We start from the raw sequence: 114,601 nt of genomic DNA, 5'->3' as shown, positions 1-114,601 counted from the left end.
GCACGGCGTACTGCGGCTGATCCTGGAAATCGAAGGCGAGACGGTCACCGAGGCCCGCTGCGGCATCGGCTATCTGCACACCGGCATCGAGAAGAATCTCGAATTCCGGAACTGGGCGCAGGGCACCACCTTCGTCACCCGGATGGACTATCTGTCACCGTTCTTCAACGAGACCGCGTACTGCCTCGGCGTCGAGCGGCTGCTCGATATCGAGGACCAGATTCCCGAGCGCGCCACCATCGTTCGCGTCATGCTCATGGAGCTCAATCGGATCTCCTCCCATCTGGTCGCGCTGGCGACCGGTGGTATGGAGTTGGGCGCTCTGACCCCGATGCTGTTCGGTTTCCGGGAACGCGAGCTGATTCTGGATGTCTTCGAGACCATCACCGGCCTGCGCATGAATCACGCGTACATCCGGCCCGGCGGTCTGGCCCAGGATCTGCCCGACGACGGCGTCACCAAAGTCCGTGAGCTGCTGAAGCTTTTGCCCAAGCGGCTGCGCGATATGGATCATCTGCTCACCCAGAATCCGATCTGGAAGGCACGCACCCAGAACATCGGCTACCTGGATCTCGCGGGCTGCATGGCCCTCGGCATCACCGGTCCGGTTCTGCGTTCGACCGGTCTGCCGCACGATCTGCGCAAGGCCGCGCCGTACTGCGGTTACGAGAACTACGAATTCGAGGTGCCCACCACCACCGGCTGTGATTGCTACGGCCGCTACTGGATTCGGGTCGCCGAGATGAAGGAGTCGCTCAAGATCGTCGAGCAGTGCCTGGGCAAACTGCGGCCCGGCCCGGTGATGGTGGACGACAAGAAGCTCGCCTGGCCCGCGGACCTGCAGCTGGGTCCGGACGGACTCGGCAACTCCCCCAAGCACATCGGCCGCATCATGGGTACGTCCATGGAGGGACTCATCCACCACTTCAAACTCGTCACCGAGGGCATCCGGGTTCCGGCGGGACAGGTGTATGTGGCGGTGGAGTCGCCGCGTGGCGAACTCGGTGTGCACATGGTCAGCGACGGCGGCACCCGCCCGTATCGGGTGCACTATCGCGACCCCTCGTTCACGAATCTGCAAGCGGTAGCGGCGATGTGCGAGGGCGGGATGGTTGCCGACGTCATCGCCTCCGTCGCCAGCATCGACCCGGTGATGGGCGGAGTTGACCGATGACCGAGATCCTTCTGAAGCTGTCCACCCGGCCGCAGCCGTTCGCGGCGTATGTGCGCGAGCGACTCGAACTCGATGCCAAGGAGATCATCGCCCGTTATCCGGAGCCGCGCTCGGCGCTACTGCCGCTGCTGCATCTGGTGCAGGCCGAGGAGGGCTGCGTCACCGGAACCGGCATCGAATTCTGTGCCGAACAGCTGGGCCTGACCGGCGCGGAGGTCACCGCGGTGGCGACCTTCTATTCGATGTACCGGCGCACCCCCACCGGCGACTATCACGTCGGTGTCTGCACCAACACGCTCTGCGCGGTGATGGGCGGCGATGCAATTCTGGAAACCCTGCAGCGCCGACTCGGCATCGGGCACGGCCAGACCTCGGCGGACGGTTCGATCACCCTCGAGCACATCGAATGCAATGCGGCCTGCGATTTCGCGCCGGTGGTGATGGTCAATTGGGAGTTCTTCGATAACCAGACTCCGGAATCGGCTGCTGCACTGGTGGATTCGCTGCGCCGCGGCGAGCAGGTGACACCGACGCGCGGTGCGCCGCTGTGCACGTTCAAGCAGACCGCGCGCATCCTCGCGGGCTTCCCGGACGAGCGCCCCGGGGTGCTCGACGGTGCGGCGGGCGAGGCGACGCTGGCCGGTCTGCGAGTTGCGCAGGAACAGAATATGCAAGCGCCGGAACCGAATTCGGAAGGCGTCTGATGACACTGACTCCCGTACTCACCCGGCATTGGGACGACCCGCAGTCGTGGACCATCGAGCATTACCGCCGCCACGACGGCTATCAGGCGTTGCGCAAGGCCTTGCGGATGGAGCCCGATCAGGTCATCCAGACCATCAAGGACGCCGGACTGCGCGGCCGCGGCGGCGCGGGCTTCCCGACCGGGATGAAATGGAGCTTCATCCCGCAGGGCACGGGCCCGGACGGCGTCACCAAACCGCACTATCTCGTAGTCAATGCCGACGAGTCGGAACCCGGTACCTGCAAAGACATTCCGCTCATGCTGGCCACTCCGCACACCCTCATCGAGGGCGTCATCATCGCGGCGTATGCGATTCGGGCGGCACACGCGTTCATCTATGTGCGCGGTGAGGTCGTACCGGTGCTGCGGCGGCTGCAGGCCGCGGTCGCGCAGGCGTACGCGGCCGGATTCCTCGGGAAGAACATTCTCGGCTCCGGCTACGACCTGGAACTCATCGTGCACGCCGGCGCCGGTGCCTACATCTGCGGCGAGGAAACCGCGCTGCTGGATTCGCTGGAGGGCCGGCGCGGCCAGCCGCGACTGCGGCCACCGTTCCCGGCCGTCGCGGGTCTGTATGCCTGCCCGACGGTGGTCAACAATGTGGAATCCATTGCGAGCGTGCCGCCGATCATCCTGAACGGCACGGCCTGGTTCCGGTCCATGGGCAGTGAGAAGTCCCCGGGTTTCACGCTGTACTCGCTGTCGGGGCACGTCGCCCGGCCGGGGCAATACGAAGCGCCGCTGGGCATTACGCTGCGCGAACTGCTCGGCTATGCCGGCGGCGTGCGCGCCGGACATCAGGTGAAGTTCTGGACGCCGGGCGGTTCGTCGACGCCGCTGTTCACCGACCAGCACCTCGACGTGCCACTGGACTACGAGGGTGTCGCCGGAGCGGGATCCATGTTGGGCACCAAGGCATTGCAGATCTTCGACGACACCACCTGTGTAGTGCGTGCGGTGCTGCGCTGGACCGAGTTCTATGCCCACGAATCCTGTGGCAAATGCACGCCCTGCCGCGAAGGCACCTACTGGCTCGTCCAACTGCTGAAGCGGATCGAGGCGGGTCGGGGCACCGAATCGGATCTGGAGAAGCTCCTCGATATCAGCGACACCATCAACGGCAAATCGTTCTGCGCACTCGGCGACGGTGCGGCCAGCCCGATCATCTCCTCGCTGAAGTACTTCCGCGAGGAATACGTCGACCATCTGCGGCTCGACGGCTGCCCGTTCGATCCCGCGCGATCCACCGCCTGGGCCGAAGGAGTGAAATGAGCACAGCATCGCGTAGCGATTCCGTGAGGGGTGGCGGCCGGGTGACGGGTGGGCCTGCCACTGTGAATACCAATACCAGCGGGCTCGTACCCGCTGACCTGGTCACCGTCACCATCGATGACACGCAGGTGAGTGTGCCCGCGGGCACCCTGCTGATCCGGGCCGCCGAACTCATCGGCATCCAGATCCCGCGCTTCTGCGACCACCCGCTGCTGGACCCGGTCGGCGCGTGCCGCCAGTGTCTGGTCGAGGTGGGGGGGCAGCGCAAGCCGGTCGCGTCGTGCACCATGGCCGTCGCCGACGGCATGATCGTGCGCACCCAGCTGACCTCACCGCCCACCGCCAAGGCCCAGGAGGGGGTGATGGAGCTATTGCTCATCAATCACCCCCTCGACTGTCCGGTCTGCGATAAGGGCGGTGAATGCCCGCTGCAGAACCAGGCGATGTCGAGTGGTCGGCCCGAAACCCGGTTCGACGGCGTGAAACGCACCTACCCCAAGCCGATTCCGCTGTCCACGGCCGTACTGCTGGACCGGGAACGCTGCGTGCTGTGCGCCCGCTGCACCCGCTTCTCGCAGCAGGTCGCCGGGGATCCGTTCATCGAACTCATGGATCGCGGTGCGCTCGAACAGGTCGGCACCGCACAGGCCGAACCGTTCGACTCCTACTTCTCCGGCAATACTGTGCAGATCTGCCCGGTGGGTGCGCTCACCGGCACCAGCTACCGGTTCCGGGCCCGTCCGTTCGATCTGGTCTCCAGCCCGAGCGTCTGCGAGCACTGCGCATCGGGCTGCGCACAGCGCACCGACCATCGGCGCGGAAAAGTGTTGCGACGCTTGGCGGGTGACGATCCACAGGTCAACGAGGAGTGGAACTGCGACAAGGGCCGATGGGCATTCACCTACGCGACCGAACGCGACCGGCTCACCACACCGCTGGTGCGCGGCTGGGACGGCAACCTCGCCCCCGCGTCCTGGTCCGAGGCATTGGCCGCCGCAGCCGAGGGTCTGGCATCGGCCTTCGGCAGTGCGGGCGTACTGGTCGGCGGTCGCGTCACCGAGGAAGATGCCTACGCCTACGCCAAATTCGCCCGAGTTGCCTTGGGCACCAATGACATCGATTTCCGCGCCCGAGTGCATTCGGCCGAAGAGGCGGACTTCCTGGCCGCCCGTATCGCCGGACAGGGTGTCACCGTCGACTACGACGCCCTGGAGACCGCGCCGGTCGTACTGCTGGCCGGATTGGAGCCGGAAGAGGAGTCGCCGATCATCTACCTGCGGCTGCGCAAGGCGGCACGCAAGCGCGGTCTGCCGATCTTCTCGATCGCCGCTTACTCCTCGCGAGGACTGGATCGGATGTCGGGCACGCTGTTGCAAGCCGTGCCCGGAGCCGAGCCACATCTGCTCGATGCCATACGCACCGGCGAGACGGACGCCGCCGCTTTGGCAACAGCCGCACAGCTGTTGCGTCAGCCGGGTGCGGTGGTGCTGGTCGGTGAGCGAATGGCCGGAATCTCTGGCGCACTGTCGGCAGCGGTACGGCTTGCCGACGAAACCGGCGCGGCCTTGGCCTGGGTGCCGCGGCGGGCCGGTGAGCGCGGTGCGGTCGAGGCGGGTGCGCTGCCCGGTCTGCTGCCCGGTGGTCGACCGGTCGTGGATCCCCGTGCGCGCCAAGAGGTTCGCACGATCTGGAATGTCGCGGAATTGCCGGTGACCGCCGGTCGCGATACCGGCGCCATTCTGGAGGCCGCGCCGACCTTGGGTGCACTGGTCATAGGTGGCATCGAGATCGCCGACCTCCCGGACCCCAAGGCGGCGCTCGAGGCCATCGACGCCGCCCGCTTCGTGGTCAGTCTGGAGTTGCGGCACAGCGCGGTCACCGAACGCGCTGATGTCGTCTTCCCGGTGGCCTCGGCAATGCAGAAATCCGGCACCTTCCGCACCTGGGAGGGCAGGCCGCGGCAATTCGATGCGGCACTCGGCGATTCGATGGTGCGCCGCGAACCCGCGCCGCTCTCGGATCAGCGAGTGCTGCAGGCCATCGCGACCGAGATGACGGTGGCGCTCGGCCTCCCCGATACCGAATCCGCGCGCGCCGAACTCGCCGAACTCGGCGCCTGGGACGGTCCGCCGGTGCCCGCGCCCGCGCATCGGCCGCATCCGGTGACCCAACCCAATCCCGGCACGGCCATCCTGTCCGGGTGGCGGATGCTGCTGGATCAAGGCCGCATGCAGGACGGCGAGCCGAATCTCGCGGGTGTCGCGCGGCCACCGGTGGTGCGGCTGTCCCCCGCCACCGCCGCGGAACTCGGTGCCGCCGACGACGATCCGATCATCGTCGCCACCGAGCACGGCACCGTCACGCTGCCACTGCTGATCACCGATCTGCCAGATCGGGTGGTGTGGCTGCCGCTGAACTCACCGGGCTGCTCGGTCAACGAACAGCTCGCCACCCAGCCGGGCGGTGTGGTGCAGCTGTACCGCGCCGACGAGAGGATGAAGGAACACCGCCATGAGTGATCTCTCTCTCTTCGGCCATGACCCGCTGTGGCTCGTCATCGGGAAATCCCTGGCGATCTTCGCCTTCCTGCTGCTTACGCCGATGATGGCGGTGTATCTGGAGCGCAAGATCGTGGCCTGGATGCAGATGCGCGTCGGCCCGAACCGGGTCGGGCCCAAGGGCACGCTGCAGGCCGTCGCCGACGGCGTGAAGATGGCGCTGAAGGAAGATATCGTCCCGGCCATCGTCGACAAGCCGATTTTTATTCTGGCGCCGGTCATTTCGGTGGTGCCCGCGTTCATGGCGTTCGCGGTCATCCCGATCGGGCCGGAGGTGTCGATCCTCGGCCACCGGACCGCGTTGCAGCTCACCGATCTGCCGGTGGCGGTGCTCTACATCCTGGCCATCACCTCGATCGGCGTGTACGGCATCGTACTGGCGGGTTGGTCGTCGGGTTCGACATATCCGCTGCTGGGCGGGTTGCGCTCGACCGCTCAGGTGATCTCCTACGAGATCGCGATGGCGCTGTGCTTCGCGACGGTGTTCCTGCTCGGCGGCACCATGGCCACCTCCGGCATCGTGAAGGCGCAGGAGGGCACCTGGTATGTCTTCCTGCTGTTGCCGTCGTTCCTGATCTACTGCGTTTCGATGGTCGGTGAGACCAACCGGGCGCCGTTCGACCTGCCCGAGGCCGAGGGGGAGTTGGTCGGTGGCTTCCACACCGAATACTCCTCGCTTAAATTCGCCATGTTCATGATGGCCGAATACATCAACATGGCAACGGTTTCCGCGCTCGCGACCACGCTGTTCCTCGGCGGCTGGCACGCACCGTTCCCGATCAACCTCTGGGACGGCGCGAATTCGGGCTGGTGGCCCGCGCTGTGGTTCATCGCCAAGATGTGGACGTTCCTGTTCGTGTTCATCTGGTTGCGCGGCACCCTGCCCCGCCTGCGTTACGACCAGTTCATGAATCTCGGCTGGAAGCTGCTGATTCCGACTTCGCTGCTGTGGGTGATGCTGGTCGCCACCGCCCGGGTGCTGCAGAACGAGGGCTACGAGATCCAGACGCCGTTGCTGGTGATCAGCGGAATCATCATCTCCGGACTGATCGTGCTGATGTTCCTGCGGGCCGGACGCAAACAGAGCGCGCCGCCGACGGTCGAGGAACCTGCCTCGACGGAATCGGGCAGCGCGGTCTTCCTTGGCTTCCCGACGCCACCGCTGCCGGATCCGTCGACGCGGCGTCCGGAACCCAAGGCGGGACTGCTGGAACCATTGATGGGCTTCGCGGTGACCTTCCTGACCATGTTCAAGAAGCCCAATACCGAGTCCTATCCGGAGCAGAAGGTGCCGACCGCGCCCCGCTATCACGGCCGCCACCAGCTCAATCGGCATCCGGATGGTCTGGAGAAGTGCATCGGCTGCGAGCTGTGCGCATGGGCCTGCCCCGCGGACGCGATCTACGTCGAGGGCGCGGATAACACCGACACCGAACGTTTTTCGCCCGGCGAACGCTACGGGCAGGTCTACCAGATCAACTATCTGCGCTGCATCGGCTGCGGATTGTGCATCGAGGCATGCCCGACCAGGGCGCTGACCATGACCAACGAGTACGAGATGGCCGATGACAATCGCGCCGATCTGATCTACGAGAAGGATCGGCTGCTGGCTCCGTTGCAGCCGGGTATGACCGCACCGCCGCACGCCATGTATCCCGGTGCGACGGAAGGCGATTACTACCGCGGCAACGTCCCCGGCGGTGACAGCGGTCCGGAATCCAGGGAGCCCGCCGCCGCGGGCGCGGAAGGAGGCGTGCGGTGACCGAATTGATCCTGGCCGCCGAGCCACTGACCCACACCTCCGTCGGCGAGACCGTCCAATTCTGGATCCTCGGTCCGCTCGCCGTCATCGGCGCGCTCGGCATGGTATTCGCGGGCAAGGCCGTACATTCGGCGATCTGCCTGGCGGCCACCATGATCGTGCTCGCCACCTTCTATATGGCCCAGGACGCGCTGTTCCTCGGTGTCGTGCAGATCGTCGTCTACACCGGCGCGGTCATGATGCTGTTCCTGTTCGTGCTCATGCTGGTCGGCGTCGACTCCCCCGAATCGCTCGGGGAAACGCTGCGCGGGCAGCGGCTCTCGGCCGCCGCGGTCGGACTCGGCTTCGGGCTGCTTCTGATCAGCGGAATCGCCAACGGCATTCGTAACTCCGGAATCACCTATCCGGCAAAGGGATTCGCATATCAAGACGTGATCGGCCAACTCGCCGAGCTGATCTTCGTCCGCTATGTGTGGGCCTTCGAACTCACCGGCGCACTGCTGATCACCGCCACCATCGGCGCGATGATCCTGGCGCACCGGGAGAATTTCGGGCCGCGCCTGGATCAGCGGGAGCTCTCGCGCCGCCGCTTCCGCACCGAGTACGACCCGGCCAGGCCCTCCGATCGCGCCACCCCACTGCCGACCCCCGGTGTGTACGCCCGGCACAACGCGGTCGACATTCCGGCGCGGCTGCCGGACGGAACCTTCGAGGAACTGTCGGTCAGCACCATCCTGCGGCATCGCCGCACCAGGGCGCTCACCGAGGCGGCGGTCATCTCGGTCGGTACAACCCCGACCTTCGCCACGGAGGTCGAGGAGCCCGAAACCCCCGCCCGCGAGGCAGACGAGGAAGGCAAGCGGTGAATCCTGAGAACTACCTGTTCCTGTCCGCCCTGCTGTTCACCATCGGCGCGGCCGGTGTGCTGCTGCGGCGCAACGCCATTGTGGTGTTCATGTGCATCGAACTGATGCTCAATGCGGTCAATCTCACCTTCGTCACCTTCGCCAGGCTGCATTCGAATCTGGACGGTCAGGTGTTCGCGTTCTTCACCATGGTGGTGGCCGCGGCCGAAGTCGTCGTCGGACTGGCCATCATCATGACCATCTTCCGCGTCCGCCGTTCGACCTCGGTCGACGACGCCAACCTGCTGAAGTTCTGACGTGGATACCGCAACGCTCTGGGTGCTGCCCGCACTGCCGCTGGCCGGCGCCGTCGTGCTGCTGCTGATCGGGCGCTACAGCGATAAGTGGGGGCATCTGCTCGGCTGTGCCACCGCGCTGGCCTCGTTCGGCTTCGCCGTCGTCGCCTTCTTCCACATGCTCGACCGTGATGATGCCGCCCGCGCAATCCACAAGGATTTTTTCAGCTGGGTGCCGGTCGACGGGTTGCAGGTGGACTTCAGCCTCCAATTGGACCAGCTGTCGGTGTGTTTCGCGCTGCTGATAACCGGTGTCGGATCGCTGATCCACATCTACTCCGTCGGCTATATGAACCACGATCCGGGACGGCGGCGGTTCTTCGCCTACCTGAATCTGTTCCTGGCGGCAATGCTGCTGCTGGTGCTGGCGGACAACTACCTGGTCCTGTACCTCGGCTGGGAAGGCGTCGGTCTTGCCTCCTATCTGCTGATCGGTTTCTGGTACCACAAGCCGACCGCGGCGACCGCGGCCAAGAAAGCGTTCGTGGTCAACCGGGTCGGTGATATGGGGCTGGCCATCGCCATGTTCACCATGTTCGCGACCTTCGGCTCGATCGACTTCGGCTCGGTGTTCGCGACCGCGCCGCAGGCGGGCGAGGGCACGCTCACCGCGATCGGGTTGTTGCTGCTGCTCGCCGCGTGCGGTAAGTCCGCCCAGGTGCCGCTGCAGTCCTGGCTCGGTGACGCCATGGAGGGCCCGACGCCGGTCTCCGCGCTCATCCACGCGGCCACCATGGTGACGGCGGGTGTGTATCTGATCGCGCGCTCCGGGCCGATCTTCGACCTCGCGCCCGATGCGCGGCTCGGTGTGGTGCTGGTCGGCGCGGTGACACTGCTGTTCGGTGCCATCGTCGGTTGTGCGAAGGACGACATCAAGAAGGCACTTGCGGCGTCCACCATGAGCCAGATCGGTTACATGGTGCTGGCCGCAGGCCTCGGCCCGGCCGGATACGCGATCGCCATCATGCATCTGCTCACCCACGGCTTCTTCAAGGCCGGGCTGTTCCTCGGGGCCGGATCGGTCATGCACGCGATGGACGACGAGACCGATATGCGCCGCTACGGTGGACTGCGCAAACTTTTGCCGGTCACCTACGTCACCTTCGGGCTCGGCTATCTGGCGATCATCGGAGTGCCGCCGTTCGCCGGATTCTTCTCCAAGGATCGGATCATCGAGGCGGCGTTCAACCAAGGCGGCGCAAGCGGTTTGGCTCTGGGTGCGGTGACGCTGTTCGGTGCCGGGCTGACCGCGTTCTATATGACGCGCGTGATGATGATGACGTTCTTCGGCGAGCGACGCTGGAAGCCGGATACCCATCCGCACGAGGCACCCGCGGTGATGACCGGCCCGATGATTCTGCTCGCGATCGGTTCGGTGGCAGCGGGTGGGCTGTTCGTCTTCGGGTCGTCGCTGCAGAACTGGCTCGAACCTGTGGTCGGCGCGCATCACGGCGAGGAGGTCGTGCCCGCGGGAGTGGTGACCGCCTTGGCGCTGCTCGTGGTCGCCGTCGGAATCGGCTTCGCCTACAACCAGTTCGCGCAGCGTGAGATTCCCGAGACCGCACCGGAAGCCGTGTCGTCGCTGACCATCGCGGCCCGCAAGGATCTCTACGGCGACGCGTTCAACGAGGGCGTGTTCATGCGTCCCGGTGCGTATCTGACCCGGTCGCTGGTCTTCCTCGACAATCGCGGCATCGACGGCATCGTCAACGGGACGGCCGCACTGATCGGCGGACTGTCCGGGCGGATCCGGAAGGTGCAGTCCGGCTTCGTGCGGTCGTATGCCCTGTCCATGTTCACCGGCGCGGCCCTGGTGGCCGCAGCCCTGCTGGCAGTGAGGCTCTGGTGAGTGACTATCCCTGGTTGACCACGCTGTGGTTGTTGCCCGTCGTCGGCGCGGTGGTGGTGCTGCTGTTGCCCGCGTCGCAGCGCACCCTGGCGCGCGGGCTGGCATTCGTTGTCGCATTGGCGGTGCTGGTGCTCGGCATCGTATTGGCTGTGCGCTTCGAACCCGGTGGGGCCCAATATCAGTTCGTCGAATCGCACGAGTGGATTCCGGCCTTCGGCGCGGGTTACACGCTCGGGCTGGACGGGATCGCGGTGGTGCTGGTGTTGCTCACCGCGGCACTGGTACCGCTGCTGATCCTGGCCGGGTGGAACGATGAGCGCGAGGTCGGCAGCGGGCGTCGGGTGTCGCACACCTATGTCGCGTTGACGTTGCTCGTCGAGGCGATGGTGCTGATTTCCTTTGTCTCGCTCGACATTCTGCTGTTCTACGTGTTCTTCGAGGCGATGCTCGTTCCGATGTACTTCCTCATCGGCGGATTCGGGCCGCGCAGTGCCGATCTGGCGCATCGTCAGCAGCGCTCGCGGGCGGCAGTGAAATTCCTGCTGTACAACCTGTTCGGCGGTCTGATCATGTTGGCCGCGGTGATCGGGTTGTATGTGCTGACCGCGCGGCAGGGCCTCGGATCCGGATCGTCGGGGACCTTCGATTTCCGCACCGTGGTGGCGGCGGCCAATGCCGGACAGCTCGGCGCCGGTCCGGCGGTGCTGAATGCGCTGTTCCTCGGGTTCATGTTCGCCTTCGCGGTGAAGGCGCCGCTGTGGCCGTTGCACACCTGGCTGCCGGATGCGGCGGTGGCGGCGACGCCGTCGAGTGCGGTGTTGATGATGGCGGTGGTCGATAAGGTCGGCACCTTCGGCATGTTGCGCTACTGCCTGCTGCTGTTCCCGGATGCCTCGGGAACCTATGCGCCCCTGGTGATCACGCTCGCGGTGATCGGCATCATCTACGGCGCGCTACTGGCCATCGGACAGACCGATGTGATGCGGCTGATCGCCTATACCTCGATCTCGCACTTCGGATTCATCATTCTCGGCATCTTCGCGATGACCAGTCAGGGGCAGACCGGGGCCACGCTGTACATGGTCAATCACGGCATCTCGACCGCGGCGCTGTTCCTGATCGCGGGATTCCTGGTGTCGCGCAGGGGAACTCGGACCATCGCCGCCTATGGCGGGGTGCAAAAGGTGGCGCCGGTGCTGGCGGGCACCTTCTTCATCGCCGGTCTCGCCACTCTTTCACTGCCGGGCCTGGCACCGTTCATCAGCGAATTCCTGGTGCTGCTCGGCACATTCAGCCGGTACGGATTCGCGGCGGTGATCGCGACCGGTGCGCTGGTATTGGCCGCGCTGTATGTGCTGTGGATGTATCAGCGGATGATGACCGGGCCGGTCAAGGAGGGCAACGAGCGGCTCTATGATCTGGTGCCGCGCGAGTTGGCGGTGGTGGTGCCGTTGATCGCGGCGCTGTTGTTCCTCGGCATCTACCCGAAACCGGTGCTGGACTTCATCAATCCCGCGGTGGGTCAGACGCTCACCACCATCGGCGTCCACGATCCCGCGCCGAAGACGCCCGCGATCCCCGCAGCGGGGGCCGATCACGGAGGTGCCCACAAATGAGCAGTCTGCTCGCGGCAAGTACGCCCGCGCCGAGCATCGAATACGCCAAGTTGTCGCCGATGCTGATCGTGTTCGGCGTGGCGGTGGTCGGGGTGCTCGTCGAGGCGTTCGCGCCGCGCCGTCACCGGTATGGCATCCAGGTGCCGCTCGGGCTGGCCGGGTTGGTCGCGGCGCTGGTCGCGGTGCTGCGGTTGTCCGGGACCGAGGCGACCGCGATGGTCGGTGCGGTGGCGATCGACGGTGTGACGCTGTTCCTGCAGGGCACGATTCTGGTCGTGTCGATTCTGGCGCTGTTGTTCATGGCCGAACGCGGCGCGGAGCCGCGTCCGCAGGTGCGTTCCGGTCCCGGGACGTGGAGCATAGCCGCGGCCGCCATCGGTGGCGGCGTGGACGCTTTCACCCCGCAGGCCTCCGCGGTGCCCGGTAGTGCGGGTGAAATGGCCGCGGTCCGTGCGGGTGTCGCGACCACCGAGGTGTTCCCGCTGACCATGCTCGCGATCGGCGGGCTGCTGCTGTTTCCGGCGTCGAATGATCTGCTGACCATGTTCGTGGCGTTGGAGGTGTTGTCGCTGCCGCTGTATCTGCTGTGTGGGCTGGCTCGGCGCAAGCGGTTGCTCTCGCAGGAAGCGGGGCTGAAATACTTTCTGCTCGGGGCGTTTTCGTCCGCGTTCTTCCTCTACGGCGTCGCGCTGCTGTACGGGCAGGCCGGGACGGTCAAACTCGGTGGGATCGCCGATGCGATAACCCAGCATCCGCAGAACACCACCCTGGCGTTACTCGGGGTAGCGATGCTGGCGGTGGGGCTGCTGTTCAAGATAGGCGCGGTGCCGTTCCAGTCCTGGGTGCCGGACGTGTATCAGGGCGCGCCCAGTTCGGTTACCGGATTCATGGCCGCGGCGACGAAGATCGCCGCTGTCGGTGCGCTGCTGCGTGTGCTACAGATCGCCGTGCCCGGTCTGCGTGACGACTGGCGTCCGGTGCTCGCCGCCATTGCCATCGCGACCATGGTGATCGGCGCGGTCATGGCGATCACCCAGACCGACGTCAAACGCATGCTCGCCTACTCCTCGGTCGCGCATGCCGGATTCATCCTGACCGGTCTCGCCGCGGCGAACGAGGCTGGTACCTCGGCCATCCTGTTCTATCTGTTGGCATACGGCCTTGGCACGCTCGGTGCGTTCGCGGTCGTCAGTTTGGTCCGCGATGCCGACGGTGACGAGGCCACCGCGATGTCCCAGTGGGCTGGCCTCGGCCGCCGCTCCCCCTGGCTGGCAACGGTTTTCGCCCTGTTCCTGCTCTCGTTCGCGGGCCTGCCGCTCACCGGCGGCTTCGTCGCCAAGTTCGCGGTCTTCCAGGCCGCCGCCTCCGGCGGCACCACCTACCTGGTGATCGTCGGTGTCATCTCGAGCGCCATCGCCGCCTTCTTCTACATCCGCGTCATCGTCCTGATGTTCTTCACCGACCCACCCACCGACGCCCCGACCGTCGCGGCACCATTCCTCACCACCACAGTCGTCGCATTCACCGCGGGCGCCACCGTACTGCTCGGCATCATCCCGCAAATGCTGCTCGACTTGTCCGACCGCGCATCAACTTTCGTCCGCTGAGTCCCTCGCGACACCGCCGCACTCCGTTCGAGTGCGGCGGTGTCGTGTTTCAGGGTGTGCCGTGTTGCGCGTGATGGCGTAGAGGAGCATGTCGCGTCGGGTGCCGCCGATCTCCTGGTAGCTGTGCAGCAGGCCTTCGCGGAGGTATCCACCGGATTCCGCGACGCGGATCGAGCCGGTGTTCCATGGCTCGATATAGAGCTCGATGCGGTGCAGAGCGGGGATGGTCCAGGCGAAAGTTGTCAGGGCTTGTAGTGCGGCACCGGCGAATCCGCGGCCGCGGCGGGCCGGAGAGACCGAATAGCCCGCTGCTGCTCGGCCTTTCGCCAGGTTTTGCAGCCAGAGGCCGATCCCGCCGACAGCGTTGCCGGTTTCGGCGTCGGCTATGGCGAAGGAGAAACCGATTCCATCGGTGTGCCTGCGTGTTGACGGTCCACCCAGTCCAGTGCCTCGGTGGCGGTCGGGAATGCAGGCAAGCTCCCGATCAACGGGATGTACGGGTCCGCACCCATCTCGATCGCGAGGTGGGTGTCGGCTTCGGTGTACTTCCGCAGGATGATCGGCCCGCAGGTCGGTGGCGTGCCCGGCCAGGGCGGTAGCTGCTGTGTCACGTGTCCCCCTAGCGGTTCAGTGTAGGTATGAGGCTCCGTTGACGTTCAGTACCGCGCCGGAGCTCCATGTTGCTTCCGGCGAGGCGAGATAGCAGACGGCGGAGGCGATTTCCTCGGGTTGGGCGACGCGGTCGAAGGGGCTCTGAGCGCGGACCTCGTCGGTGACGCGGGACGCGACGCGTTCGGTTGCGACGAAGCCCGGTGCCACCGAGGCGACCGCAATTCCGTAGGGGGCCAAATACACCGCGAGCGATTGGCCGAGGGCGTGGACGGCTGCCTTCGTGGCACCGTAGGCGGGATAGTCGGGTTCACCGCGAAATGCGCCGCGGGAGCCGAGATTGATGATGCGACCGGGGACCTCGTTATCGATCATGTGACGGGCGGCGCAGTAAGAGACATTGGCCGTGCCGAAAAGGTTGACGTCCATGGTCTTGCGCCACACCTGCTGCCAGTCCGCGTACGAGGTTTTCGCGAGGGGATGCGGAAGGTTCACTGCCGCATTGTTGACCAGCACGTGCACGGTCCCGAGTCCCACGACCGCCGCCGCGACGATCGCTTCGGCCGCTTCCGGCGAACCGATATCGCCTTCGACGAGGACATGCCCGTCACCCGGTAACCGTCGCAACGTCTCCTCGGCATCGGCGCGGCTGGAGGAGTAATGCACCGCCACCCGGTCGCCGTTCTCGGCGAATGCCACCGCAACCGCCCGCCCGATCCCCCGCGAAGCCCCCGTCACCAACACGCCACGACTCATCCCTTCACCCTGCCATGAGCATTTCGCTGCTCTCACGATCGGGGCGAGGTGCCGGGGGCCGGCCCCGGACCGTGCTCGGAGCCGGATGAGCTTCCGTCCGGCTCCGATCGTGCTCAGTTGCCGTACTGTTCGGTTTCGGGCCGTTCGATCATGATCCCGTGGGCCGGTTCCTCGGCCACCGGTCGATGCTCGACTCCGCGCGGAACGACGAAAATCTCACCGGGACCGAGCGTCACCGGCTCACGGTCCCGCAATTCGATGCGGAAGGTGCCGTTCCAGCACAGAAACAGCTCGTCCTCGTCGTGGTGGTGCCAAGGGAACGCGCCGTGGAAGCGGGCGATGCGCACCACTGCGTCGTTGGCCATGGCCAGGTCCCGCGGCTGCCATGGCCCGGGCAGGTCGTCGATGACATCGGTGATGGAGATCTTGCTCATGACTTCATCCTCGCGACGGCAGGGTCGCGCCCCTAGAGCCAATCGGGCAGAATTGGTTTGCCTATGAAGCCAATCGAACTTGCCGACCGGCTCGGCCGCTGGTCGGCCGACCGCGGGCCGCTCTATTTGTTGTTGGCCGGGCGATTGCGGACGCTGATCGATGACGGTGAGCTGCGGCCGGGGATGCCGTTGCCGCCCGACCGCGTGCTCGCGAAAGTACTTGCGGTCGGGCGCAGTACGGTCGTGGCGGCCTATGACCTGCTCGCCGTGGAGGGCCGGGTGGTGCGCCGGCAGGGTAGCGGCACCCGGGTCGCGGGACCCGCAGCAGCTCCGTCGCGCGAGACCACCCATTCTCCGGCCTTCCTGCAGTTGCTCGAACCGGACGCCGATGTCATCGCGCTCGCCTGCGCCGCCCCTGCGGCACCGCCGCCCGAGGTGGCCCAGGCGTATCGGCACATCGTGCCCGACCTCGCTGCGGTCTCGGGCGATATAGGTTATCGGCCGACCGGACATCCGCTGTTGCGCAACGCGATCGCCGACCGATACCGGGCACGCGGTGTGCCGACCGATCCGGAACAGATTCTCGTCACCGGTGGCGGGCAGCACGCGCTGTCGCTGCTCGCCCGCGCACTGCTGCGGTCCGGCGATCGCGTACTGGTCGAGACACCGACGTATCCTGGTGCGCTGGAAGCGTTTCGCGAGGTCGCGGCGATGCCGCAGACAGGTCCGGTGGGCCTCGGCGCGGTGACCCCGGCGGCGCTCGCGTACGTCGTGGCGACCTACCAGAACCCCACGGGCGCGGTGCTTCCCGCGCTGGCCCGGCGGAGACTGGTCGAGTCGGCGAGAACGGCCGGGGTGCCGCTGATCGACGACGAGGTGCTGACTGATCTCGGATTTCCGGGCACCGATCCGCCACCACCGCCGCTGGCAGCCCTGGACGAGTCCGTGATATCCATCGGTTCGCTCAGCAAGGTCGTCTGGGGCGGACTGCGTGTCGGCTGGGTGCGTGCACCGATCCCGGTCATCGCCCGGTTGGCCCGGCTGCGCGCCGTGCACGATCTCGGCGGCAACATCCCAGCGCAGTTGGCCGCCGCCTGGCTGCTTCGTGACCTCGACCGGTTGCGCGAACGAATCACGCAGCAGCGCAAGGAAAGCCACGACGTTCTGGTGACCGAGCTGAGCGAGCGACTGCCGGAATGGGAGGTCCCCCCGGTGTCCGGCGGCCAGACACTGTGGATCCGGCTATCCCGCGGGGATGGCACCTCGTTCGCCCAGCGGGCCCTGCGACACGGCGTCGCGATCCTGCCCGGCGCCGGTCTCGACGCCTCCGGCGGCAGCATCGATTACGTCCGGATCAGTTTTGTCGCCGATCCCGACAGCCTGCGCGAGGCCGCACGCCGCTTGGCTGAGGCATGGCGGACCTACGAACCTCCTCCCCAGCCCGCCCCGGCGTCACCGACACTGGCTGTTTAGCTTGCCCGGTCCGAGACGTGAGACATGGTCTCGGCGTGGAAGCATCACTGTGCGCGAGAGATGCGGTGCGGCCGTCCTAAGCGGCACCGCCGAGGACCGCACGCAACCGGACGGCGAAACCGGTTGGATCCTCGACGAATCCGGTGTGTCCGCCGGGGAATACGGTCGCAGTCACCCCGATGGCTTCGCCGAGTGCCCGCGACGTGCGATCGCAGTGTTGGCCGGTCGATTCGGAGCCGATGCCGATTACGATGCGGGCCGGAGTCGATTGCAGCACAGCGATATTCGGCTCCCATGTAGTGGTGCCGCGCAGCTCGTGATCGAACCAGTAGCGCTCGCTGGCCATCTGGCGCGGGTCGCGTTCACCGCCGAACACCTGCTGTAGCACCGGTTCGGGCATCATGATGTTCGCGTTGGCCATGAACTTGCGCCACGCCCCGAGCACATCGCCGCTGCGGTACGTGGCGATCACGTCTTCGGTTCCGGCGCGTACCTGGTCGCGGTCGTCCAGGAGTTCACCCAGCGGCGGTTCGTGCGCGATCACGGTGGTGACCAGGTCCGGCTGGGATTGGACCAGGGCCAATGCACTCACAGCGCCGCCGCTGGAGCCGAATACCACCGCGGGGCCGATGCCGAGGTGGGTGATGAGGCAGGCCAGGTCGTCGGCGCGCAGCTGCGGTGTCGAGTCCTGCTCCGGGTCGTCGAGCACGCTGCCCTGATGGCCGCGGGGGTCGGTGGTGAGCACGGTGCGGTCGGTGGCGAGCAGTTCCGCCAGTGGCGCGAAGGCGGCCGCATCCATCGGGGCGCCGACCAAGACGACCAGTGGTCCGGTTCCGCGCACCTCGTAGTGCAGTCGCGCCCCGGGCACGTCCAGGCTGTGGGTGGTGGTGGAAGTCGGGGTCATCAAGATCTCCTCGAAGTGGTCATGGGTCTGCCGAAAATGTTGACCGGCCTGGCCGGACGAATTAATCGGTCCGCCACCAACTTTATTTCGAAGGTTGCTGGAGATTTCCCCGTGCTGAATTGGCCGGGCGCGGATCGCTGAGGAATGCTGTGCCCTGATTCGGACGGTCACCGATGTGAATTTCCGAGCCAACCTGGAGCAGCCATGGTCACGAGATCCAACAAGGCCACCACGCGTGGTGTCAGGTACCGTTTGATCACATTTGCCGTGCTGGTCATAGCCGCGCTGACGCTGGTGAGCGCTTGCGGGTCGAACACGCATACGCACGAAGAGGTGGCGTCCCCGACCACAACGCCTGCCGCGAATCAGTACGACCAGCTCGCCCTGCAAACCTTGGATGCCATCGTGCGTGCCGACTTCACTGCGGCCACCTCCCATTTCGACGACGCGATGAAGAAGAAGCTGTCCTCGGGCAATCTCGCGTCGAGCTGGACGGCGTATCAAAAGGAGTTCGGCCACTACCAGTCGCACGGGGATCAGCAAGATGTCACCCGGGGCGATCTCATCGTTGTGAGCGTGCCCTCGAGCATGGAGCGAAAGCCCGGCGAGTTCCGAGTGTCCATGCACAGGGACGCAACCATCGCGGGCCTGTTCTTCCTGGAGGCCGGGGCTCCCATCCCGTAGCCGCGCGGAACGCAACGGTGTTGCGCACGAAGCGCTTTCGGCTATCGAGGGTACGTTTGCGGTATCGACCTCATCCCGTTCCACAAGTTGACCGCGTTCTTCCGGAACAATCTGAAATGACTTGCGGCCCATCGCCACTTGCGAAACCTAGGGATACTAGGTTATAAACTAGGCATCCTAGTTCTAGTGAGGAGATGCGATGTCGCCACGCGCCGGGTTGACCGCCGAGCGGATCACGCTGGCGGCGGCGGAGCTCGCCGATGAGGTCGGTCTCGACAACATCACCGTCGCCGCGCTGGCCAGGAAGTTCGGCGTCAAGGACGCGAGCCTGTACTCGCACATCAAGAACCTCGAAGACCTGCGCATCCGGGTGGCCATGCTGGCAAGCGACGAGAAGACCGACCGCATTGCCGCGGCAGTGGCCGGGCGCGCCGGACGGGATGCGCTCGCGGCATTTGCCGACGAATGGCGCCGCTACGCCCTGGAACATCCCGGCCGCTATGCCGCCACCCAGATGCCGATGGACCCCGCCGTCGCCGCCGAATGGAGCGGTGGGTGGCGGGCCATCGACCTGACCTATGGGATGCTGCGCGCCTACGGCCTCGACGAACCCGATATCACCGACGCGGTTCGCCTGTTGCGCAGCACTTTTCACGGTTATGCCAATCTGGAGGCGAGCGGCGGTTTCGGCCACGCCCGCTCCACCGCCACTTCCTGGGATCGCATTATCGACGCCCTGCACATCACCCTCACCCACTGGCCGACCGACGAGAAAGCGAAATCGCAGTGAGATCCGAAACCCTGGAAGTGCCCGGCGCCACCCTGTATTTCGAGGTGCGCGGCAACGGCCCGGTGCTGCTCCTGCTGCCGGGCAGCGGCGGCGACGCCGGGATCTTCGACCCGATCGCCGATGCCCTCGCCGCGCAGTTCACCGTTGTGGCCGCCGACCCGCGTGGTTACTCACGCAGCGTCCTGGACGCTCCCGAACCCGTGGACCAGCGGATGGATGTGCTCAGCGACGACGCGTACCGTCTGCTCGAACACCTCACGCCCGCAGGCCAATTCGCCTACGTCGCCGGTGTGAGCGGTGGCGCGGTCGTTGCGCTCGACCTGCTCGCCCGCCATCCGGAACGGCTGCGCCTGGTCGTTGCGCACGAGCCGCCGTGCTTCGCAGTACTGCCCGATGCGGACGCGCACCGGGCCATGGTCGAGGAGGTGGTAGAACTCGCCCGGGACCAGGGCCCAGCCGTCGCGGGCGGGCGCTTCATGCAGGCGGTCGGCGTCACCTCGAAGCCGCTGCCCAACGTGGCCGAGGTCCCGGCCCGCACCGCCGAAATGCTCGGCCGTCTCATGGGCAACGCGCCGCTGATGTTCGCTCATGAACTGCGCGCGGTCACCGACTACCGGCCGGATACGGCCGCGCTCGCCGCTGTCGTGGACCGCCTCGTGTTGGCCGCGGGTCGGGAAACCCGTGGGCAACTCCCGTATCGGACCGCGGAAACCCTTGCGACCGAGTTGGACCGACCGCTGGTCGAATTCCCGGGTGGGCACAGTGGCGTGCGGGAAACTCCGGCCGAATTCGCTCGTGCCCTGTTGGAGGCGCTGACGGTCACTGCTGATCGCTGACCCACGCGTCCGGGGCACGCAACTGTTTCAAACGATGCCGAACGTGCACTTCTCTCGTCGGGGTGCGGATCAAGATGGGTGGTCAGCCGAACCGGGTGCGTCGTCGCGGGGCGTGATGGCCGCGGTGACGCGGTGCGCCAGCGCGCGTAGGTGGTCGATGAGTTCGGGTGGTTCGTGCACGTGGAATCCGAAGCCGAAAAGCCCGGTGTAGACGGCTATTTCGTCGAGTGAGTTCGAGCCGGTGTGCAGCAGGCAGTGCCCATCGTCGACCGCCTCGATGACACCGACGGTCGGCGGGATGCGGTCCGCCGCGACGGCGGCCGACACCTCGAGGGTGATGCGCACCTGGTAGCGATAGGGGGCGGTGCTGACCCCGCGGGACACCCAGCCGGTCAGGTCGACCTCGGGTGCCTCGCGCGGGGTGAATCGTGGCCCGTTGGGGATGCGCGGGCGGAGGCGGTCGACACGGTAGGTGCGCCAATTCTTCTTCTCGACATCCCAGCCGACCAGATACCAGTGCCGCCCGGTGTGCACGAGCCGATGCGGTTCGGCCGCCCGGCGGATCTCGGAACCGTCGTGGGTGCGGTAGTCGAAGCGGAGCTGTTCGTGGTCGCGGACAGCGGCGGCGATCGTGGTGAGGACGTCCGGGTCCACGGACGGCGTGCCTGCCGGCATGCTGACGGTCGCCGCCTGGAGCGCCGAGACTCGGTGACGCAACCGGGCCGGGAGGATCTGCTCCAGCTTCGCGAGCGCCCGCAGCGAACTCTCCTCGATGCCGGTGATCGTTCCGCCCGCCGCGGTGCGCAACCCGACGACGACGGCGACCGCCTCATCGTCGTTCAAGAGCAGCGGGGGCAGCTTGGTTCCCGCACCCAGGCGATATCCGGCCGCTCCGGCGACCGCGTGCACGGGGTAGCCGAGATTGCGCAGCTTGTCGATGTCGCGGCGGATGGTCCGTGCATCGACCTCGAGGCGTTCGGCCAGGTCGGCGCCGGTCCACACACGGGGTGTCTGCAGGAGCGCCAGGAGTTCGAGGAGACGAGCCGAAGTTTCCAACACACTGCGAATTCTTCCGCAAAGCTAGGGCACAAGATGTCCTAGCTGCTCCATAAAGTGATTCTCATGAGCGCAGAGATCATTCCCTTCCACATCGACGTCCCCCAAGCCCAGCTCGACGATCTGCATCGGCGACTGGACGAGACCCGCTGGCCGGACGGCGTCACCGGAGTCGGCTGGGCGCACGGCATTCCGCTCGACTACACCCAGGAGCTGGTCCGGTACTGGCGCACCACCTACGACTGGCGGGCGCAGGAGGCGCGACTCAACGCGTTCCCCCAGTTCCGCACCGAGATCGACGGTCACGATGTGCACTTCATCCATGTCCGGTCCGCGGTGCCCGGCGCCATGCCGCTGATTCTCACCCACGGGTGGCCGGGATCGATCGTGGAGTTCCTCGACGTGATCGGTCCGCTGACCGATCCGGTCGCGCACGGCGGCCGGGCCGAGGACGCGTTCGATGTCGTCGTGCCGACGATCCCCGGATTCGGACTGTCCGGGCCCGCGGTCGGCTGGTCCACGAGCCGGGCCGCGCGGGCCTGGGCCGAACTCATGCAGCGGCTCGGCTATGACCGCTACGCCGCACACGGGGAGGACACCGGCGCGGCCATCTCGCGTGAACTGGCAGTGATCGATCCCGAGCACGTCGTGGCGCTGCACGTGACGATGATCGCCTCGGCCACCGTCACCCCCGAGACGGCCGACTTCGACAATCCTGCCGAGAAGCGAGCACTGCAGCTGGCTCAGCGCGCACAGTACGAACTCGGCGCGTATGCGATGCTGCAGGCCACTCGCCCGCAGACACTGTCCTACGCGCTCGCCGATTCCCCGGTAGGTCAGCTGGCGTGGATCGTCGAACGATTCAAGGACTGGACCGACTCGACCGACGTGCCCGAGGACGCCGTCGATCGTGACACGATGCTGACCAACGTCATGATCTATTGGCTCAACGGCACCGCGGGCTCGTCGGCGCGCTACTACTACGAGGGTGCCGCGACGTGGGGGAGGCCCGAACCGGAGACCGATGTGCCGGTCGCTGTGGCGGTGTTGCCGCAGGACCTCGGCATCCCTGTCCGCCGCATCGCCGAGCGGAATCACAACATCGTGCGGTGGACGGAATTCGATCGAGGCGGTCACTTCGCGGCGATGGAGGAACCGGACCTCATCGTCGACGACCTGCGTGCCACGTTCCGCGAATACCGTAAATAGACACGCAATCTCGCGCTTGATCCGTGGTAGCGGATCGAATCCCAGATTCGCACCCCGAGCGGATCCGCCCGAACAGCTACCTCCGGGGTATTGACATCACACCAGGTCGGCGACCTCCAAGTAGAGCTGTCGCTCGATGGCGATATCGACGAGGAAGCCCTGCCGGCCGCCACCGGTATCGGTCGTGTGGAACGCCGCGACCGCGATTTCGCCGACCCGCAATCGCTGGCCGGCGAAATCGCGTTGGCCCAGGATGATCGGCTGCGCCTGGTCGAACACCAACTCGGTGACATCGACGGACAGCGGGGCGCCGAGCAGGTCGGTAACCGTGCCGGGGATGAGTCGGGCGGAAACGATTTGATCGAAGCTCGGCCGCCGCCCGATCCGGTGCGCAACATACATTTTGCCCTCCCGGCCGAAGCACAGATGGGTCAGCAGTTCCGCAGTGCGCAGGGGATGCGGATCGAGCTGCGTGAAGGACACGATGTTGCGCACGGTGGCCACGACGTCACGTGCGATCACGATGCCGCCGCGCTCGAGATGGCCGCGAATCAGGTTGCCCCGGAATGTAGTTCGCGGATGATCCGCGCGTGGATCCAGGTCGGCGAGTGCGAGGTCCGCCGGTTCGAAGGCGTGGCCGCCGCGGAATCCGGTGCGTCGATCGGCGCCGAGTGCCCGGCTGCCGCGCTCGTCCAACTCGATATCGAGCAGCACCTGAAAGTCGAACGGCGAGAAGAACATCGGCCGATGCGAGAAATAACAGTCGGTGCCGGTCCCGAAGACCACCATCCCATGTGTCCCGACCGTCGGCGCCGACCGATATGGACCCGCATATCTGGCCGTATATCTCGCCGTCCTGGTGAACATCCCGCTCATGAGGACGCTCCTTTCTTCTTCCCCTCCCCTAGCCTGGCCCGCGTACATCCTCGTGCCACGAGTGCCCGGCTACTCGAATCCCCGACCCCCGCTACTCGGCCTCCTCGATCCGATATGCCCGCTTTGTATTCCACGATCCTCCGATTGCGCCACCTCGGCAATCGGTCATGACCTGGACATATGGGTCGCCGGTAGATGCCCTGGCGAAAAGGCGGCGCAAACCAGCTCAGCACCGAGGCACTCGGCGGCCGCGAGGCTGCGGATAAGCCCGGTGCTGCGGCTGCGATGTCAGTTGTAGGACTTGGTGACGCTGTCGATCAGGTGTTCGAGGGTATCGATCGTGGGTGTGTCGATCACATCGATCACCTCGCCGGGCACCGGGACGTGGTTGTCGGCGGTGACCTTGGCGAATTGGCTCGGGTCGCTGGTGCGGAAACCGTGTTCGGCGGCGAGGCGCTGCAGGTCCGGGTCGGTGGCCAGCAGACGGCCGATCCGATCGCCGGGCGCGGTGAGGGGCACCAGGGTGTGCTGGGAGACCACGGTCGGGGACGGATAGGTCAGCACCATGCCGGGTTTGATCTGGCCGCGGACGGTCGCCTCGACGAACTGGGCCTCGTAGATCCAGACCATCGGTGTCGGGCCCATACCCGCCGCAAGGTACTCCCGGAACGGGCCGTCGGTGGAGTTCTCGGTGTAGCCCTGGCGCACGAACAGCCGTGACACCGTGGGCAGCACGGCCTGCTCGGCGGCCGGACCCTGCACGATGGTGTTGTCATTGGCGACGTGGCTCGCGATGGCCAGGTACATGGCGGCGGAGTTGGAGGTCCGCGGGTCCGTCGTGGAGACCAGGATGTTCTTGTGCACCGGGTAGACGGTGTTGTCGCGGAGTTTGTCCCATTCGACATCGTTGCGCACGAGTTCGAGGTACCGGGCCATATCGAAGGTCGGGACCGGCCCCGGACGCACCACACCCGCCGCGGTCAGCAGATCGGCGATGGGCTGGAAGGTAGCGATCGCCATGGGCGAGGAGAACGGCGTGTACTTCGTGCTGATATTGCGCGCCCGCTGAATCCGTTCCGCCGCAGGCGCACTCGACGGAAACGCGAAGTCGTACTTCCCCAGATCGATGGAGGTCGCGATCTGCCGCGATCCGGCCGGATCGACCTCCGCCTCGATACCCTTGCGGGCCAAGGCTTCCACGACGCGCGGGTCTTCGAAGAAGGCCATCTTCTCCGAGCCGACGACACCGTGCACCGTGGTCAGCGCTGCTGTTGTGCCGGCCGGAGTGGGCTGGTCGGGCTGCCGTACTGCGAACGCGACCACCAGTGCGAGGACGACGACCACGACTGCCGCCGCGAGTGCCATGAGCCGCTTGTCGGCGACCAGCGTGCCGCCGGACGCCACGATTCGGCTCATCCCCCGCGCCAGATCAGGCGGCTGACCCGGGTTCGACTGCGCGGCAACGCTTTCGGGCTCGGCCTCTTTTGTCGACGCCGCCAGTTCCCGGCGCGCGATCCGCTCGATCAGAATCGGGACGAATTCTCGCACCGGATGGCCTTCGAACCGCTGCCGCGCCGCGCCCACCGCGCTCTGGACCTGATCGGCCGGGTAGTCGTCGACCAAGCGGTCGGTCAACCGCTGAATTGCCTGCTCTTCGCGGACAGTAACGACACCCACCACAGTCTCCTCGGCGTCACATCGATCTCCGGTCGCGACAGCACCCAACCCCTGCCCGCGCCGCCGAACCCTACCGAAATTTTCGGTCGCCATTACATCGGCGAAACCCCCCATTGCTGGCAGGTGAGTCCCATTTCGACTGTGCCGGTGCACATCTGACACGACCACTGTCCGCAGCGTCTGACCAGGTCAGGGCAGGAATGGCAGCACGACCGCCATCGCGTCGATGGTCCAGGTCACCCCGGGACCGGTCTCGAATTCACGTTGAAAGTTCAACGTGCCATTCACCTTTCGCCACCCAGCGTTGTCCGCAAGTTTCCACTCCACCCGCGCGCCGCCGCGAACCGACAAGTCGATCCGCACACCTTCGCGCGCCCCGACGCACACCTTCGGGCAGAAGGCCCCTGCGTGTCGCGCGGTGCGTCCTTGTGCGCGAGGCCCGGAAGGTGTGTGAGAGCTCGGTCGGTCGGCGCCGGACGGTACTTACTGCGCGTCGACCTGACGCGGCCCGGGTTTACGGTGCGATCATGGCCTGGATGTCGGGCAGGTTGCCGATCCGCTGGGTCGCGGGTCGGCCCTGGGCGTCGACTTGGGGGGAACCGGTTGCGCGGAGCCGAGCCCGTACCTCCGCCGGTGTCTTGCGGGCGGCTGCTGCGGCCGCCAAGCCTTGGTAGCTGGCGATGGAGCCGACGACAATCGGGGATGCGCTGGAGGTTCCGCTGAAAGTGTCTGTGTACCAGTAGTCTTCGTCGGTGCCGCCCTGGAGGTCACCGTATCCGGTGGTGGTGACCTCCAGGCCCCAGCCCTGGGCATCCACGCGGGATCCGTAGTTGGAGAAGGCGAGTCGCGAACGTGCGGGTCCGTGGTCGCGGCCGTGGAATCCGGGTGGCGGGGCGCCCGCGCCGACCAGGACGGCGCCGGAGTCGGCGGCACCGCCGCGGAACGGGTTGCGCCATGAGGTCGGGAAGTCGGTGGGGCGGGTGTCGTACAGGGCGCTGTCGAGGTCTTCCGAACCGTTGCCCGCCGCGCCCACCACGATGACGCCACGTCCGATCGCGTATCGGATCGCCGCCCAATCGTCGGGCCACCATTCGATCGCGATGTATCCGGCCTGGTCTTCACGGTTCTGGAAGTTGTGGCGGGGTCCGGGCCGATGCAGTTCGAGCAGGATGATGTCGCCCGGACTCAGTGCGTCGGCCGCGGTGCGGATGGCGGCCGCGGAACCCGCGTCGAATACCGAGACCGCACGGATAGCGGCATCGGCGGCAATTCCGGTGATGCCGAAGGTATTCACATCACCGCTGATCTCCCCGGCCACCGCGGTGCCGTGATTGCGCCACCCCGCATCCGCCGACGGGGCACCGCCGATCACACCGCCCTGGTTCGCCAGCAGGTCTTCGTGGGTGAACCGCCATGCGCCCTCCACGTCGACGATGCGCACGCCCGCGCCGCGACCGCCGGGTCGAGTCCAGGCCCAGCGTGCGTTCACACCTTGCGGCGCGGCGTCCAGATAACCCTGTCGGGCTTCGAAATTCGGTGTCACGGGCGGCGCGTCTTCCAGTCGGCGAGCCGCGATATCGGCCAGCACGACCGGTGGCGCGATCGGCGGTTCCGCGGGCGGTTTGACATAGGCTGCCTCGACCGCGTCGTCGGCGCGCAGTCGATCCGCGATCGCCTCGAGTTCATCGCCGACCCCGCGCACGGCAAAGTAGTTCAGGTATTCCGCGCCCACATCCTCTCGCGCGGTACCCGCGATCCGCTGCGGCAGACGATTGGGCGGCCCGAAAATGCGCACCGGCGCACCGCCTTCCGGCAGCAACTCGACCAGCCGCGATTGTGCCGCGAGACTCTCACGCACCGCATGGGGATCGATGCCGGCTCGGGCACCGTGCGTGACGACGATCAGTTCCGAACCACTATCGGTGCGTGCCATGACCGATAGTTAACCCGTCCCATGATCATCGCGCCAGCGCGATTCGACACCAACTCGGATGTGCGCCAACTCAGTTCGGCGCTGCCGGAATGCGCGTGGGCGCCCCGACCGGGTCGGTCGCCCCGCGTCCGCGCGCGACCGTGAGAATCTCCAGCATGCCGATCACGATCGCGCAGCCACCTGCCGCCATGCCTAGTCCCTCCAGCGAATCGAACGGCAGGGCGATCATGATGAATCCGACCATCATGGTCAGCAGCCCGAATATCTCTTGCCAGCCACCCTCGGGCAACTCGTCGGCCCAGACCGCCACGGTCGCCTGCGCGATTCCGCGCACGGCCCAGCCGAGGCCGATCCACACTGCGAGCAGCAGGATCGAATTCGCGCTGTGGAATGCCATCACGGCGAATGCCAAAGAGCCGACACCGCTGAAGAATACGAACATCCGCAGTGCCGCCCCGAACCGGGCGCCTATCGCGATGATCAGCTGTATCGCACCGCTCGATAGTAGGTATAGGCCGAACAACAACTCCGCCATCCGCTCGGTCTTGTCCGGCCACACGGCTATCAGCACTCCGAGAACCACCGAGCCGATACCCGCGACCAGTACCGCCGGCCGCACCCCGTCGGCAAGCGAACCCCCAAGACCCGCACTCTCGTTTTCGGGCATAGCTCCATAGTATGGGCCCCGGACGTGGATAACCGGGTGTTTGCTTTCGGGTCGCGATATTTCTACGTCGACTGAGCGTGTCGTGGTGAATTGCCGATCGCGCGGATGTTGTTCCAGCGCACCGCGACGACTTGATCGCGCCAAATCTCCAGTTCGACAGCTGATCCGGGTGTCGCTGCGGCGAGGATCGTGTTGTCGGAGCGGAAGTCGGGGTGCCCTTCGATGTCGGTGTCGACCTCGATTCGGTAGGTCGCCGAGCGCGTCACTCCCCCGTGGAGAACGGCATCAGTGACGCGGGCGGGGTTCAGAGCGTCGTCTTCGCGCTCGTAGGCCGAACGCTCGCCCGCCGTCCGCGTCGCGTCCACGGCTCGATGTCGGTGGTCGCGAGCGCGAACAGCCCGAATGCGAGAAATAGTCGCGGGCGCATGGCCGTCCAGGACCACCGCCGCTGCGCGGGTCCGGTCATGCGCCGATCGCCAGGACCACACCGCGCACGGTGGAACCATTGCCGATCTGCCATGGCACGGTTACTCGGACGGTATCCGTCCGGTCGGAAGCCGGTGTGGCGGGCTCAGGACGCAGTCCCCGCTCGACCCGAACGCTTCGACCACTGCCCACGGCGACGGCGGTGTGGGTCGGTGTATCCAGAGCCGAATGGAATTCCGGTGCAGTGGAAGGGAACTCGCCGACCGAGACAACGGAGGGATCTGGTGTATCACTCATGCTCTGCGCCTGCGGCTGCGCCTGCCCGGCCAACAGCGCGACGATCTGAGCGATCGCCACCGGATCCCGAGTCGCGTCGTAGATCCAACGCTGTCCTAGCACACCGTGTATCGAGGTGCCGACGAGAGCGTCATCGGCACCGTCGAGTGGTGCGCCGCGGTAGGTCAACGGCACGTGGTAAGTGATCGGTTCCGGTCCAGCGCCATCGTGCACGAGCACGAATTCGATGCCGACCGCACCCGCCGGGTCATCGAGCCGGAAACCCCCGGCCTTGCTCAGCTGCGGCGCCCGGCCGCCGTCTCGATACCACGGCCGAGTCGGCAACCAGGCGGTAAGCAGTTCGAGCTTGCTGGGCGACATGGTCGTACGGTGAATAACAGCCATGGGACACCCTATCCTTCAACGGCGAGTGTAGTTTTCACGCCGCCGGGAGTTCGGGTACGCGACACGGCCTGCCAGAGCTCGCTCGCGCTCCACACTGCGCCGACGGTCAGCAGCGCGCCCAGCCGATGTCGCCCCATGCGGCGGCGAGGAAGCGACCGGTACAGCACCATCGCGACGGCCGGCGAGAACAGTGCAATACCCCCTTCCGTCGAATGGCAACGGTGATAGGGATCTGTCCGCGTCCCCACCGAGAGACGCTCGGCAAGTCCGGAGCGCGTCCGGTAGCAGATCGGCGTGTGTGCCGGTCTTCGTTCTGCATTGTGGGCGCACCCAAAGGTGGTGGCTGCCGGACGCAGGACCTGGAACTCAGCATGGTTCCGAGTGTCGAGAATGTTGCGTCGGCTCCGTCCCAGGGACACCACCGACCGCTAGGCCGACCGAGAAGACGACAAAACGAGGGATAACCATGCAACCGGACGAGATCACCGAAGTTCTGAACCGACCGATCAGCCGAGAACTGTTGGTTCGCGACCTGACCCGCTTGGCCTACGTCGCCAAGGACGGCACACCCCGCAATGTCCCGATCGCGTTCACCTGGAATGGCTCGGAGATCGTCATGTGCACTACGAAGAACGCCCCGAAGCTCCCCGGCCTGCGCAAGAATCCGATGGTTGCCATGACGATCGACACCGAGGTGCATCCGCCCAAGACGTTGTTCATCCGCGGTCGGGCCGAGCTGGACGTCGTCGATGGCATCCCGGACGAGTATCTCCAGATGAACGGCACCTACGAGATGGCGCCCGAGCAACGGGTTCACTGGGAGGTGGAAGTGCGTTCGCTCTACGACGGCATGGTCCGGATCGTCGTGACCCCGACGTGGGCGAAGCTGATCGACTTCGAGACCACTCTGCCGAGCGCGGTCGAGGAGCTGGTTCGGCAGCGGGACGAGCGGCAGCGCGCCTGATCGCAGTTTCGAAGTCCGCCAGAATATTTCGCGGTGGGATGTCGAGAATCCGCCCGCCGCTCCGTCCCCGAAGTGAACACGGCCAGAATGGGCCGTACCGTAGCAAGGAGAACACGATGGCCAAATACCTGCTGCTCAAGCACTACCGAGGTGCGCCGGCGTCGCGCAACGACGTGCCGATGGACCAGTGGACGCCGGCGGAGCTTTCGGCCCACGTGCAGTACATGCAGGATTTCGCCGCGCGGCTCGAGGCCACCGGAGAGTTCGTCGACCATCAGGCGCTCTCCCCGGAGGGCACGTTCGTCCGCTACGACGGCGAGGGGCGACCGCCAGTCACCGACGGCCCGTTCGCGGAGACCAAGGACCTGATCGCCGGTTGGGTGATGATCGATGTCGAAACCTACGAGCGGGCGCTCGAGCTGGCCGGCGAGTTGTCCGCTGCGCCGGGTGCGAGTGGGAAGCCGATCCACGAGTGGCTCGAGGTGCGCCCGTTCCTGACCGCGCCTCCGACCATCACGGAGTGACCGACGGTGGACGAGGCACTGGTGCGGACCCTCACCCCCACGGTGATCGGGATCCTCGTCCGGCGCGGAGCCGACTTCGCGGCCGCCGAGGATGCCGTGCAGGACGCCCTGGTCGAAGCGGTGCGGGTGTGGCCGGATGATCCACCACGGGATACCAAGGGCTGGTTGGTCACCGTGGCCTGGCGCAAGTTCCTCGACGCTGCCCGCGCCGATACCTCCAGGCAGCGGCGTGAGGTGCTCGTCGAGGTCGAGCCCGTGCCCGGCCCGGGCGAGGCGGTGGACGACACGTTGCAGCTGTACTTCCTGTGCGCACACCCGTCCTTGACACCGGCCTCGGCCGTCGCGCTCACGCTGCGTGCGGTCGGCGGCCTGACCACCCGTCAGATCGCGCAGGCCTATCTCGTCCCAGAGGCGACCATGGCCCAGCGGATCAGCAGGGCCAAGCGGACCGTCTCGGGCGTTCGGTTCAACCAGACCGGTGACGTCGCCACGGTGCTGCGCGTGCTCTACCTGGTCTTCAACGAGGGCTACTCCGGCGACGTCGATCTCGCCGGTGAGGCGATCCGGCTCACTCGCCAGTTGGCGGCCAAGACCCACCATGAGGAGGTCGCGGGCCTGCTCGCGCTCATGCTGCTGCACCACGCACGGCGCCCGGCCCGGATCGGCCCCGACGGCAGGCTCGTGCCTCTTGCCGAGCAGGACCGCAGCCTGTGGAACATGCGCCTGATCGCCGAGGGCGTCGAGGTGCTCCAGGCAGCTCTCACGCGCGACCGTCTCGGCGAGTTCCAGGCCCAAGCCGCCATCGCCGCGCTGCACGCCGATGCCCGGGCGGCCGAGGAAACCGACTGGGTGCAGATCGTCGAGTGGTACGACGAACTGGTGCGCCTCACCGACAGCCCGGTGGCCCGCCTCAACCGGGCCGTCGCGGTCGGTGAGGCCGACGGCCCTCGGGCCGGCCTGGCCGCCCTGGCCGAGCTCGACCCCGCCCTGCCCCGCTACGCCGCCGTCGCGGCGTACCTGCACGAACGTGACGGTGACCCGGTGACCGCGGCACGGCTCTACAGCGAAGCTGCCCGCTCGGCGTCCAGCCTCCCCGAACGCGACCACCTCACGCGACAGGCCGCACGGCTCAACGCGCAGCTGCGCGGTTGAGCCGGGGGCGTGAGCGGTGAACCGGGATACCTGTCGATCCGAATTGGCACCCGGACAAGGCGTGCCCGGCCCTGATAACGATTGCCCCTATCCGCGAGCGCCGTCGGCGGCCAATCCGGTTCGGCTCTGGCGGGATTCGGCGACCATATGGTCGAGCTGGCGTTCGGCGCGTTCGGCGCGGGCCAGGGTTTGGGCGCGGGCATCGTCCAGCGTGGCCAACCGTTCAGCCGCTTCGCGCCGCGCCTGCTCGAGCGCGACCGCTGATTCGGCGCGCACCGCAGCGACCTCTGCACTTGCCGCGCGGCGCACCTCGACGAGTTCATTGCGTGTGCGATCGAGTTCCTCGCGCAGTCGGTTCAGTTCCTCGCGCGCATCCGCGACGGCCTGGTTGCGTTCGGCCACGGCCTGTTCGGCACGTTCGATGGCACGTTCGGCATCAGCGGCGCGCTGTACCGCAAGATCGCGTTCAGCGCCGGCCGCGGTGATCTGTTGGGCGGATTCACGCCGGATCTGCTCGATTTCCGTCGCCGCCTTCCGGCGCGCCAGTTCCACATCCTCGGTGGCCTGCTGCCGCGCGCGTTCCACATCGTCGGCGGCTTCGCGGCGAATGGTGCGGATTTCGGCATCGGCCTCACTGCGTGCCGCGAAGACATCGTCGGCGGCTTGTTTGGTGACCCGTTCGACCTCACGTAACGCATCCGACCGCGCCGTATTCGCTTCGGCCACCAGTGATTCCGCATGTTCGGCCGCGCTCGCCGCATCGTCGGCGGCTGATTCCGCGGCCGCGCGCGCCTCCTCCGCTTCACGTCGCGCCTGATCCGCGGCCACCGTGGCGACCTCAGCCTCGGCGATGCGCCGTGCAGTATCCGCCTGCACGGCCTGAACCTGCGCCTCGGCGATCGCCGGATCGGCAAGCGTGGACAGCTCGGCCACCGCCGCATTCAGCGTGTTCCCCAATTGATCGGCCAGTCCACGGAACTGGGTGAGCAGCTCATCCGCGCGCAACCGAGCCACCGTCACCGGCCCCTTTTGCGTCACAGTGACGGCAGTCGCCGGCGTCTGTGACTCCTGTTGCTGCCGTTGCCGTTCTCGCCAAGCGCGCCACCGGGTGTGCTCCGGGTGATCGCAGTATTCCGAGGGCCGCCCCGGCCCGCCGCCGCGCGTAATCGGTCGAGCACATCCGGGGTAGTTGCAAACGTTGGACACCGCAGAATCGTAGCGTTGGTTTCGTCGAATCCAACGTATTCACACGAAACGAAATCCGTGTCGCCCCAAAGTCCTTCAGCCCGCCAACCCAGTGGATCTGACCCCCGATAAGTGAACATTATCGGGGGTCAGACACCCCTGAAGCCTCGCGATCCGTCTATCAGAGTTTCGTTTTCGTTTGGTATGCACATACGAAACGAATCCCCAACGGAACCGGTGAAAAACTGGGTACCCGGCACTTCGCGCACAAGCCAGTTGGGATTCTCGAATGTCAGTTGTCCCGTCTCGGCGGATCTGGACGAGTCTCAATAGTTCTGGACTTTGCGCTCGTCACAGGTGAGCTACGCGGGGTATGGGAGCATTCGCCAGAGATCCGGCGTTAAGCCGGTCAGCGAGTGGTGTTGGGGTGTGGGTGGTTTCATGTCGCGGTGACCGACCGGTTGGGGTTTGCGGTACAGCTGGTGACGGTGCGGAATTTGGGAATGCTCCCGGCTGATCCGCTGGATGTGTCTGGTGAGCTGGTCGACTATCTGGCTGAGCAGGTCATCGACCGTGCTCTGTCGACCGGCTTGTCATTCGTCATCCGCACCTCGTCCTCGACGGACACCCGGCAGTGCGCCCTATTCTGGTGCCTGGAAGCCGCCGATCTTCTGCTCGAGCAGTTCGGCCAGCCGCAGCGGGGTGCGGTCCTCGAACATCGGACCGATGAGCTGCACTCCCACCGGCAGCCCCTCGGGAGACCGGCCCGTGGGTATGGCGGTGGCAGGCAGGCCGGGCATGGTGGCCATACCGGCCCAGACGAGCTGATCGAAGTACGGGTACTCGACGCCGTCGATGTCGATGTGCCGGTTCTCCAGACCTCCGTTGTGGTCGTGCGGGAAGGCGGGAGTGGGCGTGATGGGGCACACCACGGCGTCGAACTCGGCGAAGAGCTGCCGCCAGCCGTGGCGGTGGAGTTCGCGACGGTTGTTCGCCTCGGCCCAGTCGCGGTGGCTGAGCACCATGCCGCGCAGCCGCGCCGCATCGAGACTCCGATCGTCCGCGCTCAGGGCGGCGGCGTGGGTCTGCAGCTGTTCGTACACGTCGACGGGAAGACCTGCGGCGGCGTTCGACAGCATCAGCTGCATGTAGAGCGTCGCGGCTTCGGCCGGATCGGGCAGCATCGGACTGTGCCGTTCGACGTGGGCGCCCTCGTCGACGAGCGCCTCGGCGACCCGGTTCACGCCCGCCCGCACCGCAGATCCGGTCGGAATGAGCGGATGGTCCTCGATGATCAGGACCCGGAAGTCCGACAGCCGTTGGTGGCGCGCGGGCGGCAGTGCGAGGTCGTAGGCGACGCCGTGGGTCAGCGGGTCCGGTCCGGCCATCACGTCGAGCAGCAGCGTGAGGTCGCGGGCGGTGCGCGCCATCGGGCCGACGACGGCGAGGTCGAGGTCGATCGGCAAGGCCGGCGCGGGCGGCGCGACCATGCCGCGGGTCGGCGCCAGCCCGAGTGTCGGCTTGTGCGCGTAGATGCCGCAGAAATGCGCGGGGGTGCGCAGCGAACCGGCGAGGTCGGAGCCGATGGACAGCGCGCCGAATCCGGACGCCAGGGCCGCCGCCGAACCGCCGGACGATCCACCCGACGTGCGGCCGTGATCCCACGGATTGTTGGTGGTGCCGTAGATCTCGTTGAAGCTCTGGATATCTCGCAGCGTCATCGGCACATTGGTCTTGCCGAGCAGCACCGCGCCGGCTGCCTTCAACCGCGACACCTGTACCGCGTCCTCGGTCGCTACGTAGTTCGCGTGCTGCGGTATGCCCCAGGTCGTGGGCAGCCCGGCGATGTTGTAGGACTCTTTGACCGTGACCGGAATGCCGAGCAGCGGCCGGTCCTCGCCGTGGGCACGCGCCTGGTCAGCACGATGTGCGGCGGCCCGTGCACGGTCGAAGTCCGGCACACAGATCGCGTTGATCGCCTTGTCGTCGCGCTCGATACGAGCGATCGCCTCCTCGGTCAGTTCCACCGAGGTCACCGCACCGGCACGTAACGCAGCCGAAAGCTCTTCGGCCGACCGAAAATTCCACTCCATGAATCCGACGCTATCGGCCTGCCGCAGAGGACATAAAATGCCGCTTCACACAATGGGGAGGTCGAACGGGCCACCTTCACTGGCAAAGTCACGCACTCGTTCTGCCATCGAAGATGGCCCACCCCAGGTCACAGTGTCGGCAGTGGGCCGACTCCCTTACCACAGGGCATGAAATGCCGCTTCGCACAACGGGATAGATGTCTCAATACTCATCATGTTCCTGCCTCGGCCACAGCCTGTTCGCCCGACCGCTGGCCATGGTGCCGGAACTCCTTAGCGCCGGATCTCGGGCGACTGTCCCTCAACCCCAGGTACTTTCTTCGGCGATTACTACCGGGACCCCCACCATTCCGGTTGAGTTCCATCTGCCCGTTCGACGATCAGGAGAGGAAAAGTCGCGGCTTTATTCGCCTCCGTCACAGAGTATTTCGGCGGAGGCAATGGCGTGCTGCGTTGTCGTTGCTACGTCGATCGGAGCGTCGTCGTGGTTCTGGTCAAGAGTTCCGACAACTTGGTGTAGTCGACGGCTTGGCCTTCGGTGAGGGTGACGGCTTTGCGTTCACCGTTGCCGAGAGACCGTAGGAGCCCCTTGACCTCGGGAATGTCCGTGGCGTTGAACACCATGAACGACACCTTGCCCTTCGAGACGGAGATGACCGCGGCGTAGTCGCCGTTGAGCAGGTAGTGGGGCTTGCCGTAACGCAGGCTTTCCTCGACGCCGGGAAGCGTGTCGTGGATCATCTGGCGCAGCTTCTCGCACAACGCGGCTTGCCACGACGGCTGTCCGGCGATGTAGTCGGTGACCTTGTTGTCCATGGTGTTGTTCCTTTGCGATGCGGGATAGTTCGGGCCTAGTCGCGCCGATGGCCGGTGGCGTGGGCCCGGGATGGAAATGGAAAATGGTTTCGGGTGACGTGCTGACCCCTGGGTCGGTCACGCGGCGACGGTGATCGGTTCCCATTCGGGGATTTCGTGATAGCGGCGCAGCTCGGCGAGCCCGGCGAGCAGCCCCAGCCAAGCGGCGTAGGGCGGATTGCCCTGGTCGAATCCGCTAGAGACGAGGGTGAGGCGCGTTTTGCCGTCGGAGTCGGCGAGTTCCCAGGTGCTGATACCCCCTGGTCCCCAGTTGATGCTGACGCGGCGTTCGGGAACGAGGTCGACGATGATCGCGGGGTGGGGGTTGTTGTCGATCCCGCCCATTGCGAACCGGCCGTCGATGTGGGGTTCGATCTCGACTGGATAGCCGAACCATTCGGAGACTTTCTGCGAGGAGATCAACGAGTCGTAGACCTGGGCGGCGGGAGCGTCGATATCGACCTCGGCATCGAGATCGCTGGTGGTGAAGTCGCCTCGGGTAGTGAGTGGGCGGCCATCGAGGTAGTCGACCAGGTTGGCGAGTGACAGGGCCCAGAACGATTGCAGGACACCGCGAATACTGGCGCCGGTAATCACGTCGTTGAAGTCGAAATGGCTCTGGGTCACTGTCACCCGTGTTTCCGCGTCTTCGACACCGATGGCGATCTCGGTCGTGGTCTGCTCACCGTCGAGCAGCCACTTGAAAGTGATCGTCGAGTCGGTGGCCGACATCAGTTCTTGGTGCGGCCCGTCGCCTTCGGGGATGGACGGGCCCCAGAATGCGTAGCGTCGCGGGAGGTCGATGTCGGCCTTCTCGGCCAGCCAGGTGGTCACTGCCTGCGAGTCGGTGAGCGCTTTGAGCGCCGCGCTGGGAGAGGCGCTGGTGCGAACGCTGATGATGAGTGGTTCGGTCATGGTTTGTCCTCTTCGAAGGGGTAGCACGCGACGGCAAGCTTGAACGGATCTCCCTCGCGGCCGCCATATTTCGTGAACAGTGTTTGCAGCGTTGTCTGTAGTTCGGTCAGAAACTCGGCGCGCCGGTCCGGGTGGATCCAGATCTGTCCGGAGATGCCCAGCGATGGCAGATCCGGATAGGACAGGTCGATACCCGCGACGTCTCGTTGGACTTCTTCGGTCAGGTCCAGCAGATGTCCGAGGCTGGTCGCATCACTCGAGCGTCGCACGCCGAGATGGCCGACGAGCCGGGGCGAGAGCCAGTAGGAACGGGCCGCCGCCTGATAGATGCCCTCTCGAAGATTGCGGACCGTGCGCTCGGCGATCTGGCGGACCAAGCCGTTGTCCACAAGTCGTTTGACGTGGTAGTTGACGCGCTGCGGGGATTGATCGAGAAGTCTGGCCACGTCCGCGCACGTCGCCGGCTCAGCCAGCGCGCGAATGATCTCGATCCGCTGCGGTTTGAGCAGGACCTCCGCTTGCTCGACCGAGTCGAGATAGATGACTTCCCTCACAAAATGAATTTTACATAAAAATACGATTTTGTGAAGCCGCATGCGGTGGCTCAGGCGCCGTAGGCGTTCGTCACCGGCCAGCCGTGATCGCGGACAGGTGAAATAGCTTGTGCGCGGGCGTTTTCCGCACCCGGACGGCTACGCCCGCAGCCGCGGGTAGCCGGAGCCCAATGGCCCCGAAGCGCAACCGCGTTTCGGGGCCATTGCTTGTAGGGGCGAGGGCCAGATGACCGGAATCCGGCGTTACGGATTCTGAAGTCCGGGGGAAGTCCGCGGACGATCCGCCGGGTCTGCTCGGCCCGTGCGGTGAGCCGAAGCTCCTTCGGGGTGCTCTCGGGGTTCCGGTAGTAACCGCGCGAAAACCAACGGATATGGCGAAGGCGCAGTTCAGCGTCGGCGCTCGGCTCCCGGACCGAGCAGAGCGGTGAGATCGCGCATCGCCTGCGGCGAGGGCTTGAAGTAGCGGCGCAGGTTCTCGGCCTTGCGGTGCCGCGATTTGGCCATCAGTTCGAGCAGGCTCGCGCCGGATTCGCCGAGGTGCGTGAGACCGGAATGTCTGAGTTCGTGCAGATCCCAGCCGGTGCCGGGTCCGTCGAGCGCGGTGGCGGCGTCGAGCAGATCGCGGGCCTGGTCATAGGACAGCCGCGCCAGGCCGGTGTCGGGGCAGAGGTCGCGCTCGGCGAGGCATTTGCCGGGGCCGGGCCGGCAGTGCGTTACGAACACCGGCCCGCGCGTGCGGCTGCGGATCAGCCTCGGTAGCAGCCGGGCGGTGCCCGCATACCCCGATAACAGCCCATTATCCGGGGTAGCGTCGTGGGTGGCCGGGGGCCGGGGAGCTCAGATGTTGAAGCGGCCGGCGAAGCCGCGCAGGGGCAGGTCGGCGCTAGTGATGATGCCGGGGCGGGCGGCGACGACGGATTTGATGGCGTTGAGGGCGGGCAGGCCGGTGACGGTCATGCCGATAGCGGCGAAGTTCTCCGGCTTCGACAGGTCCATGTCCTTGCGCGGGAAGATCATGTGCTTGCTGTAGATGTTGGGGTCGCCGGTGACCTGGGTGATGTAGCAGCCCTTGATGTTCCACGCTGGGTCGGTGTGCGGGGTCATCTGCCATTCGAGGTGTGTCTCCACGCGCGCGACGCCGTCGACCATGCCCTGGTACTTGATGTAGTTGGCACCCAGTGAGCCCTTGGGCATGAAGTACCAGCCGAGGTCGACGTCCTTGGTGCAGGCGCCGAGTTCGTAGCTGAATGTCACCTCGTCGAGTTCGAGTCCGAAGGCGTCGGCCATGAGGTAGACCGAGTCGGCGAAGACGGCGGTGTACTTGTAGAGCGAATCGGGAATCGTCGGATCGTCGATCGGGCGGCCGTAGCCGACGGCCTTCCAGGTGTCCACGGAGTGATGGCAGGACACATCCACGGATTCGGTGACGGTGACGTTCTCGATATCGGCGACGTCGGCGGTGTGCACGATGCCCAGGATCTGGCACAGGCCGGGATTCATGCCGGTGCCGTAGAAGGTGGAACCGCCACGCTCACAGGCGGATTGGATGACCTCGCTGACCTTGCGGCCCGAGGGATGCGAGTGGTTGCGGTCGCGGTGGAAACCGGTGATCCAGTCCGCGGTGGTCACCACGTCGATACCGGCCTCGAGCACTTTTTCGTAGAGTTCCTCGTCCGGGAACACACCGTGGAAGGTGAGCACGTCGGGCCGCGCGGCGATGATCTCCTCGACCGAGCCCGTAGCGACCACCCCGATCGGGCCGATGCCCACGATCTCCCCGGCGTCGCGGCCGATCTTGTCGGGCGAATAGCAGTGCAGGCCGACGAGTTCGAGATCGGGGTGGTTGCGGATGCGGCCGATCATCTCGGTGCCGAGGTTGCCGGTGGCGACCTGGAATACCCGGATCTTGCCGGAAGTGCTCATGAGCGGTGTCTCTTTCTGTCTGTGCTTCGTGCGATGTGGGTGCCGGTGTCGGTGTGGGGCTCAGCCTGGGGTGTTCGCGGGGTGCACGGCGCCGCTGTCGGGGCGGCGTGGGTCGGTGCCCGCGGGTCCGCCGTCGGGATAGAACTGCACGGCCCAGTCGCGCAGCGCCTTGAAGCCCTTGAACTCCTTCTGCGACAGGGCGGGCGGGTCGGAGTAGCGTTGATGCGCCCAGATGTGGACGTCGGCTTCGAACTGCTCGATCACGAAATCGGCCATGGTCTTGCCGTAGCGGCCGATCTCGGGGCTCTCGTCGCCGGGCTTGCGGCCGATCCACACGGTGAACCGCACATCGGAGGTGTATTCGTCGACCGGTGTCACCGCGGGCATGGTGCGGTTGTCGACCATGCCCCAGCTCTTGGTGATCGAACAGCCCAATCCGGCGTTGATCGATTCCACGCCACTGTTGACTTGGTCCTCGGCGATGCCTTCGTCGAAGGCGATGGTGAAATCGACGTAGGAGACCGGTCCGGAGAAATCGTGACGGGTGAACTCCGGTACGAACGGCGTCTTGTGCACCACCTTGAAGTGCGCGAAGTCGACGCCGTTCTCCATGACGTACTGCGGATGCAGTTCCAGGCCCGACCGGAACAATGTCGCGGCGGGCACCGGCGGATAGTAGTCCGCGGCGGTCTTGCCGTCACCGAACGCCTCGAACATGTCCGGCACCTCGAAATACGGTGCGCGGCCCGCGGTGTCGTACCAGATCCACACCGCCTCGTTGCGCTCGACGACCGGGTAACTGCGGATGCGGCGACCTTTGTTCGGGTGGCTCTCGTAGGGGATGCACACATTGCGGCCCTCGCGATTCCACTCCCACCCATGGAACGGGCATACCAGGTTCTCGCCGTAGACCTGTCCGCCGTAGCCGAGGTGGGCGCCGAGGTGTTCGCAGTAGGCGTCGAAGACCGCGAGGTCGCCTGAGGCCGATCGCCACCCCACCATCTCACGCCCGAAGTACTTCATCCGGTGCACCGCGCCGACCTCGATCTCGGTGCTCCACGCGACTTGGAACCATCCCGTCGGCTCCATCGACAGTGGTGGTTTGGCCATCTCGATCCTCCACGTCTTTCGAGGGCTGTCCGTCTCGGCGCGGATTGTCGGCCGCGCGCTCGGAGAACACGATAATAGAACCCTCTTTGAAACAATACAAGAGGGTTGGTTGAAACTGGATTCCCCAGGTCGATCTGGGTAGTATCGAGCCTCGTGACGGAGGTAGCGGTGAACGGGAGACGCGCGAACAAGCGCGGGATCCAATCGCGGGAAGCCATGCTCGAGGCGGCGATCGCCTCGCTGTCGACTGGCGATCCTGCCGCGGTCTCCGGCAATCGGATCGCGCGTGACATCGGCGCTACCTGGGGTGTCGTCAAATACCAGTTCGGTGACATCGACGGCCTGTGGGCCGCGGTCCTGCGCTACACCGCCGTCAAGCGCGGGGACCTGCCCGCGGGAGTCAAACCAGATGGCACCCTGCACGAACGGATCGCCGCCCTCATTCACGCGATGGCCATCGGACTACGCCAGCCCGAGTCATTGGCCATCGAGACCCTGCGCGCGGCGCTACCCCGCGACCACGCCGAACTCGAACGCGACTACCCGCTCACCGCCGCCGAGCTGGCGTCCTGGAAACCGCACTGGGACAAGGCATGCCAGGGGGCCTTCGCTGATCTGGAACTCGATCCGGTCAAGGTGCGCCGGGTGGCGGCGCTGATCCCGGCGGCCATGCGCGGAATCACCTCCGAGCGAACCCTGGGCACCTACAGCGACCTCGACGACGCTATCGAAGGGCTCATCGGCGGCATGGTCGCCTACCTCGAAAGCTGAGCCGGTCTCGGACCGCGATCACCGGCAGCAGTCTCCTACTCCCACAGTCCGGCCCCCGGCGCCCGGCCGCGAAGAGCAGGGTCAGAACAACGTGTCGCGCACTCGCAGCGGCCGGCACCCGGTCGGCCCGAGCTGGGCCAACTCGGCGTCGATGTCGACCTCGATCGCGCCGAAGAAGTTGATGTTGGCGCTGTGCGCCGGGGAGATGTGGGCCAGGACCTCGTCGTCGATCCGCTGCCCGGACCGGCGCATCTGCTCGACCGCGAGACCGTAATACTCTGTGGTCCAAGCGATCACGGCGTTGGTGGCCAGGGTCGGGCACAGGCTTGTTCGGCCTGCTGCTCGAGGTGGCGTGCCCGGAGCATGCCCTCGTGGGCGTAGAGCAGGTCGCGGCGCAGCGCGTGCAACGATTCGCCCTTGTTGAGCTGACGGGCGATCTTGCGCCGGTAGTCCGGATCCGACAGGTATTTCGCGGCGTAGATCGTGCGGCGCAGCGCCCCGTACTCTTTCAGTGCGGCCGCGAGGGTGTTCTGGCGTCCCGATGCCGAGAGCTTGCCGACCAGCAGGGAGGCGGTGGCGTGCCCGAACTTCAGCGACCCGGCCAGCCGGAGTAGGTCGTCCCAGTGCTCGGCGATCAACTCCAGGTTCAGTTTGCGGGTCAGCAAGGGTCCCACCTGCGAGAACCGGGCCTCGGCGGCGGCGCGGGGTTCGCACCGATACAAGGTGATGCGGCCCAGGTCCCGGATGCGAGGTGAGAGCTGCATCCCCAGCAGGTCGAACAGGCCGAAGTTCACCAGGGTGACGCCGTGGGTATCGGTGGCATGCTCGGTGATCGGCAGATCCGTCGCGTTGCCGAGGATTTCGTCGAGCACGTAGTGGGCTTCACGTTTGGTGGCGACGATGACCTTGGTGCCGTAGGTGGCGTGCTGGTCGGTGCCATGGGTGTAGGTCGACAGGCCCTGTTCGGCGAAATAGCGGCTCATCGGCCGCGCTGTCGTCGACTTCCCGCGCGTCGGGAACCGCTGCCCGTCGCTGGAGGACAGCGTGCCAGCCCCGAACACCGCGGTCAGCGGCAGGCGCTGGTGGTAGTCGATCAGCACCAGATTCGCCGCGCGCAGAGTCTCCTCGCGCACATACCAGTCGTTGGTCCAGGACAGGATGTCGTAGGTGATGCCGCATGCCTCGGCCATCCGCGTCAGCCCGAGGTTGGTCGAGTGCGCCAGCAGCACCGCGATCAGGTTGCGTCTGAGCTCCGGGGTGCGGGTGGACTGGCCGCCGCGGTGGGTGAAGCAGTCCAGGTAGCCGGTGCGCTTGTCCAGCTCGATTCAGCCGATGGATGGTCATCAACCCCGGCCCTATGTTCTTCGAACAAACCATGATGAGGGGCTTCTGGGGTGCCGAGCGCGCCGAGGAGATCGGCGCAACCGAACGCGGCCGCCTCGTCGGCGAGCTGGCCGGCTTGGCCGCACGCGGCGTCCTGCAGCTCGAGATCGAGGTGAGCTATCCGCTCCCCCAGGCAGCCGCGACCACCGAAACCGCGTGCCGCGATGCCAAGGTTGCCCTGCGGGCGATAACCGCCCTGAATGCCCGAACTATTCAGAACTATTGCGACTCGGCCCATTCGGTTGCCCAGGCGTCGAGTGGGCCGAGTGCACCGCGCAGGCCCGTACCGAGCGGGGTGAGCGCGTAGCCGTCATCGGTAGCCGTGATCAGCCCTGCGGCGGTGAGTTCACCCAAGCGCTGGTAGAGCACGCTCGAGGACAATCCCTGACAGCGGGCCAGCAGAGCGCGGGCCCTGACCGGTCCGTCGCGCAGTTCCCACACGATACGCAGCGTCCAACGACGGCCGAGTAGATCCAGCGCGGCCATGAGCGGCCGGCCGGTGGTCGAGCCGCGGACCGGGTGGCCCGGACGGGGGGCGGCCATCACACTCCTTGTGTTTCGATTATCGAAACACTAGCATTCGAGGTGTTTCTATTTCCGAAACGCTTGGAGTTGGAATGTCCAGAATCGACCCTCTGGAACCGCCCTACACCGACGAGGCAGGCGAACTGCTGGCCCGCATGATGCCCTCGGGCGCCCCACCCATCGCGCTGTTCCGGCTCTTCGCCCGCAACCTGCCCATGGCGACGGCCATGCACGGCTGGGGCAGTTACGAACTGGGCCGGGAACTCTCGCTGAGCCTGCGCGAACGCGAACTAGTCATCGACCGCACCTGCGCCCGCTGCGGCTGCGAGTACGAATGGGGCGTGCACATCGCGGTATTCGCCGCCCGGGCGGGCATCACCGCCGAAGAACAGACCTCCCTGACCCACGGCAGCCCCGAAGATCCCTGCTGGACAACCGAATCCGAGCGGCTGTTGCTGCTGGCCGTGGACGCCCTGCACGATCATGGCGATATCGACGATGTGCTGTGGGCCCGGCTCGCGGCCGCGTTCGACGAGCAGCGGCTGCTGGATCTGCTGCTGCTGTGCGGCTGGTACCACGCGATCAGCTTCACCGCCCGCGTGACGCGACTGCCGTCCGAACCCGGCACACCGCGTTTCGCCGATGTGCTCCCGCACACCGAAACCGTTGGGGCACCGGCTGATCGCGGCTAGCCGAGCAGTTCGTCGAGATAGCACCAGTGCCGGGATTCGCCGACGTTCTCTTCTGATCACACCTACGTTGGCTGTTCGTACCCTCGAACATCCCTATGTCGATGGGCCGATTATCGGTGGTCGCTCGTGGTTGCTATTGCGATCGTGGTCGGACCCGAGCCGGTGGCGCCATAGTGCATTACCTTGTGCTGCACCTACCTTGGCGATGGTCGCGGCTCACGAGTCCGCCATCTCCGGCATCGTTGCACCGGCCGACAGCAGTCGCTGCGCCAGCGCGTGACAGCGCTTCGAAAGCTCTGGCGGGTCGAGTACCTCGAACTCGTGCCCCAGTAGGAGCGTGTGCATGAGCACGGCGTCGAGGTTTTCGGCGCCACTGAGTACCTCGCAGCGCTCGTTCCCGCGCGGTCGTACGACGGCCGCGGACGCTGGAATCTGCGAACGCACGGTGTCGGCCGAGGCGTGCACGAGGAAGCGCGCTCGGTGCGGGTAGACCCGGCTCGCGACACCCTCCTGCACGTACGTCGCCGCGTCGGGCGCGGGGCGCGGGCGGAAGCGCCAGGTGCGGGCCGACACCTCGGTCATCTTGTCGACGCGGAAGCTGCGCCAGTCGTCGCGATCGAGGTCGTAGGCGAGTAGGTACCAGCGCCGGTCGGAGGCGACCAAACGGTAGGGCTCGACCTGCCGCCGTCGCGCCTGGCTTCCGGACGGGTAGTCGAATCCGGCCTCGACCTCGTCGCGGCAGGCTCTGGCCAGCATCATGAGCACCTCTGGGTCGACCGGCGTGCGGCCGCCGCCGAAGGATTCGACCGAGCCGGAGAGCGCACGCACCTCGTGCCGCAACCGGGTGGGCAGCACCCGATCGAGCTTGGTCAGCGCCCGCAGTGCTGCGTCGCCTGCGCTGGCGATCGCGCCACCCGCGCCGACCAGTAGCGAGACCGCGGTGACGATCGCCTCCTGGTCGTCGAGCAGTAGCGGGGGCAGGTCCTGCCCCGCGCCGAGCCGGTAGCCGCCGCCGACACCCTGGCTGGCATGCACCGGATAGCCGAGCGTGCGCAGCCGCTCGACATCGCGCCGTACCGTGCGCGGCGTGACCCCGAGCCGGTCGGCCAGTTCGGGGCCGGTCCAGACCTGGCGTTGCTGCAGCAGCCCGAGCAGGGTGAGCACCCGTTCCGTCGTACCCCGCTCCGCGCCGGTTGCCACGTCCATGTCGCCCACCTGTCAGAAATAGCGGACCGATTCTGTCCGCTAGACGTGTCAGGGTAGCTCCATGGACGTAGACGAACTCGACTGGAACCGGACGCTGCGCGAGCAGTGGGAGTTCCATTGGGACCATCAGCTCCGAGCGCGGCTCGACGGCCTCACCGACGACGAGTACTTCTGGTCGCCGGTGCCGGATACCTGGAGCGTGCGGCCACGCGGCAGCTCGACGGCGCCCGTGCAGGCCGGTGCCGGGGACTTGACGATCGACTACGCTTTCCCGCAGCCGGTCCCCGCGCCCTTCACCACGATCGCCTGGCGACTCGGTCATGTCATCGTCGGCGTGCTCGCGGCACGTAACGCGGCGCATTTCGGCGCACCGGCGGCGTCGTACGAGACCTGGGAATACGCGCCTAGTGCGGCCACTGCGCTCGATCAACTCGAGGCCCAGCTCGACGTCTGGCTGGCCGGGGTGCGTGGCCTCGGCGAGGCCGAACTCCGGGTCCCGGTCGGCGCGAAGGAGCCCTTCCCCGAGTTGCCCATGGCCGATCTGGTGCTGCACATCCACCGCGAGTTGATCCACCACATGTCCGAGGTCTGCCTGCTGCGCGACCTCTACCTGCACACGAAATCCGCCACGAACGGAGCAGCCCGATGAGCCGCCATGTCCAGATCACCTTCGATGCCCACGACCCGAAGGCACTGTCCACCTTCTGGCGCGAGGTACTGGGCTATGTCCACCCCGGCCCGCCCGGAGTCGACCTGCCCGCCGATGCCGACCCGCTGGCCGCATGGGAGGAGTTCCTCGCTCGTATCGGTGTACCGCCGGAGCAGCGCAACACGAGATCGGCCATCGAGGACCCGCACGGGCGCGGCCCACGATTGTTCTTCCAGCAGGTGCCGGAGGACAAGGTCGCCAAGAACCGCGTCCACCTCGACGTCCGTGCGGCTCCCGGACTACAGGGCGAGGAACGGATGGCGGCGCTGGAGACCGAATGTGATCGGCTCGTCGCGCTGGGAGCGACACGGGTACGTCGCGACGAGCCCGAGCCCCCGTTGAGCGCCGGGTTCATCGTGATGACCGACCCCGAGGGCAACGAGTTCTGCCTGGACTGATCCGCCGGGTGCTGAATGCTATTGAGAGCCAACAGGATCCGAGGCCTATGGTGCCGACTGACGGGGTCGAGCTGTGTTCGTGGCCGCCGGCGGGGTTGCGCGACAGCGAGGTGGAGCAGGGCTGTTTCGGATGCCCAGCCTGCATCTCGCCGATGCCGCGCACACCGGCGGCGGACAGCACGAACCGCCCGGAATCCGGCACGACGAATCAGACGGCTGCCACCCTCAAATTTGTCGAGTACGAACCGATTCGGGTCGACGAGGATCCCGGCAAGCTGGTGCGGCGCCCGTAGCAGGACAAATGATCGGCGCGCACACCAGTGCCGCCGAGCAGCAGTGCCGTATTCGATGCGGTCTAGTTCTCGGGGAATTCGATCTCGGGTGTCCGGTCGGCATCCAGCAGGAAGTATCCGAGAAATGTCACGCCTTCGTGCTGGGCGTCGAAGCGGGCGATACGGACGCCTTCGGGTTCGTAGAAGACGTCCCCCGCGCCGAGTACGGACTCCGGTCGGCCGTCGATCTGGTAGGTCACCGAGCCGGATTCGATGCTGCCGAATACCGGGCCGTTGTGGACGTGCAACCCGCTGGCATGGTTGGGGGCGATGGTGATACGCCGAATCTCGACCCGGTGCGTGGGTAGGGGCGCGGGCAGTGGCTGGTGGAGCAGAATCGAGCGGCTGATCGGCGGGATGCCGGCCTCGGGATCGGCGGCGCAGTACTCGGCATCGGTGACCGGCGCACCTGCCTCGGGTGAGGTGCCGTCGTCCGGTAGCTCCTCGATGGCCAGATGGGTCATGGCGGTGGTGGATGTGGCTCCGTGCCAATGCCATTCGTCGGCGGCGATGTGCACGGTGTCGCCGGTGCGTACGGTTTCGACGGGTCCGCCGCGACGTTGGACCAGGCCGGCGCCGTCGGTGACGATGAGTACTTGGCCGAGAGGATGGCGGTGCCACACGGTGCGAGCGCCGGGGGCGAAACGGACGCTGTCGATCTGGGTCCGTTGTCGTCCTTCGGGCGTGGCGACCGTATCGATCCAGGCTGCACCGGTAATCCATTGGGGCGGAGCGGCAACGGTGGTGGGTGTCCGAGATATGCGCACTGATGATTCCTGACTATTGCGTTACCGGATGGTGCGTGTGGCAAGGAGTGCGAGGATGCCCGTGATCGCCTGGTCGAAGGGTTCGCTGGTGCCGTCCGCGCGAGCGAGGACATATCCGCCCTGCATGGTGGCGACGATCGCGGACGCGGTGGTCGCCGGGTCGAGGGTGGGCTCGAGTTCGCCGCCGTCCATGCCCTCTCGGATCACTTCCGCGAGACGGGTGCGCAGCCAGGTGAAGGTTTCCTCGACCGGCGCTCGTAGTGCGGGATTGGCGATCACTTCTGGGTCCTGGGTCAATCTGCCGATCGGACAACCACGCAGAACATCGCGCTCACGGTGTAGGTAGGCGGTGATGCGCTCGACCGCCGTCCCCGGTACCGACAGCTGCGCATCGACACCGGCCCGGATTTCCTCGGCGGTACGGCGGATGGCCGCGAGTGCCAGATCCTCCTTGCCGGCGAAGTGGTGATACATGCTGCCCTGGCCGGCCTCGGCGCGCTGCTGAATGGTCTTCGGGCTGGTTCCGACATACCCGCGTTCCCACAGCAGCGCGCGGGCACTTTCGACGAGGCGGTCCCTGGTGCTCACCCGGCGAGTGTACATACTAATAGGTACAGAGTCGCGACAAGTCGCGATCGCAACGGCGCAATGGACGAAGTTCGCATGGCCGGCGGTCGGCTTCGCGAGGAGGTTGCTCGTCCCCGATGGACGGTGAGAAAGAAAGACGAGGAGGTTACTCACTCCCTGTCCCTTTTCAGCATACAGCGCACCCCGGGTCTTGCGGCAAGACCCCGGTCGTGCTGCAGAATCTCCAGCCGAAGCCAGTACCTGCGGAAACGACGGCAATGCGGGTGGGTCGGTGCGGGATGTCGGACCGCCGGTGGCGAGACGGCACGGAGCGGCAGACCCACCCGCAACTTTGTCGAAAGAGGGGTTCCATGATTGATGTGATCGTTGCCGGCGGCGGACCGACCGGCGTGATGCTGGCCGGTGAGTTGCGGTTGCACGGCGTGCACGTGGTCGTGCTGGAGAAGGATGCGGAGCCAACCAAGATCGAGCGCTCGCTGGGCCTGCACGCGCGCAGCGTCGAGGTGATGGACCAGCGCGGACTGCTGGAGCGGTTCCTCGCGCTCGGCCGGCAGTACCCGCTCGGTGGTTTCTTCGCCGGCATCATCAAGCCCTCGCCGGACCGGCTGGACACCGCGCATCCGTACACCCTCGGCATCCCGCAGACCACCACCGACCGCTTGCTGACCGAGCACGCCACCGAGGTCGGCGCCGAGATCCGGCGCGGCTGCGAACTGGTCGGGCTGAGCCAGGACAGGGACGGAGTGACCGTCGAGCTAGCCGATGGCACGCAACTGCGCTCTCGCTACCTCGTCGGGTGCGACGGCGGCCGCAGCACGGTGCGCAAGCTGCTCGGCGTGGGTTTCCCCGGCGAGCCCGCCAGGAAAGAGTGGCTGCTGGGTGAGGTGGAGTTGACCGCGTCGCCGGAGACGGTGGCGGCGGTGGTGGCCGAAGCCCGCGAGACCCACAAGGGGTTCGGCGTCGGGCCCATCGGCGACGGGGTGTACCGCGCCGTCGCGCCCGCCGCCGGAGTGGCCGAGAACCCTACGGTCCCGCCGACGCTGGACGAGCTGAAGCAACAGATCCGGGAGGTCGCCGGCACCGACTTCGGCGCGCACTCGCCGCGCTGGCTGTCTCGGTTCGGCGACGCCACCCGGCTGGCCGAGCGGTACCGGGTCGGTCGGGTGCTGCTGGCCGGCGACGCGGCGCACATCCACCCGCCGATGGGCGGGCAGGGGCTCAACCTCGGCATCCAGGACGCGTTCAACCTCGGCTGGAAGCTGGCCGCCGAGGTCCACGGCTGGGCACCGGAGGGGTTGCTGGACAGCTACCAGACCGAACGGCACCCGGTGGCCGCCGACGTGCTGGACAACACCCGCGCGCAGGTCGAGCTGACATCCCTCGAGCCGGGTCCCCAGGCGGCGCGCCGGCTGATGTCGGAGCTGATGGACTTCGAGGAGGTGACCCGGTATCTGATCGAGAAGATCACGGCGATCGGGATCCGCTACGACATCGGCGAGGGACATGAGCTGCTCGGCCGGCGGCTGCGGGACGTCGGACTCGAGCGCGGGCGCCTCTACGGCCTGATGCACGGCGGCCGCGGACTGCTACTCGACCAGACCGGCCGGCTCTCGGTGGCGGGCTGGGCGGATCGGGTCGACCACGTCGTCGATATCAGCGAGGAACTGGAGGTGCCCGCGGTGCTGCTGCGCCCGGACGGGCATGTGGCGTGGGTCGGTGACGATCAGCAGGATCTGATCGGCGTGCTGCCCAAGTGGTTCGGCGCTGCCGTCAGCTGAGCCAACAGTGGTGGCCCGGAAGGCTTCATTGCCCTCGGTTCACGTCGGGCTCGGATGCTCGTGCATCAGCCGCAGACGCTCGGTTGCCGCACGAATGAAGCTCTGCCGCACCAACATTCGCACAGCCAACCGAAGCCACCGGTCCGTGGTCATGCGGACCGGTGGCTTCGGGCTCGAACTGCGTTCAGATGGCCGCGTCACCGGGTGACGAACCGGGGCTCCATGTCGCCGATTGCCACGAGGTGGCGGTGACGGCTGGGCAGCATCATGGTCGGGTGGGAGACGCTCCAGGCCGCGGCAGTGCAGATGAGCTCCTTGATACGGGCGCCCATCCGGCCCGTGGTCACCTTGGGCGTGGGTTGATCGTCGGGAGTCACCTTCTGGATGATGCCATCGCGGCGGCCGAGGCTGATGCACTGGCTGTTGTAGCCGATCGGGGCGTCGGGAACCTTGCGGCCGGTCAAGCGCGCGGCGATGGCGTCGGCGCCCTGCCATGCCATCGGGGTCGCGGTGGCGCAGCCCATCCGTAGGGGTTTGCCGCCGACCCCTTCCGCGTGCGCGGCGTCGCCGAGGGCGTACACATCCGGATGCGAGACCGAGCGCAGCGTGGCGTCGACGACGATTCGCCCGCTGTCCGACACCGCCAGGGTGGTGGCGGCTGCGATCGGGTGCACGGTGAAACCCGCGGTCCACACGGTCATTTGGGCCGGGATGTGCTGGCCCGAACGCGTGACCACACCGTTCGCGGTGACCCGCGTGACGTCGGCGTGCTCGTGGACGGTGATGCCGAACCGCTCGAAAGCGCCACGCAGATAGCGCTGGGCCTTCTCGTCGAGCCAGTCGCCGACGCCGCCGCGCGCGGCGATCGCGACCTCGAGGTCCGGGCGTGCCTCGGCGATTTCGGCGGCCACTTCGATGCTGGTCAGTCCGCCGCCCACGATCAGTACGGTCTCGCCCTGCCGCAACTCGTTCAGGCGTGCCCGCAGCCGCAGCGCCGCCTGCTTTCCGGCCACGTTGTAGGCGTACTCGGCAACACCGGGGACGCCGTAGTCGGCGATGGTGCTGCCAAGGGCGTACACAAGGGTGTCGTAGCCGATGTTCTCACCGGTCAGGTCGACGGTCTTGCGGTCCACATCGACCGCGCTGACCCGCGCGATCCGGACCTGCACGCCGGTGCCCGCGAAGACATCGCGCAGCGGGCGGACGGGGAGATCTTGCCCGCTCGCGAGCTGGTGCATGCGCACCCGTTCGACGAATTCAGGGTCGGCGTTGACCAGGGTGATCTCCACGTCGTCGCGGTGCAGCCGCTTGGCGAGGCGTCCGGCGGTGATGGCTCCGGCGTATCCGGCTCCGAGGACGACGATGCGGTGCTTCATGGTCTTACTCCTGTCTCGGTGGGTTCGCTTCCTGAACCGGACAGCGACACGAATGCTGACAGAAGTGGACTGTGATGTGGGTCACCAGGATTCGAGGAGGGGGGCTCCGTGTTCGGAAGTCGCCCACCGGCGGGTGGCGCGCTCGAGCTTTTCCGGGTTGACCTGGGCGTGGATGGCCGCGATGCCGTCGGCGGTCACCTCGAGGGACACGATGCCGACGACACGGTCACCGACCACCATCACCAACGCGGGCCCGCCGTTGGCGACCGCGGCGAACATCGCCGGGCTGCCGCCCACCATGTTCCGTTTGGCATCGGTCGGCCTGAAGGACAGACGCAGGAACCGCACGACGCGCAGCGCACCGACGAGCGGCCTGTTGAGGGTCGGGATGAAGGCGCCGCCGTCGCCGATGCTGATGGCGTCATCGGTCAGCAGGCTGATCAGCGTCTCAGTCCGGCCGCTGACCGCCGCGGCGAGGAACTCTTCGACGATCCTGCGGGCCGCGGCCTCGTCGACCTCCACGCGAACCCGATCGGTGGCGAGATGCTGCTTGGCACGCCGGTAGATCTGCTGGCAGTTCGACTCGGTGATATCGAGCATCTCGGCAATCTCGTTGTGCGCGTACCCGAATGCCTCGCGCAGCACGTACACCACGCGCTCCTTGGCCGAGAGCCGCTCCATCAGCGTGAGCATCGCGATCGACACCGCTTCACGCTGCTCGACGGTATCGGCCGGGCCGAGCATCCGGTCCCCGGCGAACACGGGTTCGGGCAACCACTGGCCCACATATGTCTCCCGCCTGGCCCGCGCCGAGGTGAGCTGGTTGAGGCACAGATTGGTGAGCACCTTGGTCAGCCACGCCTCGGGCGTCTCGACATAGTCGCGGTCGGCGGCCTGCCACCGCAGAAACGTCTCCTGCACCGCGTCCTCGGCCTCACCGGCCGACCCCAGCAGCCGGTAGCCGATCGCCTCCAAACGGCCCCTGGTGCTCTCGAACAGATCGACCTCATGCGTACCGAGCGACATCCGCCCATCGTCGGGCATATGCGCAGGGCCCGTCCACTCGCCCCGCGATCGGCCGGTTTTTCTCGCTCCATCACGAAACACTTGCGCAGATAGGGAATGGTGGGACGGTGCCGAACATCAGTCTGGATCGGGTCAGCGCGAGCCACGGCGAAACGTCGATACTCACCGACATCTCCGCGACGTTTCCGGGAGGTCGGTGCACCGCGGTGGTCGGGCCGAGCGGGACCGGCAAAACCACGCTGCTGCGGCTGCTCAACCGGCTGGACGAGCCGAGTGGCGGCACGATCCTGCTCGATGACGTGCCGATCACCCGGTTCCCCGCGCCGGACCTGCGCCGCCGTATCGGGTTGCTACCACAGAGCCCGACACTGCTCACCGATATCGTCGCCGATGAGATCCGGGTCGGCCGTACCGATCTCGCATCCGATCGCATCGACACGCTGCTCGCTCGGGTGGGCTTACCGGGGTTCCGGGAACGGCGCTGTCTCGAACTGTCCGGCGGTCAAGCGCAGCGGGTGTGTCTGGCGCGGGCGCTGGCCGTCGAACCCGAGGTGCTGTTGCTCGACGAACCGACCTCCGCACTGGACGCGGGCTCCGCCGCTGCGGTGGCAACTCTCATTCGCGAGCACACCGCGTCCGGCGGCGGTGTCATCCTGGTCAGCCACGACACCGCCTTCGTGACCGCTGTGGCCGACGATACCTGGACACTGCAACACGGGCATTTGTCTCCCGGCGATGAACGGAACCCCCAGTGACAGAACAGCTTTCCGTACCCAGCTGGCCGGGCGTGGCGACCTCGCTGGTGCTCGTCGCACTGGCCGCCGCGATCGCCTACCGTCAGCGATTGCATCTGACCCGCGAACTGCTCATCGCCGCCACCCGCGCCGGAGCCCAGTTGGTCGCGGTCGGCGCCATTTTGCTGATCCTGTTCCGGCACACCGGATTACCGGGTGCGCTCGCCTGGGTCGTCTTGATGGTGCTGATCGCCGGGCAGGTGGCGGGCCGACGTGGCCAGGGCGTGCCGCACGCGCGCCGAGCCGCGACCATCGGGGTCGGCACCGGGTCGGCCATCACCCTCGGCGCTCTCATTCTGCTCGGTGTGATTTCCACGCAGGCTCGCGTCGTCGTCCCGGTCGGCGGCATGATCGTCTCCGGCGCCATGCAGGCCACCGGTATCGCACTGCGTCGACTGCACGAGGACGCTCGCAATGCGCGTCCCGCCATCGAAGCCCGCCTGTGCCTGGGTCTTTCGGCGCGCGAGGCTTTTCTGCCACACCGGCGGTCCGCATTGCGCACCGCGCTGATCCCTACGATCGACGCGACGAAGGTCGTCGGTCTGATCAGCCTGCCCGGCGCCATGACCGGCCTCATCCTCGCCGGTGTCGATCCGCTCACCGCTATTCGCTACCAGATCGTGGTCATGTACATGCTCCTCGCGGCCAGCGCTCTAGCCGCGCTCACCGCCGCACGTGTCGCCGAGTCCTATCTGTTCGACGATGCCCAGCGACTGGTGCCGCTCCCCGACTGACCCCTCTTGCGACCACACCGGAATCGCCGAGTCGTTGCGGCCGCTCGGAAATCGCCGGAAAGCGCATAGTGTTGGTCGTCGAAGGTAGCCCGGTCCGGGGCCGGGTGGATGGGAGCGAGCGGGTGGTCGATGCGGTGGTCGCGGTGCCGGAGTCGGTCCGCACGGAGTTGCGGCGCGGCGTGCGCAGTGTGCTGGTCGATACCGTGGCCCTGCGCTTGGTGCGGGAGCGATTCGACGATGAGCAGGCCGGGTCGTTGCGTCGGTATCTGGAGGCGTCACAGTCGGCGAATACGTTGCGGGCGTATCGAACCGATTGGATCGCGTGGGCCGGATGGTGTGCGGCGGAGGGGCGGCAAGCGTTGCCCGCGGACCCGCTCGACGTCGCGGTATACCTGGCAGCGGCAGCGGATGCGTTGCGTCACAGTGACGATGGTTCGCAGCGGTGGGCATTCAGTGCGGCCACGCTCGAGCGCAAGTCAGCGGCCATCGCGGCGGTGCACGCCGCCAACGGATTACCGTCGCCCACGCGCTCCGATGTCGTTCGACTGACGTTGCGTGGTATCCGCCGGACTCGCCGCACGCTGCCGAAGCGCAAACGCCCCCTGCTGTTGCACACCCTCGAACAACTGCTCGCAGGGCTACCGGAGCCGGGCTGGCCCACCGAGCCCGCGCGCCGCCGCGACGCGCTGGCATTGCTCGTCGGATTCGCGGGGGCATTGCGCCGCAGCGAACTCGCCGGGTTGCGGATCGCCGATGTGCGAGTCGATCTCGACCACGGCACCGGTGAACCGCTGCTGCTCGTGCAACTTCCGACCACCAAAACCGACCCCACCGGCATCGCGGAACAGCGCGTCGCGCTCCCCCGCGGCCAACGCCCGCACACCTGCCCGGTCTGCGCCTTCGCCGATTGGATCCAGTTGCTCGAGGTGCATCACGCACACGGCGATATCCGCGCCTGGCTCACCGAAACAACTTCCTCATCTCCAGACATCCACCGCTGCCACGGCTACCAGGGCACCGCACTCGCCGAAAACGACACCCTCCCACTGTTTCCCACCATTACCCGGCACGGTGGCATCGCCGCCGACGCCATGTCCGGCCGCGCCATCGCCGAACTCGTCAAACGCTATGCCGCACGCGCCGGACTCGACCCCGACCTCTTCTCCGGACACTCACTCCGCGCAGGATTCGCCACCCAAGCCGCCCTCGGCGGCGCCAGCGACCGCGAGATCATGCGCCAGGGCCGCTGGTCCAACCCGCGCACCGTGCACAACTACATTCGCACCGCGAACCCATTGGAAGACAACGCCGTCACCAAACTCGGTCTCTAGCCCTGCTAGAGCGCAATGTTGTATCTGATGCAACACCATGGAAGGGATTGCTGAGCCGCCTGGTGCGGCCCATCTGGTCCTCGCGGATGGTGTTGCACATCTGGATCCCGAGCAGGCGATGTTGGATGGCTGGGAACGTCAGCAACATTGTTGAAGACCGTCTACGCCTACGGGTTGTTCTCCGGGGCTCAGCCCACGTGCGTTCCCGCATTTGTCTGGGTTTGTGCAGTTCAGAGGCTGATGCCGGAGATGCTGGCCCGTCGCGACAGATGTGGTGCAAGCCGACGTGGCGGGCAATCCTCAGCGGCTCGCGCGCAGTATGCGGATCGCGCGTAGTGCGCGGGGTGGTTCGCCTGCGGATTTTGCGGATCCGTCGAGGTAGCGGGTGACGAGGTCGGGGGCGGAGTGGTCTTCGATGTCGGTGAAGCCGAGGGCGCGCAGCTGTGCGGCGATGTCGTCGGGCGTGAAGTAGCTGAACACGGGTTCGCCGACCTCGGCCAGCCGATCGGCACGTGCCTGCTGGTGCGCGCGGCCCTCGTCGCTGTTCGCGGGCTGCAGGTAGTCGAAGACCACCTCGACCGGCTGGGCCTGACCAGCGATGTATTCGAGAGTGGCGTGGGCGGCGTTCGGAGTCAGATAGAAGACGACGCCGAGCCACACGAAGACGGCCGGGTCCGTCCGTTTGAATCCGGTGGATTCCAATCCCGCTGCCAGCGTCTGGGTTTCGAAATCGACCGGCACGAAGGTCAACGTCTCAGGGTGGTCGATTCCGGCGGTGGTCAGGCGTTCGCGTTTCCACGCTTGGGTGGCGGGGTGGTCGACCTCGAAGACACGCAAGTCCGGGCGCGGATTGCGATAGGCGAAGGTGTCCAGACCGGCGCCGAGGATCACGACCTGCCGCACACCAGCGGCGATGGCCGCGGCCACGGCGTCCTCGGCGAAGCGCGCGCGTGCGGCGAAGAACAGTCGGCGGGGCCGATCGCTGGCCCCGTCACCGAGGTGATTGGTTGTGGGCGTGCCCAATTCGGCCAGTTCGTCTGCGGTGACGCCGAGCAGACGTGCCGCCAGGGGGTCGGTGAAAATCTGTGGTCGGTCAGCGATCTGGTGATAGGCGCGGGCGTACGCGGTGATGAGCGCTGTCCGGCTGGGTCCGGCGTTATCCATATTCAAGAACCTACTTGCGAATGGGGTGCGTGCTCTATGAACTCACTCACGCTCACTCCGCAAAGAAGCACGCGAACACGATTGGAACTCTGATTACGACCGGCCCTCCTTCGGAGCGGTTGCCACGAGTCGACAGGGGCGGGCTCGAACCTGTTATCGGGGCTGGGTTGATGTGCTGAGCCGGGTCATGAGTTCGCGGTTGATGGCACGAGCGGCGGCAAGATCGTCGTCGCGTTCGTCGAGTTGTTGCTGCAGGTCGATGTTTCGCTGTTCGAGCTGGTCGATGCGCTGGTGGAGCGCGTCGATGTCGGTGGGTGCGCCGAGCCCGGATCAGCGCCGGGTCTGCTCGCCGAGCGCTTCGGACAGTCGTTTCTCCAGTTGCTGGACGCGGGCAGCAAGCCGGCGGCTTGCCCGTGGGCGGCCAGCAGGTCCGCCTGCAACGAAGCACGGGGACCGCAGGTCCACGGTCGGCGGTGGCGGCTGGATCTGCTTGCAGCACATGGGTTTTCTCCAGAAGATCACGGTGCCCGATAGAGGAAGGTTCGGTCCACCCAGCAGCGCGAGCGATCACGGATGTACTGATGTGTTCACCGTCGGTGACCACCCTATTGAGGACTGCCGGCACGCGTTGGCGGCGGCGCAGCGAGCTGCGGCCCTTCGCGTCCTGGCAGGCGCTGCTACGCGCCCGGAATCGAGCGCGCCACCGGCCGATACTTCCTGTCCACCTTCATCGACTGGGCTGGCAAACGCGGCCTCAGGCAATGTCAACGGATTGGTCTCGCAAGTTCAGCGCGCGATCATCCCGCGGGGCCGAGGAGGTCCCAGCGATTGCCGGAGATATCCAGGAATACCGCAACCCGCCCATAGCGCTCGATGCGAGGAACAGTCACGAATTCCACTCCCGCAGTGGTCATTCGGGCGTAGGCCGAGTCGAAATCGTCGACTCGGAGGAAGAATCCGACTCTTCCGGCTATCTGGTCTCCGATCGCCGCGCGCTGCCGGTCACCATCAGCGCGAGCCAGCAGGATTCCAGTGCGCGCCGCCGGCGGCCGCACCACCACCCACCGCTTGGGTCGCCCGTCGTTGGTCAGCGAGGCTGAATCCTCGATCAGATCGAAACCCAGTCGCTCCACGAAGAACTCGATCGCCGGATCGTAATCCGCCACAACGATCGTGATCAGCTCCAGATGCACCTGACGAAGCATAGAGCCGACGCGAGCCACAAACCCTGGCTCGGCAGTCCTCGCCGCCACCCGATACCGACTGAATCACCGAGGCCTCGTGCTGGGCGCGCAGACTAGGCTGGGCACGGTGATGCCTTTCGCTGTGGGTCGAACGATTGTGGTGCGGGACATGATCTTTGGGCGGGCATTCACCGAGTGGCCGCAGCGGGTGGTGGCCGATCGCGGCGACGAGTTACGGGTGTTGTTGACGCCGGGGACAGAGGGCGCGGGGCCGGAGCTGTGGATCAGGTCCATGCGGGAGGACGATCGGGGCGCGCGGGGGCGCTTGCTGGAGGCGTATGCGCGCCGGGAGTGGGAGATGGGGACGTGGGTGTGGCAGCACACCACGCGGCTGGCCATCATGTACGCCGATCGCTATTTCGCGATCGCCCCGATGTGGAATGAGCAAGGCGAATTCCTGTGGTGGTATGTCAATTTCCAGTTGCCGTTCACGCGGACCGCCGACGGCGTCGACACCAGTGATCTGCACCTGGATCTCATCGTCGAACCGGATCTGAGCTATCGCTGGAAGGACGAGGACGAATACGCACTCGCCATTCGGCTGGGGCTGGTGCCCGAGCAATGGCAGCGCGCGATCGACGGTGCGTGCGAAGACGCCCTGGATATGGTCGCGCGCCGGGCCGGGCCCTTCGGCGAGGATTGGCGCGCGATTCCCGGGTAGCCGTTTGTCAGTCCTGGATGCGCCGCCACGGGCGTTCGGATTCGAAGGCGAAGGCGATTTCGAGCAGCGTACGTTCGTCGCCGTGGGCGGCGGAGAATTGCATGCCGATCGGGAGGCCTTCGGTGGAGGCGCCCATGGGCAGGGAGATCGCGGGTGTACCTGCGACATTGTTCAACGGGGTGAAGGCGACCCAGGAGATGAGGCGCGCGAAGAGTTCGTCGAAGCGGACGGTCGGGTTCAGGTGGCCGAGTTGCGGAGTGGTGTGGACCAGGACCGGCGAGAGGATCAGTTCGTGGTCGCGGAACATGCCCGCGTAGGCGCGACGCACTTGTGAAAGGCGGTAGAGGATGGCCGGCGTGCGCGCCATGGACTTGCGATACAGCGCTCCGAGTCCGTGCGTGAACGCATCCAGATCGCCCGGCTGGAATCGCGGATCGATCGCGAATTTCCCGCCCGCCTCGATCAGGAACGCCAAAAGTCCCCAATAGGTGGTGAAGTCGTCGACGAAGCGTTGCGAGACCGGCAGCGCGATCGGAAGTACCTCATGGCCCATCTTCTCCAGCAGCGCGACGGTGTCGTCGAGTACGGCCCGGGTCTGCGGGCAGGTTTCGGCACCGGTGATGGAATCAGCGATCACCCCGATCCGCAACCGTCGCCGCGCCGGCCCCTCGACCAGACCGACCGGCGGCAACTTCGGATTGCGCCAATGACGTTCGGCCGCAGCGAAATACGTCGCGGTATCGCGCACCGATCGGGTGAGCACACCTTCGGAAACCAGATTGATCGGCATCGACCGCGCCTGCGGACCGTCGATATGCCGCCCTCGGCTCGGCTTCAGCCCGACCAGACCGCAACACGCGGCCGGAATCCGAATCGACCCGCCACCGTCATTGCCGTGCGCGATCGGCACCACACCCGCGGCCACCAGTGCGGCCGCACCACCCGATGACGCACCCGGCGAATAGTCCGTATGCCAAGGATTACGCGTCGGTTCGGCCGCGGCGAATTCGGTGCTCGCGTTCAAACCGAACTCCGGAAGCCGACTCTTGCCCAGCACCGACATCCCGGTGCTCAGAAACTGTTTCGCATACGGCCCGTCCTTGACGGCGGGCCGCCCGACGAACGCCGCGGTGCCGTGATTGGTCGGCAGACCGCGCACATCGGTGTTGTCCTTGACATATGTCGGCACACCGAACAGCGGCGCATCCGGATCACCCGCCGACAGCGCGGATTCCGCCGAGACCACAAGGGCTCGCAATGTCGGATCGACCTGCGCGGCCCGCGCTCGCGCCGCCTCGGCGACCTCGGCCGCGCCGATTTCGCCTCGACGCACCAGTTTCGCAATCGTCACCGCATCGTGGTCGGCAAGCACATCGTCGCTGAAGGCATGGAATCGCATATCCGGATTCTGCGCGCTGCGATACCGACCACGCACCGTTTTGGACAAGCGACCTGTCGAGGAAGGTCCCACACGGCGTCGGATATCGTTCGACTGCAACGTAAGCGAGGAGATCGACAATATGAATAGCTCGACCGGCGTCCCGCTATGCCTACTGGCCGCGGGGGTGCTGAGTTTCGTTCCAGCACAATCGGCTTCGGCGGATGCACTGCCGGATCAGTCCCGCACGGTCACCACCGAGGACGGCTGGCAGCTCACGGTTACGAAGTCCGCCGAAAACCTCGATCGAGTTCCGAATCTTGCCGAGACCGCTTTCACTCGAGAGGGCTTCGTCAATGTGCGCGCGGCCGCTGATATCACCGGTGCGGGCAGTGTATCGGTCAATTCGGGCACGCTCACGCTGGGTTACCAAATCGGTTGCCAGATCGATGTTTCCAACGGCATCTCGCTCGGGCTCGCGGCGTCGGTCGGACCGAATGTCAATGTGATGGTCGCGCCGACTCCTGGTCTGAGCGTCGGCATCGGGGCCGCAGCTCTGCCCAGCGTATCCACCACCTTCAAACCGGGCACGATCACCACCATCCCGTTCGGCACCAAAGCCCTTGCCGGACCTCATGGTTCGATCACCACCGATCAAGTGCAGATCAAAATCGATGCCTGCATGGGGCCGGTCAGCCTGCGCTCGTATGTGATCGCGACCATTTCCACCGATACCGCCGACAATTCGGTCGCGGTGTACGGCGATCCGATCTGGTTGTGATCGCCATGTCCCTCGCATCCCGCCGAGCCGTCCTGGTCGCGGCCGGAGTCCTGGTGATCGGCACGAGTGCGCTCTCGACCGTCACCCATGCGGCCCCGATCGTGCCCGCCACCTGCGGCGAATCCGATGCCCCCGACTGCCCCGAACCGACCCCGGACAAGACTCGGGTCATCGTTCCCGCACCGGCCGCACCGCCACTGCTCACACCGGCCCTACCGCCGCCACCGGCCAAGCCGGGTTCGCCCGCCGCCGCATTGACCCCACCGGCACCGGTCCCGCATCCGGGCGCGCCGATCGTGCCTGCCACGGAGTGAATTCAGCTGCGGTGCAACTCGAAAATGCGGAAGGTCCGTCCGCCGGACAGTTCGCATTCCATTTCGTAGCCCGGCCAGAACTCGACCGCCTGATCCCAGGCCCGTTTGCGGTCCATCCCGGTGACCTCGCTGACGGTCACCTCGAACCGCTCCCCTTTCAGCCGGACAATGGCGGTGTCGGCCGCGCGCAGGTTCGCCGACCACACCGGATTCTTGGGGCTGCCCCAGTTGGAACCCACGAGCAGCAAGTCGTCACCGCGCGGCACATACAGCAGCGATGTGGTGCGCGGGATCCCGGTTTTGCGACCCGCGACCGTGAGCTCGATCGACGGCAAACCCGCCAGATCGAGCACACCGCGCCGACCACGGCTGACCCGTCGCACAAACCGTTCCAGCCGCATCACTATCGGCGCCGTGCGCATGACCCAGCGTTTCTGCGCGATCCGGCGAGCTACCGCGGGCAACGGATTCGACACCATAATTCGAAATCCTGACAGAAATCCGATACCGGACCACAGCCGAAACACCACGTTGAGACCAGCCTCACCCGCGCCATCACGAGAGGCCCTCGACCGTGGCCGGTGGCCGAACAACGGCCACGTCCGGTAGCTCACCCTCGTAGGGCTCGATCTCGACCAGCGCCAATTGTCCGGCGCAGCTCTGACTCATGGTCGATGCCGGACGGTCCGCGGTGAGCACATTCGGGTTGCCGTGCCGACAGAAGGTGGGATCGACCGGATCCGGGTCGTACCAGGCGCCCGTGGACAACTGCGCGACCTGCGGCCGGACCGCGTCGTCGACGACCAGCCCGGCCAGGCAGCTTCCGCGATCGTTGAAGATCCGCACGATATCCCCGTCTCGCAGACCTCGTGCCGCGGCATCGTCGGGATGTAACCGCACCGGTTCTCGCCCACCGATTTTCACCGACTGACTGTGCGCGCCGACATCGAGCTGACTGTGCAGTTTGGTGCGCGGCTGATTCGCGACGAGCTGCAGCGGGAATCGTGTCACGGCACCCAGCCATTCCTGCGGTTCCAACCAGACCGGGTGGCCCGGGGTATCGGCATATCCGAACCCGTCGATCGTTTCGGAAAAGATCTCGATCTTGCCGCTGGGAGTAGTGAGCGGGAAGCGCTCCGGATCCGCGCGGAAATCGGCGAACAGCACATGCTCCGGATCGGGCACCTCTACCGTGAACGACTCGCTGTCCCAGAACTCGTCGAACTCCGGCACCGTCGGATCGTCGAGCCCGGTGCGCCATTGCTCGTACAGGTGCCGCAACCATTCCTCGACGGTGCGCCCCTCGGTGAATTCCTTACCGACACCGATGTGTTCGGCAAGTTCCGCGAAGATCGCGTAGTCGTCACGGGACCGCCCGTGCGGCCGGGTGAGCGCTTTCATCGGGAAGAACTCGCGATCGTTCTGCCCGGAGCCGAAGTCGTCACGTTCGATGGTCATGGTCGCCGGGAGGACTACATCGGCGTGGCGCGCGGTGGCGGTCCAGAACGCATCGTGCACGACCACCGTCTGCGGGCGGGTGAACGCCGTGTGCAGTCGGGCCAGATCCTGGTGGTGATGAAAGGGATTCCCGCCGCACCAGTACACCAACTTGATATCCGGATACACCAGTCGCATACCGTTGAAATCGAAGGGTTGTCCTGGATTCAGCAGCATATCGGCGATTCTGGCAACCGGAATGAACGTCGAAACACCGTTGCCGCCCTGCGGGAATCTCGGCACCGACCGCCCGCGCGCTGGTTCACCGACATGAGCGCAAGACCCGTAACTGTGCCCGAATCCCCCACCCGGCAGACCGATCTGGCCCAGCATCGCCGCAAGCACCACTCCGAGCCACAGCGGTTGCACACCGTGCTCGGCACGCTGCAACGACCAGCTCACATTGATCATCGTGCGCGAGCCGGCCATCTCCCGCGCCAACGAATGGATCCGCCCGGCCGACAATCCGGTGATCCGTTCCGCCCACGCGGGATCCTTGACGACGCCATCGGTTTCGCCACGCACGTAACCGATGAACCGTTCGTATCCGACCGTGTATCGATCCAGGAAATCGTGGTCCGCCAACCCATCCGCATCCAACACCTGGGCCAGCGCCAGCATCAGCGCCGCATCGCTACCTGGCCGCAGTGCGATCCACTCGGCCGCGGCCTCCGCCGGAATGTCATCGCGCAGTGGGCTGATCGATACGAATCGGCAGCCGCGCGCCCGCGCCGCCGCGATCCAGGTCCTGGTGTTGTGCCGTGAGACACCACCCGGCGAGACCGCGGAGTTCTTCGGCGACAGCCCACCGAAGGCCACCACCAACTCCGTGTGTTCGACAAGCACGCTCTTCGCGGTCGCGTGCCCCTCGAACAGCCCCATCGAGCCGATCACATGCGGCAACAACACCTGCGAGGTTCCCAGACTGTAGCTGTGCACTCCCCGGACATAACCGCCGAGACAATTCAGAAACCGATGCACCTGACTCTGCGCGTGATGAAACCGCCCCGCACTCGACCACCCGTACGACCCGCCGTACACGGCTTCCGCGCCGTACTCGCCGTAAACCCGATTCAACTCGCCGGACACCAACTCCACCGCGGTTTCCCACGACACCGGGACAAATGACTCGTCGCCGCGCCCCGGCGCACCCGGCCCGCGCTCCAACCACCCCTGTCGCACATAAGGCTGATCGATCCGCGTCGGATGATGTTGTGCCGAGGCCACATTCTCGATCAGTGCCGTCGGTTCCGGATCCTCGCGCCATGGACGCACTGCGGTCAACCGCTGCCCATCGCTCTCGGCTTCGAACACTCCCCAGTGCGTCAGATGCGCGGCCATCACTCCACGGTAGCCCCGCCCGCCGAGAGGTTCACCTTGTTATGAATGCCGCGCTGGTCCGCGGCTTTTGCCCACCGGCAGTCTCAGATACAGATGCTGAAGCTGAAGAAAGGACCCAGTGGGACGTTGAAGCAGAAAACGACCGAACCGAGCGTAGGCGTAACCGGTTCCGCCGATGCCGCGGGAGCGGCGAGAGCGCCAACAGATACGGTGATGGCGATCGCGGCGATCGCCGAGGCAATTCTGGTGGTCATTACGACGTTTCCTGACTGATCGACGATGATGATGCCCCCGACCAGAAATCGTTACCTCTACGATCATCCGCTGATCCCCTAACAGGCACAAGACCGCGCATCGACTCGTCGACCGACGCGCGGTCGGGCGGTGCACCGCCCGACCGTGATCCGGCCGGACTCAGGATTCGGATTCGATCGGCAGGCCTGCATCGGTCCAGTCCTGGATGCCGGCGCGGTAGGCACGGACGTTCGTATATCCGAGCGCGCGCAGTTTCGCGGCGACGACCTCGCTGTTCTGGCAGGCGTTGTTCGAGCAGTAGGTCACGATGGGTGCGTGCTGGTCCGGAAGCAACCGCGCAGCTCGGGATTCCACATCAGCTTCGACCAGGGTGAGCGCGCCCGGCAGATGCGCTTTCTCGTAGTAGCCCGCACCGAGGGTGTCCAGGACCGTCACCGTACCGGTCCCGATCGCGGCGGCCAGTTCGTCACGGGTGATGACTGTGGTCATGAGATTTCCTTTCTGATGGCACGCAATTTTATGTGCGTGCGCACGCTATTATATGCGTGCGGGTGCACGCAAGTGGTTAGAATCGGCCCGTGACGCAATCGGAGCAGCACCGCCAGTCGGCCGTCGACGCATGGTCGGCACTGTTGCGGGTGCACGCGAACCTCGTCCCGCACCTGGATGCCGAACTGCGCAGGGACTTCGGACTCCCACTCGCGTGGTACGACGTGCTGCTCGAACTCGACGGCGTCGAACCACTGCGCATGACCGATCTCGGCGAACGCGTCGTACTCAGCCGCACTCGGGTCAGCAGGCTCGTCACCGAGATGACCGCCGCGGGCCTGGTTGCGCGCGAATCCAATCCCGACGACGGCAGATCCGCATTCGTCGCCATCACCGATGCGGGCCGCGAGCGTCTACACGCGGCCGCGGCCGGCTACCTCGCGGGCATCGAGCGATGCTTCGCCGACAAGCTCGATCCGGACGAATTGCACACCCTCGCTGCGACTCTCGGCAAGATCCTGGGCCCAACCGATCTCGCCATCACACCCCCGCGGAGTTCATAACTCGCAAGTCTGCATCGACTGCCCGTCGGCACGATTCAAATACTTTGGCAGTCAATGCAATCCGCGTCACATCCGCACGCATGGCCGCATCATCTCTGAAACACTAACTCTTCACACTGGCCTGTACCTTTGATTACAGGCACATCGAGCGTGCACCCCGGAAAGGATGCAGCCCCTTGGCGATCGGCGCGGCAGAACAAGCAGCACACCAATTTTCCCGCTGGCAAGGAGTGCGCTGATGTTCACGCGCTGGGGGGATCTCGTCCACCGGCTGCGCTTCGCCGTACTCGCGGTCGTGGTGGGCGCACTCCTTGCACTCGGTGCATACGGCTTCGGACTCGAGGACCACCTCAGCTCCGGCGGTATGGACGATCCCACGTCCGAATCCGCACAGGCCGCACGCCTCGCCGACGCCGCCTTCGGACGCAATCACGACTTCGACGTCGTCGTGCTCTACACCGCACCGGACGGCAAGACCGTCGACGATCCGGAATTCAGCCAGCCGATCATCGACAATCTCAACAACCTGCCGCACAAGTATCCGAACGAGATCACCGGCGTCAACGCCTCCTACTGGCGCGTCGACGGCGCGAAGATCAGCGGCGCGAAGGCGGCCACCGAGGACAAGAAGCGCGCCGTGGCCGCGATCGCCATCGCGGGCGATAACGACACCGACTCGGTGCGCAACTTCCGGAAAGTCAAGGACGCCTTCACCATACCCGGCATCGACGTGCAGGTCAGTGGCCTGCAAGCGGTGGCGGGCACACTCAACGACACGATGGCCGAGGATGTGCACCGCATGGAAGTCCTGGCCATCCCCGCCGTCGCGGTGCTGCTGTTCTTCATCTTCGGCGGCCTCGTCGCGGCCGCCCTGCCGCTGCTCGTCGGTGGACTCACTGTGATCGGCGCATCCGGCATCATCATGTTCCTGACCCGCTTCACCGAGGTCAATTCCTTTGTCTCCTCGGTCCTCTCGATGATCGGCCTCGGCCTGGCCATCGACTACGGCCTGTTCATCGTGAGCCGATTCCGCGAGGAAGTCGCCGCTGGCTACGACACTCGCGCCGCGGTGCGCCGCACCGTCGTCACCGCCGGACGCACCGTCGTGTTCTCGGCGACCATGATCATCGCGAGCCTCGGCAGCATGCTGCTGTTCCCCCAGGGCTTCCTCAAATCGATGGCCTACGGCGCCATCGCGACCGTCCTGCTTGCCGCCTTCACCGCCATCACCATCCTGCCCGCCAGCCTGGCCGTCCTCGGTCCGCGCGTGGATATGTTGGGGTTCAACCGGTTCCGAAGAACCAAGACCGCCGAACAAATCGAGGGCGGTTTCTGGGGCAAGACCACACGCTGGGTGACGCAGCGACCGCTCACCGTCGCAATCCCACTGGTCATCGTGCTCTTCCTGCTGATCATCCCGGTCAAGAACCTCATCTTCGGCGGCTTCAGCGAGCGATATCTGCCACCGGACAACCCGACTCGCGTCGCGCAGGAGCAGATCGACACGTTCTTCCCACAGCGCCGATCCGATCCCGTCGAACTCGTCTTCGTCGCCGAGGGCAGCACGCCGGTCGGCGAGGCCTGGCGCGCGGCCGGACACGCCCCCGGGTTGGCCAGTCAGTTCGAGATGCCGTCCAAATCCTTGACCCAGGACAACGTCTACCGCTCCAAGGCAACACTGGTGAACCCGAACGAAGGCGGGGAAACCATCGAATACCTGCGCAAGATGGAACTCCCCGACGGCGTCGCCATGTACGTCGGCGGCATTCCGGCCATGCAGAAGGACAGCATCGACGCACTGCTCTACCGCATCCCGGTCATGATCGCCCTGGTCCTGTTGGTGACCACGCTGCTGATGTTTCTCACCTTCGGCTCGCTGGTGCTGCCGATCAAGGCCGCACTGATGAGCGCGCTCGGCCTCGGCTCCACCCTCGGCATCCTGACCTGGATCTTCGTCGACGGCCATGCCGCAGGACTATTGAACTTCACCCCGCAGCCGATCCAGTCGAATGTGCTCGTGCTGATCATCGCGATCATCTACGGCCTGTCCACCGATTACGAAGTCTTCCTGCTCTCCCGCATGGTCGAGGCCAGGGCCAAAGGCGCGAGCACCAGCGACGCGGTGCACACCGGCACCGCGCACACCGGCCGGATCATCACCGCCGCTGCGCTGATCCTGCTCGTGGTGACCGGTGCGTTCGCCTTCTCCGATCTGGTGATGATGCAGTACATCGCCTACGGGATGATCGCCGCACTATTCATTGATGCGACCGTGCTGCGCATGCTGCTGGTACCCGCGGTCATGAAACTGCTCGGCGACGACTGCTGGTGGGCGCCGGCCTGGATGAAGCGTCTCCAGGAGAAAATCGGGCTCGGCGAACCTATTCTGGACGATGAACGCCCGGGCACCGAGGATATGCGCGAGCCGATCGAGACCACCCCGATCACGCTGCGGGTCCCCACCGTCACCGCTGGACGGTCGGACGGTTCGTAGTCGCCCCCACCAAAGGGAACGCCGCGCGCCGCCTCGGGAGGTACGCTCACCGCCGGAAAGCCCGCGGACCCGATCGCCGAACCGGCGACCTGGTCAACCCACCGGCCAACTGGACCGAAGGACGACCGCGATGTGCAGCTACCGTCTCGATGCCGAATACGCCGAGCCGACACCGTTGAAGGTGCGGATCGATACCCACGAGCGCTATTCGGAGTTTCCCGACGACCCCACCGCGAATGTGCTGACCGCGCTGGAACTCACCGGAACCGAACATCTAGCCGATATCGGCTGCGGCGACGCCCGATTCCTCGCCCACCTCGCCGACAACGGTCACCGGGGTCCGCTGGTCGGTATCGACACCTCCCCCGCAATGGTCGCCGCCGCCAATGGCGTACCCGGGGTCCGCGGCGTATTCGGCAGTGCCGACCGGATCCCGTTCGACGACAACAGCTTCGATGCGCTCACCGCGCGACATATGCTGTACCACCTCGCGAATCCGCTCGCCGCGCTCAGGGAATTCCGGCGGACGACCAAACCCGGCGGGACGGTAGCCGTGGTCGTCAATCATCCCGGAACTTACCCGTACACCACCGAACTCGTGGCCGCGCATGCCGCGACCTACGGCCTCGGCGTGGGCGAGGCGATGACCGTCGACTCCGACACCTTGCCGGAACTGATGTCCGAGGTTTTCGGCAAGGTGCGGATCCAGCGATCGGATAATGCGCTCGTCTTCGATACTCCGGATCCGCTGGTGCGCTTCGCCGAGGCGCTGTTCACCTTCTACGGCGTCACGCCGAATCACCCACGACGCCGGGCGATTCTGAACGACCTGCGCGAGGACGTCGAGGATTGGTTCACCCACCATCCGGGGAAAACCTGGCGCGATCCCAAGGGGTACATCGTCGCCACCGCCGTCGTCGATCACCAGGGCAGCGCACCTTCGGCATCGACGTAGCTTCCGGTGGGGCCATCTGGGCCGAGCTGCGCCATGCGCACAATGATTTCGGCACCTTGCTCCACCGTCTGGGTGCCGGTATTCCCGTTGAGATCGGTCTTCGTGAAACCGGGCTCCACCGCATTGATCCGAATATCCGGATAGGCCTTCGCGTACTGCACGGTGAGCATGTTGACCACGGTCTTCGACGCCGGATATGCGACTCCCGGGTAGGCGTATGCCGGGGTGCCCGGGGTCGAGACCCTGCTCAGCGACGCAAGACCGCTGCTGACATTGACCACGACCGGCGCCGCCGAGCGCTGCAGCAGCGGCAGGAAGGCGTGCAGGACGCGCACTGTGCCGAAGACGTTCGTGTCGAAGGTCTTTCGCATCACATCCGCGGTCAGGTCCGCAGCGCCGATGACGTCGTTCCGGTCGGTCATCTCTGCCTGGATACCGGCATTGTTGACCAGGACATCCAGACCGCCGTCGGCCTCGATGGTCCGCATCGCGGCCGCCACGGACGCATCGTCGGTGATATCGAGTTGGACTGCCCGCGCGCCCAACTCCTCGGCCGCCCGACGACCGCGTTCGGCGTCCCGGCTGCCGAGGTAGACGGTGTGACCCGCCGCGACGAGTTGGCGGGCGGCCTCGAAGCCGAGCCCCTTGTTCGCTCCGGTGATCAAAATTGCTGCCATGGCACCCACGCTAGATTTTAGAGCGCGCTCGAAGTCAAGGACCTTCTTGGTAGCTCAACGAGTCTGGCTCCCCCTCTCCTCTCGGCTAGTTGTGGTCGTTGGGTGCTGAGCGTTGCTTCGTAGGTGATTTGTGGTGTGATTCGAGTAGTGAGTTTATATAAGTAGATGCGCATATCTACCTACCCACATGTATTTTTGTTCTTGCGGTCGCCCTCTACTCCTTCACTATGGGCCCCGGTCTCCGCGCCTTGGACGCCGAGGCATGAACCGATTCCCCTGTGCCCCAACTTGTTTCCCCACTGCCGCACCCAACTCCCCCAGCCGGGCTCACGAGGGCAAGTGTTGCCGTTGAGGTCGGTGTACAACACCGATAACCGCATCCTCCCCGCTGGAAGACGACCGACCAGTTACTCTCGTCGCGTGGTCCCGCCCGAGTCGGCCTGCGCCGGAGGTCCACGAGCGCCCGTCACCGCCAGGAAGCAGGAGTTCGATGCGATCGCAGACCCGCCGCCAAATCTTGGTCACACTGGTGGCCGGCACCGCCGCCGTGATGGCCGGTGGTCCAACGCCCGCGATGGCACAGCCTGCGCCGCCCGCGCAGGTGCAGCCGCTCGGTTCGGACTTTCTCTGGGGGGTGGCCGCATCGGGGTATCAGTCCGAAGGATATGCGCCGGATAGCAATTGGTCCCGTTACGTCGCCGCAGGCAAGACAGACGACCCTTATCTGGAGTCCGTCGACTTCTACCATCGCTACCGGTCCGATATCGATCTGGCCGCGCAGCTCGGCGTCAAGGTCTATCGGATCGGCATCGAGTGGGCGCGCGTGCAGCCGCGGCCGGACGAATGGGATGAGGCCGGACTTCGCTTCTACGACAATGTGATCGCCGCGATCACGGCGGCCGGGATGCGCCCGATGCTCACCATCGATCACTGGGTGTATCCGGGCTGGGAGGTCGACCGCGGCGGCTGGTCGAATGCGAATATCGTCGAGGACTGGCTCGCCAACGCACGCACCGTTGTCGATCGCTACGCCGCCGCCGACCCGCTGTGGGTAACCTTCAACGAACCCGCGGCCTTCATCATGAACGAGACCTCGCACGGCAACCTCTCCCCCGCCGCCATTCCGATGATGCAGGACCGAATCGCCCAGGCGCACAATGCCATCTACGACTACATCCACGCGGTGCAGGCGGGCGCGATGGTCACCACCAACGTCGCCTACATTCCGGCCGGTGAGGATGCGGTCAACGGCTCCTTCATCAGTGCGGTCGCCGCGAAACTCGACTACATCGGCATCGACTACTACTACGGCGCATCCCCCGACACCGTTACCAAGCTGAGCTTCAGCCAGCTGTGGAACAACCCCTTGGAGCCTGAGGGCATTTACTATGCCCTGCAACACTATTCACGCAAGTTCCCCGGCCGCCCGCTCTACATCGTCGAGAACGGTATGCCCACCGAAAACGGCATGCCCCGAGCCGACGGCTACACCCGCGCCGACGACCTCCGCGACACCGTCTACTGGCTGCAGCGCGCCAAGGCCGACGGCATGAATCTCATCGGCTACAACTACTGGAGCCTCACCGACAACTACGAATGGGGTTCCTACACCCCACGTTTCGGCCTCTACACGGTCGACGTCCGCACCGACCCGACGCTCACCCGCAAGCCCACCGACGCCGTACCCGCCTACACCACCATCACCCACCAGGGCGGCGTCGACCCCGACTACCGCCCGACCCGCGCCCCCAAACCCTGCTCCTTCGTCGACGCCGCCGCAAGCTGCACGGACCCGGTCACCGTCCCCCGATAGCCGGACCAAGGGTCGGCACCCGTGGGTGCCGACCCCAACCCGTATCAGGATCCGGTGAACTGATCGCCGGAAATCGAGCGCGACTGCTCGCCGTCCACGCCGACCGGGATGTCGCCCTCGAGGGTGGTGCGGTACAGCACGCGGGTGACATCGAGGTGGTTGAGGTCGCCCGGGGCCAAGTGGGCGGTGGCGCGATTGTCCCAGAATGCCAGGCTGCCCTTTTCCCAACGGAATCGGACGGTGTAGGCCGGGGTCGACAGTTCGTCGAACAGCAACTGCAGTACGGCGTCGCTCTGGGCCGGGCTCAGACCGACGATGTGGGTGGTGAAGCCGGGGTTGACGAAGAGCACCTTCTCGCCGGTCACCGGGTGCACGCGCACGACGGGATGTTCGGTCACCAGCGGGGCATCGGCGACCTTCTTGGCGTAGTCGCTCTCCTCGTTCCATGCCGGGCGGCTGCCGCCGAACCGGTGCACGGCCCGCAGCCCCTCGATGAACTTGCGCAGCGACTCGGGCAGGTTCGCGTAGGCCGCGGCGAGATTCGTCCAGCTGGTGTCCCCACCGCGCTCCGGTGCGATCTCGGCCCGCAGCAGTGAGGCGGCGGGCGGGTTGATCAGTGCGGAGACATCGGTGTGCCAGTGGTTGGTGTAGGTGAATTTCTTGATGCCGAAACGCTTTTCGTAGAGTCGGCTGTCGACGGCCAGGATTTCGGGGAATTCGGTCGGCGCGTCATCGTCGTACGGATGTGAGGGCGTGACGGCGCCGAATCGCCGCGAGAAGGCGATGTGTTCGGCGTGACCGATGTGCTGGTCGCGGAAGAACAGCACCTTGTATTCGTAGAGGGCCGCGGTGATGTCGGCGACCTCCTGATCGGTGAGTTCGGCCCGCAGGTCGACGCCCGCAATCTCGGCGCCGATATGTCCGGCGACGGGCGTGATCCGGAGGGTGGTGGTGGGCTCGCTGACGGTGGTCATGGTCGTACCTTCTTCGGCAATGGATGGGGATGGTCGGCGGAGCACGGGCGACAACCGCTGCTGCCCATTCGCATGAAGTCGACGGCGCGCCGCCTGGTCAGTCGGGGGATCATGCGCCGAGTTCGGTTCGCACCTGGGCGAATTGGCTTTCCACCGGTGCCAGCCCGTAGTGCCCGCGCAGCGTCGTCGCGGTGTAGTCGGTGCGGAACAGGCCGCGCTCCTGCAGGATCGGGACCACCCGGTCCACGAAGTCCTCGAGGCCGCCCGGCAGGTACGGCGGCATGATGTTGAAGCCGTCGGCGGCGCCGTTCTCGAACCAGGACTGCAGTTCGTCGGCGATATCGGTGGGTGTGCCCGCAAAGGTCCGGTGCCCGCGCCCGCCGCCCAGTTTGCCGATGAGCTGACGCACCGTGAGGTTCTCGCGCTCGGCGAGTTCCTTGACCAGCGTGAATCTGCTCTTTCCGCCCTCGATTTCGCTCTCCGCGGGCAGCGGCGGCAGTGGTGCGTCGAGTGCATATTCGGTCAGATCGACACCGAGCAGCGCGGACAGCTGCCGCAGGGCGTAATCCGGTGAGATGAGGTCGGTGAATTCCTGTTCGAGGGCGAGTGCTTCTTCGCGGGTGTCGGCGATGAACGGCACCAGACCAGGCAGCACCTTCAGTTCATCGGCCGAGCGACCGTACTTCGGCAACCGCGCCTTCAGATCCCGATAGAACGCTTGCCCTTCCGCGAGCGAGCGTTGCGCCGTGAACACGGCCTCGGCGTAGTGCGCGGCGAAATCCTTACCGCTCTCCGACGATCCGGCCTGCACCAGCAGCGGCCGCCCCTGTGGGCTGCGTGGCGAATTCAGCGGGCCGCGCACCCGGAACCGATCGCTGGCGTAGTCGATGGTGTGCACCTTGTCCGGATCGGCGAAGATGCCCTCGTCCGGATCGAGCACGATCGCCGAGGACTCCCAGCTGTCCCAGAGCCGCACGGCGACATCCACGAACTCCTGTGCCCGCTCGTAGCGCCTGGCATGTTCGGGAATGGCGTCGAAGCCGAAGTTGAAGGCCTCGTCCTCGTTGCCCGAGGTGACGATATTCCAGCCCGCCCGACCGCTGCTGATGTGATCGAGTGAGGCGAATTTGCGGGCCAGATTGAACGGTTCGTTGTAGGTGGTCGACGCCGTCGCGATGAGTCCGACCCGTTCGGTCGCCGCGGCGATCGCGGCAAGCAAGGTGACCGGCTCGAATATGGCCAGGGTATTGCGCTTGATCCGCGGGCCGACGGCCAACCCGTCGGCGAAGAAGACCGAATCGAGTTTGCCGCGTTCGGCGATCCGGCCGAGCTCCTGGAAGTGCCGCACGTCCAGCACCCGGCGCTCCTCGGTCCGGGGATGCCGCCAGGCCGCCTCGTGATGGCCGACGCCCATCAAGAAGGCGTTGAGGTGGAATTGCTTGCGGGGTAACGACATGGGAGTCCTTAACGGGAGGGTTCGGCGCGCCACCGGGACAGGCGGCGTTCGAGGGCGACGAGTAGGCCGTTGAAACTCAGCCCGAGCAGCGAGATGGCGATGATGCCCGCATACATATTCGGGATCTGGAAGTTCTGCTGGGCCGCGGTGATCAGATAGCCGAGTCCGGCACGGGCACCGACCATTTCGGCGGCGATGAGCACCAGAATCGAGGACGCCGCCGCCATTCGCACGCCGGTGAAGATCGACGGCACCGCAGCGGGCAGGATCACCTTCTGGAACAGCCGAATCGGCGAGAAGCCGAGCGAAACGGCGGATTTGATCAGCAGCGGGTCCACGGTGCGCACACCGGTGATGGTGTTCAACAGGATCGGGAAGAAGCTCGCGTACACCACGAGCGCGATCTTGGAGGTCTCCCCGATACCCAGGATCAGGATGAAGACGGGCAACAGCGCCAGTGCCGCAGTGTTGCGGAACAATTCGAGGATCGGATTCAAGAATTCGGCTACCGGTCGATACCAGGCGATGGCGACACCGACCGGAATGGCCACCGCGAGCGCTAGCGAAAATCCGATCGCCGACCGGGTCAGGCTCGTCGAGACGTGCTCCCACATCTCGCCGCTCTGCACCAGATCGATGAAGGCCTGCGCGACGGTCGAAAACGGCGGCAGGAAGACCTCGTCCACCAAACCGAGCCGCGGCGCCGCCTCCCACACCGCGACCAGCAGGCCGATGGCGAAGGTGGGCTTGAAGATGCGCCACGCCAGCAGCGCAACCGCCCGCAATATCCGCGACACGTCGACTGTCGGCACAGACTCCGCACGGCTGCGGACGACGACCGGCCGTGACTTCTCGACGACTTGCACTGCGCTAGACATGAACCGGCTTCCTCTCGATGCTCGTGGCCGACAGCGACTCGCGTTCGAGTCCCTGCGCCCGGGTGACTTCGCTCTGCAACTGCGACCAGATCTGGTGCCGTGTCTCCCGGAAGGGTTCGCTGGAGCGCACGTCCGAACCGGAGTTCCGGTCGATCTCGATATCGATCACCGCCTTGACCCGCCCGGGGCGTGAGGTCAGCACGGCGACTCGCTGGCCGAGGTAGACGGCCTCATCGATGCCGTGGGTGATGAACAGAATTGTTTTGCCGGTGGCCTGCCAGATCCGTAACAGTTCGTCCTGCAACGACTCCCGGGTCTGGGCGTCGAGTGCGGCGAACGGCTCGTCCATCAGCAGCACCTCCGGATCGAAGGCGAGGCTGCGGGCGATGGCGACGCGCTGTTTCATGCCGCCGGACAGCTCATGTGGATATCGGTCGCCGAATCCGGCCAGACCCACCAGTTCCAGGTATTCGTCGGCGATCTTCCGGCGTTCCCGACGCCGGACCCCCTTCGCCTCCAAACCGAATTCGATATTTGCCCGGGCGGTGCGCCACGGCAGCAGCGCGTACTGCTGGAAGACGATGCCGCGGTCCAGACCGGGTCCGCTGATCGGCTTGCCGTCCAACAGGATTCGCCCGGCAGTCGGCTTGCTGAGCCCGCCGAGCAGATCGAGCAGCGTCGACTTTCCGGAACCGCTCGGGCCAACCAGCACCAGGAACTCGCCATCGCGCAATTCCAGCGAAATATCCTCGATCGCGGTGAACTCCTCGTTGGACCCGCGGGCCGGGAACTGTTTGCGCACTCCGGTGAGTGCGAGTTTCACCTGACTCATTTCGACGCGACCACCTCTCCGGTCGGCCCGGTGATCGGACCGTAGGTCCCGTTGGCGTACGGGTTGTCCTTGTTGGTGTACAGATCCTTCGCCGTCAGCTTTCCGGCTGGCACATCGCCGTTGCGGACCAGCCAATCGATCCAGATCTGCAGTTCCTTCTCCGCGATCACCGCACCGGGGACCGGGAGGCCGGGGCTGCGCCAGAATTTCAGCAGATCGGTGTTCTCATTGCGGCCGCGCTTGTTGATGATCGAGGCGAAGCGCGCGACTACCTCGTCGCGTGGGGTCACCTGCAGCCAGCGCGTCGCCCGCGCGGTCCCCTGGACGAAGTCCTTGACGGCCTCCGGGTTCTGGGCGATGTAGTCCTTGCGGAAAACATAAGTGCCGTAGTCGAATTGACCGAACAGGTCCTTGTCGGTGTAGAGCGGGTGGATGCCGCCGCGCCCGACCGCACTCTCCCGGAAGACGCCGCCCAGCGCGCCGACATCGATCTGGCCCTTGCGCAGGGCGTCCTCGGTATTGGCCGGTGGCACCACGATCAGTTCGACCTGTTTGATCTCCTGGTCGGTCAGCCCCTGCTGGTGCAGCCATTCCCGGGTGATGAATTCATGGTGTGCGCCGAGGGTATTGATGCCGACCTTCTTGCCGATCAGATCCCGGGGCGAGTTGATGCCGGAATCGTCACGGACGAAGTAGCCGGTGAACGACTGCTCATCCGCGCCGTAGGAGCTGAGCACCGACGTGACGGGCGCGCCGCCCGCGGCCAACTTCACGACGGCGCCGTTGAAGGCGCTGCCGAACTCGATCTGACGGGTCGCGGCGGCTTGGATATTCGCCGGTCCGCTGGTGGTGTCACCCTCCCAGTGCAGCGCGATCTTGCTGAAGTAGCCGAGATCGTCCGCCAGTTCGTAGGCCGAGACCTGGCCGGTCGATCCCTGGTAGCGCAGTACGGCCTTGCCATCTGCGTTGGTGCCCGGCTCGGATCTGCCGCAGCCGGCGAGCACCGCGACCGCGGTGGGAATGGTGAGCACAGCGGCCACCGCACGGACGAACCGTGGCCTGGTTTTCTGGGACAGCGTCATGGAGGTTCTTTCACGGAATGCGCACTGCCGCGGCGCAATAGGGCACGCCACAACGGCAGGTAAGCGCGGAGGACTACCTGATTCGACTAATGCGGCGACCCAATTTCGGCGACCGCGGATTCAGGTGCGACAGACTCCATGGGGCAGGCGCATGAAATCCACCGTGCGACGGCGGATCAGCGCAATGGATTCGATCATGTCAACGACCTTCGTGGAATTCGGATAGAAGCGGCGACCCCGCGGCTTGGTGTCCATGGTGGGGTCGCCCGCCAGGGACGACAATGCCGATTTCACATTGTGAAAATCACCGTGAGTACAACTCCACCGGCGCATCGGTGATGGCGGCGGTGGACTGGAACAGTGGCCCGATCCGGCCCGCGATCTGCCGCATAGCAGGCACGATGCCGCGCACCAGCTCCTCGTTCAGTCGCGCAGAACGGGCCTGCACGCCGAGCGCACCCCAGACCTGCTTATCCGGGCCGAGGACCGGCACCGCCACCGACCGGACCGGATCCTCGCGGTCGATGAGCTCTACGGCAAAACCGCTGCGCCGTACGCGATCCAGATCCGTCAGCGGTGCGGGCCGGCGGTCGAGTCCGTCGACAACGGGCGCGAAGGCCAGCAGGGCCTGGCCGACGGCGCTGGAGCGCAGCGGCTGACGGGCCTGCGGCAACTGGTTGGGGCAGAAGTACACCGGCGGCCGCGCCTGAAAGACCGTGACCGCGTCCCGGTCGTCGGCGATACTCAGGCTGACGGTGATCTTGATGCCCGCGGCCAGCGCATAGAGGTGCGGCGCGGCCGCGTCGATGCCCAACCGCGACAGCGCGGGCCGGGCCAGCGAAGCGAGCCCGTGCCCGATGCGATAGCGATCGGTCGCTGGATCCTGCTCCAGCAACCGACCCCGCACCAATGCCTGGGCCAGCCGGTAAGTAGTGCTGACCGGAAGTCCGGCCCGATGCGCCAATTCGCTCACCGACAGCTCGGGATCATCGCCCTCGAAGCAGTTCAGTACGTGAATCGCACGGTCGACCGCTTGGGCACCCGAACGGGGTTGATCGGCGGCAGTCATGGTTCCTCCTGATATTTCTACCGATCGGGATGTGGCCAGAACTATCGCCGGATGATCCGGGCGCGGCAATGGTTCTGCGCCCGCTGCGCCGATTCCTCGCGCAAGAATGTCGGCAGCGTCAAAATCGCGCTGATTCGAAGGGTTTTGCGATCCCGACGACGCGCACAGAATTGAATTCCCCGCGCTGACCCCGCATTCCGCCGACGATTGCCGCTTTCTCGCCGCAATCCCGACGTATCAGGAGCAGACGCATGAGTGAACTCTGGCAGACCAGCACCGATGTACTGGTGATCGGCGGCGGTCCGGCAGCCGCATGGGCGGCCATCCATGCACGGGAGGCCGGCGCCGAGGTGACCCTGGTGGACAAGGGTTACTGCGGAACCAGCGGCGCGACGGCACCTTCCGGCACCGGCGTCTGGTACGTCGCCCCGGAGGCGACCGCCCGTGCGAATGCCAAGGCCAGCCGAGAGGCGCTCGGCGGCCATCTCGCCGATCACTATTGGATGGATCGCGTTCTCGATCAGACCTACACCAACATGAATCGGCTTGCGGTGGAGGGCAAGTATCCGTTCCCGACCGATCCGGCGACCGGTGAGCAGCTGCGCACCGGGGTGCAGGGGCCGGAGTACATGCGCCGGATGCGCGCGTGGGTCAAGCGGCTCGGCGTCCGGATCCTCGACCATTCACCGGCTCTCGAACTGCTCGTCGACGATGCGGGCACGGTCCGCGGCGCGGCCGGATACCAGCGTCGACTCGACCGCGACTACCGCATCGCGGCGGGTGCGGTGGTGCTGGCCAGTGGCGGGTGTGCATTCCTGTCGCGCGCGTTGGGCACCAATGTCGATACCGGTGACGGCGCGCTGATGGCCGCCGAGGTGGGTGCGCGCTTCTCCGGCATGGAATTCTCCAATGCCTACGCGATCGTGCCGAAGGGTTCGACCATCACCAAGACCGCCTACTACGGCTACGCGACGTTCTTCCACGAGGACGGACAGGTACTCGAGGGCGCGGGCTCCACGAAAGGCCGATCGGTAATTGCCCGAACCCTGTTGTCGGAGAAGGTATTCGCCCAACTCGACCGCGCCGACCGGACGGTGCAGACGCAGATGCGGCTCGGGCAGCCCAACTTCTTTCTGCAGTTCGATCGGCGCGGTATCAATCCGTTCACCGATCGTTTCGAGGTCGATCTGCTCGCCGAGGGCACGGTGCGCGGCACCGGCGGTATCGATATCGTGGACGACGACTGCGCGACCACGGTGCCCGGCCTGTTCGCGGCGGGCGATGCGGCTACCAGGGAACGCATCTGCGGCGGGTTCACCGGTGGTGGCAGCCACAATTCGGCATGGGCGATGTCGTCGGGGAGTTGGGCCGGAGCGGGGGCGGCACGGTTCGCGCTCGGCTCGTCTCGGCCCGACGATGCTCTGCGCGGCGCGGGACGAACCGGCTTGCAGCCCAGCGACTCCCCCACGCTCGATGCCGCCGAGGTTGTCGAGGCCGCGCAGGCGGAGCTGATTCCGTTCCAGAAGAACTACCTGCGCCACGGCGAGCGACTGCGCCCTGCACTCGACGCACTCGACACGCTCTGGGAGCGCGCTGCCAAGGAGCTCGGTGGCCGCACCGGTGACGATCGCATCCGGGCCAGGCAGGCAGCCGCCATCACCGCGGTCGGTCGGCTCATGTACGAATCGACTTTGGCGCGCACCGAGACTCGCGGTATGAGCAAACGCGCAGACCATCCGGAACAGGATCCGGCGCAGCGCCATCACATTCTGTCCGGCGGCCTCGACGCTGTGTGGACCAAGACCGCCGAGGTCGCGTCATGATCGAGGTCGTACTCGCCGAGGCCTGCATCGGGTGCGATAAATGTGTGGACGCCTGCCCCACCAACGTATTCGACCGCACCGAATCCGGAATCCCGGTCATCGCAAGACAATCCGACTGCCAGACCTGCTTCATGTGCGAGGCCTACTGCCCGACCGACGCCCTCTATGTCGACCCCGAATCGACCCCACTGCCTCCCGGCAGCCCGATCGCCCAGGATCAGATCGGCCGCTACCGCGAGAAGATCGGCTGGGGCAAGGGGCGCACCGCGGGCAGCCTGCTCGCCATCGGCCCCCGGCTCCCCCACGGCGCGCCCCCGCCCCGCCTGCGGCACTAATCGCGGTAGCCGAGTTGTTCGAGGAGACCGTCGAGTTGGAGTTCGAACAGTTCGGCGCGGTCGGTGAAGGTGTCGGTGCCGTACTGATCGAAGACGTCGAATGTTACGGCGCCGAACAGGCCGACCCACATGGTGATGCCGCGTGCGACGAGCCAGTCCGGTAGGTCGTGGTCGAATGCGGCTCTGATATCCGCGAAATTCGCCGCGAGCGCGGAGGATAACCCGCGCTCCTTGACCGGAGCGGTGAGCATGCCTTCGCGGTAGGCGCGGGCGAAGAGGGTTTGCATTGTCGCGATGACCCGCGTGCCGGGGACGGTGGTCTCCTCGGCGGGGGCGTCGTAGCCCGGCACCGGTGTGCCGAATAAAAGTCCGTAGCGGGCCGGTTCCGCCAGTGCCCAACCGCGGACAGTACGGCCGACGATGCGCAGGCCCTCGATCGGATCGTCGGGGGCATCGGCCAGCGCCGCGTCGACCGCGTCGCCGAGTGCGTTGTAGCCGTCGATCACGAGCAGTGTAAGCAGTTCATCGCGACTGCGGACGTAGCGGTATACCGCCGACGACACCACACCGAGATCGCGGGCGACCGCGCGCAGCGAGAGGGCCGCCGCGCCATCAGTGGCCAGATGTTCGCGGCCGATCCGGACGATATCGTTCATGGTCTGGGCCCTGGCCCGGGCACGTGGTGTCGTCGCCATACCGATCACCATGCGCGCTTCAGAGAGCGATGTCAACTAATGCGAGCACTGCTCTTGACTTTGGTTCGCGACGATTGCATGCTTGTGCACAACAGAGAGCACCGCTCACCAAAGTAGACAAGGAATCACCGTGTCGGAGTTGCACATCGTCACCGGAGCCGGGCCCACCGGAACCACCATCGCCGAGCAATTGGCCGCGGCAGGCAAACAGGTCCGGGTACTCACTCGCTCCGGGAGCGGTCCCGATCATCCACTCGTCGAGCGACGCAAGATCAATGCGACCCTGCCCGAACAGCTTTCGGGTGAGTTCGATGGCGCTACGGCCGTCTACCACTGCCTCGGAGGCTCCGAATACACGGCGAAGGTCTGGCGCGCGGAGCTGCCGCCGGCCGAGCGCACCGTACTCGATGAGGCCGAAAAGGCCGGCACTGTAGTGGTTTTCGCGGAAAACATCTATTCATACGGCAAGGTCGACGGTCCGATCACCGAAACCCTGCCCCGCAATGCCGATTTCGGCAAACCCAGCGTCCGCACACAGCTGGTGCGTGCTCGTGAGGCACACGCCGCCGCGACGGTGAGCGTCGCCGCCGCGGACTTCCTCGGCCCGTATGTGCGGGCTTCGCTGGCCGGGGAACAGGTCTTCGTCCCGATCCTCACCGGCAAGCGGGTTCAGGCATTGGGCAAGCTGAACCTGCCGCACTCCTACACCTATATGCCCGACCTCGCCGCCGCCATGATCCGCGCGGCCGCCGACGAATCGGTCTGGAATTCCTTCCTGCACGCCCCGACCGCGCCGCCGATCACCCAGCAGCAACTCTTCGACGCGATCGCCGCCGCCGCGGGTGTCGCGGCCCCCAAGGTCTTCGCCGCACCGGCCGCCCTGCTGCGCATGATGGGCTTCACCAATGAGACGATGCGCGAACTCGCCGAGATGAGTTACCAGGTCACGCGGCCGTTCGTGCTGGACTCGTCCGCCAGCGAGCAGCGCCTCGGCCTGCATCCGACGCCGATCGACGAGGCCATCGCGGCCACTGTCGCCTGGTGGCAGACCCAGCTCTGAGCGTTTGCTACTCGGTAGTAATGTTACCAGTGTCACTGGCGACACGGATCGAGGAGCACCACATGGACCAGCGAGAAACGGATTTCGACGTACTCGTGGTCGGGTCGGGATTCGGCGGCAGCGTCACGGCGCTGCGCCTGATCGAGAAGGGCTACCGGGTCGGTGTGCTCGAGGCCGGTCGGCGCTATGCCGATGACGAGCTGCCCGAAACCAGCTGGGACCTGCGCAAATTCCTGTGGGCGCCCAAGCTCGGCTGCTACGGCATCCAGCGCATCCACCCGCTGCGCAACGTGTTGATCCTCGGCGGTGCGGGTGTCGGCGGCGGTTCGCTCAACTACGCCAATACGCTCTATGTGCCACCGGAGCCGTTCTTCCAGGACCTGCAGTGGCGCGATATCACCGACTGGCGCGCCGAGCTCACTCCGTACTACGAGCGCGCGAAGAAGATGCTCGGCGTGGTGCAGAACCCGCATCTGACACCGGCGGACGAGGTGTTCAAGAAGGTCGCCGACGATATGGGCTGCGGTGAGACCTTCGTGCAGACCCCGGTCGGCGTCTTCTTCGGCGAGCCGGGAAAGACCGTCGCGGATCCGTACTTCGGTGGTGTCGGCCCGGACCGCACTGGCTGCCTCGAATGCGGCGAATGCATGACCGGCTGCCGCCACGGCGCGAAGAACACCCTGGTGAAGAATTACCTGTACCTCGCGGAAAAGGCTGGTGCGCAGGTGATTCCTATGACGACGGTGACCTCGATCCGCCCACTGCCCGACGGCACCTGGGATATCTCCACCGAACGCACCGGCGCGTGGTTCCGCAAGCGCCCGCAGACCTACACCGCGGGCCAGGTCGTACTCGCCGCAGGCACCCTCGGCACCCAGAAGTTGTTGCACGCCATGCGGGATCGGGGTGTGCTCCCCGAATTGTCCGACCGACTCGGCCAACTCACACGCACCAACTCCGAATCCATTGTGGGCGCGGCGACCCGCAAGGTGAATCCGGACGTCGACTTCACCCGTGGCGTCGCGATCACGTCATCGATCCACCCGACCCACGACACCCATATCGAGCCGGTGCGCTACGGCAAGGGCTCGAACGCGATGGGGCTGATGCAGACCCTGATGGTCGACGGCGGCGGCCGGATACCGCGCTGGCTGCGCTTCCTCGGCCAGGTGGTGCGAAACCCGTTCACGCTCATCAGTTTCCTGAGCGTGAAGAACTGGAGTGAGCGCACCATCATCTCGCTGGTGATGCAGCACCTCGACAATTCGATCACCACCTACACCAAGCGCACCCTGTTCGGTCGCAAGCTCACCAGCAAACAGGGCCACGGCGAACCCAATCCGACCTGGATTCCGGCGGGCAACGAGGTGACCCGCAAGGTCGCAGAGGAAATCGGTGGCGTCGCGGGCGGCAGCTGGGGCGAAGTCTTCAATATCCCGCTCACCGCCCACTTCCTCGGCGGCGCACCCATCGGCGCGGACCGCGGCACCGGCGTAATCGACGCCTACCACCGAGTTTTCGGCTACCCGACCCTCAGCGTCGTCGACGGCGCAGCCGTCTCCGCGAACCTCGGCGTCAACCCGTCACTCACCATCACCGCTCAAGCCGAGCGCTGTGCCGCCTACTGGCCCAACAAGGGCGAACAGGACAAGCGTCCCCCGCAGGGCGTTGCCTACCAACGGATTCAGCCCATCGCCCCCGATCACCCCGTCGTCCCCGCCGATGCCCCGGCCGCCCTGGTCCTCCCGATCGTCGAAATCCGCACCCACAAGTCCGCCGCCAGCTGATCGCGGGCGTTCCAACTGCGCCGATCGCTCACATTGCCGGATCGGTCGCCCCGTCTTCGAACAGGGGCACCCTATGACCAGATCGCCGCCGAGTTGGCGTCACCCGCCCCACCACCTACCGATACCTCGACAAGACGACCCGGTAGCCTCGCCACCCCGATCACCTGCGGGCTAGGCCATGAACTCAGCATCTCTTATCAGCTAAAAAGTATGCGCAACAACACGTTTAGACTGTTTTCAGCTTCAAGTAGCCGGTTTCGATTGTATGCTTCCCCCTCGAGCGAATTGGCCTAACCGGGGGGCTGGGGAACAAGACAACACCAACTCAGCGCCGAATCATTCTGCGAGCAGACCGATCTCGTGACACGCGCGCATCTTGCTTTTGAATTCCCTCCACCAATGTCGTCATGCGGCACGCGGATGGGATTCCTTGTCGTGCAACCAAGTGGAACCAAGATGCCAAGACACGCGCGCCGAATCGGCATGTGATGCTGCGCCGAGGAAGTCCTTGCCTGCCCGACCGGCAACACCCAGCCGTCAAGGAGGACAATCATGACGCGGTTGATCGATTTCTCCGCAGCTCTCATCGAGCCCGGCAACATCCAGACCGCGGGGTTTGCCGGGGTCATCGGATACTTTTCCGAGTCGAGACCCGGAACGAATTTCGCCGCCAAACCACTGCGGCGCGACTATTGCGACCGGCTGCGCGCCGCAGGCCTCGAGATCGTCACCAACTACCAGTACGGCAAAGCGGACACGGCCGACTGGCGTGGCGGCTACGACGACGGCGCCCGGCATGCCGAGACGGCGTTGCGCCTGCACGTCGAGGCGGGCGGTCCCGGCTACCGTCCGCTCTACGCTCCCATCGACGACAACCCCGGCCTCGACGACTGGAACAACCTCATCACTCCGTTCCTGCGCGGCTGGGCATCGGTGGTCGGCGCCGAGTGGACCGGCATCTACTGCAATGCCCGCTGCATCGACTGGGCTTTGGAAGATGGTGTCGCCCAATGGTTCTGGCAGCACAACTGGTCCGGTGATCCTGCCCTCAACGGTGATCACCCCAGGGCACACCTGCACCAGATCGAGATCGACCACCGCGAGATCGACGGCGTCGGAATCGACGTCAGCGATGTCCTGAAACCCGACTACGGACAATGGTCGGCCGCCACCAACACCCGATAACCCGAGGGGGAACACCATGGCGACATCACCTATCACCAAGCAGGACGACCAGACCGGCGTCAGTCCCAACTGCGACTCCCGCGACGGCGCGCAGGTGATCTGGTTCCTGCTGCACACCCAGGAAGGTGACGGCGATGCCCAGTCGCTGGCGCACTACCTGCAGAATGCCGATTCGGGCGTGTCCTACCACTACACCGTGGACAACTCCGGGACGGTGATCGACGTGGTCGACACCGACAAGTCCGCGTGGGCCGTGCTCAGCGGTAATCCACGTTCGATCAATCTGTGCTTCGCGGGCTCGCGCGTGGCCTGGACGCGGGAGGAGTGGTTCTCGAACATGCAGGCCGGAATCGACTGTGCCGCATGGATCGCCGTGCAGGACGCCCGCAAGTACGGGATCCCGATTCGCACGATCACACCCGAACAACTCGGCAACGACGAGGCCGGGATCGCCGACCACAACGCCTACACCATCGGCAAGCACAAGGGCACGCACACCGATGTCGGCCCCAATTTCCCATGGGACTACCTGAACTCGAAGCTTGCCGAGTACAACGAGCTCTGACCGAGACCCTGCCCGGCGTCGTTTGAGGCCGGCCACAGGGCTACTTTGGGGCAATCGTCCGTTTTCGCGCGAGCACACTTCTCGTTCCGGTTGGCCACCCGGTGCAGAGAAGTAGGTCTGGTGCGCACTGAATCGAAGGCGCTCGTTTAGGGTGTGGGGGCGGCTTGGCCGCATAGTCAGTAATGCGTGAACAGCGGTACGTTCCGTGGTCGGTTCCACCGAATCGAAAGGCGCTGCATGACAGAGGACTTGACGCAACTTCAACTGCTAACGGAGCTGGAGCCAGTTGTCGGTGCCAACATCGACCGGCATCTGGCCACAGTCAAGGACTGGTATCCGCACGATTATGTGCCCTGGGACGAGGGCCGCAACTTTGCAGCAATGGGTGGCAAGGATTGGGATCCCGAGCAGTCACGGCTCTCGGAAGTCGCCAAAGTCGCGATGATCACGAATCTGCTCACCGAAGACAATTTGCCTTCCTACCACCGCGTGATCTCCGACAATTTCACCAACGACGGGGCGTGGGGTACCTGGATCGGCCGCTGGACCGCCGAGGAAAACCGCCACGCCATCGCCATGCGCGACTACCTCGTATGCACCCGCGCTGTCGATCCCGTCGCCCTGGAGAACGACCGGATGGTGCATTTGACCCGCGGTGTGCACGCACCGGAAGGATTTGTCGGCGTGCTCGATCAGGTCGCGTATGTGACTTTCCAGGAGTTGGCCACCCGAATCAGCCACCGCACCACCGCACGAGTCTGCGAGGACCCGATCGCCGATCGGATGTTGCAACGCATCGCAGCCGACGAGAATCTGCACATGATGTTCTATCGCAACATCACCGGCGCCGCCTTCGACATCGCTCCGGACCAGACGATCGAGTCGGTGACCAAGATCCTGAAAACGTTTTCCATGCCCGGCACCGGAATGCCGAACTGGCGTCGCAATGGCGTGTTGATGGTCAAGCACGGGATCTACGACCTGCGTCAGCATCTGGACGAGGTCGTACTGCCGGTCCTGCGGATCTGGAAAGTCTTCAACCGCACGGACTTCACCGCACGCGGCGAACGCAGCCGCGAAGAACTCGGCGAGTACCTCGAGAAACTCACTCGCGACGTCATCAAGTTCGAAGAACAGCGCGCCCGCATCCTCGCCCGCGAAGCGGCGCGCGTCGGGTAGCGCACCCCTGGATGCCACAGTCGCGCACAAACATTCACGCGACTGTGACATCCGGCCCGATGCCGATCAGGGGCGGTCGAGGTCGACATCGACGCCGAACTCGCTCAGCTCGGCCCCACCGGCTAGCGGCCGCTACGAGTACGCGACACCCTGTCCTGACCACGCCTCCGCTGCCGACACCCTGGACTGCGACTCGCAGCGTCGAGTGGCGGTGTTTTCGCGTTGCCAGATGGCGCCGAGGATGAACGCTCGATATGCGGGCTACTTCGAGAGACTGGTGTCGGGGCCAGTCCGGTCAACCGCAGGTAGTCGTGCAGGGGCTCGAGACTCGGTCAGGTGGCGCCTGTTGTGCGCGGGTTGGTGAATGCGCCGCCGGATGCGGCGAGTGCGGCGCTGACGGCGGCGTCGTGGGGGAGGTGCGGGTCGGGTGGGGTGCGAAGCAGTACCAACTGGTGGTAGAGCGGTGCGGTAGCGGCGATGAGCACGGCGCGTGCATCGGTGGTGGGCGGGATTTCTCCGCGCCGGACCGCTCGCTCGATGATGATTTCGCACTGTGCGTACCGATCCTCCCAGAATTGTCGTAGGGCGCGGGCGGCCTCTTCGGAGCGGAACGAGACCGCGATCAGCGCCACCGCGATCGACGCCTCCTCGGTCAGCGAGTCTTGGATCTCCTGGTTGAGTGCCGCCAGGTCGCCGCGCAGGGAACCGATGTCGCGGGGGTGCCATTCCATATCGCTCGCCGCGGCGATCAGGTCGGTGATCAGGCCGCCGACATCGTGCCAGCGGCGGTACACCGTAGTCCGGTGTACCCCCGCGCGGGCGGCGACTGTGTCCACGGTGAGCGCGTCGTAGCCACACTCGGTCAGCTCCGCGTGGACTGCTTCGAGGACCTGGGCGCGAATGCGGGCGGTTCGGCCGCCCGGCCGAGGCCGGGCGGGGGTGGTCGGCCGGGGATTGTCCGGTGGCGGTGCGGAATTCATCTCGGTTGTCCGATTGCTTGACGGGGTAGGACGGTGTCGCTATCTTAGTGCAACAGTTGTCGCACTAGTGAGGTTGTCTGATGCTCTTCGGAAGTGTTCACCCGGCCCTGCGGTCCTCGATGGCCGCGCAGTTCTCGAACACTTCGGAGTGTGCATATGCCTACGCAGATCACCGCGCTCGCGGTCAGCAAGTCCTTCCACGGCCGACGTGTTCTCGATGAGGTGACCTGTTCGCTCGCCGCTGGTGAGTGCACCGGGATCATCGGTGAGAACGGATCCGGCAAGTCCACCTTGTTGCGTCTGTTCGCCGGGCGGGAGCGGCCCGACCGGGGTGAGATCGTCGTCCATGCCGACGGTGGCGTCGATTACCTCGCCCAGGACGAGCAATTACCGCCACAGCTGACGGTTCAGCAGGTCATCGACCGGGCGCTGAGTGAGCTGCGCGCAATCGAGCGCCGGATGCGCCGCCTGGAGGTCGCGATGGCCGCGGGCGACGAGTCCGGGATGGTCGAATACGCCGATCTGACAACGGTGTTCGAACTACGCGGGGGCTACGAGGCCGATGTCCGGGTGGACCGGGCGCTGCACGGTTTGGGATTGGCTGTGGTGGACCGCAGCCGTGCGGTCGGCGGGCTGTCCGGCGGCGAGCAGGTCCGGCTGCGCCTGGCGGCGGTGCTGGCCGCCGGGTCCGAGGTGCTGTTTCTGGACGAGCCGACTAATCATCTCGATGATGATGCCCTGACCTGGCTGGAAGATCACCTGCGTACCCGTCGCGGCACAACGGTGACGGTATCCCACGACCGGGTCTTCCTCGATCGAGTCGCGACCGTCCTGCTGGAGGTCGATGCGGACCGGCAACGTGTCGTCCGCTACGGCAACGGCTACGCGGGCTTTTGCGCCGAGAAGGCAGCGGCGCGAGCGCGGTGGGCCCAAGCCCATGAGCGATGGAAAGCCGAGGCCGACCGGCTCGGTGAGGTCGCCGACACCACCGCGCGGCGGGTAGCCCCGGGCCGGGCAATGAAGGACAACAACAAAATGGCCTACGACCGGGCGGGCGGACGAGTGCAGCAGTCGCTGGCCAGTCGGGTCCGTAACGCCGAGGAACGGCTCCGCCGCCTGCTCGCGGACCCGGTGCCACCACCGCCGGAACCGCTGCGCTTCACTCCCGCCCTGACGGCTGGCCCGATGCGCGGCACCGTGCTCGAGGCCACCGATATCGCCGTCGCGGGTCAGCTCGACCGGACCAGCGTCACGGTCGCCGTCGGTGAGCGCCTGCTGATCACCGGTCCGAACGGCGCAGGCAAGACCACCCTGCTGCGAGTGCTGGCCGGCGTGCTCGCGCCGCACGGTGGCACCGTTACCCGCCGCGGCAGGATCGGTTATCTCGCGCAGCAGCTGCCCTCCGCCGGCCCCGGGGACACGGTGCTGGACGCCTTCGCTCGCGGTCGCGCGGGACAGCCCGAACAGCACGCCGAACGGCTGTTGTCGCTGGGCTTGTTCGACCGCGACCGGCTTACGACGCGTGTCGAGAACTTGTCCACCGGCCAACGGCAGCGCCTCGCCTTGGCGCGGCTGGTCAGCGAGCCCGTCGATGTGCTGCTGCTCGACGAGCCCACCAATCACCTGTCCCCCGGCCTGATCGAGGAGTTGGAAACCGCCCTGGCCGATTATCGAGGCGCCCTCGTGATCGTCAGCCACGACCGCCGGCTGCGTGCGCGCTGGAACGGGGCCAACCTCGACCTGCGGGCGTCGGCATCCGTCTGACGTTGGCCGAATATCCACACTCCGAAGGAGTTTCGCTGTGCCCGACAACCCTGCCTTGGTTCCCGCCGACCCGGCCGTGCTCCACCCCATGCCGGGTCAGCCGCGGGTGGTGCTGCTGAAGCCGTTGATCACCTCACCCCTGATCGAGGTCGGAGAGTTCTCCTATTACGACGACCCGGACGATCCGGCCGCGTTCGAAACCCGCAACGTGCTGTACCACTACGGGCCGGAGAAGCTGATCATCGGGAAGTTCTGTGCACTGGCCACTGGCGTGCGGTTCATCATGAACGGCGCCAACCACCGCATGGACGGCCCCTCGACCTTCCCCTTCCCCACCATGGGCGGCTCGTGGTCCGACCACTTCGACCTGATCACCGGTCTGCCGAGCCGCGGGAACACCGTCGTCGGCAACGACGTCTGGTTCGGCAACGGCGTGACGGTGATGCCCGGCGTACGGATCGGCCACGGGGCGATCATCAGCACCGGCTCCGTGGTCACCGGCGACGTACCCGACTACGGCATCGTCGGCGGCAATCCGGCCCGCCTGCTTCGCACCCGCTACAACGACTCCGACATCTCCCGGCTGCTGGCGGTGGCCTGGTGGGACTGGAGTGTCGAGCACATCACCGCACACGTGCGAACGATCATGTCGGGCAGCATCGCCGACCTCGAAGCCGCCGCCGAAGAACGGAACTGAGGGAAACCGCTATGCCTGCTCGTCCTGCCCACATCGCGATGGTCGGCATCCCCATCGTCAGCCACGTCCTGCCCAGCCTCGAGATCATTCGCGAACTGGTGGCTCGCGGCCATCGCGTGACCTACGCCAACGACCCGGCCGTGGCCGACCTGATCACCGCCACCGGCGCCGAATTCGTCTCCTGCACTTCGGTATTGCCCGTTGCCGATAACAACTGGCCCGACGACCCCGTCGCCGTGATGAATCTGTTCCTCGACAACGCCATCCAGGCACTCGCGCAATTGCGCGCTGCCTACGAACACGACCCCGCAGACCTCTACCTGTACGACATCGGCGCCTACGCCGCGCGTGCCCTCGCCGAAAGCCAGCACCGCCCTGTCCTGCAACTGTCCCCGACGTTCGTAGCCTGGAAAGGCTACGAACAGGACGTCGCAGCACCGCTACGGCACCTGCCGGGTGCCGACGCCTACCGGACGAAATTCGCACAATGGCTCGCCGACAGCGGCGCGGCCACCACCGATGTGGATGCCTTCTCCGGCCTGCCCGACCGGGCCCTGGCCCTGATACCGCGGGCAATGCAACCACACGCCGACCAGGTCGACACCGGCACGGTGACATTCATCGGTCCCTGCTTCGGTACGCGCGAGGAAGGGCAGAGCTGGGTCCGCCCGGCCGACGCGGAGAAAGTCCTGCTGATCTCCCTGGGTTCGGCGTACACCCGCCAACCGGAGTTCTACCGCCAATGCCTGGCGGCCTACGGCAACCTGTCCGGCTGGCACGTCGTCCTGCAAATCGGCAGACACACCTACCCACAGGAACTCGGCGCGATCCCGCCCAACGTCGAAGTGCACTCCTGGGTCCCGCAGCGGGCGATCCTGGACCAGGCGGACGCCTTCGTCACCCACGCCGGCATGGGCGGCTGCGGGGAAGGACTACTGGCAGGTGTCCCGATGATCGCGGTGCCACAAGCCGCCGAACAGTTCATCAACGCCGATCGCCTCGTAGAACTGGGCGTGGCCCGCCGCATCGACACTGCGGAAGCCACCGTCGAGATGTTGCGAAACACCTTGAACGAACTCGTCACCGACGCTGAAGTCACCCGCCGCTCGGCGCGACTGCGCGCCGACACGCAGGCCGAGGGCGGGACCGAGCGCGCCGCCGACCTGATCGAGAACATCATTGTCAACAGAACATGAACATGGTGCCGCGCATGCCGTTGCCAGTCGCCGGCCCTGAGAGACATTCGAGTTGTTCGGGTAAGTGCGCCGGGCCGGGTAGCAGCAGCGTCCGCGAACATTCGTTCGTGAGACCAGATGCAGCCGGCCCGGCAGATGTACGACGAACACGGAAAGATCAGTGAAGACCCGCCCGGCAGTCTGCCCGGCGGGTCTACCCGATCGAGCCCGTCAGTTGCGGACGATCAGGACCGCGCCCGCGACCACCAGAGCCAGCACGATGGCGGCAATGCCGAAAACGAGGCGGTGGTTGCGCAGCGCCGGGATCATGCGGTCGACGGCGTTCCGGCCCGGACCGGTGAGGGCGAGCGATGCGGCGGCCAGGGTGAGGAGCAGTTCGTATTCGATGCCCTTCGGGGCGAAGAAGCCGCCGCCCCATTTGACGGCGATCGCATTGAGCAGAGTTCCGACCAGTGCCGCGGCGGCGAGCGGGGTGAGCAGGCCGACGGCGAGGGCGAGCCCGCCGAGTGTTTCACTCAGACCGGCGACCACGGCCATCGCCTTGCCCGACGGGTAGCCGCTCATCGTGAAGAATGCGCCGGTGCCATCGAGGCCGCCGCCGTTGAACCAGCCGAACAATTTCTGCGCGCCGTGTGCGGCCATGGTGAGTCCGACGGCCAGCCGCAGGACAAGTAGGCCGAGGTCGTAAGTATGTGTGGGCGTTGCGGTTTCGGTGTTCACGGCGGGTGCGGTGATGGTCGCGGTCATTGGACGCCTTTCGTTGTGGGGTGGATCAGCCGAGTTGGATGGAGCGCCGGGCCATGCCCAGCCAGAACCCGTCGATGACGGTGCGTTGGTTGGTGAAATCGTCGGCGCCCGCACCGAGGGCGACGAACAGCGGTGCGAAATGGTCGGTGCGTGGATGCGCGAGATGTGCAGCGGGGGCCTTGTTTTCGAAGTCGAGCAGGGCGTCGAGATCGTGCGCGGCGAGCGTTTCGCGGCCCCAGTCGTCGAATTCGGCAGTGAAGTTGTAGACGTGCTCGTCATCGGTGGTGAGGGCGCGCAGGTTGTGGGTGAAGAAGCCGCTGCCGACGATCAGCACGCCCTCTGCGCGCAGCGGCGCGAGCCGACGGCCCACCTCCATCAGCCGCTGCGGGTCCAGCGTCGGCATCGACAGCTGCAATACCGGGACATCGGCCTCGGGATACATCTCCTTCAGCGGCACATAGGCCCCGTGGTCCAGCCCACGATCCGGTACATCGACGACACCGCCGCCGAGCAATCTGCGCACCTTGCCGGCCAGTTCCGGCGCACCCGGCGCGGCATATTGCACGCGGTAGTAGCGCTCCGGGAAACCGCCGAAGTCATAGATCAGCGGCACCGTCGTGGTGGCGCCGAGTGCGATCGGCGCGGCCTCCCAATGCGCGGAAATCATCAAAATCGCGGTGGGACGCGGCAATTCGCCCGACCACGCGGCCAACTCACCGGGCCACCGCGGGTGATCGGCCAGCGGCGGCGCGCCATGTGAGAGGTAGAGCACCGGCATCTGTCCGGCCATCGGTGTCCTCCATCCAACTAGTTCAAATTTGAACTCGCTCGAAACTATAGCGTGTTGTTCAAATTTGAACAACAACGGTAGGATGACTATCGTGGCTGACGCGAAATGGCTGAACGAGCGGGAGATGCGCGCCTGGCAGGGTTTCCTGGCGGCGGGTGCGCTCGTCGGCCGTCAGGTCGAACAGCACCTCAAACAGGAGGGGCTTTCGCACACCCAATACGAGGTTTTGGTCCGCCTCGCCGCGGCACCGAAGGGCCAACTACGCATGACCGAATTGGCCGATGCCCTCTACACATCGAAAAGCGGTCTGAATTACCAGGTCACCCAAATGGAGAAGACCGGTCTGGTACGCCGCGAAGCCTGCCCCACCGATGTTCGCGGCGTGATCGCCAACCTCACCGCGGCCGGACGCGATCTCCTCGAACAGATCGCCCCCGGCCATGTCGAAACGGTCCGCCGCGTGCTCATCGATGTGCTGACCCCCGAACAACAACAGGCCATCGCTATCGGGCTCGGCGAGGTCGCCCGACGACTCGCCTAGCTCTGGGCTCGCCGGGACACGAACACGGTGCAGCACACCGAGACGACGCCGACCGCCAGCAGGACCGCGACGGGCAGGATGAGCGCACCATCGATGCCGGTGTGGGCGGCGTCGCCGAGGGCGGTCACGGCGTAGCTGCTCGGCAGCAGGCGGCGCACGAAATCGGAATCGGATGCGAGATCGCGGTAGCCGCCGCCGAAGATCGCGGCAGCACCCACCAGCACCGCCATCACCACCATGCCCGCACGTCCGGCCAACTGGCCCAGCGCGACCGCGAGTGCGGTGCAGGCCAGCGAAGTCAACGTGAGAATCGCGAAAACAGCTGCGACGTGGTCTGATTCATCGAGCAGAAGGGCACCGACCAGGCCGACCCCTCCGGCGACGAGCGCCGCCGGCACGTTGGGCAGCAGACCCGCACGTGGCCGCCGTTCGACCCACCAGGCTCGCACCGCCGCGATGGCCATTGCCGCCAGCAGCACCCAGACGACCGCGTGCACCAGATCCTCGGAGGTCAGCCCATCTGACTCCCCCAGCCGGACGGAATCGGACACCGCCCGCGCGGTGACATCCGATCGGGTGGGCAGTCCGCGCACGCCATTGTCGAGGGTGGTAACCAATTGCGCCGTAACCTGTTTGAACTGAGTGAGCTGGGTGGTGATCTGATCCTGCATCCCGGGCAGCTGGTCCTGCGCCTGCCCCAACTGACCCAGCACATCGGTGATGGTCCGCTCACCGTCGCGCAGCAGGGCGCTCACCATGCGCAGCCGATTCACCGCCAGGGTCAGCACATCGGATATGCGGCACTGTCCGGATACCGGAACTCCCAGCAGGCCGGACAGATCAGCCAGTTGTGTCGAGAGCAGTTCAGCACCGACCCGCAACCCACGCAAGCCCGCGGTAGCCTGCTCGTCGGCGGCCCCACCGGCCACGGCTACCAGACCGGTCAACTGATCGGCCATCCGCTGCGCGTCCGGAATTCCGCTGGCCCGCAACGCATCCGCGATCGGCAGGAGTACCGTGTGCAGTTGACCGCGCACCGCCGCCGTTGCGGTGACCGCCTCCCCCGCCGCGTCCAGTCCCGCACCGCCCTGGTCCAATCCGGCCCGCAGGTCGGTGAGCGTGACGTCGACACCGCGCATACCCGCCGCGAATACCTCCAGCTGGCCGGCGATATCGTCGACAACGCCGACATTGTCCTGAATGGCACCGAGCAGTGTCTGCGCGCTCGCCATCAGCGGACCCGCCTGTGTCATCAGTTGATTCACGCTCGCCAGCGCATCGGTGAATGTGGCGTCGGCCTGTTCGGCGGCGGAGCGGATGCCCGCAGCGGTAACCGAGGCGATGTCGAGATTGGTGCGCGCCCGCGATACCGAGACCAGTAGATCGTTCACCCCGACCCTGCTCGCACCGGCCGAAACACTCTGCACCAGTGCGGCATACGTCGCGGCATCCAATTCCGCGTGGCCTGGTGTCACCAGCACCGTCCGATCGGCCGAATTCTCCCGCGCCGCAGGCGTATCGAAGGCAGCGGGCACATGCACCGCCGCGACCAATTCGCCGTCGGTCAGATCGGCTGCCACCTCGTCGGCGGTGCCGACCCGCCAGTCGAAGTCGGGAGCCGCGGTCAATTCGGCGACGAAACGGGCGCCGGCGGAGCCGGGTTTGCCCGATCCGGCGTCCTGAACGACCGCGACGCTGGGTTTACGCTCCCCCCGGTCCGAGGTCGGATAGGCCGCACCGGCGAGCACCGGGAGCGTCAGGACCAGCAGCAACAGGACCCGAGTGCGCCACCCGGAGCTCGATAAAGGCATGAGCGAAAGGGCCTTTCGCCGTCAGTGGCACGCGGGCGAGGTCTGACCGAGACTTGCCACCATCCCGCAGCCCCAGGCCTGATCGAGTTTCCAGCGGCCGTCCTCGGCGACCAGCGGAATCTGGGCGTCGTTGGGCGTGCCGTTGAAGGTGAGGGTGGCTTCCGCGATGGCGGTACCGTCGCAGTAGTCGGTCACCTTGTTTATCCGTGCGGTGAAGTTCATCTGACGCAAAGTGTCCTGCATCCGGTTGAACAGCTCGGGATCCTCGCGCCCGCCCTGCACCAGGTCGACCTTCTCGGCGGACGGCACATTCGGGTCCAGCCCCTTGCGCAACAACTCGTCGAGGGTGGCGACCGTGGGTGAGGCCGGATACTTGCCGGTGGCCGGACAGTTTCCGGGCGTCACCGCGGAAATGCTGGAACTCGTCGCCTTCTTACTGTTTTCGGTGCTGTCGGAACCGCAGGCAGTCACGGTGAGCGCGACCGCCGCGAGGCTCGCCAGCAGTGTCATCGGGCCCACATATCTGCGCGATGTCATGGTCTCCCCTTCATTTTTCGTTCAGCTGTGCCGAGGCGGCGCCGTTGCCGCTCTGCGGAAATGCCCGCCAGATGTCCTTGACCACGTCATCGGTCGGATCGGGTTGGGCCGCTTGTAATTCCACGAAACGGTCGAGATTGCGTCTTGCCGTCGAGACCGAGGTGGTGGCGATCAGGCTCGCGGCTTCCATTCGACTGGCGCGGCGGAACGACCGGGTGCCGGCGTCGTACACCGCGCGTTTGATCTCTCGGTTGATCAGTGGCGAGCGGGCCGCCAAGCGCTGTGCCAGGCGCATGGTCTCGGCCTGCACCTGCGATTGCGGTACCACCCGATGTACCAGGCCGAGGTCGGCGGCCTCGGTGGCATCGAGCCAGCGTCCCGCCAAAAGCAATTCCAGCGCGCGGGCGGTGCCGAGCATGCGCACCAGCCGCTGGGTGCCGCCGCCCGCGGCCAGCATCGCGATGGCGGACTCGGGCATCCCGATCTCCTTGTCCGCGGCCAATACTCGGATATCGCAGGCGAGTGCGAAGACACAGCCCATGCCGAGTGCGAGGCCGTTGATCGCGGTGAGGAATACCTTGTCCATCCGGTTCATCCGGTCCAGGACGGCGTAGAGGCGGGCCATCAGCAGCAGTCCGCGCAGCGGAGACCGGCGCAATACCCGGTCCACGGCTCTGGTGCGTCCGGCGAATCCGCTGACAGCCGCGAGTAACCGAGCCGGGCCGACCGGGATCGGCAGCACCGCCATCCGCGCGCCACGCACCAGATCCGGAACGTGGAATCCGGTCATGTAGACCTCGTCCGTTCCGGTGAAGACGACCGCGCCGACTGTGTCGTCGTGTTCGAGCTCGCGGGTCAGTTCATCGAGTTCGATGCTCATCCGTTCGTCGAAGAAGTGCCGCGGCGGATTGTCGAAGGTTACCACCAGCACCCGTCCGGTGCGGCTGGTGCGCAATCGCTGGAAAGCCATGTGCGGCTTACGCTTCCGGACGACGGGCCACGGTATGGGTGACCCCGGTGAGTCCCATCTCGCAGCTGACCACCGAGATCGCGGTGAACATGCGCCAGGCGCGGGCCCGCTGCAGACCGATCTCGGCGACCACCGCGTCCCAATTCTGTTCGAGATTGCGCAGCCAGGCCCGATGGCTGGCGGCGAAGTGCATGCGCAGGTTCTCCACGCTGTCGATCTCCAGTCCGGCGCGCTCGAGCTGCTGGGTGAGCGCACTCAGCGTGGGAATATCGATCTCCGGAAAGATATAAGAGGTCAGAAACTCCGAAACACGCTGGTAGAACTGGCCTTTCCGAGATGCGTTGACATCGTGGACGAACGCCCGCCCACCCGGTGCGAGCAGCCCGTACAACGTATCGGCGTGCTCACGCAGACCGCGGCGGGTGAGGTGGAAGGTCATCTCGATGCTGGAAACCGCATCGAAGGGACCGTCGGTGACATCGCGGAAATCGCTCTGCCGGATCTCGACCCGATCGGCCACGCCCGACCGCTCGGCGAATTCCCGCGCGTAGGCGACCTGTTCACCCGCGAGGGTGACCCCGAGCGCGTCGACGCCATAATGCTGCGCCGCATGCACCACGAGTGCGCCCCAGCCGCAACCGATATCGAGCAGCCGCATCCCGGGCCGCAATTGCAACCGTTGGCAGATCCGATCGAGCTTGGCCCGCTGCGCCTCGTCCAGATCCGCGGGGTCGTCGGTATCGGCCCATACCGCACACGAATACACCATGGACGGGCCGAGCATCAGCCGGTAGAACTCATTGCTCAGGTCGTAGTGGTGCCGCACCGCCTGCGCGCCGCGCAACCCACGGCGCGACACCTCCGCACCGGGTGGATGCAGCGGCATCCCGAACAGTCCGGACCGCATCATCCAACCCGCCGTGCCGAGTCCGGCCGCGATTCGCCCGATCGTCGGACGCACCCGCATGGCACGGATATCGTCGAGCGAGCGATCGGCGGCGCGCAGCACCTCGCGCAGGAATTCGATGAGGCTGCCGTCGATATCGAGATCGCCATTGACGTAGGCGCGGGCGATGCCGAGATCGGTGGGGCGGTACAGCAGCCAGCGCAGCGCCTCCGGACGCTCCAGCACGGCGACCGGCCCGGGTCGTCCCGCGGTGGTGCCGTCCCACAGCCGGACCTGGGCGGCGACGGGTCCGCCCGCCATGCGTTCGACGGCGTCGAACAGGTGCTGGGCGGTGGCGTCGTCGGATGCGGTCGAGATCAATGCCATTGCTTATCTCCTCGGATATCAGCTGTGCGTGGCGGCGCGCAGGAACGGCAGCACCAACTCGGCGACGCGATCGGGGGAATCGAGATGGGTGTAGTGGCCGGAGTTTTCGAGCACGTGCACGTGGGCGTGCGGGAAGCTCTCCAACTGACGCTGCGCCTGTACCGCAGGGACGAAGTGGTTGTTCGCGCCCCAGATCACCAGGGCGGGACGGTCGAGTTCGCGCAGTTCGGGTGCGAGTCGGCCCAACCCGGAAGCGGCGGTCCCGCGGTAGTACCGCCACAGTGAGCGCCGCGCGGACCAGACGTATCCGGCTCGCCAGTCCCGTATCTGTTGCGCGGACAGTCGCGGTTCGTAGAGGCGCAGGATGATCCCGATGCCGAGGCGACCGGTCAGCGCCGTCAGATAGCCCAGGACCGGTATCCGGTGCAGCCGGGCGATCAGGTGCCAGTGGAAATCGCGCAGCGCTCCGGTATTGATCAGCACCGCGCTGGCGAACCGGTCGGGCTGGGCGACGGCCCAGCCGAGCCCGACCTCACCGCCCATATCGTGCAGCACCAGATGTGCCCGCTCGATGCCGAGGCGGTCCAGCACCGCGGTGAGGTAGTGCGCCCAGCCCGCGGTGCCGAAGCCCGACCAGTCGCGGGCCTCGTCGGCCGCGCCGAAGCCGGGTAAGTCGATCGCGACGGCCCTGGCGAACGCGCCGACGCGGGGCAGCAGATCGAGCCAGTCGTCGGCCGAGCGCGCACCGCCGTGCACCAGTACCACGGCCTCGTTCACATCGGCGGGTCCGGCCTGCAGCACCCTGGTGCGCAGCCCGAGTACTCGCAATTCGCTATGGCGCACACCGGTTTCGGCCGGTGTTGCCGCTACCGCCTCATCCCGTGCCTCGATCATGATCCGACTCCCGTCTGCTGTGGTTGCGCGGTATGCGGTGCGTCTTCTTCGATCGGCTCGGGCGGTTGCGCGGGCTCGTCGTCCTCGCTGATCGCCCATTTCTCATGCCAGCCGGACAGTCGGGCCGGCCCCCACCAATTCGCCCGCCCGAGCAGGCGCATGAACGCGGGCAGCAGCACCACCCGCATCAGGAATGCGTCCAACAGCACCGTGATGGTGAGCGCCGTGCCGAGCATCCGCATGGTCGACAGTTGGGATGCGATCAGGGCGCTGAACACAATGGCCATCACCACGGCCGCGGCCGTCACGATCCGTCCGGTGCGGGCCAGGCCCATGGCCACCGCACGCTGATTGTCCGCCGAGGTGCGTCCGGTCTTCAACCATTCCTCGCGCATACGCGAGATCACGAAGATCTCGTAGTCCATCGACAGGCCGTAGGCCAGGCAGAAAATCAGCGGGACGAAGGAGGCGGTGAGGTAGCCGGTGGTGGTCACCCCGAAGCCGCCGAGGTGGCCGTCCTGGAAGATCCAGACCAGCGCGCCGAATGCCGCGCTGATCGACAGCAGATTCATTACCAGCGCCTTGATCGGTAGCAGCACGCTGCCGGTCAGCAGGAACATCAGCCCGAAGGTGGCCAGCGCGACCAGGGCCAAGGCCAGCGGCGCGCGATCGGTGATACCGCCGATATGGTCGCGGCTACGCTGGGCCAATCCGTCGAAATACGCTGTGGCGGGCGGTGTCACGTCCTTCAGGGCGGTGAGCTGGTCTTGTCCTGCCGTCGAGAACGGGTCCTCGGTCGTCGAGACGGTGAGGTAGGAGTCGTCGCCGGAACGGCCCGCACCGGCCGCGACCGGGCTGATCAGCGAACCGTTGGCGTAGACGCCGCCCGGGGCGGCCACGGTCACGACGTGCGGCACCCGAGACAGCGCGGCCGCATACTCGTTGACTGCGCGCAGGCTCGGATTGCCGCCCACCAGCACGATCCGCGCGGTGCCCGCGTAGTTCTGTGTGAAGCCTTGGCGCAGTAGATCACCCGTCTGCCGCGACTGTTCGGAGGTCGGCAGCACCCGGTCGTCCGGGTAGCCGAGCCGCACCCCGAGGAACGGCAGACCCAGCACCAGGAACAGCGCGGTCACGATGATCGTCACCGGTATCGCGCGGCGCATCGCGAATATCGCGAGCCGGTAGAAGGCCGACTGCTCCGGTTCGGGTGTGCGCGGTTCGGCGCGGCCGAGCCAGCGCCGCACCGGCTTGCGCAGATCGAAGCTGTCGATGCGATCGCCGAGCAGCACGATCAATGCGGGTGCGACCACCAGGGTGCTCAGCAGGGCCAGTGCCGCACCCGCGACACCGGCATAGGCCAGGGAGCGCAGAAAGTACATCGGGAAGACCGCCATGGCGGCGGCCATCAGCGCGACCGTCAGTGCGGAGTAGGTGACGGCGCGGCCGGTGGTGGCGAGGGTGCGCCGCAGAGCGTGTTGCCGATCCGCGCCCGCGGTGACCTGTTCCCGATATCGATTGATCACCAGCAGCGTGTAGTCGATCGCCAAGGCCATACACATCGCCGTCGCGAGATTGAGCGCGAAGACCGACACATCGGTGAGCTTCGACAGAATCTCCAATACCGCAACCGTTCCCACGATCGAGATGCCCGCGACCGCCAGCGGCAGCATGGCCGCGACAGCACTGCCGAAGATCCACACCAGCGCGATGAAGGTGAACGGCACCGCGATGATCTCGACCCGGATGAGGTCCATGCGCGATTCGCGATTCAGATCGTCCTGCACGATCGCCTGGCCGCCCGCACTCACCCGCACACCATCGCGCTCACCGAGCAGCGGTCGCACCAGATCCCTGGCGCGCACCGGCGCGTCATTGTCCGAGCCGGCCACTTCGGCCGCGATCAAGCCGGTCTTATGATCCGCGGTCACGAAGTAGGTCGAAAGGCCAGGGGGCACTTCCCAATACGAGACGATCTGCCCGGCGTGCGGCGATGCGTGCAGTGCCGCCGATATCTGCTGTGCCCGCGCACGTGCCGCGGGTGCCTCCACCCCGGCATCGCTATCGACGCGCAGCACCAGCGTCATGCCACCGGCGTGGAACTGTTCGGCGAGAATCCGCTCGGCCTTCGCGGATTCGGCATCGGCGGGGCCGTAGCCACCGGTCGGCAGCCCGATCAGCGCGGGCGCTCCGATGATTCCGGCGATGGCGAAGAACACCACGGCCCCGATTGCGATCGCCCACGGCCGTCGCAGTGCCAGTGCGGCCAGCCTGTCGTAGATCATGAATTCCCCCCTGCTCGCAGGTGTCCGCGAATATCCGCGGGCATGGTGAGTTCGGCCGATGCCGGTGTGGCATCGCGATGGTGGTCACGCAGAATCGCGCCGGTCTCCGGAACGACCCGGTCGAAAATCGGGATCAGCACCCTATTGGCCCGCAGCACCCGCATTTCCGCGCGCACCAACGGCACCACGCTGCGTTGCTTGGCCGCGGACTGTTCGAATCCGCCTAGTGCCCGCATCCAGCGCGGCAGCGTCGCGATCACCGCAGGGGCATGCCATCTGGTCACGGCGGACAAGACGAATCCAGCGCGGGCGCGCGGGGTGCGCAGTACGAAATGGATGCCCTCGCGGGCGCGTTCGGTCACGCACAATCGCGGTCGCACCGAGGCGAGATATTCGCGCACGCCGTCGCGTGACAGCGGCACATCGGCGCGTCGGCAGGTCTGCAGCTCCGCCGCGGTCGCGCATTCGGCCCAGAACTGCCGCTCCCGCTTCGGCGGTAGTGGGCCGGGACCGAACATTTCGTAGCATTTGAGCACCGAATGCCACACCGTCACATGGGTATACAGCTGCGCGTCGGGGCTGTTGCCGTTGTATCGCCGCCCGGTCACCGGCTCTATCCCCACCGATTTGGCATGGATCCGCAACAGCCGATCCGAGGCGGCCACCGCGGTGCGCCCGTCACCGATGGCGATGCGCAGACCGTAGGCGAGGGTGCGGTCGGCACGTCCGCGCGGATCGCGGAAGATCTCTCCCGCGTCGGCGAGTCCGGCGGTGACGAACGGGTCGAAATGATGCACCACCGACCAGCGCTGAAACGCTAGGATCGTGGTCGGGCTGGTCCAGACCCGCCAGCTCGGCGAGTCCGGGCCGAAGAACCCGTAGTCCTCGGTGCGAATCGGAATCGGGGCGGGCGCGGACAGCGCCTCGACGGTGGCCATGGTCAACTCCGCAGTTCGGTCGAGTATTTGTCCAGGTAGCCCGCCAACCCCTTGGAGATGGATTCGACGGCGAGGCGCTGCACCACCCGCACCATGAAGCCGGGCACCGGAAGTCGGGGTTGGATGTAGTACCGGAAGATCACCCGGGTGCCCGCGGGGTCCGGGCACACCAGATACGATCCGCGCTGCTGGGCCAGGTGCGCGCTGCGCGTTGTGTCCCAACGCATTTCGTCGTCGCCCCACTCGTAGACGTACTCGTGATGGTCGGTGCGGCCGAACAGCGACACCTCGGCGTGCGCCCGCAGCGGACGGTCCTGGTCGTCGACCTCGTCGACCACCACCTTGCGGTGCACGGATGACCATTCGGGTAGTCGTTCCAGCGCAGCGAGCGCGCGCAGCACCGAGGCCGCGTCCACCGCGGTCGTAATGCTCGTTTCGACTTCCAGATTCGACATGCCGTCCTCATTCCTGTCGACTTGCACCGGTCGCGGTGAGCGCCGCACCGGGTCGGCGGCCCGGCGCGCGCAGCCGCGGTAGCACCACCGTCCGCAGTGCCGGGAAAAGCAGCGTGCGTGGCGTGTAGCGCCCGCCGAATGCCTGTGCCTTGGCCACCGTTCCCGGCACCACCACGCGGCGGCCACGCTCCAGACCGTCGAGTGCGTTGCGGGCCACCCGTAGCGGCCGCTGCCAGGCGAACCAGCGGTGCCGCTCGGTATCGGCGATCCCACCGACGCGATAGAACTCGGTGCGTACCGGACCTGGGGCGAGCAACGTGCAACTCACTCCGGTACCACGCAATTCGACGTGCAGTGCTTCGGCGAAGCTGTTGACGAAGGCCTTGCCCGCCGCATAGACCGCCCCCGTCGGCACCGGCTGCATACCTGCGGTGGAACCGGTGAACAACAGCGCGCCGGACCCCCGGGCCACCATGGCGGGCAGCACACTCAGCGTGAGCTCTTGTACCGCGACGACATTCACTTCGAGCTCGGCCGCGAGTGCGGCCGGGTCCGTGCCGGCGACCGGCCCACACACCGGGAATCCGGCGTTGTTGCAAAGGATTTCGACCTCGCGCTCACGCAGGTCCGCGCACAGCAGGGCGCGTTGGTCACGGTCGGCGAGATCGTAAGCAGCGATGTCGACTTCGGCCTGGTAGCGCTCCTTCAACCCGGTGGCGAGCTCGGCCAGCCGATCCACGCGCCGGGCCACCAGCATCAGCCGGTGGCCGCGCCGTGCCAGCTCCTCCGCCAGCGCGGCGCCGATCCCGGAGGAGGCGCCGGTGACCACCGCCCACGCCGACCGATTAGGACTCATGCCGGTACCACCGCACGCTCGAGATAGTCGGTGAGCGCGGCCGCGGCCGCGGCGCCGGATCGGCTGCACGCCTCCAGGTTCACGCCGAACAGATAGTCGCCGCACAGTGCGAGACCGGGCGTATCCGTCAGCTGCCGTCGCACGTCGGTGAGCAGATCCGCGTAGTACGGGCCGTAGGCGCAGTAGGCGGCGGGCCAGTGCCGGCTGATCGAGCGGATGCGCTTGCCCGGTGCGCTGTGCAGATATCCGGCGACATCCTGTTCGGCCTGATCCACCCAGGCGGACAGCAACTCCGGTGTCGGTTCGAGCCTGCCGTCGCGTCCGCTGAAGGTGTAGCGCACGATATGCCGGTCGTCGGCACCGTAGGCGCCCACATTGGTGCACGGCCCCTCGTCCAGGACCAGGGCCCGCACCCGGGACTCGAAGAACGGCCGATCGTATTCCACCAGCACGACCGTGGACGGGAAGTAGCGCACCTGCGTCAGCCGCTCGGCCAGCGCCGGGCGCGATTCGGACAGCAATTCGGCCGCCGCGTAGGCGGGTGTGGCCAGTACGACGCCGTCGTAGTCACGCTCGACGGTTTCCCCGCTGATCTCGACGTGCACCCCGCGCACCCGCCCGGCCTCGACGACGAGTCCGCGTACCGTCGCGCCGGTCACCACCGGGATCCGTGATTCGAATTCGCGCAGCACCGGTTGGATGCCGTCGGTCAGTTGTTCATAGGTATCCAGCATCAGCGACAGATTGGTGCCGAAGGTGCCCAGGTAGACCTCATCGGGCTCGGCACCGTTCATTCGAATTGTCATGGGGCGCAGCATGTTCTGGACCAGCTTGGCGCCGAAGTGCGCACTGAGCGGTGCCACGTCGCGGCGGCGGCCGAGTGCGCTGAAATACGGCGAACCGAGGAAGGCATTGGCCCGGTCGGCGCGGATCCGGGCCGCCATCACCCCGAGACGGCCGAGGTCCACCGGCGATGCGACCTCGAAGGTGTGCCGCAGGCTGCGCGCCAGATGCGAGGTATCGAGGGTGCGGATCTCGCCGCCGATTACTCGGGAGGAATTGATGCCGAATGGTTCCCACGGATGGTCACCCAATTCCGCGACCACACTGCGGAATTGGCTGTAGCCGCGACCGATATTCTTGCCGCCGGTCATGACCGGCCGATCGCCGAGATGATCGATGCCGAAGCGCCCGCCGAGCCGGTCGTCGCGCTCGAGCACCTCGACGGCGAAGCCCGCCCGGCGAAGCCCGAGCGCGGCGGTGATGCCGGCGATACCGCTGCCGACCACGGCCACCCGCGGGGCGGCTGAGCTGCTGGTTTCCATATGCTTTCCTCCTCTGGATGCGTCGCGTCTGCCTCAGCCGGGCAGCAGCGTCAGCGTCCCCTCGGCGATGGACTTGCCGAATTGGTGCAGTCCGACGGTGGTTTCGATTTCGCCGTCCGGCCCTACCTCGTCGATGACAACCGAACATGCGGCGGGCGAGTCGATTTCGGCGAAATCGGTGAAGACGGCCGATGCCGCCGTGACGAAGGCAGCGGCCGGATCCGGAAGGTGTCCGGCCGCCCCGGCCACGACAATCGAGGCTTGGCGGAATGCCTCGACACACAGCGGTCCGGGCAGGTGGTCGTAGTCGTGGTCGAAGTAGGACGGGTGACTGCGATCGACAATGATCGGAAAATGCTGCGGCCAAGCAGAATTCGATTCACCAATGACGACATTGCGGCCATCGGTGCGTCCGACCGCTGTCGCGGAGACCGGGACCGGTGCTGGCGCGGCCTCGACCACTGGTCGCCGCGAACGCTGGTAGCTCCGCAGCGCCTGGTAGTCCGCCGCGGCGAGGAAGACCACCTCACCCGCGAACGACATGGCCGGTTCGCCGCCGATCAGCGCGATACCCTCGAACGAGAGATCACCCTGATTCGCACCACGGTTCGTGGATCTGGCCACCCGATACTGGAACACCCCCTCCAGCGCGGTGCGGCGGTCGTCGCGAAATGCCGCGGGCTCCTCGGCCTCGAACCGGAACGAATGCATCGTGAACGGCGTGCCGACCGGAATCTCCAGGTGCCGGTGTATCACCACGAAGCAGGCCTGCCTGGCCGCCTCGGCCGCGGCGAAGGCGTCGTGGCGATGCGGAATTCGGTCCGCCCAGAGCAGATGTGCGCGTGGCACCTGGAAGGCGACGACGAATTCGTCCGCGCCGAGCCGCGCGGAGTCTGCGACCAGTACCTCCCCCAGATTCGCGCGATGAGCCAGCGTGCGCGGCACCGTCTGTTCGAAGCTCAGGCCCGCGTCGGCGGCGAGCCGGGTCTGTCTATTCATGCGGTTCGCACCCCCGGCGAAATCGGTTCCGGCTCATCGGCGAAGATCGGATTGCGGGCCCGCACCCGCCGCCGCAATTCCTGTTCGAGCAGCCGCGCGATATCGCCGACCACCGCGGTGCGGCGTTGGGTCGAATTCGAGATCAGCCGGGCGATCGCGGCGGCCAGCGTCGGCGAGAGCATGAGCTGGGTCGGGCTGCGTCGATGGCTGAACACCTCGAGGTAGCGATCGATGCGACCGCGCCGCGACAACTCCTGTAGTACCTGCGGGAAAAGTTCGGGAACCGGTCCGGCACAGGCGATATCGGCGGCGATCCAGTAATAGTCGGAATAGACACGGTCGCGTTTACGGCCCCACGCCGCCACCGCGCGATCCAATTTGGCCGGGCCGCGCCCCAGATGCGCGGTGATGGTCGCGGCCAGGGTCCGGGCCTGGTAGAAGGCATCGCCCATGCCGCGTCCGACGCCGGGATCCTTGAAATGCCCTGCGTCACCGATCAATGCCCAGCCGGGTCCGGCGGGCTCGCGGAAGTAGCCGTCGAACCTGGTGAATCCGTACATCTTGTCCGCGCGCCGCGCATGCGCCAGCACCTCGGCCACCGGGTCACAGCTGGCAACGTGTGCGCGCAGCATCCCCTCCGGGTCGCGACGGAACCGGTCCACCTCACCGATTTCCGGGGAGACGCTCACGATGTAGAGCCCGTGGTCGGCGGGTGCTGCGTACACGTGCCGATCCGCCCAGCGGTGGAATACGAAGGTGGGCACACTCCATTGCGCGCCCTCGAAATAGGTCCAGTAGTAAGAGCGTTCGTTCGGCACTACGTTGTATTGGCGTGAACCGACCAGGCGCGCGACGGTCGAGCGACGGCCGTCGGCACCGACCACCAGATCGGCGTGGAATTCGGTCTCCCGGCCGTCCCGCTCGGCCCGCACCCCGACCACCCGACCGTCGACGCGGATGAGGTCGATCGCGCGTGTCCCCATCTGAAGATCGGCACCGGCTCGGACCGCCGCATCGGCCAGGATCGGATCGAGTGCCTCGCGCCGTACGCAGGCGCCGCCGCCGACATCGCCGCGCTCGAGCGGAAAGTCCAGTACCGCACGGAATTCGTCCATCCGGGTATCGACTCTGGTCAGATAGGGCGCACCGGTCGCGCGGACCCGTTCGGTGACACCGAGCCGGTCCAGGAAGGTCAGCGAATCGGTCTGCATCATGTGCCCGGACAGCGTTGTCCGCAGCACCGGCGCCTTCTCCAGGACGGTGACCCGCAGTCCTGCCTCGGCCAGCAGGGCCGCGAGCGGGGATCCGGCGCAGCGCGCGCCGACGATGACTACATCAGACCGCTGTGGCACGACTCCCCCGATCGGCTCGGTCGCGGCCCGATGCGTCCTCGTCCAACAGGTCCGCGACGGCGTCGAGCACCGACTGTTCGTGATCACGCAGATAGAAATGGCCGCCGGGAAAGGTGCGCTCGGTGAACCGCGCCGTGGTCTCGAAGGCCCAGGGCCGCAACCGTTCCGGCGCGGCATCGGGATCGGATTCGCCGATCCAGCTGGCTATCGGACACGGCAGCGGAGCGGCGGGCCGATAGCGATAGCCGCGCAGCAGCTCCAGATCCGCCCGCGCGATCGGCAGGAAATGCGCGAGCAGTTCCGGCAGCGCGCGCACCTGATCCGGCACACCGCCGTAGTGCACGTCGAGCAGTTCCACCAGGTCCCGGTCGTCGCCGGGCACCGCGGGCGGCACGATGGTGCGGGTCGGCGCGACCCGGCCCGAGGCAACGAGATGTCGTGGTGGAGTCCCGTTCCGGGTCAGTGCACGGGCTACCTCGAAGGCGAGCAGCGCGCCGAGACTGTGCCCGAAAAGTACCAGCGGTGCGCTCACCTGTCCCGCTAGTACCTCGGCGATCTCCTCGACCAAAGGTGGCCAGTCCGTGGCGAACGGTTCGCGCACCCGACCGGCGCGGCCGGGCAATGTCACCGTCCACACCTCGGCGTCCGGCGCCAGCGCGGCGGGCCAGTTCCGGAATGCGGCCGGGCTGCCCCCGGCATGGGCGAAGCACACCAGCCGAATCGGGGCCTGCGGCTGGATCCGGGTGCAGGTCAGCCCGGCGGGTAGTCGGCGTGCGCCACCGGCGCGGATCGGATTCGGGTTCACGATGCCCTCTCCATCGGCTCGGAGTCGGATACCGGTCCTTCGGGTTGCTCCAGCGCGTCGACAATGGCGCGTGCCAGGTCACCGGGCGGCCCACCCGCGAGCAGTGCCGCGAGTGGTACCGGCACGCCGAGATCGGCCTCCGCCTGATTCTTGAGTTCGACGATGACCAGCGAATCCAGTCCGAGGTCCTGTACCGGAAGGTGTTCGGGGACCTCCGACGGATCGGTCAAGCCGAGTGCGGTCGCCAATCGCTCCCGGATGTAGGCGGTGAGCACGCTGATGCGCTCTGCCCTCGGCAGTGCGACGACAGCGACCGGCGCCGCTGCCGCGACGTCGACCGGCTCATCGGCCAGCCATTCCAGCCAGTGCCTGCGGTGCTGCCACGGGTACTTCGGCAGGGCGACCCAATTCTTCGGTGCTGGCACCACGGCCGACCAGCGCACCGCGGCACCGTCCTCGTAGAGTGCGGCCAGTGCGTCGAAGCGTTGGCGTGGCCGGTCACGGTGCAGACTTGCCACCGAACGGTGCGGGATGTCGAGTGCGTCGAGGGTTTCGCCGATACTGCGCAGCAGTGCCGGATGCGGCCCCAGTTCGAGGAAGGTGGTGATCCCGGCGCGCGCGGCAGATTCGACGGCGGTCCGGAACTGCACGCGATCGCGCAGATTCCGCACCCAGTGGTCGGTGGTGAGACCCGCCAGGTCGAGCCGGTCGCCGGTGACCGTCGAATAGACCGGTACCTCGGCTCGATCTGGCAGTGGCAGTCCCGCGCCGAGCCGGTCCGCCGCGTCTTGCAGCAGCGGACTGTGGAAGGCGTATTCCGTTGCCAGTCTTCGGCTCTCGGCACCGAGCGATTCGGCGACCGCTACCACCTTCGCCACCGCGTCCGCCGCACCGGATACCACCGTGGCGCGCGGACCGTTGACCGCGGCGATATCGACCTCGGCCGCCAGCGGCCGCACGATCTCCTCGACCTGCGCGACGGGAAGACTCAGACTTACCATGGCGCCGCCACTCGCCAGTTCCTCGCATACCGCCGCTCTGGCAGACAGCAATTCGAACATGGCCCGGGTGCTCAATGCCCCGGCGCTGCGCAGCGCCACGATCTCACCGAGGCTGTGTCCGAGCACGGCATGCGGTTGCACACCCCAAGAACGCCACAGTGCGTCGAGGCCGAGTTGTACTGCGGCGATGCAGGTTTGGGCGACTTCGGTGCGTGCCAGCCGGTTCTGTTCCGCTGGTGCCTCGAGCTCCGCGAGCAGCGACCAACCCGCCACTTGCCGCACAATGTCGTCGCATTCGGTCAACACGGTGCGCACCACCGGTTCGGTCGCCAACAGTTCCCGTGCCATTCCCGGCCACTGAGTGCCCTGCCCGCTGAAGACGAAGGCGACTCGCGGTGTCGACCGGCGAACTTCGGTATCGCCGAACAGCATTGGCCGGCGCAGTATGCGAACCAGTTCGCGCGGTGTCGCACCGACGGCGGCCCGGCGCACCGGATGATGGTCGCGGTGTAGCGCCGCCGCCGCGCACAGCTCTGCCGCGGTCGCGGTATCGACGCCGGTCAGCCGCTCGGCGTAGTCGGCGGCGAGTGCGCGCAAGGCGTCGGTGCCGCGTGCCGAGATGGGCAGTATCAGTGGCTGGTCCGATTCGTCGCGGGGCTCGACGGCGGCGGATCGCGCCTCCTCGAGTACCACATGCGCGTTGGCCCCGCCGAAGCCGAACGAACTCACCGCCGCGCAGACCGGGTCTTCGTCGGCGGTCAATGGCGTCGGTACCGTCGGAATCGTCAAACGTGTTCCGGTCAAGGAGATTTCGGGGTTGAGTCGGCGCAGGTGCAGATGCGGCGGCACCTCCCGGTGTTCGAGCACCAGTATCGATTTGATCAGGCCGATGATGCCCGCGGCCGCCTCCTGATGCCCGAAGTTCGTCTTGACCGATCCCATCGCGCACGGATGCTCGCCGTGTCCGTACACCGCCCGAATGCCCTCGACCTCGATCGGGTCGCCGAGTGCGGTACCGGTGCCGTGCGCCTCGACGTAGCGCACCCGGGTCTCGGCCACCGCGCCGTCGGTCAGCGCGGCGCGCAGTAATCCGGCCTGGGCCAAGGGATTCGGGGCGGTGAGTCCATTGGTTCGTCCGTTGTGGCCGATCGCGGTGCCGCGGATCCAGGCCCGCGCTCGGCGACCGGGGGTCTCGGCATCGGCGGCCCGGCCGAGCAGCAGCACGCCCGCGCCTTCGGCGCGCACGATGCCGTCGGCGTCGCTGTCGAAGGTGCGGCAGCGCCCGCTCGGCGACAGCGGCAGCACCTTCTCGGTGACCAGGGTGGACAGTGGCGACAGCAGCACATTCACCCCGCCGATCAGCGCCAGATCGCAGTCACCCGCGCGCAGCGCGCGCACCGCGAGATGCACCGCGACCAGTGACGACGAACACGCGGTATCGACCGCCACACTCGGCCCACGCAGATCCAGCAGGTAGGACAGTCGGTTGGCGGCCACGCTGTGCGCACCACCCGGTGCGGTATAGGCCGTGATCCGTTGCGGATCCTGCGATTGCAGGCCGAGATAATCGGTGCCGTAGATACCGAGGAACACCCCGACCCGGCGCTCGCGCAGCTCCACCGCCGTGAGGCCCGCGTCTTCCATTGCCTCCCAGGCGAGTTCGAGCACGATCCGGTGCTGCGGATCGATATGGTCGGCCTCGGCCGCGCCGATACCGAAGAATTCGGCGTCGAAACCGTCGACCTCGGGTAGCAGTCCGGCCCACTTTCCGGGCTGGGTGGCGACCGTGGTCGCGCCATCGCGTCGACCGTCGACGGTATTGACCAGTGGCGCAACGGTATCCACGCCGTCGCGCAGCAGCTGCCAGAACTGTTCGGTATCCCGGGCTCCGCCGGGTGTGCGCACACCGGCGCCGAGTACCGCGATCGGCTCGCGGCGGGCCTGCTCCACCGATTCCAGGCGACGCCGCGCCGCGCGCAATTCACGCAGCGCCTGCTCCAGCAGGTTTCGCTGATCTGTTCCGGTCGTCATTTGTCCCCCATCTCCCGCAGCGCCTGGATCTCGGCGGCCAGCAGCTCGGTCAGCTCGTCGTCGGCCAGTTCGCTCAGCTCCGTGTCGTCGATCAGAGATGTGTTGTCCGACTCCGTGTTCGGCTCCGCCGCCACAGACGACGGTTCGCAAAGCCGGATCTGTAATTCGGCCGCGAAGGCCTCGACCGTCGGATGTGCGAAGAACAGCGCGGCCGATAGCTCCATATCGAAGCCGGTCTGCAGCCGGTCGCGCAGTTCGATGGCGGTCAGCGAGTCCAGCCCCGATTCCTGGAAAGGCAGCTGCGGATCGATCTGATCTGGCTGCGTACCGAGTACCTCCGCCACCAGACCGAGCAGAATCCGCTCGAGTTCGGCGCACTGCGCGGTACGGGAGTCCAGGGCGAGCACGGCGGCACGGGCCGCACCACGCGCGACGGGTTGGCCCGTATCGACCGTTCCGGCCACCGGAGCGAGCAGTGTGCGCAGCGGCGGCGGCAGCACTGTCAACGTGCGACGCAGCGGCTCCGGATCGAAGGCAGCGGCCACCACCGTGGGTGCGCCCGCCCCGAGCGCCGACTCCAGTAGTTCCAGTCCGGCCTCCGGTGCCAACGGTGGCAGGCCACGACCCGCGATCCGTTCGACACCGCCCGCCTGCACGGCGAGCCCGGCTCCGCCCCAGGTTCCCCACTGAATGCTCAATGCGGGCATGCCTGCCGCGGCCCGATGCTCGGCGAGCGCGTCGAGGAAGGTGTTCGAGGCCGCGTAGGCAGCCTGTCCCGGTGAGCCGGTCAGCCCGGCCAGGGACGAGAACAAGACGAAGTGCTCGATCGGTAGATCGCGAGTCGCGTGGTGCAAATGCCAAGCGCCCATGGCCTTTCCATCGAGCGCGGCGGTGAGTTCCGCGGTGCCCACCGACGGCAGAAGTGCGTCGGCGAGGACACCGGCGGCATGGAATACGCCCGCGAGCGGATACTCGGTCGCCTGAATCGCCGCGATCAGCGCGTGAACCTGATCGGCGTCGGATACCTCGAGCGCTGCGGCCCGTACATCGACGCCCGGTGCGGCCAGCTCCGCGCGCAACGAATCCGTCGACGGGGTGGGCCCGGTTCGGCTCGCCAGCACCACATGCCGGGCACCGTGGCTGATCAGCCAGCGCGCGACATGCCTGCCGAGGACACCGAAGCCACCGGTGATCAAATAGGTCCGGTCGGCGCGCACGGATGGTCGCCGGTGTGCGGCGGCACCGGTCAGCCGGCTCAGCACCGGTTCGAATACCGTGCCATCGCGCACGATCGCCTGATCCACGGCATCACCACCCCGGATCAGCTCGCCCAGCGCCGCGATATCGCGGTCCGCGACGGACCAGCAGTCGGTGCCGCCGGTGGTCTCGAGATCGACCAGGCCGAAGATCAGCTTCGGCAGCTCGAGTGCGACGCTGCGCCCGAGCCCCCACAGCACCGCGCCGAACAGGGTCGAAGCATAGGCATCAAGACTCGGTTGCTGAGTATCGGCAGTGGCGAACCACAGTGCGGGCGTCGCGGGCAGATCCGCGACCGCGCGCGTCAGTTGCAGCGCTCGGCTCGCCGCGTCGCGGAGGTTGTCGAGCGCGGGGGCTTTCGGGCCCGCCACCGTCGCCCGCAGGTCGATAATGCCCTGCGGGACACCGATTTCGGCGGTGGCCTCGGCCAGTAGCTCGGCATAGTCGGCGGCCGTCGCCAGACGCCGCACAATCGTGGTCACGGCGCTGTCGTCGAGCTGCGGCGCCGGGACTCGGCGGTCCGATCGGGCCGCGGTGTCCAGGTCGAGATCGATTACCGCCAGCGTCCGGATGCCGGGCGCGGTGAGCCGCGGTGCTACGCGGCTCACCGCCGCATGATCGCCGAGTACCACCCACGGGCCCGGCGCGGACGCGGTTTGCCGCGCATCGCGCGGTTCCCAGCGCACGCCATACAGCCGCCCGTGCTCGGGTCCACGCACTGGATTCGCGTAGCGAACGGTGAATCCTGTTGCCTGCCAGCGGATAACACCGGACTCATCGGTAATCGTGACGTCGGCGATCAGTTCACGACCGGTGACCGCGCGGACCTCGGCGTGGCACCAGCCCGCGCTCACCGTCGCCTCGGGCGCGGTGACCGTGATCAGTTCCACGCCGACCGGCAGCGGTAGCGAACCCGCCGAATCATGCCGGGCGGCAGCGGCGATCGTATGCAGACAGGAATCCAGTAGCGCCGGATGCAGTGGACGAGCATCGGCACCGAGACCGTCAGGGCGGGCGAAGCGTCCGAGCGCCGCATTCGGGCCGGTCCAGACCTCGGTCAGCGCGCGGAAGGCGGGCCCGTAGCGCAGTCCGACCGCCGCAAGTCCGTCATAGAGCGTCGTCACCGGCATCGGGTCGACACAGTGCCGGCGAATGGCGTCGAGATCGAACCCCTGCGACATGACGGCCGCGGATTCTGTCGCGGTGCCGATGATTCCGGATGCGTGCCGGATCGCTGCCCGGTTCGTGGGCACCGACACGATATCGAATCGTCGCTCGCCGTCCGGATGTTTGCGCACCGAAAGTTGCAGGACGTCACCGCCCCGCTCGGCCGGACAGTACGGCGCGGTGAACTCCACCTGCCGCAGCACGACCGGTCCCGCCGGCGCCGCGGCGGTCTGCGCGGCCGCGAGCCAGTACGCGCCGGGCACCACCGACTGCTCCTCGACCTGATGTTCGGCCAGTTCGGGACGTGCGGTGCGATCGAAGGTCAACGGCCACAACTGCATCGACGGATCCACCCCGATCGGGATGCTCGGTCCCAGCAGTGCGCCGCTGCGCCCCGGCCGCATGGCCGAGTCCAGGGCGTCGACGGCACGGATCGCCGGGTAGCGCCGATGCGCCCAGACCGGACGCGGCAGGGTGCGATGCGGTACCGGACCCGGATGCCGTGCATGCCAATCCACCGGCACACCAGCGGTATAGGCAGTCGCGACGCCGCGCAGCAGTCCGGCGAGTTCGTCCTCGTCACGGCGCATTGATGCCAGTACCGAGGCCTGATGCCCGCCCGCCGCGACGATGTCGGTCAGCGCATGCCCTAGCACCGGATGCGGCGATATCTCGATCAGCACCCGATGCCCATCCGCGAGCAGCCGATCGGCCGCCGGGAAGAAACGCACCGGCGCACGCAGATTGCGCACCCAGTAGTCCGCACCGAGTTCCGCGCCGGACACGGGTTCACCGAAAACGGTCGAGTAGAAGGGAATTTCGCTGTGCTCCGGCCGCAGTCCGGTCAGTGCCGCGGCCAGGCGCGGCTGCAGCGGTTCGACCTCCGGACTGTGTGCGGCGAAGGCGACCGCGATGCGGCGCACGAAAACCCGTCGCCGCTCCAACTCGGTGACCAGCTCCTCGATCGCGCCGACGGTGCCCGACATGACCGTCGCGCGTGGGCCGTTGAGCGCCGCGACCGACAGTACGTCCGTGCGACCGCGAGTCAGCTCCGCCGCCTCCTCGGCACCCAGCTCGACCAACGCCAACGCCCCGCGCCCGGAGATCTCCGCGGCCAATTCACTGCGTGCGCATACCACGCGGGCAGCTTGTTCCAAGCTCAGCGCACCCGCGATATGGGCGGCCGCGATCTCGCCCATACTGTGCCCGATCACCGCGGCGGGCCGGATGCCCCAGGCCTGCCAGGTCCGCGCGAGCGCCACCTGCACAGCGAACAGCGCGGGTTGGATATGTTCGGTGCCATCGGCGACCAGACCGTCCGCATCCGCCCACAGGGAGGTGCCGATCAGCTCGGCGATGACGGCATCGCATTCCGCCAGCGCCGCCCGGAATTCCGGCACCGCGGCGGCCAGGCGGCGTCCCATACCCAGCCACTGCGGCCCCTGCCCGGGAAATACGAAGGCGACCCGTGGGGTGCGGCCCGGCCGGTCGCGTGGACCGACCAGTTGCGGCGTCGATTCCCCGCGCCCGAGTGCCGCCATGGCCGAGCTGAGTTCGCCCGTATCGGCGGCGATCACCGCGAGCCGATGCCGATGGTGGTCGCCACGCACGGCGGCAGCAGCGGCCGTAGCGGCGAGTTCGGCCGGATCTTCGTCCAGTCGCTGCGCGAATTCCTGCCAGTCCACGGCGGTTTCACGGAGTTGCTGCGCGGAGACAACCGAAATGGGCACCAGTACAGGCAGTTCCGCCGGCCGGGTGTCGACTCGAGCACGCGGTGCGGTTCCGGACATCACGATATGGGCGTTGGTACCGCCGAATCCGAAGGAACTCACCGCGGCCAGCGGAATATCGCCCGCCGTCGGCCAGGGCTCCAGGTCGGTCTGCACGGTGACCGGGATGCGCTCCAGCCCGAGTAGCGGATTCGGTTGCTGGAAGTGCACGATCGGTGGCAACGTCCGATGATGCAGGGCCAGTGCGGTTTTGATCAGCCCGGCGACGCCGGCGGCGGCTTCCAGATGCCCGATATTCGTTTTGCCGGAGCCGATCCGCAGGACGCGGTCGCGTCCTGGACCGAGCACCGTCGCGAGCGCACCGACCTCGATCGGATCACCCACCGCGGTGCCGGTCCCGTGCGCTTCGACATAGTCGACCACGGCCGGCGATATCCCGGCATCCCGGTACGCGGCGGTCAGCAGCGCCTGCTGCGCGATGCGGCTCGGCGCGGTGAGCCCATTGGTCTTGCCATCGTGATTGGTCGCGCCGCCGAGGACCGTGGCGTAGATGCGGTCGCGGTCGGCCAGCGCCCGCGACAGCGGTTTCAGCACAACGAAACCCGCGCCTTCGCCGCGAACATATCCATCGGCACGGTGGTCGAAGGCCTTGCACCGGCCGTCCGGCGCCATCAGTCCGCCCTGGCTGAAAATGATCGCGATCCCGGGACTGGTGATGACATTCACCCCGCCCGCCACCGCGATATCGACCTCACCGCGCTGAATCGCCTGTGCCGCAAGGTGAATCGCGACCAATGAGGACGAACATGCGGTATCGACCGTCAGACTCGGCCCGCGCAGATCCAGGCAGTAGGAGATGCGGTTGGCGATAATGCTGAGTGCGCTGCCGGTGCCGTCATAGATACCGGGCGCACCGCCGGAGGCCTGCAATGCCGCGCCGTGGTCATAGGTGGACGCGCCGACATAGATCCCGACCGACCGCTCGGCCAACGACGCCATGGGAATGCCCGCGTCGGCCAGCGCCTCATAACTCACCTCCAGCGCCAACCGCTGTTGCGGATCCATCCGCTCGGCCTCGCGCTGGGAGATGCCGAAGAATCCGGCGTCGAAGGAATCGATATCGGAAAGGAAGCCACCCCAGCGGGTATTCATCCGCCCCGGGGTGCGCGGCTGA

The 114,601-nt window shown here is 66.4% G+C and carries 106 protein-coding genes and 2 pseudogenes (2 of these 108 only partly in view); 48 read left to right on the top strand and 60 right to left on the bottom strand.

Annotated features, from left to right (window positions below):
• The 10 genes in view from ACIBW7_RS33845 to nuoN are tightly spaced (at most 1 nt apart) and all read left to right on the top strand, a layout consistent with a single transcriptional unit that may run on beyond the window.
• On the top strand, positions 1–1,174 hold the 3' portion of the coding sequence (locus tag ACIBW7_RS33845) for an NADH-quinone oxidoreductase subunit D (RefSeq protein WP_397053520.1). The gene continues 161 nt to the left of window position 1, outside the view; 1,174 of the gene's 1,335 nt are visible here — the last part of the coding sequence; its start codon lies beyond the left edge, outside the window; its stop codon occupies positions 1,172–1,174.
• A complete protein-coding gene (nuoE, locus tag ACIBW7_RS33840; RefSeq protein WP_397053518.1) occupies positions 1,171–1,878 on the top strand; it encodes an NADH-quinone oxidoreductase subunit NuoE in 708 nt (235 codons plus the stop codon). Before ACIBW7_RS33845 ends, nuoE begins: the two co-directional genes overlap by 4 nt.
• Positions 1,878–3,191, top strand: a complete 1,314-nt coding sequence (gene nuoF / locus ACIBW7_RS33835; RefSeq protein ID WP_397053516.1) for an NADH-quinone oxidoreductase subunit NuoF — start codon at positions 1,878–1,880, stop codon at positions 3,189–3,191. Before nuoE ends, nuoF begins: the two co-directional genes overlap by 1 nt.
• A complete protein-coding gene (locus ACIBW7_RS33830) occupies positions 3,188–5,710 on the top strand; it encodes an NADH-quinone oxidoreductase subunit G (RefSeq protein WP_397053514.1) in 2,523 nt (840 codons plus the stop codon). The genes nuoF and ACIBW7_RS33830 overlap by 4 nt, the downstream gene beginning before the upstream one ends.
• Entirely contained in the window at positions 5,703–7,511 is a 1,809-nt protein-coding gene (gene nuoH, locus ACIBW7_RS33825; protein WP_397053512.1) for an NADH-quinone oxidoreductase subunit NuoH, read from the top strand. The genes ACIBW7_RS33830 and nuoH overlap by 8 nt, the downstream gene beginning before the upstream one ends.
• Positions 7,508–8,377 (top strand): NADH-quinone oxidoreductase subunit J, encoded by an 870-nt coding sequence (locus ACIBW7_RS33820; protein ID WP_397053510.1) that lies wholly within the window; start codon positions 7,508–7,510, stop codon positions 8,375–8,377. The genes nuoH and ACIBW7_RS33820 overlap by 4 nt, the downstream gene beginning before the upstream one ends.
• On the top strand, positions 8,374–8,673 hold the full coding sequence (gene nuoK / locus ACIBW7_RS33815; RefSeq protein WP_397053508.1) for an NADH-quinone oxidoreductase subunit NuoK: 300 nt from the start codon (positions 8,374–8,376) through the stop codon (positions 8,671–8,673). Before ACIBW7_RS33820 ends, nuoK begins: the two co-directional genes overlap by 4 nt.
• 1 nt (position 8,674) lies before the next feature.
• Positions 8,675–10,561 (top strand): NADH-quinone oxidoreductase subunit L, encoded by a 1,887-nt coding sequence (gene nuoL, locus ACIBW7_RS33810; protein ID WP_397053506.1) that lies wholly within the window; start codon positions 8,675–8,677, stop codon positions 10,559–10,561.
• Positions 10,558–12,177 (top strand): NADH-quinone oxidoreductase subunit M, encoded by a 1,620-nt coding sequence (locus ACIBW7_RS33805; RefSeq protein WP_397053504.1) that lies wholly within the window; start codon positions 10,558–10,560, stop codon positions 12,175–12,177. The genes nuoL and ACIBW7_RS33805 overlap by 4 nt, the downstream gene beginning before the upstream one ends.
• A complete protein-coding gene (gene nuoN / locus ACIBW7_RS33800; RefSeq protein ID WP_397053502.1) occupies positions 12,174–13,784 on the top strand; it encodes an NADH-quinone oxidoreductase subunit NuoN in 1,611 nt (536 codons plus the stop codon). Before ACIBW7_RS33805 ends, nuoN begins: the two co-directional genes overlap by 4 nt.
• Here nuoN and ACIBW7_RS33795 read toward each other — a convergent pair.
• From ACIBW7_RS33795 to ACIBW7_RS33780, 4 genes are all read right to left on the bottom strand, one after another.
• Positions 13,767–14,171: a GNAT family N-acetyltransferase gene (locus ACIBW7_RS33795; RefSeq protein WP_397053586.1), complete on the bottom strand. Its 405-nt coding sequence runs from the start codon at positions 14,169–14,171 to the stop codon at positions 13,767–13,769. The genes nuoN and ACIBW7_RS33795 overlap by 18 nt on opposite strands.
• A complete protein-coding gene (locus ACIBW7_RS33790; protein ID WP_397053500.1) occupies positions 14,168–14,395 on the bottom strand; it encodes a hypothetical protein in 228 nt (75 codons plus the stop codon). The genes ACIBW7_RS33795 and ACIBW7_RS33790 overlap by 4 nt, the downstream gene beginning before the upstream one ends.
• A gap of 16 nt (positions 14,396–14,411) precedes the next feature.
• On the bottom strand, positions 14,412–15,149 hold the full coding sequence (locus tag ACIBW7_RS33785; RefSeq protein ID WP_397053498.1) for an SDR family NAD(P)-dependent oxidoreductase: 738 nt from the start codon (positions 15,147–15,149) through the stop codon (positions 14,412–14,414).
• A 113-nt stretch (positions 15,150–15,262) separates the two neighbouring features.
• Complete coding sequence (locus tag ACIBW7_RS33780) at positions 15,263–15,583, bottom strand: cupin domain-containing protein (protein WP_397053496.1); 321 nt, start codon at positions 15,581–15,583, stop codon at positions 15,263–15,265.
• 63 nt (positions 15,584–15,646) lie between these two features.
• Here ACIBW7_RS33780 and ACIBW7_RS33775 point away from each other — a divergent pair, with 63 nt between their 5' ends.
• Positions 15,647–17,056, top strand: coding sequence for a PLP-dependent aminotransferase family protein (locus ACIBW7_RS33775; RefSeq protein WP_397053494.1), 1,410 nt, complete (start codon positions 15,647–15,649; stop codon positions 17,054–17,056).
• A 76-nt stretch (positions 17,057–17,132) separates the two neighbouring features.
• On the opposite strand, the gene ACIBW7_RS33770 is transcribed toward ACIBW7_RS33775, so the two are convergent.
• A complete protein-coding gene (locus ACIBW7_RS33770) occupies positions 17,133–17,960 on the bottom strand; it encodes an alpha/beta fold hydrolase (protein ID WP_397053493.1) in 828 nt (275 codons plus the stop codon).
• Between the two features lie 204 nt (positions 17,961–18,164).
• On the opposite strand from ACIBW7_RS33770, the gene ACIBW7_RS33765 reads away from it, so the two are divergent.
• From ACIBW7_RS33765 to ACIBW7_RS33755, 3 genes are all read left to right on the top strand, one after another.
• Entirely contained in the window at positions 18,165–18,644 is a 480-nt protein-coding gene (locus ACIBW7_RS33765) for a DUF3887 domain-containing protein (protein WP_397053491.1), read from the top strand.
• 199 nt (positions 18,645–18,843) lie between these two features.
• Positions 18,844–19,434 (top strand): TetR/AcrR family transcriptional regulator, encoded by a 591-nt coding sequence (locus tag ACIBW7_RS33760; protein WP_397053490.1) that lies wholly within the window; start codon positions 18,844–18,846, stop codon positions 19,432–19,434.
• The gene (locus ACIBW7_RS33755) at positions 19,431–20,270 is read left to right on the top strand and encodes an alpha/beta fold hydrolase (RefSeq protein WP_397053488.1); all 840 of its coding nucleotides are present in this window, start codon (positions 19,431–19,433) and stop codon (positions 20,268–20,270) included. The genes ACIBW7_RS33760 and ACIBW7_RS33755 overlap by 4 nt, the downstream gene beginning before the upstream one ends.
• A gap of 69 nt (positions 20,271–20,339) precedes the next feature.
• On the opposite strand, the gene ACIBW7_RS33750 is transcribed toward ACIBW7_RS33755, so the two are convergent.
• The gene (locus ACIBW7_RS33750) at positions 20,340–21,329 is read right to left on the bottom strand and encodes a helix-turn-helix transcriptional regulator (RefSeq protein WP_397053486.1); all 990 of its coding nucleotides are present in this window, start codon (positions 21,327–21,329) and stop codon (positions 20,340–20,342) included.
• Positions 21,330–21,392: 63 nt separating this feature from the next.
• Here ACIBW7_RS33750 and ACIBW7_RS33745 point away from each other — a divergent pair, with 63 nt between their 5' ends.
• Complete coding sequence (locus tag ACIBW7_RS33745; protein WP_397053484.1) at positions 21,393–22,535, top strand: epoxide hydrolase family protein; 1,143 nt, start codon at positions 21,393–21,395, stop codon at positions 22,533–22,535.
• 96 nt (positions 22,536–22,631) lie between these two features.
• Here ACIBW7_RS33745 and ACIBW7_RS33740 read toward each other — a convergent pair whose 3' ends face one another.
• From ACIBW7_RS33740 to ACIBW7_RS33715, 6 genes are all read right to left on the bottom strand, one after another.
• Complete coding sequence (locus ACIBW7_RS33740) at positions 22,632–23,411, bottom strand: hypothetical protein (RefSeq protein WP_397053482.1); 780 nt, start codon at positions 23,409–23,411, stop codon at positions 22,632–22,634.
• Positions 23,412–23,699: 288 nt separating this feature from the next.
• A complete protein-coding gene (locus tag ACIBW7_RS33735) occupies positions 23,700–25,088 on the bottom strand; it encodes a three-helix bundle dimerization domain-containing protein (RefSeq protein WP_397053480.1) in 1,389 nt (462 codons plus the stop codon).
• Positions 25,089–25,602: 514 nt separating this feature from the next.
• Positions 25,603–27,021 carry a S8 family serine peptidase gene (locus tag ACIBW7_RS33730; protein ID WP_397053479.1) on the bottom strand — a complete coding sequence of 473 codons (1,419 nt, stop codon included), beginning with the start codon at positions 27,019–27,021 and terminating at the stop codon, positions 25,603–25,605.
• 70 nt (positions 27,022–27,091) lie between these two features.
• Positions 27,092–27,688 (bottom strand): HdeD family acid-resistance protein, encoded by a 597-nt coding sequence (locus tag ACIBW7_RS33725; RefSeq protein ID WP_397053477.1) that lies wholly within the window; start codon positions 27,686–27,688, stop codon positions 27,092–27,094.
• Between the two features lie 62 nt (positions 27,689–27,750).
• Positions 27,751–28,053 carry a hypothetical protein gene (locus ACIBW7_RS33720; RefSeq protein ID WP_397053475.1) on the bottom strand — a complete coding sequence of 101 codons (303 nt, stop codon included), beginning with the start codon at positions 28,051–28,053 and terminating at the stop codon, positions 27,751–27,753.
• A 97-nt stretch (positions 28,054–28,150) separates the two neighbouring features.
• Positions 28,151–28,771 carry a 1,4-alpha-glucan branching protein gene (locus ACIBW7_RS33715; protein WP_397053473.1) on the bottom strand — a complete coding sequence of 207 codons (621 nt, stop codon included), beginning with the start codon at positions 28,769–28,771 and terminating at the stop codon, positions 28,151–28,153.
• A gap of 490 nt (positions 28,772–29,261) precedes the next feature.
• Here ACIBW7_RS33715 and ACIBW7_RS33710 point away from each other — a divergent pair, with 490 nt between their 5' ends.
• The 3 genes from ACIBW7_RS33710 to ACIBW7_RS33700 all read left to right on the top strand — a co-directional run bounded on the left by ACIBW7_RS33710 (position 29,262) and on the right by ACIBW7_RS33700 (position 31,435).
• Complete coding sequence (locus tag ACIBW7_RS33710; RefSeq protein ID WP_397053471.1) at positions 29,262–29,759, top strand: pyridoxamine 5'-phosphate oxidase family protein; 498 nt, start codon at positions 29,262–29,264, stop codon at positions 29,757–29,759.
• A gap of 116 nt (positions 29,760–29,875) precedes the next feature.
• Positions 29,876–30,283, top strand: coding sequence for a YciI family protein (locus tag ACIBW7_RS33705; protein ID WP_397053469.1), 408 nt, complete (start codon positions 29,876–29,878; stop codon positions 30,281–30,283).
• A 6-nt stretch (positions 30,284–30,289) separates the two neighbouring features.
• Positions 30,290–31,435 carry an RNA polymerase sigma factor gene (locus ACIBW7_RS33700; RefSeq protein ID WP_397053467.1) on the top strand — a complete coding sequence of 382 codons (1,146 nt, stop codon included), beginning with the start codon at positions 30,290–30,292 and terminating at the stop codon, positions 31,433–31,435.
• 87 nt (positions 31,436–31,522) lie between these two features.
• Here ACIBW7_RS33700 and ACIBW7_RS33695 read toward each other — a convergent pair whose 3' ends face one another.
• The gene (locus ACIBW7_RS33695; RefSeq protein ID WP_397053465.1) at positions 31,523–32,455 is read right to left on the bottom strand and encodes a hypothetical protein; all 933 of its coding nucleotides are present in this window, start codon (positions 32,453–32,455) and stop codon (positions 31,523–31,525) included.
• Between the two features lie 620 nt (positions 32,456–33,075).
• Between ACIBW7_RS33695 and ACIBW7_RS33690 the strand changes: the two are divergent.
• Positions 33,076–33,186: pseudogene (locus ACIBW7_RS33690) on the top strand (DUF4158 domain-containing protein); the annotation flags it as partial.
• Between the two features lie 75 nt (positions 33,187–33,261).
• On the opposite strand, the gene ACIBW7_RS33685 reads toward ACIBW7_RS33690, so the two are convergent.
• The 7 genes from ACIBW7_RS33685 to ACIBW7_RS33655 form a co-directional block, all read right to left on the bottom strand.
• Positions 33,262–34,713 carry an amidase gene (locus tag ACIBW7_RS33685; protein ID WP_397053463.1) on the bottom strand — a complete coding sequence of 484 codons (1,452 nt, stop codon included), beginning with the start codon at positions 34,711–34,713 and terminating at the stop codon, positions 33,262–33,264.
• Between the two features lie 462 nt (positions 34,714–35,175).
• Positions 35,176–35,529 (bottom strand): DUF1801 domain-containing protein, encoded by a 354-nt coding sequence (locus ACIBW7_RS33680; RefSeq protein WP_397053461.1) that lies wholly within the window; start codon positions 35,527–35,529, stop codon positions 35,176–35,178.
• 117 nt (positions 35,530–35,646) lie between these two features.
• Positions 35,647–36,483, bottom strand: a complete 837-nt coding sequence (locus tag ACIBW7_RS33675) for an SRPBCC family protein (protein WP_397053459.1) — start codon at positions 36,481–36,483, stop codon at positions 35,647–35,649.
• Positions 36,480–37,037 (bottom strand): helix-turn-helix domain-containing protein, encoded by a 558-nt coding sequence (locus ACIBW7_RS33670; RefSeq protein ID WP_397053457.1) that lies wholly within the window; start codon positions 37,035–37,037, stop codon positions 36,480–36,482. Before ACIBW7_RS33670 ends, ACIBW7_RS33675 begins: the two co-directional genes overlap by 4 nt.
• Positions 37,038–37,424: 387 nt before the next feature.
• Positions 37,425–37,760, bottom strand: a complete 336-nt coding sequence (locus ACIBW7_RS33665) for a hypothetical protein (protein ID WP_397053456.1) — start codon at positions 37,758–37,760, stop codon at positions 37,425–37,427.
• A 114-nt stretch (positions 37,761–37,874) separates the two neighbouring features.
• On the bottom strand, positions 37,875–38,960 hold the full coding sequence (locus ACIBW7_RS33660; RefSeq protein ID WP_397053454.1) for a dihydrodipicolinate reductase: 1,086 nt from the start codon (positions 38,958–38,960) through the stop codon (positions 37,875–37,877).
• A 60-nt stretch (positions 38,961–39,020) separates the two neighbouring features.
• Positions 39,021–40,070 carry a Rieske 2Fe-2S domain-containing protein gene (locus tag ACIBW7_RS33655; RefSeq protein ID WP_397053452.1) on the bottom strand — a complete coding sequence of 350 codons (1,050 nt, stop codon included), beginning with the start codon at positions 40,068–40,070 and terminating at the stop codon, positions 39,021–39,023.
• Between the two features lie 153 nt (positions 40,071–40,223).
• On the opposite strand from ACIBW7_RS33655, the gene ACIBW7_RS33650 reads away from it, so the two are divergent.
• The gene (locus ACIBW7_RS33650) at positions 40,224–40,841 is read left to right on the top strand and encodes a TetR/AcrR family transcriptional regulator (RefSeq protein WP_397053450.1); all 618 of its coding nucleotides are present in this window, start codon (positions 40,224–40,226) and stop codon (positions 40,839–40,841) included.
• Between the two features lie 81 nt (positions 40,842–40,922).
• Here the strand turns inward: ACIBW7_RS33650 and ACIBW7_RS33645 are convergent.
• Both ACIBW7_RS33645 and ACIBW7_RS33640 read right to left on the bottom strand, forming a co-directional pair.
• Positions 40,923–42,166: pseudogene (locus ACIBW7_RS33645) on the bottom strand (transposase); the annotation flags it as partial.
• A gap of 277 nt (positions 42,167–42,443) precedes the next feature.
• Positions 42,444–42,767, bottom strand: coding sequence for a winged helix-turn-helix transcriptional regulator (locus tag ACIBW7_RS33640; RefSeq protein WP_397053448.1), 324 nt, complete (start codon positions 42,765–42,767; stop codon positions 42,444–42,446).
• A 74-nt stretch (positions 42,768–42,841) separates the two neighbouring features.
• Between ACIBW7_RS33640 and ACIBW7_RS33635 the strand changes: the two genes are divergently transcribed.
• Entirely contained in the window at positions 42,842–43,441 is a 600-nt protein-coding gene (locus ACIBW7_RS33635) for a carboxymuconolactone decarboxylase family protein (RefSeq protein ID WP_397053446.1), read from the top strand.
• Between the two features lie 216 nt (positions 43,442–43,657).
• Here the strand turns inward: ACIBW7_RS33635 and ACIBW7_RS33630 are convergent, their stop codons facing one another.
• The gene (locus tag ACIBW7_RS33630) at positions 43,658–44,647 is read right to left on the bottom strand and encodes a helix-turn-helix transcriptional regulator (RefSeq protein ID WP_397053444.1); all 990 of its coding nucleotides are present in this window, start codon (positions 44,645–44,647) and stop codon (positions 43,658–43,660) included.
• Between the two features lie 61 nt (positions 44,648–44,708).
• On the opposite strand from ACIBW7_RS33630, the gene ACIBW7_RS33625 reads away from it, so the two are divergent.
• The 3 genes from ACIBW7_RS33625 to ACIBW7_RS33615 are packed head-to-tail and all read left to right on the top strand — an operon-like array spanning position 44,709 to position 46,047.
• Positions 44,709–45,296 (top strand): DinB family protein, encoded by a 588-nt coding sequence (locus tag ACIBW7_RS33625; RefSeq protein WP_397053442.1) that lies wholly within the window; start codon positions 44,709–44,711, stop codon positions 45,294–45,296.
• Positions 45,293–45,754, top strand: coding sequence for a VOC family protein (locus ACIBW7_RS33620; RefSeq protein ID WP_397053440.1), 462 nt, complete (start codon positions 45,293–45,295; stop codon positions 45,752–45,754). Before ACIBW7_RS33625 ends, ACIBW7_RS33620 begins: the two co-directional genes overlap by 4 nt.
• A gap of 47 nt (positions 45,755–45,801) precedes the next feature.
• Positions 45,802–46,047, top strand: a complete 246-nt coding sequence (locus ACIBW7_RS33615) for a hypothetical protein (RefSeq protein ID WP_397053438.1) — start codon at positions 45,802–45,804, stop codon at positions 46,045–46,047.
• A gap of 62 nt (positions 46,048–46,109) precedes the next feature.
• Here ACIBW7_RS33615 and ACIBW7_RS33610 read toward each other — a convergent pair whose 3' ends face one another.
• Both ACIBW7_RS33610 and ACIBW7_RS33605 read right to left on the bottom strand, forming a co-directional pair.
• Positions 46,110–46,853 (bottom strand): cupin domain-containing protein, encoded by a 744-nt coding sequence (locus ACIBW7_RS33610; protein WP_397053436.1) that lies wholly within the window; start codon positions 46,851–46,853, stop codon positions 46,110–46,112.
• A 21-nt stretch (positions 46,854–46,874) separates the two neighbouring features.
• Positions 46,875–47,441: a TetR/AcrR family transcriptional regulator gene (locus ACIBW7_RS33605; RefSeq protein WP_397053434.1), complete on the bottom strand. Its 567-nt coding sequence runs from the start codon at positions 47,439–47,441 to the stop codon at positions 46,875–46,877.
• 350 nt (positions 47,442–47,791) lie between these two features.
• Between ACIBW7_RS33605 and rox the strand changes: the two genes are divergently transcribed.
• Entirely contained in the window at positions 47,792–49,219 is a 1,428-nt protein-coding gene (rox, locus tag ACIBW7_RS33600; protein WP_397053433.1) for a rifampin monooxygenase, read from the top strand.
• A 197-nt stretch (positions 49,220–49,416) separates the two neighbouring features.
• On the opposite strand, the gene ACIBW7_RS33595 is transcribed toward rox, so the two are convergent.
• Together ACIBW7_RS33595 and sigJ are read right to left on the bottom strand one after the other, a co-directional pair.
• Positions 49,417–50,595, bottom strand: a complete 1,179-nt coding sequence (locus ACIBW7_RS33595; RefSeq protein WP_397053432.1) for an NAD(P)/FAD-dependent oxidoreductase — start codon at positions 50,593–50,595, stop codon at positions 49,417–49,419.
• A gap of 81 nt (positions 50,596–50,676) precedes the next feature.
• On the bottom strand, positions 50,677–51,621 hold the full coding sequence (gene sigJ, locus ACIBW7_RS33590) for an RNA polymerase sigma factor SigJ (protein ID WP_397053431.1): 945 nt from the start codon (positions 51,619–51,621) through the stop codon (positions 50,677–50,679).
• A 107-nt stretch (positions 51,622–51,728) separates the two neighbouring features.
• On the opposite strand from sigJ, the gene ACIBW7_RS33585 reads away from it, so the two are divergent.
• The 3 genes from ACIBW7_RS33585 (at position 51,729) to ACIBW7_RS33575 (ending at position 54,480) form a co-directional block, all read left to right on the top strand.
• Complete coding sequence (locus ACIBW7_RS33585) at positions 51,729–52,376, top strand: ATP-binding cassette domain-containing protein (RefSeq protein ID WP_397053430.1); 648 nt, start codon at positions 51,729–51,731, stop codon at positions 52,374–52,376.
• Positions 52,373–53,149: an ABC transporter permease gene (locus tag ACIBW7_RS33580; protein WP_397053429.1), complete on the top strand. Its 777-nt coding sequence runs from the start codon at positions 52,373–52,375 to the stop codon at positions 53,147–53,149. Before ACIBW7_RS33585 ends, ACIBW7_RS33580 begins: the two co-directional genes overlap by 4 nt.
• 122 nt (positions 53,150–53,271) lie before the next feature.
• Positions 53,272–54,480: a site-specific integrase gene (locus ACIBW7_RS33575; RefSeq protein ID WP_397053428.1), complete on the top strand. Its 1,209-nt coding sequence runs from the start codon at positions 53,272–53,274 to the stop codon at positions 54,478–54,480.
• A 300-nt stretch (positions 54,481–54,780) separates the two neighbouring features.
• Here ACIBW7_RS33575 and ACIBW7_RS33570 read toward each other — a convergent pair whose 3' ends face one another.
• Positions 54,781–55,644 carry a class I SAM-dependent methyltransferase gene (locus tag ACIBW7_RS33570; protein WP_397053426.1) on the bottom strand — a complete coding sequence of 288 codons (864 nt, stop codon included), beginning with the start codon at positions 55,642–55,644 and terminating at the stop codon, positions 54,781–54,783.
• Positions 55,645–55,887: 243 nt separating this feature from the next.
• Between ACIBW7_RS33570 and ACIBW7_RS33565 the strand changes: the two genes are divergently transcribed.
• A complete protein-coding gene (locus ACIBW7_RS33565; RefSeq protein ID WP_397053424.1) occupies positions 55,888–56,178 on the top strand; it encodes a hypothetical protein in 291 nt (96 codons plus the stop codon).
• Positions 56,179–56,441: 263 nt separating this feature from the next.
• On the opposite strand, the gene ACIBW7_RS33560 is transcribed toward ACIBW7_RS33565, so the two are convergent.
• Positions 56,442–56,837 (bottom strand): VOC family protein, encoded by a 396-nt coding sequence (locus ACIBW7_RS33560; protein ID WP_397053422.1) that lies wholly within the window; start codon positions 56,835–56,837, stop codon positions 56,442–56,444.
• Between the two features lie 160 nt (positions 56,838–56,997).
• Here ACIBW7_RS33560 and ACIBW7_RS33555 point away from each other — a divergent pair, with 160 nt between their 5' ends.
• On the top strand, positions 56,998–57,549 hold the full coding sequence (locus ACIBW7_RS33555; RefSeq protein ID WP_397053420.1) for a DUF402 domain-containing protein: 552 nt from the start codon (positions 56,998–57,000) through the stop codon (positions 57,547–57,549).
• A gap of 7 nt (positions 57,550–57,556) precedes the next feature.
• On the opposite strand, the gene ACIBW7_RS33550 is transcribed toward ACIBW7_RS33555, so the two are convergent.
• Complete coding sequence (locus tag ACIBW7_RS33550) at positions 57,557–58,948, bottom strand: amidase (RefSeq protein ID WP_397053418.1); 1,392 nt, start codon at positions 58,946–58,948, stop codon at positions 57,557–57,559.
• Between the two features lie 121 nt (positions 58,949–59,069).
• Between ACIBW7_RS33550 and ACIBW7_RS33545 the strand changes: the two genes are divergently transcribed.
• Both ACIBW7_RS33545 and ACIBW7_RS33540 read left to right on the top strand, forming a co-directional pair.
• A complete protein-coding gene (locus ACIBW7_RS33545) occupies positions 59,070–59,708 on the top strand; it encodes an MspA family porin (RefSeq protein WP_397053417.1) in 639 nt (212 codons plus the stop codon).
• A 5-nt stretch (positions 59,709–59,713) separates the two neighbouring features.
• Complete coding sequence (locus tag ACIBW7_RS33540; RefSeq protein ID WP_397053415.1) at positions 59,714–60,022, top strand: hypothetical protein; 309 nt, start codon at positions 59,714–59,716, stop codon at positions 60,020–60,022.
• 2 nt (positions 60,023–60,024) lie between these two features.
• Here the strand turns inward: ACIBW7_RS33540 and ACIBW7_RS33535 are convergent, their stop codons facing one another.
• On the bottom strand, positions 60,025–60,501 hold the full coding sequence (locus tag ACIBW7_RS33535; RefSeq protein ID WP_397053413.1) for a nitroreductase family deazaflavin-dependent oxidoreductase: 477 nt from the start codon (positions 60,499–60,501) through the stop codon (positions 60,025–60,027).
• 76 nt (positions 60,502–60,577) lie between these two features.
• Positions 60,578–62,860: a molybdopterin guanine dinucleotide-containing S/N-oxide reductase gene (locus ACIBW7_RS33530; protein WP_397053411.1), complete on the bottom strand. Its 2,283-nt coding sequence runs from the start codon at positions 62,858–62,860 to the stop codon at positions 60,578–60,580.
• 93 nt (positions 62,861–62,953) lie between these two features.
• On the opposite strand from ACIBW7_RS33530, the gene ACIBW7_RS33525 reads away from it, so the two are divergent.
• On the top strand, positions 62,954–63,133 hold the full coding sequence (locus tag ACIBW7_RS33525) for a hypothetical protein (RefSeq protein ID WP_397053409.1): 180 nt from the start codon (positions 62,954–62,956) through the stop codon (positions 63,131–63,133).
• A 141-nt stretch (positions 63,134–63,274) separates the two neighbouring features.
• Here ACIBW7_RS33525 and ACIBW7_RS33520 read toward each other — a convergent pair whose 3' ends face one another.
• Positions 63,275–63,604 (bottom strand): rhodanese-like domain-containing protein, encoded by a 330-nt coding sequence (locus ACIBW7_RS33520; RefSeq protein ID WP_397053407.1) that lies wholly within the window; start codon positions 63,602–63,604, stop codon positions 63,275–63,277.
• Positions 63,605–63,693: 89 nt separating this feature from the next.
• Here ACIBW7_RS33520 and ACIBW7_RS33515 point away from each other — a divergent pair, with 89 nt between their 5' ends.
• The 3 genes from ACIBW7_RS33515 (at position 63,694) to ACIBW7_RS33505 (ending at position 67,616) form a co-directional block, all read left to right on the top strand.
• The gene (locus ACIBW7_RS33515) at positions 63,694–64,167 is read left to right on the top strand and encodes a MarR family winged helix-turn-helix transcriptional regulator (protein ID WP_397053405.1); all 474 of its coding nucleotides are present in this window, start codon (positions 63,694–63,696) and stop codon (positions 64,165–64,167) included.
• Positions 64,168–64,405: 238 nt separating this feature from the next.
• Positions 64,406–66,661: an MMPL family transporter gene (locus ACIBW7_RS33510; RefSeq protein ID WP_397053403.1), complete on the top strand. Its 2,256-nt coding sequence runs from the start codon at positions 64,406–64,408 to the stop codon at positions 66,659–66,661.
• 130 nt (positions 66,662–66,791) lie between these two features.
• Positions 66,792–67,616, top strand: coding sequence for a class I SAM-dependent methyltransferase (locus ACIBW7_RS33505; RefSeq protein ID WP_397053401.1), 825 nt, complete (start codon positions 66,792–66,794; stop codon positions 67,614–67,616).
• Here ACIBW7_RS33505 and ACIBW7_RS33500 read toward each other — a convergent pair.
• Positions 67,583–68,293, bottom strand: coding sequence for an SDR family oxidoreductase (locus ACIBW7_RS33500; RefSeq protein WP_397053399.1), 711 nt, complete (start codon positions 68,291–68,293; stop codon positions 67,583–67,585). The two genes, ACIBW7_RS33505 and ACIBW7_RS33500, sit on opposite strands and share 34 nt — an antisense overlap.
• A gap of 490 nt (positions 68,294–68,783) precedes the next feature.
• Between ACIBW7_RS33500 and ACIBW7_RS33495 the strand changes: the two genes are divergently transcribed.
• The gene (locus ACIBW7_RS33495; protein WP_397053397.1) at positions 68,784–70,106 is read left to right on the top strand and encodes a family 1 glycosylhydrolase; all 1,323 of its coding nucleotides are present in this window, start codon (positions 68,784–68,786) and stop codon (positions 70,104–70,106) included.
• A 44-nt stretch (positions 70,107–70,150) separates the two neighbouring features.
• On the opposite strand, the gene ACIBW7_RS33490 is transcribed toward ACIBW7_RS33495, so the two are convergent.
• The 7 genes from ACIBW7_RS33490 to ACIBW7_RS33460 form a co-directional block, all read right to left on the bottom strand.
• Positions 70,151–71,080 (bottom strand): TauD/TfdA dioxygenase family protein, encoded by a 930-nt coding sequence (locus ACIBW7_RS33490; RefSeq protein ID WP_397053395.1) that lies wholly within the window; start codon positions 71,078–71,080, stop codon positions 70,151–70,153.
• Between the two features lie 109 nt (positions 71,081–71,189).
• On the bottom strand, positions 71,190–72,536 hold the full coding sequence (locus tag ACIBW7_RS33485; protein ID WP_397053393.1) for an LLM class flavin-dependent oxidoreductase: 1,347 nt from the start codon (positions 72,534–72,536) through the stop codon (positions 71,190–71,192).
• An 8-nt stretch (positions 72,537–72,544) separates the two neighbouring features.
• Positions 72,545–73,414, bottom strand: coding sequence for an ABC transporter permease (locus ACIBW7_RS33480; RefSeq protein ID WP_397053391.1), 870 nt, complete (start codon positions 73,412–73,414; stop codon positions 72,545–72,547).
• Positions 73,407–74,246, bottom strand: a complete 840-nt coding sequence (locus ACIBW7_RS33475) for an ABC transporter ATP-binding protein (protein WP_397053389.1) — start codon at positions 74,244–74,246, stop codon at positions 73,407–73,409. The genes ACIBW7_RS33480 and ACIBW7_RS33475 overlap by 8 nt, the downstream gene beginning before the upstream one ends.
• Entirely contained in the window at positions 74,243–75,328 is a 1,086-nt protein-coding gene (locus tag ACIBW7_RS33470) for an ABC transporter substrate-binding protein (RefSeq protein WP_397053387.1), read from the bottom strand. Before ACIBW7_RS33470 ends, ACIBW7_RS33475 begins: the two co-directional genes overlap by 4 nt.
• 120 nt (positions 75,329–75,448) lie before the next feature.
• Entirely contained in the window at positions 75,449–75,622 is a 174-nt protein-coding gene (locus ACIBW7_RS33465) for a hypothetical protein (RefSeq protein ID WP_397053386.1), read from the bottom strand.
• A gap of 10 nt (positions 75,623–75,632) precedes the next feature.
• A complete protein-coding gene (locus ACIBW7_RS33460) occupies positions 75,633–76,397 on the bottom strand; it encodes an IclR family transcriptional regulator (RefSeq protein WP_397053384.1) in 765 nt (254 codons plus the stop codon).
• Positions 76,398–76,648: 251 nt separating this feature from the next.
• On the opposite strand from ACIBW7_RS33460, the gene ACIBW7_RS33455 reads away from it, so the two are divergent.
• A complete protein-coding gene (locus ACIBW7_RS33455) occupies positions 76,649–78,220 on the top strand; it encodes an FAD-dependent oxidoreductase (protein ID WP_397053382.1) in 1,572 nt (523 codons plus the stop codon).
• Positions 78,217–78,555 carry a ferredoxin family protein gene (locus ACIBW7_RS33450; RefSeq protein ID WP_040694186.1) on the top strand — a complete coding sequence of 113 codons (339 nt, stop codon included), beginning with the start codon at positions 78,217–78,219 and terminating at the stop codon, positions 78,553–78,555. Before ACIBW7_RS33455 ends, ACIBW7_RS33450 begins: the two co-directional genes overlap by 4 nt.
• Here ACIBW7_RS33450 and ACIBW7_RS33445 read toward each other — a convergent pair.
• Positions 78,552–79,250 (bottom strand): TetR/AcrR family transcriptional regulator, encoded by a 699-nt coding sequence (locus ACIBW7_RS33445; protein WP_397053379.1) that lies wholly within the window; start codon positions 79,248–79,250, stop codon positions 78,552–78,554. The two genes, ACIBW7_RS33450 and ACIBW7_RS33445, sit on opposite strands and share 4 nt — an antisense overlap.
• A gap of 130 nt (positions 79,251–79,380) precedes the next feature.
• Between ACIBW7_RS33445 and ACIBW7_RS33440 the strand changes: the two genes are divergently transcribed.
• From ACIBW7_RS33440 to ACIBW7_RS33420, 5 genes are all read left to right on the top strand, one after another.
• A complete protein-coding gene (locus tag ACIBW7_RS33440) occupies positions 79,381–80,310 on the top strand; it encodes an NAD-dependent epimerase/dehydratase family protein (protein ID WP_357480304.1) in 930 nt (309 codons plus the stop codon).
• A gap of 62 nt (positions 80,311–80,372) precedes the next feature.
• Positions 80,373–82,097, top strand: a complete 1,725-nt coding sequence (locus ACIBW7_RS33435; RefSeq protein ID WP_397053377.1) for a GMC oxidoreductase — start codon at positions 80,373–80,375, stop codon at positions 82,095–82,097.
• Between the two features lie 552 nt (positions 82,098–82,649).
• Complete coding sequence (locus ACIBW7_RS33430) at positions 82,650–83,282, top strand: DUF1906 domain-containing protein (protein ID WP_397053375.1); 633 nt, start codon at positions 82,650–82,652, stop codon at positions 83,280–83,282.
• Between the two features lie 16 nt (positions 83,283–83,298).
• Complete coding sequence (locus ACIBW7_RS33425) at positions 83,299–83,847, top strand: N-acetylmuramoyl-L-alanine amidase (RefSeq protein ID WP_397053373.1); 549 nt, start codon at positions 83,299–83,301, stop codon at positions 83,845–83,847.
• Between the two features lie 237 nt (positions 83,848–84,084).
• Positions 84,085–85,026: an acyl-ACP desaturase gene (locus ACIBW7_RS33420; protein WP_397053371.1), complete on the top strand. Its 942-nt coding sequence runs from the start codon at positions 84,085–84,087 to the stop codon at positions 85,024–85,026.
• A 332-nt stretch (positions 85,027–85,358) separates the two neighbouring features.
• Here ACIBW7_RS33420 and ACIBW7_RS33415 read toward each other — a convergent pair whose 3' ends face one another.
• On the bottom strand, positions 85,359–86,006 hold the full coding sequence (locus ACIBW7_RS33415) for a TetR/AcrR family transcriptional regulator (protein ID WP_397053369.1): 648 nt from the start codon (positions 86,004–86,006) through the stop codon (positions 85,359–85,361).
• Between the two features lie 156 nt (positions 86,007–86,162).
• Between ACIBW7_RS33415 and abc-f the strand changes: the two genes are divergently transcribed.
• The 3 genes from abc-f to ACIBW7_RS33400 all read left to right on the top strand — a co-directional run bounded on the left by abc-f (position 86,163) and on the right by ACIBW7_RS33400 (position 89,663).
• Positions 86,163–87,770, top strand: a complete 1,608-nt coding sequence (abc-f, locus tag ACIBW7_RS33410) for a ribosomal protection-like ABC-F family protein (protein WP_397053367.1) — start codon at positions 86,163–86,165, stop codon at positions 87,768–87,770.
• A gap of 88 nt (positions 87,771–87,858) precedes the next feature.
• Complete coding sequence (locus ACIBW7_RS33405; RefSeq protein WP_397053584.1) at positions 87,859–88,467, top strand: CatB-related O-acetyltransferase; 609 nt, start codon at positions 87,859–87,861, stop codon at positions 88,465–88,467.
• Between the two features lie 11 nt (positions 88,468–88,478).
• Positions 88,479–89,663: a macrolide family glycosyltransferase gene (locus tag ACIBW7_RS33400; protein ID WP_397053366.1), complete on the top strand. Its 1,185-nt coding sequence runs from the start codon at positions 88,479–88,481 to the stop codon at positions 89,661–89,663.
• Positions 89,664–89,873: 210 nt separating this feature from the next.
• On the opposite strand, the gene ACIBW7_RS33395 is transcribed toward ACIBW7_RS33400, so the two are convergent.
• Positions 89,874–90,410, bottom strand: coding sequence for a DoxX family protein (locus ACIBW7_RS33395; protein WP_397053364.1), 537 nt, complete (start codon positions 90,408–90,410; stop codon positions 89,874–89,876).
• 25 nt (positions 90,411–90,435) lie between these two features.
• Positions 90,436–91,200 (bottom strand): dioxygenase, encoded by a 765-nt coding sequence (locus ACIBW7_RS33390; RefSeq protein ID WP_397053362.1) that lies wholly within the window; start codon positions 91,198–91,200, stop codon positions 90,436–90,438.
• Positions 91,201–91,282: 82 nt separating this feature from the next.
• Here ACIBW7_RS33390 and ACIBW7_RS33385 point away from each other — a divergent pair, with 82 nt between their 5' ends.
• Entirely contained in the window at positions 91,283–91,741 is a 459-nt protein-coding gene (locus ACIBW7_RS33385) for a MarR family winged helix-turn-helix transcriptional regulator (protein WP_397053360.1), read from the top strand.
• On the opposite strand, the gene ACIBW7_RS33380 is transcribed toward ACIBW7_RS33385, so the two are convergent.
• The 15 genes in view from ACIBW7_RS33380 to ACIBW7_RS33310 are tightly spaced (at most 33 nt apart) and all read right to left on the bottom strand, a layout consistent with a single transcriptional unit that may run on beyond the window.
• Positions 91,738–93,552: a hypothetical protein gene (locus ACIBW7_RS33380; protein WP_397053358.1), complete on the bottom strand. Its 1,815-nt coding sequence runs from the start codon at positions 93,550–93,552 to the stop codon at positions 91,738–91,740. The genes ACIBW7_RS33385 and ACIBW7_RS33380 overlap by 4 nt on opposite strands.
• Positions 93,553–93,573: 21 nt before the next feature.
• Positions 93,574–94,089 (bottom strand): hypothetical protein, encoded by a 516-nt coding sequence (locus tag ACIBW7_RS33375; protein ID WP_397053356.1) that lies wholly within the window; start codon positions 94,087–94,089, stop codon positions 93,574–93,576.
• Positions 94,090–94,099: 10 nt separating this feature from the next.
• A complete protein-coding gene (locus ACIBW7_RS33370) occupies positions 94,100–95,059 on the bottom strand; it encodes an enoyl-CoA hydratase/isomerase family protein (RefSeq protein WP_397053354.1) in 960 nt (319 codons plus the stop codon).
• Positions 95,060–95,066: 7 nt separating this feature from the next.
• A complete protein-coding gene (locus ACIBW7_RS33365) occupies positions 95,067–96,332 on the bottom strand; it encodes a class I SAM-dependent methyltransferase (protein ID WP_397053352.1) in 1,266 nt (421 codons plus the stop codon).
• An 18-nt stretch (positions 96,333–96,350) separates the two neighbouring features.
• Entirely contained in the window at positions 96,351–97,226 is an 876-nt protein-coding gene (locus ACIBW7_RS33360) for an alpha/beta fold hydrolase (protein WP_397053350.1), read from the bottom strand.
• On the bottom strand, positions 97,223–99,511 hold the full coding sequence (locus ACIBW7_RS33355; protein ID WP_397053348.1) for an MMPL family transporter: 2,289 nt from the start codon (positions 99,509–99,511) through the stop codon (positions 97,223–97,225). Before ACIBW7_RS33355 ends, ACIBW7_RS33360 begins: the two co-directional genes overlap by 4 nt.
• Positions 99,508–100,449, bottom strand: a complete 942-nt coding sequence (locus ACIBW7_RS33350; RefSeq protein WP_397053346.1) for an oxygenase MpaB family protein — start codon at positions 100,447–100,449, stop codon at positions 99,508–99,510. The genes ACIBW7_RS33355 and ACIBW7_RS33350 overlap by 4 nt, the downstream gene beginning before the upstream one ends.
• 2 nt (positions 100,450–100,451) lie before the next feature.
• Positions 100,452–100,904, bottom strand: coding sequence for an SRPBCC family protein (locus ACIBW7_RS33345; RefSeq protein ID WP_397053344.1), 453 nt, complete (start codon positions 100,902–100,904; stop codon positions 100,452–100,454).
• 7 nt (positions 100,905–100,911) lie between these two features.
• Positions 100,912–101,760, bottom strand: a complete 849-nt coding sequence (locus tag ACIBW7_RS33340) for an SDR family NAD(P)-dependent oxidoreductase (RefSeq protein WP_397053342.1) — start codon at positions 101,758–101,760, stop codon at positions 100,912–100,914.
• Complete coding sequence (locus tag ACIBW7_RS33335) at positions 101,757–103,085, bottom strand: protoporphyrinogen/coproporphyrinogen oxidase (RefSeq protein WP_397053341.1); 1,329 nt, start codon at positions 103,083–103,085, stop codon at positions 101,757–101,759. Before ACIBW7_RS33335 ends, ACIBW7_RS33340 begins: the two co-directional genes overlap by 4 nt.
• A 33-nt stretch (positions 103,086–103,118) precedes the next feature.
• Positions 103,119–104,084, bottom strand: coding sequence for an AfsA-related hotdog domain-containing protein (locus tag ACIBW7_RS33330; protein ID WP_397053339.1), 966 nt, complete (start codon positions 104,082–104,084; stop codon positions 103,119–103,121).
• Complete coding sequence (locus ACIBW7_RS33325) at positions 104,081–105,436, bottom strand: NAD(P)/FAD-dependent oxidoreductase (protein WP_397053337.1); 1,356 nt, start codon at positions 105,434–105,436, stop codon at positions 104,081–104,083. Before ACIBW7_RS33325 ends, ACIBW7_RS33330 begins: the two co-directional genes overlap by 4 nt.
• Positions 105,420–106,241, bottom strand: a complete 822-nt coding sequence (locus ACIBW7_RS33320) for a thioesterase II family protein (RefSeq protein WP_397053335.1) — start codon at positions 106,239–106,241, stop codon at positions 105,420–105,422. Before ACIBW7_RS33320 ends, ACIBW7_RS33325 begins: the two co-directional genes overlap by 17 nt.
• Complete coding sequence (locus ACIBW7_RS33315; RefSeq protein ID WP_397053333.1) at positions 106,238–109,273, bottom strand: type I polyketide synthase; 3,036 nt, start codon at positions 109,271–109,273, stop codon at positions 106,238–106,240. Before ACIBW7_RS33315 ends, ACIBW7_RS33320 begins: the two co-directional genes overlap by 4 nt.
• Positions 109,270–114,601, bottom strand: the 3' portion of a protein-coding gene (locus ACIBW7_RS33310) for a type I polyketide synthase (protein WP_397053331.1). Its footprint extends 149 nt past the window's final position; only the last 5,332 of its 5,481 coding nucleotides appear in the window; the start codon falls outside the window, past its right edge; it ends in the stop codon at positions 109,270–109,272. The genes ACIBW7_RS33315 and ACIBW7_RS33310 overlap by 4 nt, the downstream gene beginning before the upstream one ends.

Source organism: Nocardia sp. NPDC049526 (assembly GCF_044465765.1).
Classification (GTDB): Bacteria; Actinomycetota; Actinomycetes; order Mycobacteriales; family Mycobacteriaceae; genus Nocardia.
Note: the sequence above shows the minus strand (reverse complement) of the source record. Positions and strands in the feature narration are given on the sequence as shown.

Coding starts and splice junctions, on each gene's coding strand:
- nuoE (WP_397053518.1), top strand. CDS start 1,171: ATGACCGAGATCCTTCTGAAGCTGTCCACCCGGCCGCAGCCGTTCGCG.
- nuoF (WP_397053516.1), top strand. CDS start 1,878: ATGACACTGACTCCCGTACTCACCCGGCATTGGGACGACCCGCAGTCG.
- ACIBW7_RS33830 (WP_397053514.1), top strand. CDS start 3,188: ATGAGCACAGCATCGCGTAGCGATTCCGTGAGGGGTGGCGGCCGGGTG.
- nuoH (WP_397053512.1), top strand. CDS start 5,703: ATGAGTGATCTCTCTCTCTTCGGCCATGACCCGCTGTGGCTCGTCATC.
- nuoN (WP_397053502.1), top strand. CDS start 12,174: ATGAGCAGTCTGCTCGCGGCAAGTACGCCCGCGCCGAGCATCGAATAC.
- ACIBW7_RS33785 (WP_397053498.1), bottom strand. CDS start 15,149: ATGAGTCGTGGCGTGTTGGTGACGGGGGCTTCGCGGGGGATCGGGCGG.
- ACIBW7_RS33780 (WP_397053496.1), bottom strand. CDS start 15,583: ATGAGCAAGATCTCCATCACCGATGTCATCGACGACCTGCCCGGGCCA.
- ACIBW7_RS33775 (WP_397053494.1), top strand. CDS start 15,647: ATGAAGCCAATCGAACTTGCCGACCGGCTCGGCCGCTGGTCGGCCGAC.
- ACIBW7_RS33770 (WP_397053493.1), bottom strand. CDS start 17,960: ATGACCCCGACTTCCACCACCACCCACAGCCTGGACGTGCCCGGGGCG.
- ACIBW7_RS33765 (WP_397053491.1), top strand. CDS start 18,165: ATGGTCACGAGATCCAACAAGGCCACCACGCGTGGTGTCAGGTACCGT.
- ACIBW7_RS33760 (WP_397053490.1), top strand. CDS start 18,844: ATGTCGCCACGCGCCGGGTTGACCGCCGAGCGGATCACGCTGGCGGCG.
- ACIBW7_RS33745 (WP_397053484.1), top strand. CDS start 21,393: ATGAGCGCAGAGATCATTCCCTTCCACATCGACGTCCCCCAAGCCCAG.
- ACIBW7_RS33740 (WP_397053482.1), bottom strand. CDS start 23,411: ATGAGCGGGATGTTCACCAGGACGGCGAGATATACGGCCAGATATGCG.
- ACIBW7_RS33730 (WP_397053479.1), bottom strand. CDS start 27,021: ATGGCACGCACCGATAGTGGTTCGGAACTGATCGTCGTCACGCACGGT.
- ACIBW7_RS33725 (WP_397053477.1), bottom strand. CDS start 27,688: ATGCCCGAAAACGAGAGTGCGGGTCTTGGGGGTTCGCTTGCCGACGGG.
- ACIBW7_RS33715 (WP_397053473.1), bottom strand. CDS start 28,771: ATGTCGCCCAGCAAGCTCGAACTGCTTACCGCCTGGTTGCCGACTCGG.
- ACIBW7_RS33710 (WP_397053471.1), top strand. CDS start 29,262: ATGCAACCGGACGAGATCACCGAAGTTCTGAACCGACCGATCAGCCGA.
- ACIBW7_RS33705 (WP_397053469.1), top strand. CDS start 29,876: ATGGCCAAATACCTGCTGCTCAAGCACTACCGAGGTGCGCCGGCGTCG.
- ACIBW7_RS33685 (WP_397053463.1), bottom strand. CDS start 34,713: ATGGAGTGGAATTTTCGGTCGGCCGAAGAGCTTTCGGCTGCGTTACGT.
- ACIBW7_RS33680 (WP_397053461.1), bottom strand. CDS start 35,529: ATGGACAACAAGGTCACCGACTACATCGCCGGACAGCCGTCGTGGCAA.
- ACIBW7_RS33675 (WP_397053459.1), bottom strand. CDS start 36,483: ATGACCGAACCACTCATCATCAGCGTTCGCACCAGCGCCTCTCCCAGC.
- ACIBW7_RS33660 (WP_397053454.1), bottom strand. CDS start 38,960: ATGAGCACTTCCGGCAAGATCCGGGTATTCCAGGTCGCCACCGGCAAC.
- ACIBW7_RS33655 (WP_397053452.1), bottom strand. CDS start 40,070: ATGGCCAAACCACCACTGTCGATGGAGCCGACGGGATGGTTCCAAGTC.
- ACIBW7_RS33640 (WP_397053448.1), bottom strand. CDS start 42,767: ATGGCCGCCCCCCGTCCGGGCCACCCGGTCCGCGGCTCGACCACCGGC.
- ACIBW7_RS33635 (WP_397053446.1), top strand. CDS start 42,842: ATGTCCAGAATCGACCCTCTGGAACCGCCCTACACCGACGAGGCAGGC.
- ACIBW7_RS33630 (WP_397053444.1), bottom strand. CDS start 44,647: ATGGACGTGGCAACCGGCGCGGAGCGGGGTACGACGGAACGGGTGCTC.
- ACIBW7_RS33625 (WP_397053442.1), top strand. CDS start 44,709: ATGGACGTAGACGAACTCGACTGGAACCGGACGCTGCGCGAGCAGTGG.
- ACIBW7_RS33620 (WP_397053440.1), top strand. CDS start 45,293: ATGAGCCGCCATGTCCAGATCACCTTCGATGCCCACGACCCGAAGGCA.
- ACIBW7_RS33615 (WP_397053438.1), top strand. CDS start 45,802: ATGGTGCCGACTGACGGGGTCGAGCTGTGTTCGTGGCCGCCGGCGGGG.
- rox (WP_397053433.1), top strand. CDS start 47,792: ATGATTGATGTGATCGTTGCCGGCGGCGGACCGACCGGCGTGATGCTG.
- ACIBW7_RS33595 (WP_397053432.1), bottom strand. CDS start 50,595: ATGAAGCACCGCATCGTCGTCCTCGGAGCCGGATACGCCGGAGCCATC.
- sigJ (WP_397053431.1), bottom strand. CDS start 51,621: ATGTCGCTCGGTACGCATGAGGTCGATCTGTTCGAGAGCACCAGGGGC.
- ACIBW7_RS33570 (WP_397053426.1), bottom strand. CDS start 55,644: ATGGATAACGCCGGACCCAGCCGGACAGCGCTCATCACCGCGTACGCC.
- ACIBW7_RS33555 (WP_397053420.1), top strand. CDS start 56,998: ATGATCTTTGGGCGGGCATTCACCGAGTGGCCGCAGCGGGTGGTGGCC.
- ACIBW7_RS33550 (WP_397053418.1), bottom strand. CDS start 58,948: ATGCGATTCCATGCCTTCAGCGACGATGTGCTTGCCGACCACGATGCG.
- ACIBW7_RS33545 (WP_397053417.1), top strand. CDS start 59,070: ATGAATAGCTCGACCGGCGTCCCGCTATGCCTACTGGCCGCGGGGGTG.
- ACIBW7_RS33540 (WP_397053415.1), top strand. CDS start 59,714: ATGTCCCTCGCATCCCGCCGAGCCGTCCTGGTCGCGGCCGGAGTCCTG.
- ACIBW7_RS33535 (WP_397053413.1), bottom strand. CDS start 60,501: ATGGTGTCGAATCCGTTGCCCGCGGTAGCTCGCCGGATCGCGCAGAAA.
- ACIBW7_RS33530 (WP_397053411.1), bottom strand. CDS start 62,860: ATGGCCGCGCATCTGACGCACTGGGGAGTGTTCGAAGCCGAGAGCGAT.
- ACIBW7_RS33525 (WP_397053409.1), top strand. CDS start 62,954: ATGCTGAAGCTGAAGAAAGGACCCAGTGGGACGTTGAAGCAGAAAACG.
- ACIBW7_RS33520 (WP_397053407.1), bottom strand. CDS start 63,604: ATGACCACAGTCATCACCCGTGACGAACTGGCCGCCGCGATCGGGACC.
- ACIBW7_RS33510 (WP_397053403.1), top strand. CDS start 64,406: ATGTTCACGCGCTGGGGGGATCTCGTCCACCGGCTGCGCTTCGCCGTA.
- ACIBW7_RS33505 (WP_397053401.1), top strand. CDS start 66,792: ATGTGCAGCTACCGTCTCGATGCCGAATACGCCGAGCCGACACCGTTG.
- ACIBW7_RS33500 (WP_397053399.1), bottom strand. CDS start 68,293: ATGGCAGCAATTTTGATCACCGGAGCGAACAAGGGGCTCGGCTTCGAG.
- ACIBW7_RS33495 (WP_397053397.1), top strand. CDS start 68,784: ATGCGATCGCAGACCCGCCGCCAAATCTTGGTCACACTGGTGGCCGGC.
- ACIBW7_RS33490 (WP_397053395.1), bottom strand. CDS start 71,080: ATGACCACCGTCAGCGAGCCCACCACCACCCTCCGGATCACGCCCGTC.
- ACIBW7_RS33485 (WP_397053393.1), bottom strand. CDS start 72,536: ATGTCGTTACCCCGCAAGCAATTCCACCTCAACGCCTTCTTGATGGGC.
- ACIBW7_RS33480 (WP_397053391.1), bottom strand. CDS start 73,414: ATGTCTAGCGCAGTGCAAGTCGTCGAGAAGTCACGGCCGGTCGTCGTC.
- ACIBW7_RS33475 (WP_397053389.1), bottom strand. CDS start 74,246: ATGAGTCAGGTGAAACTCGCACTCACCGGAGTGCGCAAACAGTTCCCG.
- ACIBW7_RS33470 (WP_397053387.1), bottom strand. CDS start 75,328: ATGACGCTGTCCCAGAAAACCAGGCCACGGTTCGTCCGTGCGGTGGCC.
- ACIBW7_RS33460 (WP_397053384.1), bottom strand. CDS start 76,397: ATGACTGCCGCCGATCAACCCCGTTCGGGTGCCCAAGCGGTCGACCGT.
- ACIBW7_RS33455 (WP_397053382.1), top strand. CDS start 76,649: ATGAGTGAACTCTGGCAGACCAGCACCGATGTACTGGTGATCGGCGGC.
- ACIBW7_RS33450 (WP_040694186.1), top strand. CDS start 78,217: ATGATCGAGGTCGTACTCGCCGAGGCCTGCATCGGGTGCGATAAATGT.
- ACIBW7_RS33445 (WP_397053379.1), bottom strand. CDS start 79,250: ATGGCGACGACACCACGTGCCCGGGCCAGGGCCCAGACCATGAACGAT.
- ACIBW7_RS33435 (WP_397053377.1), top strand. CDS start 80,373: ATGGACCAGCGAGAAACGGATTTCGACGTACTCGTGGTCGGGTCGGGA.
- ACIBW7_RS33430 (WP_397053375.1), top strand. CDS start 82,650: ATGACGCGGTTGATCGATTTCTCCGCAGCTCTCATCGAGCCCGGCAAC.
- ACIBW7_RS33425 (WP_397053373.1), top strand. CDS start 83,299: ATGGCGACATCACCTATCACCAAGCAGGACGACCAGACCGGCGTCAGT.
- ACIBW7_RS33420 (WP_397053371.1), top strand. CDS start 84,085: ATGACAGAGGACTTGACGCAACTTCAACTGCTAACGGAGCTGGAGCCA.
- ACIBW7_RS33415 (WP_397053369.1), bottom strand. CDS start 86,006: ATGAATTCCGCACCGCCACCGGACAATCCCCGGCCGACCACCCCCGCC.
- abc-f (WP_397053367.1), top strand. CDS start 86,163: ATGCCTACGCAGATCACCGCGCTCGCGGTCAGCAAGTCCTTCCACGGC.
- ACIBW7_RS33405 (WP_397053584.1), top strand. CDS start 87,859: ATGCCGGGTCAGCCGCGGGTGGTGCTGCTGAAGCCGTTGATCACCTCA.
- ACIBW7_RS33400 (WP_397053366.1), top strand. CDS start 88,479: ATGCCTGCTCGTCCTGCCCACATCGCGATGGTCGGCATCCCCATCGTC.
- ACIBW7_RS33395 (WP_397053364.1), bottom strand. CDS start 90,410: ATGACCGCGACCATCACCGCACCCGCCGTGAACACCGAAACCGCAACG.
- ACIBW7_RS33390 (WP_397053362.1), bottom strand. CDS start 91,200: ATGGCCGGACAGATGCCGGTGCTCTACCTCTCACATGGCGCGCCGCCG.
- ACIBW7_RS33385 (WP_397053360.1), top strand. CDS start 91,283: ATGACTATCGTGGCTGACGCGAAATGGCTGAACGAGCGGGAGATGCGC.
- ACIBW7_RS33380 (WP_397053358.1), bottom strand. CDS start 93,552: ATGCCTTTATCGAGCTCCGGGTGGCGCACTCGGGTCCTGTTGCTGCTG.
- ACIBW7_RS33375 (WP_397053356.1), bottom strand. CDS start 94,089: ATGACATCGCGCAGATATGTGGGCCCGATGACACTGCTGGCGAGCCTC.
- ACIBW7_RS33370 (WP_397053354.1), bottom strand. CDS start 95,059: ATGGCTTTCCAGCGATTGCGCACCAGCCGCACCGGACGGGTGCTGGTG.
- ACIBW7_RS33365 (WP_397053352.1), bottom strand. CDS start 96,332: ATGGCATTGATCTCGACCGCATCCGACGACGCCACCGCCCAGCACCTG.
- ACIBW7_RS33360 (WP_397053350.1), bottom strand. CDS start 97,226: ATGATCGAGGCACGGGATGAGGCGGTAGCGGCAACACCGGCCGAAACC.
- ACIBW7_RS33355 (WP_397053348.1), bottom strand. CDS start 99,511: ATGATCTACGACAGGCTGGCCGCACTGGCACTGCGACGGCCGTGGGCG.
- ACIBW7_RS33350 (WP_397053346.1), bottom strand. CDS start 100,449: ATGGCCACCGTCGAGGCGCTGTCCGCGCCCGCCCCGATTCCGATTCGC.
- ACIBW7_RS33345 (WP_397053344.1), bottom strand. CDS start 100,904: ATGTCGAATCTGGAAGTCGAAACGAGCATTACGACCGCGGTGGACGCG.
- ACIBW7_RS33340 (WP_397053342.1), bottom strand. CDS start 101,760: ATGAGTCCTAATCGGTCGGCGTGGGCGGTGGTCACCGGCGCCTCCTCC.
- ACIBW7_RS33335 (WP_397053341.1), bottom strand. CDS start 103,085: ATGGAAACCAGCAGCTCAGCCGCCCCGCGGGTGGCCGTGGTCGGCAGC.
- ACIBW7_RS33330 (WP_397053339.1), bottom strand. CDS start 104,084: ATGAATAGACAGACCCGGCTCGCCGCCGACGCGGGCCTGAGCTTCGAA.
- ACIBW7_RS33315 (WP_397053333.1), bottom strand. CDS start 109,273: ATGACGACCGGAACAGATCAGCGAAACCTGCTGGAGCAGGCGCTGCGT.